Source organism: Azospirillum sp. UENF 312511, from assembly GCF_058780635.1.
Map to the genome: position 1 here is coordinate 52,501 of NZ_JBSNCG010000001.1, position 111,591 is coordinate 164,091.

General features: G+C 69.5%; 104 protein-coding genes, 1 tRNA gene, 1 pseudogene and 1 riboswitch (2 of these 107 cut by a window edge). Of the genes and pseudogenes, 39 read left to right on the forward strand and 67 right to left on the reverse strand.

Annotated elements, in window-relative coordinates:
* On the forward strand, positions 1-876 hold the 3' portion of the coding sequence (locus tag ACWPN7_RS00270; protein WP_459197580.1) for a peptidoglycan DD-metalloendopeptidase family protein. The gene continues 489 nt to the left of window position 1, outside the view; only the last 876 of its 1,365 coding nucleotides appear in the window; its start codon lies beyond the left edge, outside the window; the stop codon is at positions 874-876.
* Positions 877-889: 13 nt separating this feature from the next.
* Here ACWPN7_RS00270 and ACWPN7_RS00275 read toward each other — a convergent pair whose 3' ends face one another.
* From ACWPN7_RS00275 to ACWPN7_RS00295, 5 genes are all read right to left on the reverse strand, one after another.
* A complete protein-coding gene (locus ACWPN7_RS00275; RefSeq protein WP_175428775.1) occupies positions 890-1,063 on the reverse strand; it encodes a hypothetical protein in 174 nt (57 codons plus the stop codon).
* A 77-nt stretch (positions 1,064-1,140) separates the two neighbouring features.
* Positions 1,141-2,133: a GNAT family N-acetyltransferase gene (locus tag ACWPN7_RS00280; protein WP_103041729.1), complete on the reverse strand. Its 993-nt coding sequence runs from the start codon at positions 2,131-2,133 to the stop codon at positions 1,141-1,143.
* Positions 2,134-2,147: 14 nt separating this feature from the next.
* The gene (gene motA, locus ACWPN7_RS00285) at positions 2,148-3,008 is read right to left on the reverse strand and encodes a flagellar motor stator protein MotA (RefSeq protein ID WP_492273080.1); all 861 of its coding nucleotides are present in this window, start codon (positions 3,006-3,008) and stop codon (positions 2,148-2,150) included.
* A 279-nt stretch (positions 3,009-3,287) separates the two neighbouring features.
* The gene (locus ACWPN7_RS00290) at positions 3,288-5,156 is read right to left on the reverse strand and encodes a phosphoenolpyruvate carboxykinase (GTP) (protein ID WP_282184649.1); all 1,869 of its coding nucleotides are present in this window, start codon (positions 5,154-5,156) and stop codon (positions 3,288-3,290) included.
* 292 nt (positions 5,157-5,448) lie between these two features.
* Entirely contained in the window at positions 5,449-6,240 is a 792-nt protein-coding gene (locus ACWPN7_RS00295; RefSeq protein ID WP_040133820.1) for a HugZ family pyridoxamine 5'-phosphate oxidase, read from the reverse strand.
* A 397-nt stretch (positions 6,241-6,637) separates the two neighbouring features.
* On the opposite strand from ACWPN7_RS00295, the gene ACWPN7_RS00300 reads away from it, so the two are divergent.
* From ACWPN7_RS00300 to ptsP (ACWPN7_RS00335), 8 genes are all read left to right on the forward strand, one after another.
* A complete protein-coding gene (locus ACWPN7_RS00300) occupies positions 6,638-7,333 on the forward strand; it encodes a response regulator transcription factor (protein ID WP_014199781.1) in 696 nt (231 codons plus the stop codon).
* Positions 7,305-9,068, forward strand: coding sequence for a stimulus-sensing domain-containing protein (locus ACWPN7_RS00305; RefSeq protein ID WP_456526132.1), 1,764 nt, complete (start codon positions 7,305-7,307; stop codon positions 9,066-9,068). The genes ACWPN7_RS00300 and ACWPN7_RS00305 overlap by 29 nt, the downstream gene beginning before the upstream one ends.
* A gap of 182 nt (positions 9,069-9,250) precedes the next feature.
* The gene (locus ACWPN7_RS00310) at positions 9,251-9,730 is read left to right on the forward strand and encodes a hypothetical protein (protein WP_040133822.1); all 480 of its coding nucleotides are present in this window, start codon (positions 9,251-9,253) and stop codon (positions 9,728-9,730) included.
* Between the two features lie 145 nt (positions 9,731-9,875).
* Complete coding sequence (locus ACWPN7_RS00315; protein ID WP_451994732.1) at positions 9,876-10,367, forward strand: HPr kinase/phosphorylase; 492 nt, start codon at positions 9,876-9,878, stop codon at positions 10,365-10,367.
* Positions 10,364-11,287 (forward strand): RNase adapter RapZ, encoded by a 924-nt coding sequence (gene rapZ / locus ACWPN7_RS00320; protein WP_137116795.1) that lies wholly within the window; start codon positions 10,364-10,366, stop codon positions 11,285-11,287. The genes ACWPN7_RS00315 and rapZ overlap by 4 nt, the downstream gene beginning before the upstream one ends.
* A 126-nt stretch (positions 11,288-11,413) precedes the next feature.
* The gene (locus ACWPN7_RS00325; RefSeq protein ID WP_014199776.1) at positions 11,414-11,815 is read left to right on the forward strand and encodes a PTS sugar transporter subunit IIA; all 402 of its coding nucleotides are present in this window, start codon (positions 11,414-11,416) and stop codon (positions 11,813-11,815) included.
* A 4-nt stretch (positions 11,816-11,819) separates the two neighbouring features.
* Positions 11,820-12,161: an HPr family phosphocarrier protein gene (locus ACWPN7_RS00330; protein ID WP_014199774.1), complete on the forward strand. Its 342-nt coding sequence runs from the start codon at positions 11,820-11,822 to the stop codon at positions 12,159-12,161.
* A complete protein-coding gene (gene ptsP / locus ACWPN7_RS00335) occupies positions 12,151-13,923 on the forward strand; it encodes a phosphoenolpyruvate--protein phosphotransferase (protein ID WP_014199773.1) in 1,773 nt (590 codons plus the stop codon). The genes ACWPN7_RS00330 and ptsP (ACWPN7_RS00335) overlap by 11 nt, the downstream gene beginning before the upstream one ends.
* Before the next feature lie 125 nt (positions 13,924-14,048).
* Here the strand turns inward: ptsP (ACWPN7_RS00335) and ACWPN7_RS00340 are convergent, their stop codons facing one another.
* Positions 14,049-15,095: a TerC family protein gene (locus ACWPN7_RS00340; protein ID WP_149651053.1), complete on the reverse strand. Its 1,047-nt coding sequence runs from the start codon at positions 15,093-15,095 to the stop codon at positions 14,049-14,051.
* 659 nt (positions 15,096-15,754) lie between these two features.
* Here ACWPN7_RS00340 and ACWPN7_RS00345 point away from each other — a divergent pair.
* The 6 genes from ACWPN7_RS00345 (at position 15,755) to ACWPN7_RS00370 (ending at position 21,905) form a co-directional block, all read left to right on the forward strand.
* A complete protein-coding gene (locus tag ACWPN7_RS00345) occupies positions 15,755-16,213 on the forward strand; it encodes a hypothetical protein (protein WP_137104512.1) in 459 nt (152 codons plus the stop codon).
* Positions 16,214-16,267: 54 nt separating this feature from the next.
* Positions 16,268-16,486: riboswitch (cobalamin riboswitch) on the forward strand.
* Positions 16,487-16,602: 116 nt separating this feature from the next.
* Positions 16,603-18,531 (forward strand): TonB-dependent receptor plug domain-containing protein, encoded by a 1,929-nt coding sequence (locus ACWPN7_RS00350; protein WP_459197581.1) that lies wholly within the window; start codon positions 16,603-16,605, stop codon positions 18,529-18,531.
* Positions 18,528-19,388 (forward strand): ABC transporter substrate-binding protein, encoded by an 861-nt coding sequence (locus ACWPN7_RS00355; RefSeq protein ID WP_459197582.1) that lies wholly within the window; start codon positions 18,528-18,530, stop codon positions 19,386-19,388. Before ACWPN7_RS00350 ends, ACWPN7_RS00355 begins: the two co-directional genes overlap by 4 nt.
* Positions 19,385-20,392: a FecCD family ABC transporter permease gene (locus ACWPN7_RS00360; protein ID WP_349620930.1), complete on the forward strand. Its 1,008-nt coding sequence runs from the start codon at positions 19,385-19,387 to the stop codon at positions 20,390-20,392. Before ACWPN7_RS00355 ends, ACWPN7_RS00360 begins: the two co-directional genes overlap by 4 nt.
* Positions 20,392-21,192, forward strand: coding sequence for an ABC transporter ATP-binding protein (locus ACWPN7_RS00365; protein ID WP_459197583.1), 801 nt, complete (start codon positions 20,392-20,394; stop codon positions 21,190-21,192). The genes ACWPN7_RS00360 and ACWPN7_RS00365 overlap by 1 nt, the downstream gene beginning before the upstream one ends.
* A complete protein-coding gene (locus ACWPN7_RS00370; protein WP_149651058.1) occupies positions 21,192-21,905 on the forward strand; it encodes a DUF6925 family protein in 714 nt (237 codons plus the stop codon). The genes ACWPN7_RS00365 and ACWPN7_RS00370 overlap by 1 nt, the downstream gene beginning before the upstream one ends.
* 61 nt (positions 21,906-21,966) lie before the next feature.
* Here ACWPN7_RS00370 and ACWPN7_RS00375 read toward each other — a convergent pair whose 3' ends face one another.
* The 9 genes from ACWPN7_RS00375 to ACWPN7_RS00415 all read right to left on the reverse strand — a co-directional run bounded on the left by ACWPN7_RS00375 (position 21,967) and on the right by ACWPN7_RS00415 (position 28,411).
* On the reverse strand, positions 21,967-24,105 hold the full coding sequence (locus tag ACWPN7_RS00375; protein WP_459197584.1) for a heavy metal translocating P-type ATPase: 2,139 nt from the start codon (positions 24,103-24,105) through the stop codon (positions 21,967-21,969).
* Positions 24,102-24,452 (reverse strand): YtxH domain-containing protein, encoded by a 351-nt coding sequence (locus ACWPN7_RS00380; RefSeq protein WP_459197585.1) that lies wholly within the window; start codon positions 24,450-24,452, stop codon positions 24,102-24,104. Before ACWPN7_RS00380 ends, ACWPN7_RS00375 begins: the two co-directional genes overlap by 4 nt.
* On the reverse strand, positions 24,445-24,801 hold the full coding sequence (locus ACWPN7_RS00385; RefSeq protein WP_081863064.1) for a hypothetical protein: 357 nt from the start codon (positions 24,799-24,801) through the stop codon (positions 24,445-24,447). The genes ACWPN7_RS00380 and ACWPN7_RS00385 overlap by 8 nt, the downstream gene beginning before the upstream one ends.
* Positions 24,798-25,157 (reverse strand): hypothetical protein, encoded by a 360-nt coding sequence (locus ACWPN7_RS00390; RefSeq protein WP_459197586.1) that lies wholly within the window; start codon positions 25,155-25,157, stop codon positions 24,798-24,800. Before ACWPN7_RS00390 ends, ACWPN7_RS00385 begins: the two co-directional genes overlap by 4 nt.
* Positions 25,154-25,495, reverse strand: coding sequence for a cation transporter (locus ACWPN7_RS00395; protein WP_459197587.1), 342 nt, complete (start codon positions 25,493-25,495; stop codon positions 25,154-25,156). Before ACWPN7_RS00395 ends, ACWPN7_RS00390 begins: the two co-directional genes overlap by 4 nt.
* A gap of 17 nt (positions 25,496-25,512) precedes the next feature.
* Positions 25,513-25,992, reverse strand: coding sequence for an HMA2 domain-containing protein (locus ACWPN7_RS00400; RefSeq protein WP_149651063.1), 480 nt, complete (start codon positions 25,990-25,992; stop codon positions 25,513-25,515).
* Between the two features lie 156 nt (positions 25,993-26,148).
* Entirely contained in the window at positions 26,149-26,475 is a 327-nt protein-coding gene (locus ACWPN7_RS00405; RefSeq protein ID WP_149651064.1) for a DUF3325 domain-containing protein, read from the reverse strand.
* Positions 26,472-28,091: a PepSY-associated TM helix domain-containing protein gene (locus ACWPN7_RS00410; RefSeq protein ID WP_459197588.1), complete on the reverse strand. Its 1,620-nt coding sequence runs from the start codon at positions 28,089-28,091 to the stop codon at positions 26,472-26,474. Before ACWPN7_RS00410 ends, ACWPN7_RS00405 begins: the two co-directional genes overlap by 4 nt.
* Positions 28,088-28,411 (reverse strand): DUF3649 domain-containing protein, encoded by a 324-nt coding sequence (locus tag ACWPN7_RS00415; protein WP_456526142.1) that lies wholly within the window; start codon positions 28,409-28,411, stop codon positions 28,088-28,090. Before ACWPN7_RS00415 ends, ACWPN7_RS00410 begins: the two co-directional genes overlap by 4 nt.
* A 283-nt stretch (positions 28,412-28,694) precedes the next feature.
* On the opposite strand from ACWPN7_RS00415, the gene ACWPN7_RS00420 reads away from it, so the two are divergent.
* Positions 28,695-29,054, forward strand: coding sequence for a hypothetical protein (locus tag ACWPN7_RS00420; RefSeq protein ID WP_456526143.1), 360 nt, complete (start codon positions 28,695-28,697; stop codon positions 29,052-29,054).
* A gap of 286 nt (positions 29,055-29,340) precedes the next feature.
* Here the strand turns inward: ACWPN7_RS00420 and ACWPN7_RS00425 are convergent, their stop codons facing one another.
* Genes ACWPN7_RS00425 through ACWPN7_RS00435 form a run of 3 tightly spaced genes read right to left on the reverse strand, consistent with a single transcriptional unit; the run spans position 29,341 to position 32,160 of the window.
* Positions 29,341-30,123, reverse strand: coding sequence for an ABC transporter ATP-binding protein (locus ACWPN7_RS00425; RefSeq protein WP_103040670.1), 783 nt, complete (start codon positions 30,121-30,123; stop codon positions 29,341-29,343).
* Positions 30,117-31,121, reverse strand: a complete 1,005-nt coding sequence (locus tag ACWPN7_RS00430; RefSeq protein ID WP_200776339.1) for an ABC transporter permease — start codon at positions 31,119-31,121, stop codon at positions 30,117-30,119. The genes ACWPN7_RS00425 and ACWPN7_RS00430 overlap by 7 nt, the downstream gene beginning before the upstream one ends.
* Position 31,122: 1 nt before the next feature.
* Positions 31,123-32,160 carry an ABC transporter substrate-binding protein gene (locus ACWPN7_RS00435; RefSeq protein ID WP_040133836.1) on the reverse strand — a complete coding sequence of 346 codons (1,038 nt, stop codon included), beginning with the start codon at positions 32,158-32,160 and terminating at the stop codon, positions 31,123-31,125.
* A 135-nt stretch (positions 32,161-32,295) separates the two neighbouring features.
* Here ACWPN7_RS00435 and ACWPN7_RS00440 point away from each other — a divergent pair, with 135 nt between their 5' ends.
* Positions 32,296-32,607, forward strand: a complete 312-nt coding sequence (locus tag ACWPN7_RS00440) for a YdhR family protein (RefSeq protein WP_149651071.1) — start codon at positions 32,296-32,298, stop codon at positions 32,605-32,607.
* 15 nt (positions 32,608-32,622) lie between these two features.
* On the opposite strand, the gene ACWPN7_RS00445 is transcribed toward ACWPN7_RS00440, so the two are convergent.
* The 6 genes from ACWPN7_RS00445 to ACWPN7_RS00470 all read right to left on the reverse strand — a co-directional run bounded on the left by ACWPN7_RS00445 (position 32,623) and on the right by ACWPN7_RS00470 (position 39,499).
* Positions 32,623-33,822: a sensor histidine kinase gene (locus ACWPN7_RS00445; protein WP_459197589.1), complete on the reverse strand. Its 1,200-nt coding sequence runs from the start codon at positions 33,820-33,822 to the stop codon at positions 32,623-32,625.
* Positions 33,819-36,857, reverse strand: coding sequence for a hybrid sensor histidine kinase/response regulator (locus tag ACWPN7_RS00450; protein ID WP_459197590.1), 3,039 nt, complete (start codon positions 36,855-36,857; stop codon positions 33,819-33,821). The genes ACWPN7_RS00445 and ACWPN7_RS00450 overlap by 4 nt, the downstream gene beginning before the upstream one ends.
* Positions 36,857-38,368 (reverse strand): bifunctional metallophosphatase/5'-nucleotidase, encoded by a 1,512-nt coding sequence (locus ACWPN7_RS00455; RefSeq protein ID WP_459197591.1) that lies wholly within the window; start codon positions 38,366-38,368, stop codon positions 36,857-36,859. Before ACWPN7_RS00455 ends, ACWPN7_RS00450 begins: the two co-directional genes overlap by 1 nt.
* Before the next feature lie 145 nt (positions 38,369-38,513).
* Positions 38,514-38,672: a DUF2218 domain-containing protein gene (locus tag ACWPN7_RS00460; protein ID WP_492273240.1), complete on the reverse strand. Its 159-nt coding sequence runs from the start codon at positions 38,670-38,672 to the stop codon at positions 38,514-38,516.
* Entirely contained in the window at positions 38,669-38,839 is a 171-nt protein-coding gene (locus ACWPN7_RS00465; protein WP_492273081.1) for a DUF2218 domain-containing protein, read from the reverse strand. The genes ACWPN7_RS00460 and ACWPN7_RS00465 overlap by 4 nt, the downstream gene beginning before the upstream one ends.
* Before the next feature lie 30 nt (positions 38,840-38,869).
* Complete coding sequence (locus ACWPN7_RS00470; RefSeq protein WP_459197593.1) at positions 38,870-39,499, reverse strand: PadR family transcriptional regulator; 630 nt, start codon at positions 39,497-39,499, stop codon at positions 38,870-38,872.
* Between the two features lie 358 nt (positions 39,500-39,857).
* Between ACWPN7_RS00470 and ACWPN7_RS00475 the strand changes: the two genes are divergently transcribed.
* Genes ACWPN7_RS00475 through ACWPN7_RS00490 form a run of 4 tightly spaced genes read left to right on the forward strand, consistent with a single transcriptional unit; the run spans position 39,858 to position 43,505 of the window.
* Positions 39,858-40,787: a siderophore ABC transporter substrate-binding protein gene (locus ACWPN7_RS00475; RefSeq protein WP_459197594.1), complete on the forward strand. Its 930-nt coding sequence runs from the start codon at positions 39,858-39,860 to the stop codon at positions 40,785-40,787.
* Between the two features lie 3 nt (positions 40,788-40,790).
* A complete protein-coding gene (locus ACWPN7_RS00480; RefSeq protein ID WP_459197595.1) occupies positions 40,791-41,777 on the forward strand; it encodes an ABC transporter permease in 987 nt (328 codons plus the stop codon).
* Positions 41,767-42,750, forward strand: coding sequence for an iron chelate uptake ABC transporter family permease subunit (locus ACWPN7_RS00485; protein ID WP_456511662.1), 984 nt, complete (start codon positions 41,767-41,769; stop codon positions 42,748-42,750). The genes ACWPN7_RS00480 and ACWPN7_RS00485 overlap by 11 nt, the downstream gene beginning before the upstream one ends.
* Positions 42,747-43,505, forward strand: coding sequence for an iron ABC transporter ATP-binding protein (locus ACWPN7_RS00490; RefSeq protein WP_459197596.1), 759 nt, complete (start codon positions 42,747-42,749; stop codon positions 43,503-43,505). Before ACWPN7_RS00485 ends, ACWPN7_RS00490 begins: the two co-directional genes overlap by 4 nt.
* Positions 43,506-43,666: 161 nt before the next feature.
* Here ACWPN7_RS00490 and ACWPN7_RS00495 read toward each other — a convergent pair whose 3' ends face one another.
* The 8 genes from ACWPN7_RS00495 to ACWPN7_RS00530 all read right to left on the reverse strand — a co-directional run bounded on the left by ACWPN7_RS00495 (position 43,667) and on the right by ACWPN7_RS00530 (position 52,462).
* Positions 43,667-44,755, reverse strand: a complete 1,089-nt coding sequence (locus ACWPN7_RS00495; RefSeq protein ID WP_459197597.1) for an alpha-hydroxy acid oxidase — start codon at positions 44,753-44,755, stop codon at positions 43,667-43,669.
* Positions 44,756-44,898: 143 nt separating this feature from the next.
* On the reverse strand, positions 44,899-45,567 hold the full coding sequence (locus ACWPN7_RS00500; protein WP_459197598.1) for a tetratricopeptide repeat protein: 669 nt from the start codon (positions 45,565-45,567) through the stop codon (positions 44,899-44,901).
* Complete coding sequence (locus ACWPN7_RS00505; RefSeq protein ID WP_109071431.1) at positions 45,567-46,253, reverse strand: Fe2+-dependent dioxygenase; 687 nt, start codon at positions 46,251-46,253, stop codon at positions 45,567-45,569. Before ACWPN7_RS00505 ends, ACWPN7_RS00500 begins: the two co-directional genes overlap by 1 nt.
* Positions 46,254-46,335: 82 nt before the next feature.
* Positions 46,336-48,639 (reverse strand): TonB-dependent receptor, encoded by a 2,304-nt coding sequence (locus ACWPN7_RS00510; RefSeq protein ID WP_459197599.1) that lies wholly within the window; start codon positions 48,637-48,639, stop codon positions 46,336-46,338.
* Positions 48,640-49,008: 369 nt separating this feature from the next.
* Positions 49,009-50,541: a glycosyl transferase family protein gene (locus ACWPN7_RS00515; protein ID WP_459197600.1), complete on the reverse strand. Its 1,533-nt coding sequence runs from the start codon at positions 50,539-50,541 to the stop codon at positions 49,009-49,011.
* A 137-nt stretch (positions 50,542-50,678) separates the two neighbouring features.
* On the reverse strand, positions 50,679-51,050 hold the full coding sequence (locus ACWPN7_RS00520) for a hypothetical protein (RefSeq protein WP_040133847.1): 372 nt from the start codon (positions 51,048-51,050) through the stop codon (positions 50,679-50,681).
* A gap of 21 nt (positions 51,051-51,071) precedes the next feature.
* The gene (locus ACWPN7_RS00525) at positions 51,072-51,662 is read right to left on the reverse strand and encodes a hypothetical protein (RefSeq protein ID WP_459197601.1); all 591 of its coding nucleotides are present in this window, start codon (positions 51,660-51,662) and stop codon (positions 51,072-51,074) included.
* 53 nt (positions 51,663-51,715) lie between these two features.
* The gene (locus ACWPN7_RS00530) at positions 51,716-52,462 is read right to left on the reverse strand and encodes a phosphatase PAP2 family protein (RefSeq protein WP_459197602.1); all 747 of its coding nucleotides are present in this window, start codon (positions 52,460-52,462) and stop codon (positions 51,716-51,718) included.
* Positions 52,463-52,706: 244 nt separating this feature from the next.
* Here ACWPN7_RS00530 and ahcY point away from each other — a divergent pair, with 244 nt between their 5' ends.
* Positions 52,707-54,011, forward strand: a complete 1,305-nt coding sequence (gene ahcY / locus ACWPN7_RS00535; protein WP_040133848.1) for an adenosylhomocysteinase — start codon at positions 52,707-52,709, stop codon at positions 54,009-54,011.
* Positions 54,012-54,219: 208 nt separating this feature from the next.
* On the opposite strand, the gene ACWPN7_RS00540 is transcribed toward ahcY, so the two are convergent.
* From ACWPN7_RS00540 to ACWPN7_RS00560, 5 genes are all read right to left on the reverse strand, one after another.
* Positions 54,220-54,807: a hypothetical protein gene (locus ACWPN7_RS00540; protein WP_035678073.1), complete on the reverse strand. Its 588-nt coding sequence runs from the start codon at positions 54,805-54,807 to the stop codon at positions 54,220-54,222.
* 79 nt (positions 54,808-54,886) lie between these two features.
* The gene (locus tag ACWPN7_RS00545) at positions 54,887-55,834 is read right to left on the reverse strand and encodes an Hsp33 family molecular chaperone (protein WP_459197603.1); all 948 of its coding nucleotides are present in this window, start codon (positions 55,832-55,834) and stop codon (positions 54,887-54,889) included.
* A 111-nt stretch (positions 55,835-55,945) separates the two neighbouring features.
* Positions 55,946-56,860 (reverse strand): ornithine carbamoyltransferase, encoded by a 915-nt coding sequence (gene argF, locus ACWPN7_RS00550; RefSeq protein ID WP_149651079.1) that lies wholly within the window; start codon positions 56,858-56,860, stop codon positions 55,946-55,948.
* Complete coding sequence (locus tag ACWPN7_RS00555; protein ID WP_051658379.1) at positions 56,860-58,014, reverse strand: aspartate aminotransferase family protein; 1,155 nt, start codon at positions 58,012-58,014, stop codon at positions 56,860-56,862. The genes argF and ACWPN7_RS00555 overlap by 1 nt, the downstream gene beginning before the upstream one ends.
* 150 nt (positions 58,015-58,164) lie before the next feature.
* The gene (locus tag ACWPN7_RS00560) at positions 58,165-58,968 is read right to left on the reverse strand and encodes an ABC transporter permease (protein ID WP_451994777.1); all 804 of its coding nucleotides are present in this window, start codon (positions 58,966-58,968) and stop codon (positions 58,165-58,167) included.
* An 80-nt stretch (positions 58,969-59,048) separates the two neighbouring features.
* Between ACWPN7_RS00560 and ACWPN7_RS00565 the strand changes: the two genes are divergently transcribed.
* A complete protein-coding gene (locus ACWPN7_RS00565; protein ID WP_492273082.1) occupies positions 59,049-60,458 on the forward strand; it encodes a regulatory protein RecX in 1,410 nt (469 codons plus the stop codon).
* Between the two features lie 197 nt (positions 60,459-60,655).
* On the opposite strand, the gene rpmB is transcribed toward ACWPN7_RS00565, so the two are convergent.
* The 5 genes from rpmB to ACWPN7_RS00590 all read right to left on the reverse strand — a co-directional run bounded on the left by rpmB (position 60,656) and on the right by ACWPN7_RS00590 (position 65,700).
* Complete coding sequence (gene rpmB / locus ACWPN7_RS00570) at positions 60,656-60,958, reverse strand: 50S ribosomal protein L28 (RefSeq protein WP_094306502.1); 303 nt, start codon at positions 60,956-60,958, stop codon at positions 60,656-60,658.
* A gap of 164 nt (positions 60,959-61,122) precedes the next feature.
* Positions 61,123-61,980 (reverse strand): phasin family protein, encoded by an 858-nt coding sequence (locus ACWPN7_RS00575; protein WP_459197605.1) that lies wholly within the window; start codon positions 61,978-61,980, stop codon positions 61,123-61,125.
* A gap of 196 nt (positions 61,981-62,176) precedes the next feature.
* Positions 62,177-63,175 carry a methylmalonyl Co-A mutase-associated GTPase MeaB gene (gene meaB, locus ACWPN7_RS00580; RefSeq protein WP_459197606.1) on the reverse strand — a complete coding sequence of 333 codons (999 nt, stop codon included), beginning with the start codon at positions 63,173-63,175 and terminating at the stop codon, positions 62,177-62,179.
* 81 nt (positions 63,176-63,256) lie between these two features.
* Positions 63,257-63,814, reverse strand: coding sequence for a biliverdin-producing heme oxygenase (locus ACWPN7_RS00585; protein WP_459197607.1), 558 nt, complete (start codon positions 63,812-63,814; stop codon positions 63,257-63,259).
* A gap of 26 nt (positions 63,815-63,840) precedes the next feature.
* A complete protein-coding gene (locus tag ACWPN7_RS00590; RefSeq protein ID WP_103040686.1) occupies positions 63,841-65,700 on the reverse strand; it encodes an ABCB family ABC transporter ATP-binding protein/permease in 1,860 nt (619 codons plus the stop codon).
* A gap of 244 nt (positions 65,701-65,944) precedes the next feature.
* Here ACWPN7_RS00590 and ACWPN7_RS00595 point away from each other — a divergent pair, with 244 nt between their 5' ends.
* Complete coding sequence (locus ACWPN7_RS00595; protein WP_459197608.1) at positions 65,945-68,023, forward strand: methyl-accepting chemotaxis protein; 2,079 nt, start codon at positions 65,945-65,947, stop codon at positions 68,021-68,023.
* Positions 68,024-68,174: 151 nt separating this feature from the next.
* Here the strand turns inward: ACWPN7_RS00595 and ACWPN7_RS00600 are convergent, their stop codons facing one another.
* From ACWPN7_RS00600 to ACWPN7_RS00610, 3 genes are all read right to left on the reverse strand, one after another.
* Positions 68,175-68,636, reverse strand: coding sequence for an SH3 domain-containing protein (locus ACWPN7_RS00600; protein ID WP_040133855.1), 462 nt, complete (start codon positions 68,634-68,636; stop codon positions 68,175-68,177).
* Positions 68,637-68,757: 121 nt separating this feature from the next.
* Complete coding sequence (locus tag ACWPN7_RS00605) at positions 68,758-69,096, reverse strand: AzlD domain-containing protein (protein ID WP_040133856.1); 339 nt, start codon at positions 69,094-69,096, stop codon at positions 68,758-68,760.
* Entirely contained in the window at positions 69,093-69,821 is a 729-nt protein-coding gene (locus ACWPN7_RS00610) for an AzlC family ABC transporter permease (protein ID WP_040133857.1), read from the reverse strand. The genes ACWPN7_RS00605 and ACWPN7_RS00610 overlap by 4 nt, the downstream gene beginning before the upstream one ends.
* 213 nt (positions 69,822-70,034) lie before the next feature.
* Between ACWPN7_RS00610 and trhA the strand changes: the two genes are divergently transcribed.
* On the forward strand, positions 70,035-70,694 hold the full coding sequence (gene trhA / locus ACWPN7_RS00615) for a PAQR family membrane homeostasis protein TrhA (RefSeq protein ID WP_137116834.1): 660 nt from the start codon (positions 70,035-70,037) through the stop codon (positions 70,692-70,694).
* A gap of 53 nt (positions 70,695-70,747) precedes the next feature.
* Here trhA and clpB read toward each other — a convergent pair whose 3' ends face one another.
* On the reverse strand, positions 70,748-73,378 hold the full coding sequence (gene clpB / locus ACWPN7_RS00620; RefSeq protein WP_137104552.1) for an ATP-dependent chaperone ClpB: 2,631 nt from the start codon (positions 73,376-73,378) through the stop codon (positions 70,748-70,750).
* A 238-nt stretch (positions 73,379-73,616) separates the two neighbouring features.
* Between clpB and ACWPN7_RS00625 the strand changes: the two genes are divergently transcribed.
* Entirely contained in the window at positions 73,617-74,159 is a 543-nt protein-coding gene (locus tag ACWPN7_RS00625; RefSeq protein ID WP_349620954.1) for an NUDIX domain-containing protein, read from the forward strand.
* A gap of 57 nt (positions 74,160-74,216) precedes the next feature.
* Positions 74,217-75,011 carry an MOSC domain-containing protein gene (locus tag ACWPN7_RS00630; RefSeq protein ID WP_040133860.1) on the forward strand — a complete coding sequence of 265 codons (795 nt, stop codon included), beginning with the start codon at positions 74,217-74,219 and terminating at the stop codon, positions 75,009-75,011.
* A 93-nt stretch (positions 75,012-75,104) separates the two neighbouring features.
* Here the strand turns inward: ACWPN7_RS00630 and ACWPN7_RS00635 are convergent, their stop codons facing one another.
* Positions 75,105-75,545 (reverse strand): DUF4167 domain-containing protein, encoded by a 441-nt coding sequence (locus ACWPN7_RS00635; RefSeq protein WP_459197609.1) that lies wholly within the window; start codon positions 75,543-75,545, stop codon positions 75,105-75,107.
* A 287-nt stretch (positions 75,546-75,832) separates the two neighbouring features.
* Positions 75,833-76,687, reverse strand: coding sequence for a peptide chain release factor N(5)-glutamine methyltransferase (prmC, locus tag ACWPN7_RS00640; protein WP_459197610.1), 855 nt, complete (start codon positions 76,685-76,687; stop codon positions 75,833-75,835).
* A 119-nt stretch (positions 76,688-76,806) separates the two neighbouring features.
* On the opposite strand from prmC, the gene ACWPN7_RS00645 reads away from it, so the two are divergent.
* Positions 76,807-77,190: an endonuclease domain-containing protein gene (locus ACWPN7_RS00645; RefSeq protein ID WP_459197611.1), complete on the forward strand. Its 384-nt coding sequence runs from the start codon at positions 76,807-76,809 to the stop codon at positions 77,188-77,190.
* A 10-nt stretch (positions 77,191-77,200) separates the two neighbouring features.
* On the opposite strand, the gene prfA is transcribed toward ACWPN7_RS00645, so the two are convergent.
* The 7 genes from prfA to ACWPN7_RS00680 form a co-directional block, all read right to left on the reverse strand.
* Positions 77,201-78,274, reverse strand: a complete 1,074-nt coding sequence (gene prfA, locus ACWPN7_RS00650; protein WP_094305560.1) for a peptide chain release factor 1 — start codon at positions 78,272-78,274, stop codon at positions 77,201-77,203.
* Positions 78,249-79,562, reverse strand: coding sequence for a glutamyl-tRNA reductase (gene hemA / locus ACWPN7_RS00655; RefSeq protein ID WP_349620956.1), 1,314 nt, complete (start codon positions 79,560-79,562; stop codon positions 78,249-78,251). Before hemA ends, prfA begins: the two co-directional genes overlap by 26 nt.
* A gap of 113 nt (positions 79,563-79,675) precedes the next feature.
* Positions 79,676-80,827 (reverse strand): flavodoxin-dependent (E)-4-hydroxy-3-methylbut-2-enyl-diphosphate synthase, encoded by a 1,152-nt coding sequence (ispG, locus tag ACWPN7_RS00660; RefSeq protein ID WP_137104559.1) that lies wholly within the window; start codon positions 80,825-80,827, stop codon positions 79,676-79,678.
* Positions 80,828-80,946: 119 nt separating this feature from the next.
* Complete coding sequence (locus tag ACWPN7_RS00665; protein ID WP_459197612.1) at positions 80,947-82,272, reverse strand: helix-turn-helix domain-containing protein; 1,326 nt, start codon at positions 82,270-82,272, stop codon at positions 80,947-80,949.
* Positions 82,273-82,489: 217 nt separating this feature from the next.
* Positions 82,490-84,790: a phosphoenolpyruvate--protein phosphotransferase gene (ptsP, locus tag ACWPN7_RS00670; RefSeq protein WP_200475903.1), complete on the reverse strand. Its 2,301-nt coding sequence runs from the start codon at positions 84,788-84,790 to the stop codon at positions 82,490-82,492.
* A 1-nt stretch (position 84,791) separates the two neighbouring features.
* Positions 84,792-85,898 carry an NAD(P)H-dependent flavin oxidoreductase gene (locus ACWPN7_RS00675; RefSeq protein ID WP_451994797.1) on the reverse strand — a complete coding sequence of 369 codons (1,107 nt, stop codon included), beginning with the start codon at positions 85,896-85,898 and terminating at the stop codon, positions 84,792-84,794.
* A 25-nt stretch (positions 85,899-85,923) separates the two neighbouring features.
* Positions 85,924-87,159 carry an aspartate kinase gene (locus ACWPN7_RS00680; RefSeq protein WP_040133868.1) on the reverse strand — a complete coding sequence of 412 codons (1,236 nt, stop codon included), beginning with the start codon at positions 87,157-87,159 and terminating at the stop codon, positions 85,924-85,926.
* 156 nt (positions 87,160-87,315) lie between these two features.
* Here ACWPN7_RS00680 and ubiG point away from each other — a divergent pair, with 156 nt between their 5' ends.
* Positions 87,316-88,077: a bifunctional 2-polyprenyl-6-hydroxyphenol methylase/3-demethylubiquinol 3-O-methyltransferase UbiG gene (gene ubiG, locus ACWPN7_RS00685; RefSeq protein ID WP_459197613.1), complete on the forward strand. Its 762-nt coding sequence runs from the start codon at positions 87,316-87,318 to the stop codon at positions 88,075-88,077.
* Positions 88,078-88,239: 162 nt separating this feature from the next.
* Here ubiG and ptsN read toward each other — a convergent pair whose 3' ends face one another.
* The 9 genes and pseudogenes from ptsN to ACWPN7_RS00730 form a co-directional block, all read right to left on the reverse strand.
* The gene (gene ptsN / locus ACWPN7_RS00690) at positions 88,240-88,698 is read right to left on the reverse strand and encodes a PTS IIA-like nitrogen regulatory protein PtsN (RefSeq protein ID WP_014198055.1); all 459 of its coding nucleotides are present in this window, start codon (positions 88,696-88,698) and stop codon (positions 88,240-88,242) included.
* Positions 88,699-88,732: 34 nt separating this feature from the next.
* Positions 88,733-89,329: a ribosome hibernation-promoting factor, HPF/YfiA family gene (gene hpf, locus ACWPN7_RS00695; RefSeq protein WP_040133870.1), complete on the reverse strand. Its 597-nt coding sequence runs from the start codon at positions 89,327-89,329 to the stop codon at positions 88,733-88,735.
* A gap of 123 nt (positions 89,330-89,452) precedes the next feature.
* Positions 89,453-91,030 carry an RNA polymerase factor sigma-54 gene (gene rpoN, locus ACWPN7_RS00700; RefSeq protein ID WP_407824697.1) on the reverse strand — a complete coding sequence of 526 codons (1,578 nt, stop codon included), beginning with the start codon at positions 91,028-91,030 and terminating at the stop codon, positions 89,453-89,455.
* Between the two features lie 16 nt (positions 91,031-91,046).
* Positions 91,047-91,883, reverse strand: a complete 837-nt coding sequence (lptB, locus tag ACWPN7_RS00705; RefSeq protein ID WP_492273083.1) for an LPS export ABC transporter ATP-binding protein — start codon at positions 91,881-91,883, stop codon at positions 91,047-91,049.
* Between the two features lie 19 nt (positions 91,884-91,902).
* Positions 91,903-92,814, reverse strand: coding sequence for an LptA/OstA family protein (locus ACWPN7_RS00710; RefSeq protein WP_451994803.1), 912 nt, complete (start codon positions 92,812-92,814; stop codon positions 91,903-91,905).
* 41 nt (positions 92,815-92,855) lie between these two features.
* Positions 92,856-93,617 (reverse strand): LPS export ABC transporter periplasmic protein LptC, encoded by a 762-nt coding sequence (gene lptC, locus ACWPN7_RS00715; protein ID WP_103040697.1) that lies wholly within the window; start codon positions 93,615-93,617, stop codon positions 92,856-92,858.
* A 26-nt stretch (positions 93,618-93,643) separates the two neighbouring features.
* A pseudogene (locus ACWPN7_RS00720) lies at positions 93,644-94,559 on the reverse strand (KpsF/GutQ family sugar-phosphate isomerase).
* 288 nt (positions 94,560-94,847) lie between these two features.
* The gene (locus ACWPN7_RS00725) at positions 94,848-95,474 is read right to left on the reverse strand and encodes a ribonuclease D (RefSeq protein WP_040133875.1); all 627 of its coding nucleotides are present in this window, start codon (positions 95,472-95,474) and stop codon (positions 94,848-94,850) included.
* 123 nt (positions 95,475-95,597) lie between these two features.
* A tRNA-Leu gene (locus tag ACWPN7_RS00730) sits at positions 95,598-95,684 on the reverse strand.
* A gap of 229 nt (positions 95,685-95,913) precedes the next feature.
* Between ACWPN7_RS00730 and ACWPN7_RS00735 the strand changes: the two genes are divergently transcribed.
* On the forward strand, positions 95,914-96,903 hold the full coding sequence (locus tag ACWPN7_RS00735) for a complex I NDUFA9 subunit family protein (protein WP_456530831.1): 990 nt from the start codon (positions 95,914-95,916) through the stop codon (positions 96,901-96,903).
* 173 nt (positions 96,904-97,076) lie between these two features.
* Positions 97,077-98,252, forward strand: a complete 1,176-nt coding sequence (locus tag ACWPN7_RS00740) for an MFS transporter (protein WP_103040699.1) — start codon at positions 97,077-97,079, stop codon at positions 98,250-98,252.
* Positions 98,253-98,273: 21 nt separating this feature from the next.
* Here the strand turns inward: ACWPN7_RS00740 and ACWPN7_RS00745 are convergent, their stop codons facing one another.
* Positions 98,274-99,074, reverse strand: coding sequence for an undecaprenyl-diphosphate phosphatase (locus tag ACWPN7_RS00745; RefSeq protein WP_492273084.1), 801 nt, complete (start codon positions 99,072-99,074; stop codon positions 98,274-98,276).
* Between the two features lie 392 nt (positions 99,075-99,466).
* Between ACWPN7_RS00745 and ACWPN7_RS00750 the strand changes: the two genes are divergently transcribed.
* The 8 genes from ACWPN7_RS00750 (at position 99,467) to ACWPN7_RS00785 (ending at position 109,458) form a co-directional block, all read left to right on the forward strand.
* Positions 99,467-100,915 carry an NAD(P)-dependent oxidoreductase gene (locus tag ACWPN7_RS00750; protein ID WP_459197615.1) on the forward strand — a complete coding sequence of 483 codons (1,449 nt, stop codon included), beginning with the start codon at positions 99,467-99,469 and terminating at the stop codon, positions 100,913-100,915.
* Between the two features lie 107 nt (positions 100,916-101,022).
* Positions 101,023-105,570 carry a glutamate synthase large subunit gene (gene gltB / locus ACWPN7_RS00755; RefSeq protein ID WP_040133879.1) on the forward strand — a complete coding sequence of 1,516 codons (4,548 nt, stop codon included), beginning with the start codon at positions 101,023-101,025 and terminating at the stop codon, positions 105,568-105,570.
* A 187-nt stretch (positions 105,571-105,757) separates the two neighbouring features.
* A complete protein-coding gene (locus tag ACWPN7_RS00760; RefSeq protein WP_459197616.1) occupies positions 105,758-106,243 on the forward strand; it encodes a GNAT family N-acetyltransferase in 486 nt (161 codons plus the stop codon).
* 101 nt (positions 106,244-106,344) lie between these two features.
* Positions 106,345-107,013 (forward strand): glutathione S-transferase family protein, encoded by a 669-nt coding sequence (locus ACWPN7_RS00765; RefSeq protein WP_014198042.1) that lies wholly within the window; start codon positions 106,345-106,347, stop codon positions 107,011-107,013.
* Positions 107,014-107,113: 100 nt separating this feature from the next.
* The gene (locus ACWPN7_RS00770; protein WP_014198041.1) at positions 107,114-107,284 is read left to right on the forward strand and encodes a hypothetical protein; all 171 of its coding nucleotides are present in this window, start codon (positions 107,114-107,116) and stop codon (positions 107,282-107,284) included.
* A 485-nt stretch (positions 107,285-107,769) separates the two neighbouring features.
* On the forward strand, positions 107,770-107,880 hold the full coding sequence (locus ACWPN7_RS00775) for a hypothetical protein (protein ID WP_456526177.1): 111 nt from the start codon (positions 107,770-107,772) through the stop codon (positions 107,878-107,880).
* Positions 107,861-108,370: a calcium-binding protein gene (locus tag ACWPN7_RS00780; protein WP_492273085.1), complete on the forward strand. Its 510-nt coding sequence runs from the start codon at positions 107,861-107,863 to the stop codon at positions 108,368-108,370. Before ACWPN7_RS00775 ends, ACWPN7_RS00780 begins: the two co-directional genes overlap by 20 nt.
* A 137-nt stretch (positions 108,371-108,507) precedes the next feature.
* Positions 108,508-109,458, forward strand: a complete 951-nt coding sequence (locus ACWPN7_RS00785; protein WP_459197617.1) for a hypothetical protein — start codon at positions 108,508-108,510, stop codon at positions 109,456-109,458.
* 25 nt (positions 109,459-109,483) lie between these two features.
* On the opposite strand, the gene chrA is transcribed toward ACWPN7_RS00785, so the two are convergent.
* Both chrA and ACWPN7_RS00795 read right to left on the reverse strand, forming a co-directional pair.
* Entirely contained in the window at positions 109,484-110,875 is a 1,392-nt protein-coding gene (gene chrA, locus ACWPN7_RS00790) for a chromate efflux transporter (RefSeq protein ID WP_459197618.1), read from the reverse strand.
* Positions 110,876-110,967: 92 nt separating this feature from the next.
* A protein-coding gene (locus ACWPN7_RS00795; RefSeq protein ID WP_459197619.1) for a sensor histidine kinase crosses the window boundary here: on the reverse strand, positions 110,968-111,591 show its final stretch. 738 nt of this gene lie beyond the right edge of the window; the window shows 624 of its 1,362 coding nt (coding positions 739-1,362); its start codon lies off the right edge, out of view — the gene reads right to left on this strand; it ends in the stop codon at positions 110,968-110,970.

Sequence of the window (111,591 nt, forward strand, 5' to 3'; positions counted from 1 at the left end):
GTCACCCGCCAGCCGGTCGCCGCGCAGACGGTGATCCGGTCGAGCCTGTTCGAGGCGGGAAATGCCGCCGGCGTGCCGGTGTCGGTGATGATGGCGCTGATCCGTGACTATTCCTATGACGTGGACTTCCAGCGCGACCTTCAGCCGGGCGACCAATTCGAGGTCCTTTATGAGCGGCTGGTCACCGCGGACGGCAAGAGCGCCGGCGAAGGCGACGTGCTCTACGCCGCGCTGGTGCTAAGCGGCAAGGAGTACCCGATCTACCGGCACAAGAGCCGGGACGGGCGGATCGACTATTACAACCGCGACGGCGAGAGCATCCGCCGCGCCCTGCTGCGCACGCCGATCGACGGCGCGCGGATCACCTCGGGCTTCGGCATGCGCCACCATCCGATCCTGGGCTTCAGCAAGATGCACAAGGGCATGGATTTCGGCGCGCCGACCGGAACGCCGATCTACGCCGCAGGCGGCGGTGTGGTCGAGGAGGTCGGGCCGAACGGCGCCTACGGCAATTACATCCGCATCCGCCACAACACCCAGATCGCCACAGCCTACGCCCATCTGAGCCGGATCGCCAAAAGCACGCGCCGCGGCGCCCGTGTCGACCAGGGCGACGTCATCGGCTATGTCGGCACCACCGGGCGGTCCACCGGCCCGCATCTGCATTACGAGGTGCTGAAGGGCGGCCAGCAGATCAATCCGAAGAGCATCGACCTGCCGACCGGCGACAAGCTGGAGGGCCGTGAACTGCAAGCCTTCGAGCAGACGGTGCGGTCGCTGGAGAAAACCTTCGAGCAGGCGCGCAGCGGCCTCCAGCTCGCCCGCACCCCGGGCCCGCACGAGGACAAGGGCTGCACCAAGGCGACGACCTGCTGAGGCGTCGCCCCGCCTACTCCTGGTGAAGGAAACGGCGGATGGCGCTGGCGAGGATCTGGACGCCCTTCTCCTCGTCGTCCGCCATCTTGCGGAGACGGTCGCGCATGGCCTGAACCTGCGGCTTCATCTGGGCCGCCTTGGCGATGGCCAGTTGCGCCTCTTCCGGTTTCATGTCGTTGTCGGCCATGGCGTGCTCCTTCCGCTCGCAACCAGGATGAGACAGTCGGCGCCGGGATTCAACGGCACCTTTTCCGCGGATCAGGATCAGCGAAACAGGCCGGCGCTCTCCGCCGCCTGACCGCCGGTTCCCAGCTTGAATTCCGTGACGCCCGGCGCGCTGTCCGGGTTGATGCCGCCGAGGTCGAGCCAGCCCACGCCGCGCGCCTTGAGCGCCAGGGCCGCCCGCCACAGCACCAGCCGCATCGCGCCGCTCTTGCGCCCCGACTCGCTCGACCAGCCGATCTGGTAGGTGGCCGAGCCGCCATGAATGTAGAAGAGCGCGCTCGCCGCCGGCGCGGCGGTCTTCGAGCGATCCTCCAGGGCGGCGACCATCAACACCCCGTCGCCCTTCCCTCCGCCCTTCAGCAGCGCGTTGCGGATGCGCACGGCCAGCGCGCCGGTCATCGGACGAAACTGCTTGGTCAGGGCCTGCTCATGCTCCTGCTTCATCAGCCAGGGCAGGTTCTTGGCCTCCCAGTCGAGGTCGATGACCAGACCCGCCTTCTCCGCCCCCTTCAGCCTCTGGCGCCAGTCGCGGGCCATCGCCGCGCGCAACTCCTCCTCCCCCCGCGACAGGTCGAGCCAGACCGTGCGGTAGCCGGGGCCGAAGCGGCGAAAACCGCAACGTTGCAGCATCGCCTCGGCCTCCGGCCCGGCGGCCAGCTCGGGCAGCAGGCTGGCCCGGTTCAGCGGGTTGTCGGGGCAGGTCCGGCGCAGCAGGCGGAAGACCGCCTCCTGAATCTCCAGATCCGGCTCGATCCCGTCGAGCCACAGCGGGCCACGGTGGATCTGGCGCTGGTGGAACAGGCGCAGCGTGCGCCGCTCCAGAAGCTGGACGATCCCGATGGGCGTGCCGTCGCGCCGGATCAGGCCGAGCCGCGGCACGAAGCCATGGGTGCGCCCCATGGCGCCGGCGTAGGCGAAGCACTGCGGCAGGGTGGAGCGGGGAACGCGGGCGAAGAGCGCCGCCCACTCGCCCACCGTCCCCTCGTTCCACAGGATGGTGACGGCGCCTTCGGAAGTGCTCGGGGACGGCATGGGAGGGTCCGGCGTCAGGCGGGCGGCAGGGCCGAGGTGGCCTCTTCCACCTGGGCGAAGCTCGGCCGGTACTCGGGCTCCAGCACGTTTCGCGAGTATTCGACCGAGATGGCCGGGGCGTAGCCGGACAAATGCGCGATCAGACCGATCTTCATCGCCTGATAGTATTTCCCTTCGGCGTGGTAGATGTTCTTCAGGCCGCTGGCGATCGGCGCCAGGAAGCCGTAGGCGACGAGAATGCCGGTGAAGTTGCCGACCAGCGCGCCGCCGATCAGCTTGCCCAGAACTTCCGGCGGCTCGGTGATCGACCCCATGGTGTGAATCACGCCCAGCACCGCCGCGACGATGCCCAGCGCCGGAACGGCGTCGGCGACCGCCTGGATGGCGTCGGCGATCCGCTGGTGCTCGTGGTGCATGGTCTCGATGTCCTCGTCCATCAGGTCGACCAGCTCGTGCGGGTTGTCGGCCCCGAGCGACATCAGACGCAGATAGGTGCAGAGGAAGGATATGGCGTGGTGGTCGCCGTAGAATTTTGGAAACTGCTGGAAGAGTGGTGAGTCCTCGGGTTTCTCGATGTGCTGTTCGAGGGCGAGCAGCCCTTTGGTCTTCGCGATCTTGAAGACCTGATACATCATGGTGAGAAGTTCGAGGAAGTCATCCTTTTTGTATTTTGGCCCTTTGAAGAGGTGGCCGAGTTCCTTGCCTGTGTGTGTGACCACCGCTTTTGGGTTGCCGATCAGGAACGCGCCGGCGGCGGAGCCCAGGATGATCATGAACTCGAAGGGCATCCACAGCACGCCCAGGTGACCGCCACCCAGGACGTAGCCCCCGAAGACGCTGAACACCACGACGCCGAAGCCGATCATCACGAACATGTCTTCCGTCCTCCAGCGTCATTTTCCGTGCCTTGGCCGGTCCGCTCCGCGGAAAGCCGGTCAGGCGGGGGTGCTTGCGTTCTGCCGGCCCAGTGACGCAGCAATCCCTTGAGTTTTTGTAAATCACCCGGCGTCGGACGCGATCCTAGCCGTGACAAAGGATCGTGTCACGAAAGGAGTACCCGAAAAGCACCCCGCCGCAGCCACACGCGCAAAAGAAAAGGGACCGCCCGTGGGCGGTCCCTCTTCACACGCTCGGACGATCCGGCGCCGGCCCGATCAGCCGATCCGCCAGGTGTCCGGAGCCTCCTCCAGACGCTTGAGGAGCGCCACGCGCTGCTGCTCGATCTCGTCCGGCAGGTGGCTGCCGAAGCGGTTGAACAGCTCCTCCTGGTCCTTGGCCTCGGCCTCGGCTTCCTTCCGGTCGATGTCCATGATCTTGCGGAACTTGTCCTCGGCGAAATCCAGACCGGCCCAGTTCAGGTCCTGATAGCGCGGCATATAGCCGAACGGGCTCTCCGCCGCATCGACCGCACGGCCGCGGACACGATCGACGATCCAGCGCAGGACGCGCATGTTGTCGCCGAAGCCCGGCCAGACGAATTTGCCGTTCTCGTCCTTGCGGAACCAGTTGACGCGGTAGATGCGCGGCAGGTTCTCCACCTTGCCTTCCATCGCCAGCCAATGGTTCCAGTAGTCGGCCATGTTGTAGCCGCAGAAGGGCAGCATGGCGAAGGGGTCGCGGCGGATGGCGGCCTGGCCCACGGCGGCGGCGGTCGCCTCCGAGCCCATGGTCGCCGCCCAGTAGACGCCCTCGCGCCAGTTGTAGGCCTCGAACACCAGCGGGAAGGTCTTGGACAGGCGGCCGCCGAAGATGAAGGCGGAGATCGGCACGCCCGCCGGGTCTTCCCAAGCCGGATCGATCGACGGGCACTGCGCCGCCGGGGCGGTGAAGCGCGAGTTCGGGTGCGCGGCGGGACGGCCCGACGCCGGGGTCCAGTCGTTGCCCTGCCAGTCGATCAGGTGAGCCGGCGTCTCGTCCGTCAGGCCCTCCCACCACACGTCGCCGTCGTCGGTCAGCGCGACGTTGGTGAAGATGACGTTGGCGTTCAGCGTCTTCAGCGCGTTCGGGTTCGACTTGATGCTGGTGCCCGGCGCCACGCCGAAGAAGCCGGCCTCCGGGTTGATGGCGCGCAGCGTGCCGTCCGGCTGCGGCTTCACCCAGGCGATGTCGTCACCGATGGTGCGGACCTTCCAGCCTTCGAACTCGGCCGGGGGGACCAGCATGGCGAAGTTGGTCTTGCCGCAGGCCGACGGGAAGGCGGCCGCGACGTAGGTCTTCTCGCCCTCCGGGCTTTCCACGCCGAGGATCAGCATGTGCTCGGCCAGCCAGCCCTGCTCGCGGCCCATCGAGGAGGCGATGCGCAGCGCGAAGCACTTCTTGCCGAGCAGGGCGTTGCCGCCGTAGCCCGAGCCGAAGGAGACGATCGAGTGATCGGCCGGGAAATGGACGATGTACTTGTGGTCGGCGTTGCACGGCCACGCCACGTCCGGCTGGCCGGGCTCCAGCGGCGCGCCGATGGAGTGCAGGCAGGGCACGAAGTCGCCGTCGCCCAGGATGTCCAGCACCTTCTGGCCCATGCGGGTCATCATGCGCATGTTCACCGCGACGTACGGGCTGTCGGAAATCTGCACGCCGATGTGCGCGATGTCGGAGCCCAGCGGCCCCATGCTGAAGGGCACCACATACATGGTGCGGCCCCGCATGCAGCCCTCGAACAGGCCGTCCAGCTTCGCCTTCATCTCCGCCGGGGCGACCCAGTTGTTGGTCGGGCCGGCATCCTCCTTGCGCTCGGAGCAGATGAAGGTCCGGTCCTCGACGCGGGCGACGTCGCCCGGATCGGAACGGCAGAGGTAGGAGTTCGGGCGCTTGGCCTCGTTCAGCTTGATGAAGGTGCCCGATTCCACCATCTCGGCGCACAGGCGGTCATATTCCTCCTGCGATCCGTCACACCAGTGCACCCGCTCGGGCTTGCACTTGTTCGCGATCTCCTCGACCCAGGCCAGGAGCTTCTTGTTCCGCGTGCGCGTTGTTCCGGTCATCCTTTGCCTCTCAACTCGTCTCCGGGTTCGCCGCCCCCTTGGAATGCGGGGGCCGGTGCCCGGAGGTCCGGACGGCTGGCCTTTTCGGCCCTTATCGAAGCCGTCCTCGTTCGGTGGCGGTGTCGTTCCGCCGGCTCAAACCACCGCAGCCCGGCCCACAGGCCGGACGGCGGTCATCCCGACGCGCCCCCCGGGCGCGCCCGATGTCCTGATTGGCAAGAGAGGGGTGGCCCGAGGGCCACAAACCCAAAACGGCAACGGGTCGGTCCGTTATGGTCCACTGACGTTTTCTCCTGGTTGCGCTCTTTTTTGCGCGCCGCTTGCCGCGGCGTCGTGGTTAGCCGTCACGATCATTCGATTCCACCGGCGAATCCACCGGGTCATCCGCCGCGCCGGGCGCGCTGCCGGACGCGCTCTGGCGGGCCTGCCGGGCGAGCCCGGCAAGAGTGACCCTAGCGTCTTCGGGGTTTTCCACGCTGTGATCGAAATCAACCCGCGCCATTTCGCCGCTGCGGCGCAGGTCGCAGCCGTCGGGGTCGATTCCGGTCATCGTCCACGGCTCGGCGCCGTCGGCGGATCGTCCGGCGAGAACTGTGGCGTACAGCCGCAAGGCGTCGGCGTGGTCGGCGTTCATGTGGCCCAGGATGGCGCCCTCGGCCTCGGCCAGCGCCGCGGGGACGCCGGGCAGCAGGAGGTCGGCGCGGTCGAGCCACCGCACCCGGCCGAAGCCGGCCACCAGATGGGCGCGCTCCACCGACACGGCATAGACGCTGAAATCGGCGAAGCCGGCGTAGAGAGCGGCACCGGGATGGCGCGCCAGGAAGCGGGCGCGGTGGCGCGGCTCCTCCGAACGCTCGGCCCGCCCGAGAACCGACAGCCTCGGCCCGGACAGCGGTTCCGCCAGCCCTGCCGTTCCGTCGAACAGCAGGCCGACGCGCGGGTCCCGCGCGATGTTCTTCGTGTGGTCGGCCAGCGTGGAGAGCAGAAGAAGGGGCGTGCCGTCGAGGTCGAAGGCCACCTGGACCAGAGAGGGATAGGGCCAGCCGGCCCGGCCATCGTGTTGGCCATCATGCTGGTCGTCATCCCCGCGCAGGGCGGTGGACAGCGCCGCGAGCCCGGCACCACGCATCAGGCGCCTTGCGGCGCCTCCCGTTCGGCCGCCAACGTCCGATGACGCCGCGGCGCCCGGCCCCGATGGGGTCGGACGGATGGGGAACTCGTCGGAACTCATGCCCTGAAACGAATGCGTTCTCCCGCGCAGCACCGTTTCCCCGGCGCCGCATTGGTGCCATATTGGCCCAGACAAATAGGTTGGGAAAAGCGAAAAGTTGGCTTTTCATGCCTTTGCGCCGCCTCATAGGCATCGTGGAGCATTAGGAAAGTCCGCTTTTCGAAATAAGACGAAACCATTCTTCCGTAGTAAGCGACCGTAAGGGGCCGGTCATCCGCTGGAATTGGCCGCGGACGCCGATCGCCGACACCGGCGGTTGCTGAAAACGGGGTGTGTGATTGGGAACGCGAACGACATGTCTCACACCGTAGCGTTGGTGGATGACGACCGGAACATCCTGACCTCCGTTGCCATGGCGCTGGAAGCGGAGGGGTTCGAGGTGCGCACCTACACCGACGGCGCCGAAGCGCTGCGCGGCCTGACCCAGCGCCCGCCGGACCTCGCCGTGCTGGACATCAAGATGCCGCGCATGGATGGGATGGAGCTGCTGCAACGCCTGCGCCAGACCAGCCATCTGCCGGTCATCTTCCTGACCAGCAAGGACGACGAGGTCGACGAGCTGATGGGTCTGCGCATGGGCGCGGACGACTACATCAAGAAGCCCTTCTCGCAGCGCCTGCTGGTGGAGCGCATCCGCACCCTGCTGCGGCGCGAGGCGGCGACCCGCGACAAGACCGCGCCGGAACCCGGCGTGATGCTGACCCGCGGCCCGCTGGTCATGGACGGCGCCCGCCATTCCTGCACCTGGAAGGGCCAGCCCATCGACCTGACGGTGACGGAATTCCTTCTGGTGAAGGCGCTGGCCCAGCGCCCCGGCCATGTGAAGAGCCGCGACCAGCTCATGGACGCCGCCTACGGCGAGAACGTCTATGTCGACGACCGCACCATCGACAGCCACATCAAGCGGCTCCGCAAGAAGTTCAAGGCCATTGATTCCGACTTTGCGCAGATCGAAACGCTCTATGGCGTCGGTTACCGATACAGGGAGTGAGGTCCGCGCGCCGGACCACGCCCCTTCCCCACCCGTCAAGCCCGGCGCCGCGCCGCGCGCCGCGTCCCGGCGCCGGGTGCGCGGCGTGCCGTCGCCGCTGACCCTGCGGATTCTCGCCGTCAACGTGCTGGCGCTGCTGCTTCTGGTCGGCGCCCTGCTCTATCTCGGCCGCTACCAGGACCGGCTGGTCCAGGCGGAGCTGGACGCGCTGGAGACGGAGGCGCGCATCTTCGCCTCGGCGCTCGGCGAGGGCGCCGTGCAGCGGGCCGCCGAGGAGCCGGAGCAGGGCCAGGAAAGCTACGAGCTGTCGCCGGAACTGGGACGCCAGATGATCCGCCGGCTGGCGCTGGCGACGGAGACGCACACCCGGCTCTACGGCCCGGACGGGCGGCTGCTGTCGGACAGCCGCGTGCTGACCGGCTCGCCCGGCAAGATCGAGATCCAGGAACTGCCGCTGCCGCCCGCCGGCGACCCGGCGTCCCGCGCGGTCAACGAGTTCTACGCCCGCTTCATCGACGTGGTGCCGAGCCGGGAAAACCTGCCGCTCTACCGCGAGCCGCCGGGCCACGCCGCCGAATCGGTCGCCCCGCCGCCCAACGTGGAGCGCGCGCTGGCCGGCGAGAACAGCGCGACGGTGTGGCGGCTGGCCTCGCCCGTCGCCCGCTCCAACCTGCTGCTGACGGTCGCCGTCCCGGTCCAGCGCTACAAGGAGGTGCTGGGGGCGGTGCTGCTGTCGCGCAGCGGCACCGTGATCGACGAGGCCATCCGGTCGGTGCGCACCGACATCCTGCGCGTCTTCGCGGTGGCGCTTCTGGTCACGGTCCTGCTGTCGCTCTATCTGGCCGGCACCATCGCCCGGCCCATCCGCAAGCTGGCCCAGGCCGCCGACCGGCTGCGCACCGGCCATGGGCGCCACACCGAGATCCCCGACTTCACCCGCCGCGGCGACGAGATCGGGGAGCTGTCCGGCGTGCTGCGCGACATGACGGCGGCGCTGTGGGCGCGCATGGACGCCATTGAGCGCTTCGCCGCCGACGTCGCCCACGAGATCAAGAATCCGCTGACCTCGCTGCGCAGCGCGGTCGAGACGGTCAGCCGCATCCAGGACCCGGCCCGCCGCGACAAGCTGATGGCGATCATCGCCGACGACGTGCAGCGGCTGGACCGGCTGATCAGCGACATCTCCAACGCCTCGCGCCTGGACGCCGAGCTGTCGCGCGCCGCGCTGGAGCCGGTGGACATCGGCGCCATGCTCCGCACGCTCGCCGACATCCACCACACCACCGCGGAGGACGAGGACGAGGAGGACGGCGACGGAACGGACGCCCCGCCGAGCGTCGTCATCGAGCCGCCGCGCGGCGGGTCGCTGACCGTCAAGGGGCTGGAGGGACGGCTGACCCAGGTCTTCCAGAACCTGATCGCCAACGCCCTGTCCTTCTCGCCGCCCGGCGGGCAGGTCCGGCTGGCCGCCCGGCGCACCCCGGACGGCGCGGTCGAGGTGACGGTCAGCGACGACGGCCCCGGCATCCCGGAGGGCAAGGAGGAGGCGATCTTCGAGCGCTTCTACACCGAGCGGCCGGCCGGCGAAAAGTTCGGCACCCATTCGGGGCTCGGCCTGTCGATCTCCAAGCAGATCGTGGAGGCCCACGGCGGCACCATCCGGGCCGACAACCGGCTCGGCCCCGGCGGGGAGACGACCGGCGCCGTCTTCACCGTGCGCCTGCCCCGCCCTTGACGGACGTCCAGGTTGGATTTCCACATTCTTGGATTTCCACGTGGTGGATGCGGCATAGTTGCAATTTGAGAAAAGACGTATGGACAAAGTCGTGGGTGCGGCGGATGCTCGATTCTGGTCATTCCCGCGCCTGCGACGGCTGGCCTTTCGACAACCGGACGTCACCTACCGGAAGAGGGGCCATGTCAGACGCCACGTCAGACGCCAAGTCCGAGTCAGACGCCAAGTCCGACTTCAAGCCGATCGCACCGCGCCAGACCGACGAGGCCGCCCCGACTTCGGTCGCCCCGGCCTCGATCAACGTCATCGACTTCCGCCGCTACCGGCTGGCCCGCCTGATCCGCGAGGCCAGCGTCCAGCAGGGCGAACTGGCCCGGATGATGCGCGCGTCGGCCGACGAGCGGACGCAACTGGCGCAGGCGCTCCAGGGCGCCCAGCGGCATCTGGCGACCATCGCCGACAGCTACAGCCATCTTCTCACCCGCCTGGCCCGCGAGAAGGATTTCCGCACCGCCTGCCAGGAAGCCGCGGAACTGGACGATCTGGACGAGATGATCCGGCGGCGCGACGCGCTGGCCAGCGAGCTGTTGGACATCCGCCGCGCGGCGCGTCCCGGCGGCCCCTGCCTGGGCTTGGCCGCGGGATGCGACCGGCCAAGCTGAGGGCGGCCAGGCTGAGGGCAGCCGGGAAGCAGGCGGCGGGCCATGGCCGTCGCGGCGGCGCATTCGAGGCGGACCGGGCGGGAAAAGGATGCATTTTCGGCATCCCATTGACAGAACCGGCGGCACGCCTCACCTTCGCGGGATCATGGCAACGATTCACGGCACCTGCGTCCTGGTCGGCCCATGGAATGGCGGCCATGGAAACGGCGGCAACCGGGGCGAAACACCCATCGGCGTGCTGTTGCGGGGACCGTCGGGCAGCGGCAAGTCCGATCTCGCCCTGCGGATGATCGACGCGGGGGCGCTGTTGGTTGCCGACGACCGGGTGGAGCTGCGCGTGGAGGATGGCAGGGTGATGGCGACGGCGCCGGCGGCGCTGGCCGGACTGCTGGAGGTGCGGGGCGTCGGCATCATGCCCATGCCCGCCGCCACGGAGGCGGAAATCGCCCTGGTCGTCGATCTGGTGCCGCGCGGCGCCGTGGAGCGCCTGCCCGAGGAGGAGACTGCCGACCTCCTCGACCGGGCCGTGCCGCGTCTCGCCCTCTGCCCCTTCGACGCCTCGGCACCGGCCAAGCTGAAACTGGCCGCCGCCGCGGCGCGGGCCGGCTCGCTGGGAAAGGTACCGAACCTGCCATGACCGACCGCCTCACCGTGCAAGACCAGCCGATGGAACAGCCCGCGGGCCAGGGCGGACAGCTCGTGCTGGTCACCGGCATGTCTGGCGCCGGCATGTCCATCGCCCTGAAGGCGCTGGAGGATCTGGGCTACGAGGCGGTGGACAACCTGCGCCTCTCGCTGGTCCCGGCGCTTCTGGAGCAGGCCGACCCGCGCAAGCGCCCGCTGGCCCTGGTCATCGACAGCCGCACCCGCGACTTTTCCGCCCACGCCATGCTTGAGGAGGTCGAGGCGCTGAAGGCCCATGCGGAGCTGGAGGTGCGGCTGGTCTTCCTCGACTGCGGGGACGAGACGCTGCAGCGCCGCTTCACCGAGACGCGCCGCCGCCACCCGCTGGCCATCGACCGCCCGGTGCCCGACGGCATCCAGCTGGAACGCGCCATGCTGCTGCCGCTGAAGCAGCGGGCCGACGTGACCATCGACACCACGCAGCTGTCGATCCACGACCTGCGCCGCATCCTGGCCGGCAACTTCCAGATCGGCACCCAGGCGGCGCTCCAGGTCTTCGTCACCTCCTTCTCATTTCGGATGGGGTTGCCTCGCGAGGCGGACCTCGTGTTCGACGTACGCTTCCTGACGAATCCCCATTATGATCCGGAACTGCGACCGCTGACCGGCCTGGATCCCCGCGTGGCGGCGCGGGTGGAGGGCGACCCGGATTTCGCCGAATTCTTCCGTCATCTGACGGACCTGTTGCAGCCGCTTCTGCCGCGCTACAACCAGGAGGGCAAGAGCTACCTGACCATCGCGGTCGGCTGCACGGGCGGCAAGCACCGTTCCGTGTTCGTCGCGGAACGGCTGGCCGCGTGGCTGGGCGGGCTGGGGTTGAAGGTCGGGATCAGCCACCGGGAGCTGGAACGTCAGGCCCCGCGGGCCGGCTGACAGCCGAAGGGCGGCCAGGGGGACTGGCCGGAGGGGTGAACTGGATCGATCCGGATAAGGGATCGTTCATAAGTGCCGCAATAAGAATGTGGCTTCGGGGGAGGCTCCAGAATTGAAGGATGTCCCATGATCGGTATGGTTCTGGTAACCCACGGGCGCCTCGCGGAAGAGTTCATCGCCGCGCTGGAGCATGTGGTGGGTGAGCAGCAGCAGGTGCGGGCCGTGTGCATCGGCCCAGACGACGACATGGAGCAGCGCCGCCAGGACATTCTGAACTCCGTGGCCGACGTGGACGACGGGTCCGGCGTCGTCGTGCTGACCGACATGTTCGGTGGAACCCCGTCCAACCTCGCCATCTCCATCATGGACAAGGCGAAGGTCGAGGTGATTGCCGGCGTGAACCTGCCGATGCTGATCAAGCTGGCCAGCGTGCGCCGCCAGGAAACGCTGACCCACGCCGTGACCGCCGCGCGCGAGGCCGGTCAGAAATACATCAACGTCGCTTCCTCGCTGCTGTCGGACGGGTGACCCGATGAGTTCTCCAGATGAGAAGGCGCCCGCACAAGGCGCCCCTGGTATCGACGGACAGAATCCGGAGAGGAATCCCGAAATCTGCCAGACCGTCACGATCAGCAACCAGCGCGGCTTGCACGCCCGCGCGGCGGCGAAATTCGTGAAGCTGGTCGCCACCTTCGATGCCGAAATCGAGGTGCGGCGCGGCGAGACGCAAGTGTCGGGCGAATCCATCATGGGCCTGATGATGCTGGCCGCCGGCCCCGGCACCTCGGTGGAGCTGTACGCCTATGGCCGCGAGGCCGAGGAGGCCATGGCCGCTCTCGTGGATCTGATCACCCGCAAGTTCGATGAAGACTGACGTTCCGGCCGCAGGCCAGGGACGGTCGTTGCGCGGGTTGGGCGTTTCGCCCGGCATTGCCATCGGCCCGGCCCATGTGGTGGAGAGCGGCGCCATCCGCGTTCCCGAATACACGCTCACCGCCGACCAGGTGGAGGCCGAGGCCGCGCGCTTCGCCGACGCCTGCGGCAAGGCGCGCCGCCAGATCCGCAAGCTGAAGGCCAAGGCGCTGGTGCTGCCCGGCTCGGCGTCGGAGGAGATCGGCTTCCTTCTCGACGCCCATCTGGCGATGGTCACCAACTCCCGCCTGACGCGCGGCGTCGAGCGTCGCATCCAGCAGGAGCTGGTCAACGCCGAGGCCGCGGTCCAGGCAGAGATCGCCACCATCGCCCAGACCTTCGCGAGCATGGAGGACAGCTACCTCGCCGGGCGCATCGCCGACGTGCGCGAGGTGGGGCGGCGGCTGATCCGCAACCTGATGCGGCACGAGTATCAGGCCTTCTCCATGCTGAATCCCGGCGCGGTGATCCTGGCCGAGGAGCTGACCCCGGCGGACACCGCCCTGCTCGACCCGCGCCGCGTCGCCGGCTTCGCCACCGTGCTCGGCGGCGCCGAGGGGCACACGGCGATCATGGCGCGCTCGCTGGGCATTCCGGCGGTGCTGGGCGTCGGCGGGCTGCTGGCCGGGCTGAAGAACGGGATCACGGTCATCGTGGACGGGGTGCAGGGGCGCGTCATCATCGACCCCACCCCCGAGGTGCTGGAGGACTACCGGCAACGCCGCGCCGAGCGCGAGCGCGAGCGCGAGCAGCTGAAGGGCCTGCGCAAGCTGCCGGCGGTCACCCGCGACAACACCGCGGTGACTCTCCAGGCCAATCTGGAGCTGCCGCGCGACCTCGACCACGCGCTGGAGAACGGGGCGCAGGGCATCGGGCTGCTGCGCACCGAATTCCTGTTCATGAACCGCGACCAGCTGCCGGACGAGGACGAGCAGTACACCGTCCTGCGCTCCATCGTGGAGGGCATGGGCGGCCGCACCGTCACCGCCCGCACCATGGATGTCGGCGGGGAGAAGCTGGCCGGCTGGATGGCCGGCCGCTACGGCGAGCCGGCGAACCCGGCGCTCGGCCTGCGCGCCGTCCGGCTGGGCCTGCGCGAGCCGAAGCTTCTGGAGACGCAGCTCGCCGCCATGTTGCGCGCCGGCGTCCACGGGCCGCTGCGCATCCTGCTGCCGATGATCTGCTCGGTTGCCGAGGTGCAGCGCGTGCGCGAGATGATGGGCCAGGTGGCCCGCCGCCTGCGCCGCCGCGGCGTCCCCATCGCCGACCCGCTGCCGCCGGTGGGCGTGATGGTGGAGGTGCCGGGCGCGGCGCTGTCCGCCGACGCGCTGGCCTACGCCGCCGACTTCTTCTCCATCGGCACCAACGACCTGACCCAGTACACGCTGGCCATCGACCGCGGCGACGAGCAGGTCGCCTCGCTCTACGACCCGCTGCACCCGGCGGTGCTGCGCCTGATCCAGTTCACCATCGAGGCGGCGCTGCGCGCCCGCATCCCGGTGTCGGTCTGCGGCGAGATCGCCGGCGATTCGCGCTACACCGCGCTGCTGCTCGGGCTCGGCGTGCGCGACCTGTCGATGGTGCCGCCGGCCATCCCCCTGGTGAAGCGGCGCATCCGCAAGCTCGACCTCCAGGAGGCCACCCGCCGCGCCCGCGTCATCATGGACCAGAGCGACAGCGGGCGGATCGCCGCCCTGCTGGACGACTTCAACGCCGTGGGCTGAGACGGCCTCTCCTTTTCGAAGGCGAGAGGACAGCGCTTGGTGACGGCGACGCCGGAGGAGTCGGCGGCGCCCTCGACGGAATGAGCCCGATCCACCGGACCGGGCTCATCCTCACGTGGAACGTCTTACTGGCCCTTGCCGTCCGTGGGCACCGCGGCCGCATCGCCGGAGGAGGCCGCGGTGGAACCGCTGGCACCCTTCGCCGGGCTGCCCGGCACCCACCAGCGGCGGGCCTCGCCGTCCGCGGCTTCCGGAGCCGCATCCGCGCGGGTCTTCAGCATCGAGAAGACGATGGAACCGCCGACCAGGACGGCCGTGATGCCCAGCGCCACCGCCGTCGGCATCTTGTAGATGTCGATCATCAGCATCTTGGCGCCGACCACCACCAGAACCAGCGACAGGCCGTATTTCAGGTAATGGAAGCGGTGGATGATCGAGGCCAGCGCGAAGTAGAGGGCGCGCAGGCCGAGGATCGCGAAGACGTTGGAGGTCCAGACGATGAACGGATCGGTGGTCACCGAGAAGACCGCCGGGATGGAGTCCACGGCGAAGACCAGATCGGTGAACTCGATCAGGATCAGCACGAGGAACAGCGGCGTCATCATCCGCACGCCGTCGCGCATCACGAAGAACTTCTGCCCCTCGTAGCCGTCGGTCATGCGGAAGCGGGAGCGGACGAACTTGACGATCCGGTTGTTCTCCATGTCCGGCTCGTCGTCCACCGACATCAGCATCTTGATGCCGCTGAAGATCAGGAAGGCGCCGAAGATGTAAATGATCCAATGGAATTCCTGAATCAGCGCCGTGCCCGCCACGATCAGCACGCCGCGCATCACCAACGCGCCCAGGATGCCCCAGAACAGCACCCGGTGCTGGTACTGCGGCGGCACCGCGAAATGCGTGAAGATCAGCGCGATGACGAAGATGTTGTCGACGCTCAGGCTGTATTCGATCAGGTAGCCGGTCAGGAACTCCAGCCCCTTCTGCGACCCTTGGAAATGAAAGACGCCGGCGGCGAAAATCATCGCCAGCGTGGAATAGGCCGCGCAGCGCATCAGCGCCTCGCGGCCGGAGATCACATGGGATTTCTTGGAAAATACACCAAGATCAAAGGCCAAAAGCACGCCAACGAAGACGGCGAAGCCGGCCCACATTAAAACGATCTGATCCATGGAACTGTCCCTTGCTTCATGCACTCCGCTCCCGCAAGCGGAGACGTCGATCGTCACATGAGCAGTCCGACATCACCGATGCGCCACGGCGGGACGCATCGGCCAGAGGGGCCCGGACTGGAATCGTGACCGCAAGGTCTGCGGTCAACGGACAAGCGCGCGCGACGGCTTTGCCGCGGCGCGCCAGAGCGCCCGCCTCCATCGTTTGCCGTGGAGACGTGGCGGTCGGTCAGGATGTTGGTTCGGTGCGGTCCATGCCGATGTCTCCCAAAGGCCCGTCGGGGACCGTCGTCCGGCGGTGGACCTTGTGGTGGAGCGGGACCCAGGGGGAAGATAGGGCCAGCTTCCGCAAGGCCGCGCCAAAGCGACGGCTCTATGGGAAGTCCGACATCACAGCGCCGGGCGACGCTGCCAGAGGGGCCCGGACCTCACCCGTCATGTAGTCAGGCCCCCGCGCGGCGACAAGAGGGGGGCGCGTCCTTTCCGGACCATGATCGGCGCGATGGCCGCAGGCAACGACACCAGCCGGTTGATCGCCCATGGGTTGCCGGCGTTCCGGTCCGGGAGCCGGCTTTGCGAATTCCGTGTCGCCCATGGATGATTCCGCACCGGTGGGTTGTTCGTAGCGATTGACGGTAATTCACGGCAGGACACCCACAATGATGCGGCGTTCCATTTTGCTCGGCTGCCTGCTGGCGGCCGGATTGGCTGGTTGCGGCCCGCGTTTCGAGACGGTCGCAAGCTATTTTCCACCCGTCAGCGAGGCGGGAAAGCTCTGTGTCGCCCAGTGCAAGCAGGCACAGACGATCTGCCAATCCGCAAAGGAGCTGGCCGTACAGACCTGCCGGGCCGAGGCGACGACCCGCGCCCAGGGCGAATATCAGGCCTATCTCCGTTCCTTGCCCAAGGACGCGGACAAGAAGAAGATCAAGACGTTCAGCGATTTCGACCGGAACCCCAGCTGCTACAGCAACCTCACCTGCTCCTCCGATTACAACGATTGCTACAAATCCTGCGGCGGCCGGATCGAGGCACAGACCTATTGCGTCGGCAATTGCAAGGAGATGGTGCCGCCCATGCCGGATGGGTCCGCGGTCGGGCCGAGAACCACACTCTGACGCCAGTCGGGCGAGGACGGGCGGATTGCGGCTTGACCGGAGCCGTTCCGCCCGCGTAGCTTCGCACCCGACGGTTGCCCGAAAGGGCTGAAAATGGGAACACGGTGCGGACCCAGCGGCGATTTGCCGTGCGAGGGTCCTACGCCGGGGCTGCCCCCGCAACTGTAAGCGGCGAGTCGTCCATCGGAATGCCACTGGGATCGCGATCCTGGGAAGGCGATGGGCCGACGATAACCCGCGAGCCAGGAGACCTGCCGTCAGTCGTGGTCACACGCGAACACGTTCGGGCGGGGTGCACCGAAGGTCGTCGAACCGGGAGTCCGTTCGCGGAGCGTCCGGGGGGACTTCGTTCGCGGTGACGTGCCACCGGCGTCCCGCCCGAGGTCTCAATGAGTGTCCGCGTTCCCCGCCTTCACCGGACGGCGTCCTTCGCCGCCCTTCTGGGAAGCCTTGCCCTTCCCGTGTCGGCCCTCCCCACGTCGGCCTTCGCCGATTCCACCACCATCACGACGCTTCCGCCGGTCTCGGTGACCGCCAACCGCGTCCCCACCGCCGCCGAGGAAACCGGCAGCGCCCTGACCGTCATCACCCGCGAGGAACTGGAGCAGCGCCAGACCCAGGTGCTGTCCGACGCGCTGCGCGCGGTGCCCGGCGTCGCCGTCAACCGCACCGGCCCTATGGGCACCCTGACCCAGCTCCGCATCCGCGGGTCGGAGGGCAACCAGACGCTCGTCCTGATCGACGGGATCGAGGTGAACGATCCCGCCGCCGGTTCCGAATACGACTTCGCCAACCTGCTGGCCGGCGACGTGGAACGCGTCGAGGTGCTGCGCGGCCCGCAGAGCGCGCTTTACGGCTCCGACGCGGTCGGCGGCGTCGTCAACATCGTGACCCGCCGCGGCGCCGGCGCCCCCCGGTTCGGCGCCGCCGTCGAGGGCGGGTCCTTCGGCACCGCCGCCGGGCGGGCCTCCTTCGGCACCGGGACCGACCGTTACGACCTGTTCCTCAGCGGCCAGGGCGTCACCAGCGACGGTGTGTCGGTCGCCGACAAGCGGCTCGGCAACCCGGAGAAGGACGGCTACCGCAACGGCACGCTGACCGGAAACGCCGCCGTCCGCCCGACCGAGCACAGCGAGATCGCGGTGACCGGCCGCTACACCCGCTTCCGCACCGACACCGACGGCTTCGTCGGCGGGCGCGGCGCCGTCGACGACGGGACCAGCACCGCCGGGGAGCAGTATTTCGGGCGCCTCCAGGGCAAGATCGCCCTTCTCGACGGAAAGTGGGAGCACATCGTCGGCCTGACCCATGGCCGCCAGCAGCGCGACTACCGCGACGACGCCAAGACGGTGACCAGCCGCTACGACGGGCGCAAGACCAAGGCCGACTACCAGACCAACCTGACGCTGAAGAGCGGCCCCGCCGACCATGTGCTGACCGCCGCCGTGGAGCATGAGGAGGACAAGGCGATCAGTCGCAGCGCCTTCTCCAGCTTCGACCGCTCCATCGGCTCCACCGGGCTGGTGGGTCAGTACAAGCTGGGCCTGTTCGACCGTCTGACCCTGACCGGCAGCGTCCGCCACGACGAGAACGACCTGTTCCGCGACGCCACCACATGGCGCACCACGGCGGCCTATCTGGTCGAGGAGAGCGGGACGAAGCTGCGCGCCTCCTACGGCACCGGCGTCAAGAATCCGACCCTGTTCGAGCTGTACGGCTACACCGCCACCTACGCCGGCAACCCGAACCTGAAGCCGGAACGGGCGCGCGGCTGGGACGCCGGCTTCGATCAGGCGCTGTGGGGCACGCGGGCCTCCGTGGACGGCACGTGGTTCGACCAGCGCATCCGCGACCTCATCACCGGCACCGGGCGGACCTCCGTCAACATGCCGGGCGAGTCCCACATCCGCGGCTTTGAGCTTGGCCTGTCGGTGGAGCCGATCGACCGGCTGACCGTCCGCGGCTCCTACACCTGGACCGACGGCGAGGATTCCACGGGGGCGGAGCTGGTGCGCCGGCCCAAGCAGCTCGCCAGCCTGAACGTCAATTACCGCTTCCTGGAGGACCGGGCGAACGCCAACCTCGGCGTCGTCTACAACGGGCGGTCCAGCGACTGGGCCTACGATCCCTTCTACAACCGGCAGGTCGTGAATCTCGCCCCCTACACGCTGGTCAACATGGCCGGGTCCTACGCGCTGTCCGAGGGGGTCGAAGTCTTCGGGCGCGTGGAGAACCTGTTCGACCGCCGGTACCAGGAAGTCTGGACCTACGGCGCGCCGGGACGGGCCGGGTATCTCGGGCTGCGGCTGTCGCTGTGAGGCCCACCTTTCTCGGGCTGGCCACCGCCCTCCTGCTGACCGCGGGAGGGCCGGCGGCGGCGTGGGAGGCGCCGCCGGCAAAACCGCCCAGCAAACCACAGCGCATCGTCTCCCTGAATCTCTGCGCCGACGAGCTGCTGCTGCGGCTCGTCGGGCCGGAGCGCCTCGCCGCTGTGACGTGGCTGGCGCGCGATCCCCGCACCTCCACCGTCGCGGCGCTGGCGTCGCGGGTGCCGGTCAATCACGGGACGGCGGAGGAGATCCTGCCGCTCAACCCCGACCTGATCGTCGCCGGGCGCTACACCACGCGGGTCGCGGTCGGGCTGCTGACGCGGCTGGACGCCCCGCTGCTGGAGCTGGACGTCCCGCAGAGCGTGGCGGGGGTGGCGGAGCAGATCCGCGGCCTCGCCCGCGCCGTCGGCGAGCCGGACCGGGGGGAGGTGCTGGTCGCCGACCTGCTCTCCCGCCTCGACGCCCTGCCCCCCGCGGCGCCGGGACCGCGCCCGACCGCGGTGGTGCTGCGCCCCAACGGCTTCGTCGCCGGGTCCGGGTCGCTGGTCGACGAGCTCCTGGCCCGCGCCGGGCTGGAGAACATGGCCGACCGCCTGCCGCTGGGCAGCCAGGGCGCCCTGCCGCTGGAAGCCATCATTCTGGGCGGCGCGGACGTGCTGATCGTCGACGCCGCGCCCGACGCGCCGCCGTCGCTGGCCGGCGCCCTGCTGCACCACCCGGCCCTGAAGGCGTTGAAACGTCAGGTCCGCACCGTGTCGCTGCCCTCCCGCCTATGGACCTGCCCCGGCCCGCAGATCGCCGAGGCCGCCGAACGGCTGGCCGCCGCGCGGGAAGCCGTGCCATGAGCCGGGACTCGCGCATCCCCTACCCCGCGCTGGTCGCCGGGCTGACCCTTCTGGCGCTGGCGCTCTGCGCGGTGTCGGCGGCGGTCGGCTATGTGCCGTTCGACCTGGGCGCCGCTTTGTCCGACTGGCTCGCCGGGCGCCCCACCCTGGGCGCGCTGGTGCTGGCCGAGTTGCGCCTGCCGCGCGCCCTGCTCGGCCTGCTGGTCGGCTTCAGCCTGGGGCTGACCGGGGCGGCGATGCAGGGCTGGCTGCGCAACCCACTGGCCGAGCCGGGGCTGGTCGGCGTGTCGAGCGCGGCGGCGCTGGGCGCGGTGATCGTCTTCTACAGCGGCCTGTCAGCCGCGCTGTCGCTGGCCCTGCCACTCGGTGGCATGGCCGGGGCGGCCACAGCCGCGGTGCTGCTGAACCTGATGGCGGCGCGGGGGGCCGGAACGACGGCGCTGGTCATCGGCGGCATCGCCATCAACAGCCTCGCCGGGTCGCTGACCGCGCTGGCCCTCAACCTCGCCCCCAACCCTTACGCGGCGCTGGAGATCGTGTTCTGGCTGATGGGGTCGCTGGCCGACCGCGGCACCGACCAGCTCTGGCTCGTCCTGCCGCCGATGTTGGCGGGCTGGGCGCTCTGCCTGTCCGGCGCCCGCGCGCTCGACGCGCTGACCCTGGGGGAGGACGCGGCGCGCAGCCTGGGCTTCGACCTCACCGGGCTGCGCGTCCGGCTGATCGCCGGGGCGGCGCTGGCGGTGGGCAGCGCGGTGTCGGTCACCGGCGCCGTGGGCTTCGTCGGGCTGGTCGCCCCGCACCTGATGCGCCCGCTGGCCGGGGCGCGGCCCGGACGGCTGCTGCTGCTGGCCGGTCTGGCCGGAGCGTGCCTGACCCTGGCCGCGGACATCGCGGTCCGGCTGCTGCCGACGCGGCCCGAATTGAAGCTGGGCGTGGTCACCGCCCTGATCGGGGCGCCCTTCCTGATCGTCCTGATCGCCCGGCTGCGGCGGGAGGAGGCGTAATGCGCATCGAAACCCACGGCCTGTCCGCCACCGCTGGCGGGCGCGCCATCCTGACGGGAGTCAATCTCACCATCGAGCCCGGCTCCTTCACCGGTCTGATCGGCCCGAACGGCGCCGGCAAGACCACCCTGCTGCGCCTCCTCGCCGGTCTCGCCGAGCCGGCGGCGGGCCGCGTCACCTTCGACGGACGGACCGCCGCGAAGGCCGGACGCCGGGCACTCGCCCGCGGCATCGCCTATCTGCCGCAGAGCGGCCCGGTGCACTGGCCGCTGCGCGCCGAGGCGCTGGTCCTGCTGGGCCGCCTCCCCCACCGCGGCGCGCTGGGCGGGATCACCGCGGCGGACCACGCGGCGGTGGAGCGGGCGCTCGCCACCGCCGACGCCACGCATCTGCGCGGGCGGATCGTCGGCACCCTGTCGGGGGGCGAGCGGATGCGCGTCCTGCTCGCCCGCGCCCTGGCGACCGAGGCGCCCGTCCTGCTGGCCGACGAGCCGGTCGCCGCGCTCGATCCCGGCCACCAGCTCGCCTGCATGGCGCTGCTGCGCGACACCGCCCGCCGGGGGAGCGGCGTGGTGGCGGTGTTGCACGACCTGACCCTGGCCGCCCGCTTCTGCGACCGGCTGATCCTGCTGTCGGGCGGCGGCGTGCGGGCCGACGGGCCGCCCGAGCGGGTGCTGACCGACGCCCACCTGCGCGCCGCCTACGGCATCGCCGTCCACCGGGGCGAGGCCGGCGGTGAGCCCTTCCTGCTTCCCTGGCACGCCCTGCCTTCCCCGACTTGCCAACCGGAGACGCCTTGATGAGCGACCTGTCTTCCCTGCTGCGCGACGCGCTGAACGATCCGGCCACCGGCTGGAGCCTCGGCGCTTTCGGCGCCATCGCGGAGTTCATCCGCGACCCGGACGAACCCGTCGCCCTGCGCGACGACGGCCCGGAGCTGGAGGCGCGGACCGCCCGCGGCGGGCTGCGCCTGCGCCCCGGTCCGGCGATCCGCGCGGTGCCCTACCGGACACGCAACGGCAGCCTCGCCGTGGCCCTCTGCCTGCCCCGTCACGTCGGTGCGATGAACCGGCGCGGCGTGGTGACCGAGCTGGGTCCCGACCGCGAGGCCATCGCCGAGACGGACCGCGACGCCCAGCTGTTCGACCTTGGGCTGGGCGTCTTCCAGACCGACGTCTGCGTCCGCAGTTCCGATCCCGCCACCATCGCCCGCCTGCGCGCGGTCGTCGGGACGGAGCTGCTGGCGCCGGGCAACCCCTTGCCGCCCGACCTGCCGGCGCTCAGCCCCGACCGCGTCTTCATCGGCCCCTTCGGCCGGATCGAGGTCAGCCAGCCGATCCCGCCGCCCGACGGCCGCAGCCCGGAGGGTCCGCACACCCATGTCCTGCCGAAGCTGTTGGCCCACAACCGGACCCACGCGGCGACCGTCCCGATCCCGGACGGCTGGGTGCCCAGCCTGTACCTGTCGCCACCCGCGGAGTCCTTCGCCGCGTGGGAGGGGTTGGGGCGCTGAGGTCCTGCCCCCTCCCTAACCCTCCCCCTCTACGAGGTGGAGGGGACTGCCGCCGCTTCGCTCAAGCCTCCCTCTCCCGCAAAGCGGGGGAGGGTTGGGGAGGGGGCACTGCCACCGCCGGCGCGCGGCGCAGCGCATTGAGCAGAATCCCGATCGTGGTTCCGTTGTGCAGCACGGCGGTGCCCACCGGGGACAACAGCCCCAGCGCGGCGGCGCCGAGGATCGCGCTGTTCAGCCCGACGGTCAGGCGGTAGTTGCGGGCAATCAGCGCCATGGCGGCGTTCGCCGTCTCCTTGGCGTCGGCCACCCGCTCGATCCGGTCCTCCAGAAGCGCCACGTCGGCGGTCAGCCGGGCGATGTCCGCCCCCTTCTGCATGGCGATGCCGACATGGGCGCCGGCCAGCGCCGGAGCGTCGTTGATGCCGTCGCCGACGAAGGCGATGCGCGCGCCCTCGCGGCTGAGGTTTTCGATGATGCGGGCCTTGTCGGTGGGCAGCAGATCGGCGTGGAAGCCGTCGAGGTGCAGTTCCGCGGCCAGTTCGGCGGCGCGGTCGCGGTGGTCGCCGGTCAGCATCAGCACCCGCTTCACCCCGGCCCGCCGCAGCCGCGCGATGGTCGCCGCGCTGGCCGCGCGCACGCTGTCCTTCAGCGCCAGCACGCCGGCCAGCACCCCGCCGAAGCCGATGAACAGCAGCGTCTTGCCGTCGCGGTGCAGCGCGTCGATGGCCGCGCGGTGGGCCGTGGTGTCGATGCCCTCGTCGTCCTCGATGAAGTGGCGGGAGCCGACGACGATGCGCTTGCCGTCGATGACGCTGGCCACCCCGTGGGCGACGATGAACTTCACCTCCTGATGGTCGAAGTGGCGGTTGTGCGTTTCCTTGGCGGCGTTGACCACGGCCATCGCCAGCGGGTGGAAGTAATGCTCCTCCACCGAGGCGGCGAGGCAGATCAGGTCATCGGGGCTGAAGGTCGGGTCGAAGGCGATGGAATCGGTCACCTGCAGATCGCCGGTGGTCAGCGTGCCGGTCTTGTCGAAGATGACCGTGTCGGCCTGGGCCAGCCGTTCCAGCGCGTTGGCGCCCTTGATCAGGATGCCCGCCTGCCCCGCCCCGTACATGGCCGACTTGAAGGCCACCGGGGTCGCCAGCTTCAGCGCGCAGGAATAGTCGGCCTGGAGCACCGACGCCGCGCTGCGCCAGTCACCGGTCATCAGGAAGGAGCCGCCGGCCAGCTTCAGCACCGTGGGAACCAGCCGGTCGGCCAAACGCGCCGCGTCGAGCTGCGCCTCGCTCTTGGCGGTCAGCGACTGTTCGACGTAATCGGCGATGCGGGCGGCGGCGGTGTGGCTGCCGACATGCTCGGCGTAGACGACCAGCCGCCCCTCCTCCATCAGCGTGCCGGACAGGACGGCGGAACCGCGCTGCTTGACCACCGGGGCGCTCTCGCCGGTCATGGCGGCCTCGTTGACGGTCGCCTCCCCACTCAGCACCGTGCCGTCCACCGGGATCACCGTCCCGGCGCCGATGACCACGCTGTCGCCGACCATGACGGTGTCGGCGGGCACCTGGATCTCCACGCCGTCGCGCAACAGCCACACCTGATCGCTCGACGGCCGCAGCAGCCGCTTCAGCAGCGCATCCGACCGGCGGGCGATGGAGTCCTCCATATACTCGCCGAGCGCCAGCATGAAGACGGTGGTGTTGGCCGCGGTGAAATCCCGCCGCGCCAGGGAGATCGCCACCGCCGCCGCTTCCAGCACGTGCGAGTTGACGCCCTCCCGCCCGTAGATCGCCACGCCCTCGCGCAGCATCGGCATGGCGACGGCCAGCGACAGCGGCAGGCGCAGCGGCATGGGCAGCAGGAAGCCGCCGGCCAGCGTGGCGAGGCTGCGGACCAGCGTCGCGCCGTGATTTTCCCCGCCCTCCGCCGCCGGGGCGGGCGGCGCCGGTTCGGGAATCGGCAGGGCGGCCAGCGCAAGACACAGCGCCGTGGCGTCCGTCACCGCCGGATCGTAGCGGACGGCCAGCGACCGCGCGGCGCGGCTCGCCCGAACCGACGTCACCCCGGCGACCGCCTCCACCACCCGGTGCAGGGTCGCCGTGTCGTCGGGGGCGCCGGAACGGCAGGCGTAGCGCAGCCGGATGCGCCCCGGAACCCGATGGACCGGCTCCAGCCGCAGGAACCAGGGCACGCCGCTCATAACGCTCCGGCCTGTTCCGCCTCCAGCTCGGCCTGGAGGTCGGCCATCTGCTCCTTCATCTCGGCGAGGCCACCGGCGAGGTTGCCGTACAGCTTCAGGCCGGACTTCACGATCTTGCCGCGCAGTTCCTCGTCGGACAGCACATAGGCCGCCGCTGCCCCGACCAGCACCCCGATCAGGAACTGCTCGGACCGGCGCGACGGGAGAAGACCGCTCAGCCCGCCGAGAAGCCCCTGCCCCCGCGCCGCATCGGCGCCCATCGGCGTACCGCCGGCGGCCATGGCGGCTTCGTACTGGCGCTGCTGCTTCTTCAGCTTCTTCAACGCCTTCTTGATCTTCTTAGCCATGGGGGTCCTCGTGTTTCGGCCGTTCTTGCGGCGGCTCTTCCGCTGGATTCAGCAGATGTTCGATCATGACCACGCCCGCCGCCCCGGCGGTGACCGCCAAGGCGAGGCGCGCGTAGTCGCGGTTGCGCAGGGCGTCGGCGGCGACGCTGGCGGCGGCCAGCGCCGCACCGCCCTGCAGGCCGTGGCGCAGGATGGTGCGCGGCGCGGGGGCCTCGGCGCCCGTCACCCAGCGGTCCTGGACGGCGGTCAGCAGGCCGGTCGCCACCATGCCGCGCGTGAAGTCGCGCGTGATGTCGGCGGCGAGGGTGCCGGAGCCTCGCGCCTTGCCGCGCCGCTTCCCGCGTTTCACGCGGTCCCCGACGGGCTGGCGGGCGGCGTCGGCTCGGTCTTCACCGGCTCCGCCGCATCGTCCTTTGCCGGCTCCGCCTCGGCGGTGGCCGCCGCGACGGGGGCTTCCTCCACCGGCGTGGCGAGGCGGGAGCGCAGACCAGCGGAGGTCCGCTCGATGGCGAGCAGGCCGGTGACCGCGGCCTCGCGCACCGCGGACTGGGCCTTGCCGGCGCCCTCGCGGGCGGCGGCCTTCACATCGACGGACTTGAGGTCGGCGATCGTGGGATCGGCCTTGGCCTTGGCGTTCTTCACCATCCGGACGCCGATGGCCCCGGCGATCACGCCGGACGCGAATGTCAGAAGCGGCAGCATCATGGTCTCCTTTCCGGCGCACCGCCCGCAAAGCCGGCGGTGGCGATGCGCAGCAGCGTCCCAGCCGCCGCGCTGGCTTCCCCGCGCAGCAGATCCGGCCACGCCGAGGGCGGGATCACCGTGGGGTCGTATTCGATGGTGCAGGAGCGGGCGAGCGGGTTCAGCGCGACGGAGCGGATGCCCTCCGCCCCGGTAAGCGCCCGGTGCAGCGCCTTGGCGTCGTCGGCCAGCGCCGCCAGACTGCGCTCCGCGGCGCCGTCGAGCTTCAGCCGCACCCGGCCCGGAATGTGGTGCGCGATGGTCAGGGCGGCGGCCAGCCGGCTCAGGAATTCGTCGGGCATGCTCGGTTTTCGGTCGGTCATTGGAAGAGGCGTTTGCGCTGCACGGTCATGTGGACGAGCATGAAGGCGACGAACAGCGTGCCAAAGCCGGCATGGACGCGCTTGCCCACCCCCAGCGCCGCCAGGGTCGCCGCCATGCTGCCCATCATCCCGATCTTGGCCGCGCGGTTGATCCGCCATTTCAGCTCCGGAGCGGCCGGTTTGCTGTCCGCGACGGGGGCGGGGTCGTCCGGCACCGGAGGAGCCTCAGCGGGGTGCAGAACCGCCGACAACAGCGCCTCCACCTGGGACCGGGCGTCATCCGGCGTCACCACGGCGGGGTCGTAGCTCAGCAGAACGCTGCCCACCGCCGGATTGCTTTCGGTCACCCGGATGGCATCCAGGGACTCCAGGCAGCCCAGCGCCTCCTGGAAGCGGTCGGTCCGGCGCAGCAGCGGGTGGCGCACGCGGATGCGTCCGGGCACCGCCGATGCGATGGGAGAGGTCCGTCCGGTCATTGCCCGTTGTTCTCCTGCGTCAGCCGCGGTCCGCCCACACGGCCAGGGGCATTCCGTGGTTGTGCAGAATATCCATAATTTCACAATGGTGAAACATTTCCTCGGCTTCGCGCACAGGCGCCGGACGCAAGGCGGCGTTGCGGAAAAACCGCGTCCTCACCCAAGAAGTGCAGGGAATGGGGCGCAGAGCAACGCCGCGGGGCCGAGCCGCAACGCCGCCCGCGGCGCGTGGGGAAGCAGCAGGACCAGCGCCGCGGCGGCCACCGTCAGCAACCCCAGCCAAGCCGGAATCCCGATCCCCCACCCCCACGCCATCACCGCGGGCGGCAGCGACAGCGCGAGCCCCAGCCATCCCGCCCACACCAGCAGGCGGCTGGTCCGCGCGGAAGGGCGGCGGGCGAAGACCTGCTCGTGATGGCGGTCCATGGCGAGCGCCAGGGCGAGCAAGCCCGCATAGGCGACGCACAGCGACGACAGAATCATGTCAGTTCCTCGACGACCGCCCCGGCGGGCAACACGGGGGCCGGTGCCGCCTTGCCGGCGAAGGCGTTCCGCCCGACCTTGCGCGCGGCGAAGCCCAGCAGCAGCCCGACCGCCAGCGCCGTCAGGTCGAAGCCGGCCAGCAGCCAGTTTCCCGCCGGCAGGCTGTTGCCCAGATGGCCGGCGGCGGTGGCGAGGTTCAGCACGGGCAGCAGGGCGAACAGCGCCGCGCCGGCCCCCAGCTGCTCCGCCCAGCCGCGCCGCGACGGGCGCAGCGGGGCATGCAGCAAAGCGGCGGTCCAGGCCAGGAAGAACACCCCGATCTCCCAGCCCGCACGCTCCTCCAGGCCCGCCGGCAGCAGGCGGTTGGCCCAGAAATAGGCGGCGACGGCCAGCGGCAGCCCCGCCACCACGCCGATGTTCAGCCGGTCGGCCAGCCGGTGCCCGAACGGCTCGGGACCGTTCCCCCAAGTGTCCGCCCGGCCGCGCTGCGACCGCCGCTTGACCACCCAGAGGATCAGTCCGCTGCCCACCATCACCGTTCCGGCGACGCCGGAAGCGAAGAACAGCCAGCGCATGCCCGGCCCGGCGAAGCGCGCCAGATGCAGTCCCATCAGATAATTGCCGGTCGCCATGGCCGCCGGCTGCGGGTCCGCTGCCGGGACCTCCAGCGCCCGCCCGGTCACCCCATCGAACAGCAGCCGTTCCGTCGCGGCGCCGCGCCCGATGGCATCGGACTCCGCCGGACGCAGCTCGATGGTGGCGTTGCCGCGGCCGGGGTTGGTGACGGTCAGGCTCCCCACCCCGCCGCGGTCGGCCCAGCGCCGGCCGGCCTCGGCGAGCAGCGGCGCTACCGGGGTCAGCGGCGCGGCCTGCGGCGCCGGACGCGGCGGGGGCGGCGCGCGGCGGAAGCCGCTTTCGGCGAAATAGGCCTGACGGTTGCCATCATAGGCGAGATCGACCGCCCAGGGCATCAGCATGGTCATGAACAGCAGCAGGCCGGAATAGGTGATCATCAGGTGGAAGGGCAGCGCCAGCACCGCCGCCGCCACATGCCCGTCCATCCAGGAGCGCAGCGCCGACTTCTCCGGCCGGAAGGTGAAAAAGTCCTTGAAGATGCGGCGGTGGATGATGATCCCGCTGACGATGGCGACCAGCATCGCCATGGTGGCGATGCCGACGATCCAACGGGCGATCTCGCGCGGCATCCCGTACAGCTCGAAATGGAAGCGGTAGAGGAAGTTGCCGCCCGCCGTCTCGCGTGGCTCCAGCACCGCGCCGGTCCCGGCGTCGAGCGCGGCGCGCTTCAGGGCGGCACGGTCGTTCGGCTTGGCGTCCACCGGGCGCCAGGAGACCGACACGGCGGGCGACCGCTCGCCGGGCAGCGTGATGGTCCACTGCGCCGCGTCGGGGGCGAGCTGGCCCATCCGCTCCACCGCCCGCTCGGCGGTCCCGGCGTCGGGAACGGAGCCGTGAAGCTCAGGCTGCATCCAGACCGTCACCTCCTGCCGGAAATAGGCGATGGTGCCGGTCAGGAAGACGGCGAACAGCAGCCAGCCGAGCAGAAGCCCCGACCACGTGTGCAGCCACGCCATGGACTGGCGGAACCCGTCCTTCATGACGGCGCCCCCGATTGCAGGCCATGCAGCAGCCAGGTTCCGCCGCCCAGCAGCAGCGTCGGCGCCAGCAGGCCGGGCCACACCCGCCGCGACCGTACGGAGAAGGCCCAGACGAAGGCCCCGGCGTGGATGGCGAAGGACAGCGTGGTGGCGGTGTAGACCGCCTCCGCCCGCGGCGTCGGAAGCGTCAGGGCCAGGAACATCGCCGCCACCGCCGCCAGCGCGTAGCCGCCGACGATCCCGGCGAGGCTGCGGGAGGCCACGTCCAGGCGGCGCAGCCCGTCCGGCCCGAACCTCAGCCGGGAAGGGAGAGTCGTCATCAAAGGAATCAGCCAAGCGTTCAGGACGGTCCGCCGCGTGGCGCCGGGGTTTCCCCGACGGCGAGCGGGACGTCCGATCCGGCCCCCGCGTCACGCTCGCTGGTCATCATCGTGGAATCACGCCGAGGCGTCCATTGAAATGCGAATAACTCGCATTCTCTTAAAAGAGAGCGCTGACGGCACGCCCGATCATCAAACATGTGGAATTCAGCAAAAAACAGTTTTGAGTCACATAGCCAAGCTGTAAACTATACTATACAAGTAGATTTTACATGAGCGACCCATGCGCGCCCCGATGTCCCGCATCGCCCCTGCCGTGAGCTTCGGCCTGACCACCCTGTCCATCGGCACGCTGTCCACGCTGCTGCTGTGGAGCGTCATGGCGCAATGGCCGCATTGGACCCGTCATGGCGAGCCGCTGGCCTGGTTCAACGTGAGTTACGGGCTGGAGCGGCTGGGCCTCGATCTGGCCTGGGTAGAAGCCTGCCGCGCCGACCCGTCCTGGCAGACGTTCCACCGCGCCGCCAGTTGGGTTCTCGGCAGCAACCTGACGGTCGGTGTGCTGGCCGCAGCGGCGGTGATGATCCCGCTGTCGGTCTGGGGGGCGAACGCCGTCGAGCGCACGCTCCTCCGCCGCTCCTGAGCGGCAAGTCATTTCAACGCGGCCCCCACCCCGGCCCTCCCCCGCTCACGCGGGAGAGGGAGATTAGTCTCCTCCCCTGCGCAGCTCTCGCGCAAACCAAAGGTTTGCGCTGACGCGGCAGGCGGACCTTCGGTCCGCCGAGAGCGGGGGAGGGTTAAAGCGGAATGCATTCCGCTCTGGACCGCGACGGCGGTCCCGGCCGCGCATGCGGCCGAAGCCCGGCCGGCGAATGAGGCCATATGAGTCTAAAGCGAATGAAAATTCGCTTTAGGGAGGGGGCAACACCCTACCAGCTCCCAGCAAGGCCCAGCAATTCCAGCGCCTTGTGGCGCAACTCCACCAGCACCGGGTCGTCGCGGTGGCGGGGATAGGGACGGTCGACGACGATCTCCGCCTTGATGCGGGCCGGGCGCTCGCTGAATACGATGACGCGGGTGGCCATCAGCAGCGCCTCCTCCACATCGTGGGTCACCAGCAGCGTGGTGAAGCCGGCGCGCCGCCACAGCGCGACGATCTCGCCCTGCATCTGGATGCGGGTCAGGCTGTCGAGCTTGCCCAAAGGCTCGTCGAGCACCAGCAGGCGCGGGTCGTTGACCAGCGCGCGGGCCAGCGCCGCGCGCTGCGCCATGCCGCCGGAGAGCTGGTGCGGGTAGGCCTTGGCGAAGCCGTCCAGCCCGACCAGCCGCAGCGCTTCGTCCACGCGGTTGCGCCGCTGGCGCAGCACGCCCTGCGCCTCCAGCCCCAGCGCCACATTGTCCCAGACGGTGCGCCAGGGGTAGAGCGTCGGGTCCTGGAAGACCACCACCCGCGACGGGTGCGGCCCGGTGATCGGCAGCCCGTCGGCCAGAATCCGGCCCGAGCGCGGCGGCTCCAGCCCGGCGACCAGCCGCAGCAACGTGGACTTGCCGCAGCCCGACGGGCCGAGCAGCGCCACGAACTCGCCCGGCTTGGCGTGCAGGCCGACCGTGTCCAGCACGGGCAGCGGCGCGCCGTGCAGGTCGAAGGCGTGGCTGACCCCCTGGACCTCAAGCTCCAGACCGGCCGGCAACTCCTGTTCCAGCGCTACCATTTCAGCAATCCCTTCTGCCAGGCGAGCAGCCGGTCGCGCGCCTTGAACAGCAGCGTGACGAGGCTGGAGCACACCAGCGCCATCACCAGCAGCGCCGCGTACATGTTGGCGTAGGCCGCCCAGCCCTGCGCCCATTGCAGGTACCAGCCGAGCCCGGCCTTGACCCCCATCATCTCCGCCACCACCAGCACCGCGAAGGAGGCGCCGAGCCCCATGAACAGGCCGACGAAGACGTGCGGCATCGCCGCCGGCACCGCCACCTTCAGAACCAGGAAGCGCGAGGACGCGCCCAGCGTGCGGGCGATGTCGTAATAGGCCGGGTTGACGCCGGCCACGCCCGACCATGTCAGGATGGTCACCGGCACGCCGGTCGCCAGCGCGATCAGGAAGACGCTGGCGCTCCAGCTCGACGGGAAGGCGAAGAAGGCGATGGGCAGCCACGCCGTGGCCGGCAGCGGCCCGATCAGCCGAAGCACCGGATGCACCCAATAGCCCACCGCCCGCGACCAGCCGATGGACACGCCGGTGACGAAGCCGACGAAGGCGCCGATCCCGTAGCCGAGCAGCAGCAGTTGCAGCGACGCCACGGTGCATTCCAGCAGCCGGGGCCACTCGTCCAGATAGACCTCCAGCAGCGCCTGCGGCGGCGCGAAGAAGGGGCGCGGCAACAGGTCGAGCTTGGCGGTGACCAGCTCCCAGCCGATCACGCCGAGCGCCAGCACGACCAGCCAGGGGGCGGCGGCGCGCAGCCGTTCCCCCGCCGCGCCGAACAGGCGCAGCAGCGGCACGGCGAAGGCCAGCGCACCGCCGACGACCGCCAGCAGGCTGGCGAACTCGCCGGTGCGCACCCATTCCTCGCCTTCCGGCCACAGGGCGGTCAGGGCGGCGGCGGCCAGCCAGGCGGCACTGGCCGCCAGCCCGCCCAGCCAGAGGCGCGGGGCCGTGGAGGAATGGTTGCGCTCCCCCTCCAGCACCGCTGCGTCATCCAGGCTGCTCATCTCAGCCCAGCACGTCGGCGTAGACGCGGTCGGCGAATTTCGCCGTGTCGGTGCCCGGCTTGAAGACCTGCACGCTCTTCAGCTCCTCCGCGTAGAGCGCGATCTCGCGCTTGATGTCGGCGCCCACCGGGTTGTGGTCGTGCGTCTGGCTGGAAAGCTGGGCGGCGAGGTCCTCGATGCTGCTCTTGGGCGAGTACTGTTGGTAGACCTTGGCGGCCTCCACCGGGTTGGCAGCCGCGTAGTGCTGCGCCTCGAACACGGCGCGGGTCACCGCGGCGGCGGCGGCCTTGTCCTCGCGCAGCAGGCTGCCGCGCGCGCCGAGGACACAGCAGACGCGGTTGGCGAATTCGCCCGACAGGTTGGTGGAGATTTCCACCAGATTGCCGGACTTCAGGAAATTGTAAGTCACCGGGTCCCAGTGGGCGACGGCCTGCGCCTCGCCCTTGTCGACCGCGATGGCCAGCAGATCGCCGGGGAAGACGCGCCATTCCACGTCCTTGTTCGGGTCGATCCCCTGCTTGGCGAGCTGGATGGAAAACAGGTGCTTGGCCGGGCTGGACAGGTCGCTGATCGCCACCGTCTTGCCCTTCAGCCCGGCAAGGCTGGTGATGCCGCCGTTCTTGGCGGCCAGCAGGCGCATGCAGCCGCCGTGCACACCCGCGATGATGCGCACGTCGAAGCCCTGCTCCAACGGCTTCAGCCAGCGCAGCGCCATGCCGTGGCCGATGTCCGCCTTGCCGGTGGCGAGCGCCTCCAGAAGCTGCTCCGTCGTGCCGGCGAAGTTGACGAACTCCACGTCCAGCCCGTGCTTCTCGAAGAAGCCGTTGTGCTTGGCGACCGCCACCGGAGCACCGCACACCGCGCCGGTGTTCCAGGCGAGCTTCAGCGGTTTCAGCGCGGCCGGCGTCGGGGCGGCGACCAGCCGGGACGCCACGCCCGCGAAGGGCAGCGCCACCGCGCTTGCCGCCGCCACCTTCAGCAGCCCGCGCCGCGAGGGCGCCAGCGTCGAAATTCCCGAACCGTTCCGATGCGTGCTCATGGTCGTCGTCGTCCTTCGATCGAGGCGTATTCACTTTTTATAAATGTGAATACATGATTTTCATGGACTATATTCAACGGCCTCGCTCTATAATGTCAACTCATGAAGTAGAGAAACGACGCACGGAAGGCCCCTATGATCACCGCCATTGTCCGCTACCGCCTGCCCGCCGCGATCGGACGGGAGGAGTGCCGGGCGCATTTCCTGTCGATCGCACCGGGTTTCGGCGATGTGCCCGGCCTGATCCGCAAGCAGTTCATCTGGAGCGAGACCGGCACCGCCGGGGGCGTCTACCAGTGGGAAAAGCGGGAAGACGCCCAGCGCTTCTACCAGGGGCCATGGCTGGACGGCATCCGGCGGCGCTACGGCACCGATCCGGAGATCGAGTATTTCGAGACCTTCGCGGTCACCGACAATCCGGGCGGGGTGGTGCTGGTGCCGGAGTGAGGGAGCCGGGTTCGCCTACAAATCCGGCGGGGTGCGGGCCGGCAGATGCAGCGTCGCCAGGGTGCCGCCCCCGGTGCGCGAGGCGATGGTGAAGGATCCACCCAGCCGGTCCGTCGCCAGATTGTCCACAATGTTCAGGCCGAGCCCGACCGAGCCGGTGCCGCGGCGGGTGGTGAAGAAGGGCTCCAGGATGCGCCCGGCGGTCCCCTCCGCGATGCCGGCGCCATCGTCGGCGACGGACAGCAGAACCGTCTCCGGTCCCGACGCCGCGGCCCCGACCGTCACCAGCCCATGCCGCCCCGCCGGAAAGGCGTGTTCCAGCGCGTTGCGGACAAGCTGCTCCAGAAGCGCGGACAGGATCGCCGGGTTGCTGACCATGCGCAGGTCGGCGGGGCAATCCACCGTCATGCGGTGCCCCAGCGGCTCCCACTGCGGGCGCAGGCTCTCCGTCACCTGCTCCAAGAAGGGGCGCAGCGCGATGGTCTGGCGCAGCCCGCCATGATCCGCCGCCACCCCCTTGAAGCAGCGCACGATCTCGCCGGCGCGGGCGATAGTGCTCGACAGCAGGGCGGCCAGCTCGCCTGCGCTCGCCAGGAAACGCTCCAGCTCGGCGCGGCGGAGCTGGTTGGCGGCCAGCCGCTCCGTCATCGCGGCGACCCGGTCGCCGAGGTGGGACGCGCTGCCCAGCGCCACGCCGATGGGCGTGTTGATCTCGTGGGCCACGCCGGCGACCATCTGGCGCAGCGCCGCCATCTTCTCGCGCTGGGCCTGGGCCAGCTTGCGCGTGCGCTCGCGGACCAGCGCCTCCAGATGCTCGTTCTCGTCCTTCAGGCTGCGGTTGGCCCGGCGCAGCGACAGGTGGGTGGCGACGCGGGCGCGCACGATGGCAGGGCTGAAGGGCTTCGTTACGTAATCGACGGCCCCGGTCTCCAGCCCGAAAGCTTCCTCCTCCGGGCTGGACAGCGAGGTGATGAAGATCACCGGGACGTCGGCGGTGGCCGGGTCGGTCTTCAGCAGCCGGCACACCGCGTAGCCGTCCAGCCCTGGCATCATCACGTCGAGCAGCACCAGCTCCGGCGGGTCGGCGGAGGCCAGCTCCAGCGCGCGGCGGCCGGAAGTCGCGAAGCGCACCTCGTGCCGGTCCTCCAGCACGTTGGCGAGCGCACGGATGTTGGCCGTGTCGTCATCGACGATCAGAATGTGACCACCGCTCACGGCGTCGTCTCCCGGTCCCGTTCCCTGGTCCATGCGGCGGTGAGCCGTTCCAGCGCCGCGCGGGCCGCGGCGAAATCCAACTCCTCCACAGCCCGCCCCACCTTGTCCACCGCCTCGTCATGGCCGCGCCCGGCCAGCAGGCCGCGCACAGCGTCGAAGCGGGCCGCCGCCGACAGGCTGCCGCTGCGCAACGCCTCCTCCAGCGCGCGCAGCGCCTCGTCCAGCTTGTCCGGGTCGACGAGAGGAACCGCCGGGATTTCCGGCACGACCTCCACGGCGATCTCCGCGGCGCGCAGCGTTTCCGCCGAAGCCAGCGCGGGACCGAGGCCGGCGGACAGGTCGGTCACGAGCCCCGGTATTGCGTCCCACCGCTCCTCGCGCGCCGCCAGCTCCAGCGCGGCGGCGGCGGCACTGGCGGCCATCGCGCCGACCGTTCCGGCGCTGCCGCGCAGCCCGTGGGCGAAGCGTTCCAGCGCCGGCCCGTCTCCCGCCTTGCGCAGATGCTCCAGCCGAACCGGCGCGTCGCCGTAGCGGTCGAGAAAGTCGAGGATCGCCCTGCGCAGCGTGCGCGCCCGCCCGTTCATCCGCGCCAACGCCGGGGCGAGGTCGAACCCCTCCAAGCCGTCAGGAAGAACGGCATCCATCTCCGCGTCCTTGGCAACCGGCAAAGCCTCCCGCCGCCCGAAGGGCTTCAGCCAGCGGTTCAGCACGGCGACGAGGCGATGCGGCTCCACCGGCTTGGCGATGTGGTCGTCCATGCCCGCGTCCAGACAGCGCCGCCGCTCCTCCTCCAGGGCGTGGGCGGTCATGGCGATGATCGGCAAGCGGTCGGGGCCGCACTGGCGGCGGATCGCCCGCGCGACCGCGAAGCCGTCCATGTCCGGCATCTGGACGTCGGTGAGCAGCGCGGCGTAGCCCGCCCCCGGTTCCAGCGCCAGCCGCACCGCCTCCCCGCCGCTGCCGACCGCGGTGACGGCCAGCCCGGCGTCCTCCAGCAGTTCCCGCGCGACCAGCCGGTTCACGGCGTTGTCGTCGGCGACCAGCACGCGCAGGCCGCGCAGCGGCTCGTCCACCCGCAGGCCCGCAAGCCCCGGATCGGCCAAGGCGGCGGGCAGCGCCGTCACGGCGCCGTCCTGCACGCCGACCGTCACCGTGAAGCGGAAGGTGCTGCCCAGACCGGGGGCGCTGTCCACAACGATGCCGCCGCCCATCATGACGGCCAGCCGCCGGCTGATCGCCAGCCCCAGCCCGGTCCCGCCGTAGCGGCGGGTGGTCGAACTGTCGGCCTGGGCGAAGGGCTGGAACAGGCGGGCCACCTGCTCCGCCGTCATGCCGATGCCGGTGTCGCGCACGGCGAAGCGCAGCTCGGTCTCCCCATCCTCCACCCCGCGCGGCGCGGCGCTCACGCCGAGGACCACGCTGCCGCTCTCGGTGAACTTCACCGCGTTGTTGACGAGGTTGAGGAGCACCTGCCCCAGCCGCAGCGGGTCGCCCAGCAGGGCAGTGGGCACGTCCGGGGCGACCTCCAGCCGCAAAGCCAGCCCCTTCTCCTCGGCGGAGAGGGCGGCGGTGCCGGCCACCATGTCCAGCACGGCGGACAGGTCGAAGGGCACGCGCTCCAGCGTCAGCATCCCCGCCTCGATCTTCGAGACGTCGAGGATGTCGTTGATGATTCCCAGCAGCGCCGTGGCCGAGGCGCGGATGCGGGTCAGGTAGCCGCGCTGGCGCGGCGGCGGCCCGGCGCGCAGGGCGAGGTGGCTGAGGCCGAGGATGGCGTTCATCGGCGTGCGGATCTCGTGGCTCATGTTCGCCAGGAAATCGCCCTTGGCGCGCGACGCCTCCTCGGCGCGGCGGCGGGCCTCCTCCACCTGCTGCTGGCGGCGCGCGATCTCGTCGAGGAAGTGACGGATCGAGCGGGAGATGGTGGCGATCTCGTCGGTGCCGCCGTCGGGCAGCGGCGTCTCCCGCCCCTCCACCCGGTCGAGCACCGCGTCGTTCAGCCGGACCAGACGCAGGGTCAGGAAACGGCGCAGGTACAGATAGACGCCGAGCGCCACCAGGAAGCCCAGCGCCCCCAGCCCGATCAGGATGCGGTTCTGCGTCGCCGCCAGTTCGGACAGGCCGTCCGCCTCGTCCGCCGCCGCCGCGTTGATCCGCTCGAACAGCGCGTGGGCGATCTTCACGACCTCCTCGACCATGACCAGCACCTGATTGGTCAGCGCCTTGCTGCGGGCAATGGCCGCCTGCCGCTCCATCAGGCTGGGCAGCAGGCCGGTGGGGCCGAGCAGCGCCGTCTCCAGCCGCTGGTGCAGGGCGGCGAAGCGCTCCGCCTGCTCCGGCGGCAACCCGGCGTGGAGCGCCGGCAGGGCCGACAGCGCCGCCGCCGCGTCCCGCTGGGCGCGCGCGATCTCGCGCTGGAAGCGGCTGTTGCCGGCGTGGGTGCTTTCGTTCAGCACGCGGTTGACCGTGTTGGTCCAGGCGGTCAGCGGCCCCAGCCGGTCCGGCGGCAGGGTCGGCAGCACGGCGGCGACCAGCGCGCCGGCCTCCGCCGACAGGCGGCGGGTCTCGTCCAGCGCGTCGTCGCTGCGCGCCGCCGCGTCGATGCGCTCGGCGACCAGCCGGTCGAGGTCCGCCAGCGTCGGGACGAGGGTTCCCAGGACGCCGGCCAGCGTGGCGCCGCCCTCGATGTCGGACAGGGCCTGCGCCGACCGGGTGACCGCCGTCAGGTTGGCGGTCAGCTCGGCCAGGGTGACCCGCCGTTCGGGGTGGCTCGTCGCCCCGCCCAGCCGGGTCGCCTGCGACAGCACCTGCTGCAGGCCGCCGTTCAGCACCGCCCCGGTGGTGATGCGCGGCAGCGCCCCGTTGGACAGGTCCGACAGGGCGTGGCGGAATTGCGCGAGGTCGTAGAGCGCGGCGCCCGACACGCCCAGCAGCACCCCCACCATCACCAGCAAGCCCAACCCGACGCGCCGCCCGACGCCGCCCCGGAAGGGCGCGCGCGGGACCGGCGCGGTCGAGGCGGGCTCCGTCGTCATCAACGCTCGGTGATGCGGCCGTCGATGCGGGGCGACACCGTCCCGCGGTCGGTCAGGTGCTGGGCCATGATCTCCCACAGCAGCTTGCCGCCGCTCCCGGGGGAGGCGCCGGGCGACTTGAGCATGCCGTAGCCGTCGCCGCCCTGGGCCAGATAGTTGGGCAGGGCCACCGAATAGCGGACGTCCGGGTCGAGCGGCTTGCCGCCCACCGTGACGGAGACGACGCGGCTGCCCGCCGGCTGCTTCAGGTCGTAGACCACCGCCATGTTGGACGGGTGGAGGAAGCTGCCCTTCTGGTTGTCCACCCCGGCGGCGCTGACCTCCAGCGCTTCGCGCAAGGCCTTGCCGGGCAGAGTCACGGCGATGATGGTGTCGCGGAAAGGCAGTTCGCGCTGGATGTCGCGGCGGGTCAGCACGGTCCCCGCCTCGTACTGGCGGTTGCCGCGGATGTTGCCGCCGTTGATGAAGGCGACCTCGGTGTTGAAATGGCCGCGCATGGCGTCGGCGATCAGCGAGGCGAAGGCGTTCTCGCCGGTGCGCACGGCGGCGCGGCGGGTGTCGAGCGCGGTCGCCGTCGTTCCGATGTTGATGTCCAGCAGCTCCGACAGCCGGGCCAGATAGACGCCGACCCGCTTTTCCATCGCCGGGTCCGGCGGCAGCCCGGCGAGCGGCACGATGTCGGCGCCGGCCAGCGCGGGCGGCGCCTTGCCGTCGCCGTCCAGCCGCAGGACGAAGGCCGACCCCTTCACGTTGACGTGGACGCCGAAGAGCTTGCCTTTATCGGCCTCCAAGACGTCCTTGCCGGTGGCGGAGAGCTGGAGCAGCGCGTCGATGGCGGGTTCACCGCGCAGCGCCTCCACCGCCTCCGGGGCGTTGTCCAGGATAGCGACCACATAGGCTGCCCCCTGGGCGCGGAGCGCGCGGGCCTCCGCCGTGATGGTGGCGGGCGGGCGCACCTCGATGTCCGGCACGATGTACTGCACCGTCAGTTCCGGCGAGATCGCCGAGACCACGCCGATCTTCCCCACCGGCGTGTCGAGCAGAGCCGACGGCTCCAGCCCCTCCATCACCGTGCCGGTGTTGCGGTCGATGGTGGTGGCGCTGACGAAGGGGAAGCGCGCCTCGTAGCTGCGCAGGGTCAGCTCGTCCTTGCCGAAGCCGAGGTCGCGCTTGGTCACCGCCATCATGTCGGGCTGAAGCTCGTTCAGCAGGTCGATCATGTGGGCACCACGGTCGAAGGTGGACAGGACGCCCGCGGTCAGCGACGCGCCGCCATGCAGGAACAGCGTGTTGCCCTCCGCCCGCTTGGTGCGCAGCAGCGTGGCGAGGTTGGCGAGGCCGCCCTCGCCCTCCACCGGCTCGATGTCGGCCATCGTCGAGGTGAAGACGATCGACAGCTCCGCCGCCGACGCGGCCGGCGCGACAGCGCCGAGCGCCACGACGGCGCAGGCGGCCAGGACGGCACGCCAGCCGGAAAAACGCCCCACCCCACCATTGCCGCGATTCGGCATGGTTGCCCCCTCCTGCCATCCCTGTTCCTTCAGGATGGTTCTTCCCGTATTCGGGCAGGGGAGTTCAAGGCATATCCATGCACGCCGGGGAACATTCCGGTGACAAAATCCCCTGCCGCAACAAGGACAAAGGGGAACGGCGGGATCAGACCGCCTCGTCCTGCCAGGGGTAGGACAGCGGAACCTCGCGAAAGGCGAAGCGGTCGAGATGGCGTTCCAGAGCCCCTTTCAACGCGGCGAGATGCTCGGCGGAGCTGGTGTCCAGCCGGCAGTCCAGCGCGTCCGGCCGGGCCTGGAGCGTCAGGGTGGCGTCGCCCGGCCAATCGGCGCCGCGGGCGTTGTGCGGGAAGACGACGCTCCCCCCTCCGGCGTGTACTCCACCGTCAGATTGTGCGCCCAGTGCTTGCAGAGCTGCTGGAGATAGCGGCTGCCGTTCGGGGTCGGGACGCGGACGCTGCTGGCGTGTCTCATGATCATCCTTCTGTGCGGTGATGGTGTTCTTCAGGGAAGACGCTCGATGCGCTGGGCCGCCTCGTCGAGGATGGAAACGGCGGCGTGCACCGTGTCCGCATCGACGCCCTCGCGCCCCAGCCGGTGCATCAGCACGGCTTTCAGATTCTCCATGGCGCGGCGGATCGGCGCGCCGTCGGTGTGGGCCCGCCGGGTCGCCAGGGCGGCGAGACGGGCGAACAGGGCCTCGACGGTGGCCGCGTCCTGGGCGAGCTGGGCGGTGCCCTCCGGGGTGACGGCGAAGGGCTTGCGCGCGCCCTCGGCGTCGGTCTTGGCGATGTGGCCCATCTCCTCCAGCAGCGACAGGGTCGGGTAGATCACGCCGGGGCTGGGCACATAGCCGCCGCCGGTCAGCTCCTCGACGGCGCGGATCAGGTCGTAGCCGTGCCGCGGCTCGTCGGCGATCAGCCGCAGCAGGACCAGCCGCAGTTCCGACGCCTCGAAGACGCCGCGCCGACCGCCGCGTCCACCGCGCCGCTCGTGATGCTCATGGCCCCAGCCGCTCTCCGCGGCGTGACGGCCGCCACCGAGACGGGGACCGCCGCCATGGGGGCCATCGCCGTGCGGGCCGGGATGATGGCGGCGCATCCGGCCGCAGAAGGGATTCGGGAAAAACCTCATGACAGGGGCTCCACTGTGTTTCGATAGGTTTAAGATATATCGTGACATGTCGAAATACAAGTCCCCAAGCCGCTTATTCCCTCTCCCGCCCCGGGAGAGGGTGGTGCCGGAGGCGCCGGGTGAGGGTGGCGCGAGGATCAAATCGCTGATCCTTGCCAGCACCCTCACCCTCCCACCGCTTCGCGGCGGGTCCCTCCCTCTCCCGGGACGGGAGAGGGGACGCAGCAGTCCTGAGCCTCGCCCAGCCAGCATACTGCGAATGCGAGCAATTCGCATTGACGATCCGCCGCGTTCGGGACCACAGTGCGCCCGCCCTTCCGGCATAGGCCGCCCCGGCAAAGTTGAAGGAGAGTCAAGGATGAAGCTGACCCGACGCCACGCCCTCGCCATGACCGCCGCCGTGGTCGGCCTCGCCGCCCTGGCTCCCATCCCGGGTTACGCCCAGGACATGACGGTGCGGCACGCGCAGGGCGAGACCCGGCTTCCCGCCAAGCTCGACCCCGTCCTGGTCTTCGACATGACCTCGCTGGACACGCTGGACGCGCTGGGCGTGGCGATCGCCGGGGTGCCCACGGGGCTGAAGCCGCCGCACCTCGCCAAGTATGACGGGCCGTCCTACGCGAAGATCGGCACCATGTTCGAGCCCGACTACGAGGCGGTAAACGCCGCCGAGCCCGGCCTGATCATCGCCGGCGGCCGCTCCGCCCCGAAATACGCCGAGCTGTCGCGCATCGCGCCGACGCTCGACATGACGACCGACCAGAAAGACTTCCTGAACAGCTCGATTGCAAACGCCGAGACGCTGGGCCGCATCTTCGGCAAGACCGCCGAGGTCAAGCAGAAGCTGGACCGGCTGCGCGCCTCCATCGCCGAGCTGAAGGCGGTGGCGGGCAACGCCGGCAAGGGCCTGCTGGTCCTGACCACCGGCGGCAAGATGAGCGCCTACGGGCCGGGGTCGCGCTTCGGCATCCTGCACACGGAGTTCGGCATCCAGCCCGCCGCCTCCGACCTGAAGGTCGCCAACCACGGGCAGGCCATCTCCTTCGAGTTCATCCTGGAGACCAACCCGGACTGGCTGTTCGTGATCGACCGCGACGCCGCCATCGGGCAGGACGGCAAGCCGGCCCGGCAGTTCCTCGACAACGACATCGTCCGCCGCACCACCGCGTGGCAGAAGAACCAGGTCGTCTATCTGAACGGCGGCAACTGGTACATCGTCGGCGGCGGGCTGGCGGCGCTCCAGCAGGATGTGGACGATCTCCTGGCGGCGTTGTCCAGGAAGTCCTGACCCGTGAAGACCCTGCCAATCGCCACGCTCCCGCTGGCGACCGTCGGCATCGGCCTGCTGGCCGTCTGGAGCCTGTTCGTCGGCGTCAGCGACGTGAGCCTCGCGGCGCTGTTCGGTGGCACTCCGGGTGGCGCCCCGGACCAAGCCACCCAGGTCCTGCTGGTCAGCCGGCTGCCCCGGACGCTGGCCCTGATCCTGGCCGGCGCGGCCATGGCGGTGTCGGGCCTGCTCCTCCAGATGCTGGTGCGCAACCGCTTCGTGGAGCCGTCCACCGCCGGCACCGCGGAAGCGGCCATCTTCGGCATGATGATGGTCTCGCTGCTGGCGCCGGAGATGCCGGTGTTCGGGCGCATGGCCGTCGCCAGCCTGTGCGCGCTGGCCGGGACGGGGCTGTTCCTGGCGATCCTGCGGCAGGTGCCGCTGCGCTCGCCGCTGGTGGTGCCGCTGGTCGGCATCATGCTGGGCGGGGTCATCACGGCGATGACCGAGTTCATCGCCTACCGCCAGGACCTGATCCAGTCGGTGCGCGGTTGGGAGACCGGAGACTTCTCCGCCATCCTGCTCGGCCGCTACGAGCTGCTGTGGTTGAGCGCCGCCCTGACCGGCATCGCCTATCTGGCGGCGGACCGCTTCACCGTTGCCGGCATGGGGCGGGACGTCGCCACCAACCTGGGCATCGACCACCGCAAGGTGATGGCGCTGGGGCTGGTCATCGTGTCGATGACCACCGCGGCGGTGATCGCCACCTGCGGCATGATCCCCTTCCTGGGGCTGATCGTTCCCAACGTCGTCAGCCTCGTCCGCGGCGACAACATGCGCGGGTCCCTGCCCTGGGTCGCGCTGATGGGGGCCGGGCTGGTGCTGGCCTGCGACATCGCCGGGCGGCTGGTGATCCATCCCTACGAAATCCCGATCGGGACAATGATGGGGGTGATCGGCAGCGCCCTGTTCCTCTATCTGCTGCTGCGGAGGAACGGCCATGCCGGCTGACCGCCGCATCCTCTCGCCGACGGTCGTCCTGGGCGGCCTGTCGGCGCTGACCCTGCTGGCGATCGCGCTGTTCATGACGCTGGGCGCGCGGGGCAAATGGGACTTCATCCTGGCCTTCCGCGGCACCAAGATCGCCGCGATGGTGCTGGTCGGCTACGCCGTCGCCGTGTCGACCGTCCTGTTCCAGACGATCACCAACAACCGCATCCTCACGCCCTCGGTGATGGGCTTCGACCATCTCTACCGGATGATCCAGACGGTGCTGGTCTTCCAGTTCGGCAGCGGGCTGGTGGCGTCGCTCGATCCGCGGCTGCGCTTCGGGGTGGAGGTGGCGTCGATGGTCGTCTTCTCCGGCCTGCTCTACTGGTGGCTGTTCAACGGGGCGGGGCGCGGCGACAACCGGCGCAGCCTGCATCTGCTGCTCCTCGTCGGCATCGTCTTCGGCGTGCTGTTCCGCAGCTTGACCAGCTTCCTCCAGCGCATCATCGACCCCAACGAGTTCCTGACGGTGCAGGACCGGCTGTTCGCCAACTTCAACCGGGTGGATGTCGAGTTGCTGACGGTGTCGGCGCTGGTCGTTCTGGCGGTGTCGCTGGTCGGCTGGCGGTGGCGGCGCACCTTCGACGTGCTGGCGCTGGGGCGCGACGCCGCGATCAACCTCGGCGTGGAGCACCGGCGCGCGGTGATGGCGGTGCTGGTGATGGTGTCCATCCTGGTGTCGGTGTCCACGGCGCTGGTCGGGCCGATCACCTTCTTCGGGCTGCTGGTCGCCAACCTCGCCTATCTGGTGGTCCGCTCGCACCGGCACGCGCTGATCCTGCCCGCCGCGGTGCTGCTCGCCGTGCTGACGCTGGTCGCCGGCCAGCTCGTGCTGGAGCGGGTGTTCGGCTACAACGCCGCGCTCAGCATCGTCATCGAGTTCGTGGGCGGTCTCGCCTTCCTGTTCATCCTGGTGCGGGGTTCGGCCCGATGATCGACGTCAAGAACATCACGAAGCGCTACAACGGCACCGTCGTCGTCGACGGGGTGTCCCTGTCCCTGCCGGCGGGCGGGGTGATCTCGCTGATCGGGGCGAACGGGGCCGGCAAGTCGACGCTGCTGTCGATCATCAGCCGCCTGCTGCCGATGTCCTCGGGCACGGTGGCGATCGACGGGCTGGACGTGACCACCACGCCGGGCGAGGTGCTGGCCCGCCGCCTGTCCATCCTGCGCCAGGACAACCAGATCATGTCCCGCCTGACGGTGGAGGACCTCGTCGCCTTCGGCCGCTACCCGCACAGCAAGGGCCGCCTGACCGACGAGGACCACAAGCACATCCGCAACGCGCTGCGCTATCTGGACCTGGAGCCGCTGGCCGGGCGCTTCCTGGACGAGCTGTCGGGCGGCCAGCGCCAGCGCGCCTTCATCGCCATGGTGCTGTGCCAGGACACCGAATACATCCTGCTCGACGAGCCGCTGAACAACCTCGACGTCAAGCACGCCGTGGCGATGATGAAGCTGTTCCGCCGCACCGCCGACGAATTCGGCAAGACCATCGTGCTGGTGCTGCACGACATCAACTTCGCCTCCTGCTACTCCGACCGCATCGTCGCGATGCGCGACGGCCGGGTGGTGCACCAGGGGCCGCCGGAGGTCATCATCACGCCCGAGGTGATCCGCGACGTCTACGGCGTCGAGGCCCAGGTGATGGAGAACGCCGGCCAGCGCATCGCGCTGTACTACCAGTAAAGAGCACCAATTCCCCTCTCCCGCCCCGGGAGAGGGTGCCCGCAAAGCGGGCGGGTGAGGGTCGCACGAGGATCAAAGCCCTGATCCTTGCCGGAACCCTCACCCTTCCCGCGCTCCGCGCGGGCCCCTTCCCTCTCCCGGGGCGGGAGAGGGAAATCCAGTCACCAACGCGGTGGGTCGAAGAGCACCGAACGGTCGATGTCGGCCAACCGCGCCCGCCCGCTCAGCGCCATGGCGACCTCCAGCTCGGTCTGCAGGATGGTCAGCATGTGGGCGACGCCCGCCATGCCGCCGACCGCCAGGGCGTGCAGCACCGGCTGGCCCACCAGCACCGCGTCGGCGCCCAGCGCCAGCGCCTTCAGGACGTCGGTGCCGCGCCGGATGCCGCCGTCCGCCAGGATCGGCAGGCGGCCCGCCGCGCGGGCGGCGACCAGCGGCAGAACCTCCGCCACCGCGGGCAGCGTGTCGAGCGTCCGCCCGCCATGGTTCGACACGATGATCCCCGCCGCCCCGGCCTCGATGGCGGGGTCGACGTCGTCTGGGTTCATGATCCCCTTCAGCAGCACCGGCAGCCGCGTCTCGGCGCACAGCCAGCGCACCGTGTCCCAGGTGGCGGCGGCGTGCAGCATGCCCTGGAAGACCGGACTGCCGGGGCGCGACGGGGTGAAAGTGTCCGGCGCCAGACCGGCCAGATTGACCGGGGCGATGCCGTCCGGCAGGCGGAAGCCGGCGCGCTGTTCGATGTTGCGCAGGCCGCTGACCGGCGCGTCCACCGTCAGCACCAGCGCGCGGTAGCCCGCGGCCTCCGCCCGCCGCACCAGGGCCAGCGTGTCCTCCGGCCGGGGCTGGGTATAGATCTGGAACCACAGCGGCCCGCCGGCCGCCGCCACGACCTCCTCCAGCGTCACGCTGGACTGGGTGCTGACGGTCATCCAGGTGCCGGTGAGGCCAGCCGCTTGGGCGGTGGCCCGCTCCCCGTCGCGATGGACCAGCCGGTGGAACGCCATGGGCGCGATCAGGATGGGATAGGGCATGGCCTGCCCGAACAGGCTCGTCGCCGCGCTGGCCCCCGACAGATCGCGCAACGCCCGCGGCATCAGGCGCATCCGGTCGTAGGCGTCGCGGTTGGCCTGCCGGGTGATGCCGTCCGCCCCGGTCCCCGCGATGTAGGCGCGGGTCGCCGCATCGACGCGGGCGGTGAAATGGCGCTCGTAGTCGTAGAGCGAGACGGTGTCGGCGGGAACGCTCATCGCAGGAATCCTCAAGAAACATTCCCTCTCCCCTCCGGGGAGAGGGTTAGGGTGAGGGGGTTGCGCTTTTGCTGGACGTCCCACCATGCGCATCCCCCTCACCGGCCCTCCGGGCCACCCTCTCCCCAGAGGGGAGAGGGCTATTAAGAACGGCCCTCCGCCAAATCCCTTGCCCGTCGCGCCAGCGCGCGCAGGCGCGGGTCGGGCTGGCCGGCCAGGGCGGCGGCCATGCCGAAGTAAAAGTCGGGGAAGCCGGTTTCCAGAGCCCGCGCGAACCACGCCAGCGCCTCCTCCGTCCGACCGTTCTGAAGCAGCAGCCGGGCGTGGTTGAAGCGGCCCCAGCAGTCCCCGCCCTCGGCGGCGGCCTGGAAGAGTTGGCGGGCGCCCGCCCCGTCCTCGGCCACCGCCCGCCCGGCCTCATGGAACAGGCCCAGCATGTTCAGCGCCTTCACGTTGCCCCGGCGGGCCGCGGCGGCGTAGAGCCGGTAGGCCTCGGCGTCGTCCGCCGGAACGCCCAGGCCGCGGCAATGCAGGTCGGCCAGATTGAACAGCGCCCAGGCATCGCCCAGATCGGCCGCCCGGCGGTAGTGGGCGGCGGCCAGGACGGGATCGGCGGGCACGCCCCAGCCGTGCTCGTGGCAGCGCCCCAGCATGTTGACGGCACGGGCGTCGCCGCTGCGGGCGGCGATGCGGAACCACTCCACCGCCTGCGCCCGCTCGGCCCCGCCGCGGTCGAGGCACTGCTGCCCCAGGGCGAGTTGCACGTCGATGATGCCCGGCCCTTCCGTGGAACAGGCAGCGATCCCGCCCATCACACCTCCGCCCAGCGCCGCAGCAGGTTGTGATAGTGGTTGACCAGGGCCAGCACGGACGGGTGCTGGTCGCCCAGCTCCCGGCGCAGGTCGATGATCGCGACGTCGAGGTCGTAGAGCATCGCCCGCAGCCCGTCGTCCTTGACCAGCGACTGCGTGAAGAAGAAGGAGGCCCAGCGCGAGCCGCGAGTCACCGGGGTCACCCGGTGCAGGCTGCTGGACGGATAGACCACCGCGTGCCCCGCCGGCAGCTTCACGCCCTTGGTGCCATAGGTGTCCTCGACGACCAGATCGCCGCCGTCATACTCGCCGGGATCGCTGAGGAAGATCGTGGTGGAGACGTCGGCCCGCATCCTCATACCGCCGGTGCCCGGAATGGCCCGGATGGCGTTGTCCACATGGTTGCCGTAGGTCATGTCCAGGTCGTAGCGGTTGAACATGGGCGGCAGGACGCGCAGCGGCAGGGCCGCGGAATTGAAGGCCGGGTTGCGGCCCAGCGCCTTCAGGATGACCACGCCCAGCTCACGGGCGGTGTCGCTCTCCTCCGGGATCTGCAGGTTGTTCTTGGCCAGCACCGCCTGGGAGCCCGCGGTGACGCGGCCATCGACCCAGGGCGACGCCTCCAGCACCGCGCGGCAATGGGCGACCTCGTCGGCGGTCAGAACGTCGGGGATTTGCAGAAGCACGGGGAGGAATCCTTTTGCAGAAGAAGAAGGCCGGACCGGCCCCCGGAGGATGGTCCGGGAACGCGGTCCGGCCTGACCGGGATCAGAAGGTGACGCCGGCGGTCAGCATGAAGGTGCGGCCCGAGGCCGGCACCGCGCGCGAGGCGTTGAAGGCCGAGGCGTAGTTGCGGTGGTCGGTCAGGTTGTAGGCGTTGAGCGCCAGGGACAGGTTGTTGATCTCGTAGGACACCACGCTGTCCAGCGACACCGTCTCCGGCACGCGGCCGGTGTTGGCGCTGTCGGCCCAGTATTCCGAGGCGTACTGGATGCCGCCGCCGACCATGACCTTGCCGGGCACGACGCCGGGGGCGAACTCGTAGGTCGACCACAGGCTGGCGTTGTGCTTCGGCACGTTCGGGGCCTCGTTGCCGACGACCGCCGCGTTGGTGCGCGACTCCTTGATCTCGCCGTCGAGGTAGGCGTAGCTGGCGTAGACGCTCCAGCCCTCGACCACCTTGCCGCTCACCCCGGCCTCGAAGCCGCGGATGCGGGTGCCCAGACCGGCCTCGGAGAAGCCGTCGGTGACCGTGCCGGTGGCCGGATCGACCGAGTAGGTGTTGCTCTTCTCGATCTGGAACAGGGCGCCGTTCAGACCCAGCCGCCCGCCGAGGAAGTCGGCCTTGCCGCCGATCTCGTACAGGTCGGTCTTTTCCGGATCGAAGTCACGCCCATTGCGCGGGGTCTCCGCCGTGCCGTTGGTGAGCTGCGCGGCGATGTCCACGCCGATCGGCTTGTTGGAGCGCGCGTAGGAGACATACAGCGACGCGTCCTTGGTCGGCTCGTAGATCAGGCTGGCCGAGGGGCTGAGCGTCCGGGTGCTGGCGCTGCCGCCCGCCACCGTCGGATCGGAGGCGCGGAAGGTGCTGCGGAAGTAATCCCAGCGCAGGCCGCCCTGCACCGAAAGCTGCTCGAACAGCCACACCCGGTCGGTGACGAACAGGCCGGTGTTGGCGACGCTCGATTCACGCACGCCGGTCGCCGGGTAGGTGAGGAAGGCGTTGGCCGGGTAGCTGTGGCTGGGGTTGCGGATGGTCTGGGTGTTGGTGCGGTTGACCCAGGTGCCACCGCGCCGCTCGTCCTTCTGATAGCTGAGGTCAAGCCCGCCGTTCACCTTGTGGTAGAGGCCAAGGAAGGTGCCCTCCGCCTTGGCGCCCGCGACGTTCTGGACGCCCCAGCCCTTCTGCTTGAAGGCGAGGCCGCCGCCGGCGCCGTAGGCGATCACCGGGTTGCCGCCGTTCAGGAAGAGCGTGCTGCTGGCCGCGGTCAGCGCCGCCGGGGCGGTGGAGACGAAATCGCGCTCGTAATGGCTGTAGCGGCTGTCGTTGTAGAAGGACAGGTTCTTGCTGACCTCATGCGCCAGGGTCGAGGTCACGACGTGGTTCTCAGTGTCGTCGCGGTCCTGGTTGCGGACGTAGGACGTGGACCGGTCGAGCCCGAACTCGGGCGCCGGACGGAAGGTGCCGTCGCGGCCGCGGATCATCGGCACGCCCATGTCCGGGATCTTATCGCCGTCGAGGTAGGAGTAGTTCAGGTGCCAGGTCGTCGGGGTGCCCAGCCCGACGCCGAGGTCGGCGGCGATGCCCTTGCGCTTGGCCTCGACCTCGTCGCGGTCGGCGACGTCCTGGTCGTGGTACAGGCCGTTGATGCGCAACGCCGTCGTCTCGTTGATCGGCTGGTTCACGTCCACCGTGGTGCGGTAGGTGGGGCCGGAGCCGACCGATTGCTCGACCTTGTAGCGCTTGTCCAGCCCGGCCTTCTTGGTGCCCTGGTTGATGACGCCGCCGGAGTTGCCGACGCCGAAGCCGTTGCCCGACGGGCCCTTGAAGACCTGCACCGTCTCGGTGTTGAAGACGTCGTGGGTGTAGACGCCGAAGTCCTTCAGGCCGTCGGTGTAGATGTCGCCGCGGGCGGTCAGGCCGCGGATGCGGAACTGGTCGCCGTTCTGGCCGCCGTTGCCCTCGCCGGTCGAGATGGTGATGCCGGGGACGTTGCGCAGGACCTGTTCCAGGGTCGTCGCGCGCTGCTGCTCGATGATCTCTTCCGGAACGACGTTGACGACGCGGGGCGTGTCCTTGACGGTGTCGGGCAGGCGGGAGATGCCGGTGGGCTTGGCGTTCACGTTCCCGCTGTCGGCCGGACGGTCGGCGCCCACCCGAACCGGGTCGAGGACGGTGGCGTCACCGGCCGCGGCGCCCGGCGCGGTCCCCGCGCCAGACCCGGCCCCCGATCCGGCCGTCTGAGCCTCGGCCACCGTCGCCAGGGTGGAAAAGGACATCGCCAGCCCCGCCGTCGCGGCGGCGCCGGCGATGATGGGTCGGAGGCGGTCGGGGACATTCGATTGCAACATAAGGCTCTCCCGAAAAGTCGTCGTGGCGGATGCGCCGATCAGCGGCGGGTATCTACCAATCGGGGAGGCGCCCCCTTCAACGGCGATCATTCAGAATAATTCTAAATTGCAAAATCACCCCTATTCAGCCCCAACGCATGCAGGGATATGCTGTTTGTCGGAGTCCCTTGGCGGACCATCCGCAAGCTCGCGCAGAGGGCGTCTCACGCCAATTTTTCCATTACATTACAATAATTTAAGGACTCTGTTCAGAGGCTTTCACAGGTCCGGGCGGGGCGGGAGAGGCCGAACTGTTGCAAAGCAGCAACGCCGATAATAAGAATTATTCGCAATATGCAGAAGCGCCGCAGGCCGAACGTCTTTTCTACGTCAGGGTGGACTCTGCACAGCCATCGCGCCCTGCCCGAGACGGGCCTTCCAGAGCTGTTCGGCCAGCCGCAAGGCGTCGGCGAAGGCCGGTCCGGTGGCGCCGGGAAGGGCGAACAGGGCGAAGGCCGCGGTGCCGATGATGATCCGCTCGGCCCGCGCATCGCGCACGGCACCGGTCCACACCCCCTGCCAGTACTCCAGGCTGGTGCCGCGCGGGCGCGGCGTGGGCGGTGGCTCCTCCATGCAGGCGGGGAGAATGAGGTCCTCCACCGCGCCGTTGACCAGACGGTGGATGGAGGAAGGGCGGAAGGGCGTGAACTGGGCGACGTCGCGCACGCTGCCCAGCACGGCCATGTGCTTCCAGCCGAGGATGCGCGCGGCGTCGCGGTGGAGTTCCCGGTAGGTCGGCTTGGCCGCGCCCAACAGGGAAGTCTTGGCCTTGGACGGCTTCAGCAGATGCACGGCCTCGAACACGGCGGAGCGGGTCTGGGTCAGCCGGTGCAGCCCGATCAGCCGGTAGATCTGCGGGGACAGGGCGGCGAGCGGCGCGTAGGCGATCCGCTGCGCCGCCAGCGCCGCCGTGATCTCCCGCGCGTTGGTGCAGACTGGGATACCCACGGTGGGCGCGATGAACTCGTAACGTCCAGACGCCGCGCTGCAGCCCGTGCTGCCGTGCAGCAGCACCCGGTGGCCGGCCTGCGCGACCAGCCGCGCCGCGTGGAAGAACCAGGGCGGGTTGTGGTAGTTGGGCGAGGTGAAGCAGGGCCAGTCGATGTCCGCCTGGATCGTCCGGCCCAGCCCGGCGGCGACGTGCGCCCGCATCGCCCGCACCAGTCCGGCCAGTTCCGGCGCGGTGGAGCCGCGCATCCGCATCATCCCGAGAAGCGCGCCGACCTGGACCGGATCGGCCTCGCCCGCCAGGATGATGGTCATCGCCTCCTCCGCCTCCTCGGCGGTCAGCGGGCGTCCGTGGCCGCCGCCGGCGATGCCCAGCACGCCGATGTGGCGGGCCAGCCGGTCCTGCGCAGTGGCGTCCGGCGCGATCCTCTCCAGTTTCGCGTCGATCTGGGCCGGAGACGGCTGTCCCTCCAGCAGGCCGGCCGGACGCACCTGAAGCGGCGGCGCGTCGATGGCGGTCGGCACGTTCCAGCGGGGATCGAAGGTTTCGTCGAGCGCCGGGCGTTCCATCGACGGCTCGAACAGGGCGTCGATCCCACGGGCCAGCGCCTGCACGCGCGGGCGCAGTGCTTCGGCGAAGGGCGTCGGCACCAGACCGCGGCCCGAGCGGATGAACAGGGGATCGCCGAACTCCTCGCGCATCTGCGCCAGAAGCCGGCTGAGCGCCGAGGTCTGCAGACCGAGGTCGCGGGCGGCCAGCGTGACGTTCCGTTTCGACAGCAGCGCGTCCAGCGCGACGATCAGACGGCCACGAGGCAGCCGATTCTCCTGGCCGCCGGGGGCAGCCTTGCCCGGAGCGGACGCCTCCGGCACCGGCGCTGGACGAGGCGCCGCGCCCTTCCTCTTGTCCATCATGTGCGTTCAGCCCGAATGCGGTTGCCTGGCCGGTTCACGGCTGCATACCATGATAATGATACGCATTTGCATGCCAACGCAACACGGCTGGTCCGCCCTCCGGCCCCGCGACGGACGGGGCCGGAGGCTTGTGCTCCCTAGTCCTCGGAGTCCACGGGCTTGGGGGCCGCGGCCTGCTCCGCCTGGATCCGCTCGACGATGCGGGTGAGCGCCGCCGCGTCCAGGGGGCTGTCCATGTTCAGGTCCTGGGCGAACTTGCGGATCACGCCGATGGCGCGGCGCCGGGTCACGATGTCGACGTCACCGGGCCGCGTCCGCTCGACCACCGGCCCCTTGTAGTAGCCGCTGCCGACACGCCATTGGCGCTGTCCGTCCGCCCGCCATTTGGTGCCGTCGGACAGCACCATGCAGCGGTTGCCCTCGGTGAAGGCGTCGACCGTGGCAATCCTCTCCGGGCCGGTCTGGCTGTTGTGGATCGTCACCTGATCCCCGACCCTGAACGCTGTCATTGTGTGATCATCCTCTCTCAATCAGTCGTTGTCCGACACCGGGCCGCCGGAATGGAACCGCGCGCCGTGGTCGCTCTCGCGCCGCTCCTCCACCGCCGCCATCAGCCGCGACTTCGCGGTGGCGCGGCTGTCCGGCGCGCCGTCCTCCGTCCGTTGGCCCGGCGGCTGGCTCCGCGAGGCGGAGCGCACGCCGTTCAGCGCCGCCAGGAAACCGGTGGCCGGACGCATCGTCCGGCCGCCGCGCAGGCCCGGCGGGGGCCCGGCCGGTGGCGCCGAAGGCGACGACGCCGGAGGTTCCGGCTTCGCCGCGGCGACCGGAACGACGTCGACCTCCACCTCCTCATGCGGCGCCCGCCGTTCGGCGGCCTCGGCATGGGCGAGGCTGGTGGCGCGCTCCACGACCAGCGTCCGGCATTCGCCGTCCAGCGTTTCGTAAACGCGCTTGGCCTCGTTCAGTTCATGCAGGTCTTCGGTTTCCAGAGTGCGGTCCAGCGCGCTGGAGAGCAGCCGGAACTCCAGCACGCCCGGCACCCGCGCCTCGTCCACGGCGCGCTTCAGCACGCCGACGGCTTGCAGGGTTTCACGGTCCAAAGTGCCTTCGGGCATCGACATGCTGTGGGTTGATCGACGGGATCACCCGAAATATCGGCTGAGGACCGGCAGGGTCAAGTGCGATCCGGCACCGGTCCGGCTTCACCCTCCGGTTCGACAGCACCGCGTCTTTGCAGCCACAGGGCGACGAGCCAGCACAGCGCGGCCCAGCCCGCCCCGACGCACCAGCCCGCCAGGACGTCGGTCGGCCAATGGACGCCGAGATAGACGCGGCTGCACCCGACCAGCAAGGTCACCACCATCGCCACGACGAGCACGTAAGCCTTCTGCCGCCGCCCCTCGACGAAGCGGGCCAGCATGGCGCCCAGCGTCAGGAAGACGACGGCCGACAGCAGCGAATGGCCGCTGGGGAAACTGGCGGTGAAGACGATGTCGCCGTGGGGGACGATGTCCGGGCGCTCCCGCCCGATCTGGTTCTTCAGCAGGCTGCTGATCGTCATGCCGCCGCCGACCGACAGCAGCACCAGGAGCGACGCCCCGCGCTTCCCCTGAAGCAGCAGGAACCCCACCGTCACCGCGGTGATCAGCGACAGCACGGTGATGCTGCCCAGCGCCGTGACGTCGCGCGCCGCGTTGTGAAGCCAGGGCGGTCCCAGCGGCATCGCCGGATCGCCGGCCACCCGCAGCGCCAGCAGCACCGCGCGGTCGAAGGCCGCCGTCTCGCCCTCGATCACCTCGCCGGCCAGCAGGGCGAAGGCCAGGATCAGCCCGGCGCTGACCGCCATGCCGACGAGAAGCCGCAATTCGTGCCGGCCGAGCCTCGTCCAGAAGCCGGGTGCCCTCAATCCTGCCAGCGCCATCGCCCGTCCCCTGCCTCCCGTCCGTCACAGACCGGTTATGGGAACGCCGGCCCGCACGGAAAAGGTCCGCCGGGCCGGAACGGCTGCGGCCAAGCGGTTGGCCGCGACCGGTTGCCCCGCAAACATAAAGATATCTTTATGCTTGCGGGGTTCCGAATGCGCTGCTACACCAACGCCACAGCGGGCCGGTGCGCCCGCCCCTTTTCATTGCTGTACCGCAAACAGCCGCGCAGGAGACCCCCCGATGGCCGCGCCCGCCAACTTCACCGACTTCAAGGTCAAGGACATCAGCCTCGCCGAGTGGGGCCGCAAGGAAATCACCATCGCCGAGACCGAGATGCCCGGCCTGATGGCGCTGCGCGCGGAGTTCGGCGAGACGAAGCCGCTGGCCGGCGCCCGCATCGTCGGCTGCCTGCACATGACCATCCAGACCGCCGTGCTGATCGAGACGCTGACCGCTCTCGGCGCGACCGTCCGCTGGTCCTCCTGCAACATTTTCTCGACCCAGGACCAGGCCGCCGCCGCCATCGCCGCGGCCGGCATCCCGGTCTTCGCCTGGAAGGGCGAGACGGAGGAGGAGTTCTGGTGGTGCATCGAGCAGACCCTGCGCGGTCCCGATGGCTGGACCCCGAACATGATCCTGGACGACGGCGGCGACGTCACCCAGATCATGCACGACAAGTATCCGGAGATGCTGGCCGAGGTCCGCGGCCTGTCGGAGGAGACCACCACCGGCGTCCACCGTCTCTATGAGATGATGAAGAAGGGCACGCTGAAGGTTCCGGCCATCAACGTGAACGACAGCGTCACCAAGTCGAAGTTCGACAACCTCTACGGCTGCCGCGAGTCGCTGGTCGACGGCATCAAGCGCGCCACCGACGTGATGGTGGCCGGCAAGGTCGCCGTGGTCGCCGGCTACGGCGACGTGGGCAAGGGCTCCGCCGCCTCGCTGCGCTCGCAGGGCGCGCGCGTCCTGGTGACGGAGATCGACCCGATCACCGCGCTCCAGGCCGCCATGGAAGGTTATCAGGTCGTCACGATGGACGAGGCCGCTCCGCAGGGCGACATCTTCGTCACCGCGACCGGCAACGTCGACGTGATCACGCTGGACCACATGCGCCAGATGAAGGACCGCGCCATCGTCTGCAACATCGGCCACTTCGACAGCGAGATCCAGATCGAGGCTCTGCGCAACTACAAGTGGGAAGAGGTCAAGCCGCAGGTCGACGAGGTCGTCTTCCCCGACGGCAAGCGCCTGATCGTCCTGGCCCAGGGCCGTCTCGTGAACCTGGGCTGCGCCACCGGCCACCCGAGTTTCGTGATGAGCGCCAGCTTCACCAACCAGGTGCTGGCCCAGATCGAGCTGTGGACCAACGCCGCCAGCTACGAGAACAAGGTCTACGTCCTGCCGAAGCACCTGGACGAGAAGGTCGCCCGCCTGCATCTGGACAAGATCGGCGCCAAGCTGACCACGCTCTCCGCCAAGCAGGCCGAGTACATCGGCGTGAAGGTCGAAGGCCCGTTCAAGCCGGACCACTACCGCTACTAAGCGGGTCCGGACGGAACGGAAAGGGCCGCCCATTGGGCGGCCCTTTTTGCGTTTGGGGGGTGTTGGAGGTTCTTGCCCCCACCCTTCCCACGGCTTCGCCGCGGGCCCCTTCCCTCCCCCGCTGACGCAGGAGAGGGAAATTTAGTCCCCTCCCCTGCGAAGCGGGGGAGGGCTAGGGAGGGGGCAAGACCTCCCCTACCGCCAAACCCTACCGCCGCACCATCGGCGCCAGATCCTTGCGGATGCCGGCGTCCAGCCGGGCGTTCAGATCGTCCATCATGCGGCGGACGAGGTCCTGCAGGGTCGCCTCGCGGTCGGCCACCGAGATGTTTTCCGGCACCGTGGTGGACTGGGTCACCGTCGCCTTGGTCATGCCGCGGAAGGTCGTCTCGCCGGGCAGCTCGCCGCCGATCTCGACCTCGATCCGCCCGTCGTAGCGCTGGGCCTGATCGTTGGTGAAATAGCCCTTCACCCCGCCGGTCTTGGGAAGCTGGACCTCGACGATGCTGGCGTCGCGGATGGTGACGCGGACGCGGCCCGGCCCGCCCGCGGCCTGGAGGCGCTCGTTGGCCCAGCGGCGCACCGCCTCGGCGGGCGGCAGGGGGATGCGCTGGTCGACGGCGGTGCCGGCCGGACGGTGGGCGTCCACCACGTCGACGCCGCCCGCGTTCAAGACGATCGGGCCGAAGTTGGAATAGTCGATGGGCCGGGCCGCCGGACGCGGCGGCGTGCTCTGGCAGGCCGTCAGGGCCACGGTGGCGAGAGCGGCGGCGAGAACGAAACGGCGGGTGGGCATGATCGCTCCGGTGAGACGGAAAAACGGCGCGGCACTATAGCCGCGCCGTTTCCCAAGCGCATCCGGAACCTGGAGCCCCCTACTCCGCCGTCCCGTAGACCCGGTCGAGGTCCGCGTCGTCGAAGTGGTAGGCGGTGGAGCAGAACTGGCAGACCACTTCGACGCGCCCGTCGTCGATCTTCAAGCTCTGCACCTCGTCCCGCGGCAGGCGGGACAGCATGTCCGACACCCGCTCGCGCGAGCAGCGGCAGCCGAAGCGCAGGGCCTTGGGTTGCCACACCCGCACGCCGTCCTCGTGGAACAGGCGGAACAGCAGGTCGCGGGCCGGCAGCTCCGGGTCGAGAAGCTCGTCGCCGGTGGTGCTGGACAGCAGGACCATGGCGCGGCGCCACGCGTCCTCGTCGCCGGAGCCGAGCACCTTTTCGGTGGCGTCCTGCGGCAGGCGCTGGATCATGATCCCGCCGGCCCGCCAGGCGCCCTTGCTGCCGTCCGGCAGGGTCTCCTGGTCCACCGACACGGTCAGGCCGGTGTCGATCTGCTCCGACTGGCGGAAATAGTGCTGCACGCAGTCGGCCAGCGTCTTGCCGTACAGCTCGACGATGCCCTGGTAGCGCTCGGTGTTCGGCCCCTGGTCCACGGTGAAGGCGATGTGGCCCTTGCCGAGCAGGGCCGGCGCCGGAGCGATGGCCACGTCGTCGGCGGCCTTGGCCAGCGCCTCTTCGTCGAACTGGGCGTAGGCGCGGATGTCGCCGACCGAGGTGATGTCCGCCACCATCAGCCGGACCGGCCCGTCGCCCTTGGTCTGGAGCGTGAAGATGCCGTCGTACTTCAGCATGCTGGACAGCAGCATAGCGAGCGTCATCGTCTCGGCCAGGAAGCGGGCGACCGGCTCCGGATAGGCGTGGCGGGTCAGGATTTCGTCCAGCGCGGGGCCCAGCTTCACCATGCGGCCGCGCAGGCGCGACGCCTCGATCTGGAAAGGCAGAACGAGATCGTCGGTGATCGGTTGGACGGAAGGATCGTCCATGATGTCCTCGAAGTTACGACAGGCCATGGCCCGGCGCCGCCATCCCGCTCATCGCGGGGGGCGGCGCCGGGCCATGACTCCAATTCCAAGGGCTTTTAGCCCCAAGTGCTCTTAAATAGTGGCGCCGAGGCACCATGCCAGTATGGCCTTCTGGGCGTGCAGGCGATTTTCCGCCTCGTCCCAGACGACCGAATGCCGGCCGTCGATCACCCCGTCGGTCACCTCCTCCCCGCGGTGGGCGGGCAGGCAGTGCATGAACAGGGCGTCGGGGGCGGCGAGATCCATCAGCGCCTCGTTGACCTGATAGGGCCCGAGGACCGCCGCCCGCTCGTCCACGTCGGTGTTGTGCATGGAGGCCCAGGCGTCGGTGACCACGCAGTCGGCGCCGCGCACCGCCTCCTCCGGCGAGGTGGTGACGGTGATGCGCCCGCCCTCGCGCTTCACCCAGTCGAGCAGTTCCGGCGCCGGGCCGTAGATCTCCGGGCAGCCGAGGCGGATTTCCACGCCGAGGCGCACCGCCACATGGACCCAGCTCACCGCCACGTTGTTGACGTCGCCGATCCAGGCCACCGTGCGCCCTTCGATGGGGCCGCGATGCTCCTCGAAGGTCATCACGTCGGCCATGATCTGGCAGGGGTGCGACTGGTCGGTCAGGCCGTTGATGATCGGCACCGAGGCGAACTCGGCCAGTTCGTGCACGCGCTCCTCGCCCATGGTGCGGACCATCACCGCGTCCACGTAGCGGGACAGCACGCGGGCGGTGTCGCCGATGGTCTCGCCGCGGCCGAGCTGCATGTCGTCGGGCTTCAGCACCACCACGTCGCCGCCGAGCTGGCGCATGCCCACCTCGAAGGAGACGCGGGTGCGGGTCGACGGCTTCTCGAAGATCATCGCCAGCGTGCGGCCTGCGAACAGCGAGCGGTAGGCCGGGATGTCCTTCTTGATGGTCGCGGCCATGGCGAGGATCTGGCGCAGGGTCGCCTTGTCCAGCCGGTCGATGTCGAGGAAATGACGAACGGCGGACATCACACCAGCTCCTTGGCGGTCTTGGCGAGGATGGCCACGGCCTCCTCGACCTCGGCTTCGCCGATGTTCAGCGGCGGCAGCAGCCGGACCACGTTGTCGCCGGCCGGAACGGACAGCAGGCCGTTGGCGCGCAGCGCCACCACCACGTCGCCGACCGCCGGGCCGCAGGCGAGGCCGAGCATCAGCCCCTTGCCGCGCACGCCCTTGAAGACCGCCGGATTCTCGGCCACCAGCCCGGCCAGCCGGTCCTGGAGCAGGCCGCCGATGCGCTGCACATGGTCGAGGAAGCCGGGCTCCAGCACCTTGTCCAGCACGGCGTTGCCGACCGCGGTGGCCAACGGGTTGCCGCCGTAGGTCGAGCCGTGGGTGCCGGCGGTCATGCCCGACGCCGCCTTTTCCGTGGCGAGGCAGGCGCCCAGCGGGAAGCCGCCGCCGATGCCCTTGGCCACCGCCATGACGTCCGGCGTGATGCCGGCCCATTCATGGGCGAACAGCTTGCCGGTGCGACCCATGCCGCACTGAATCTCGTCCAGGAACAGCAGCATTCCGTGCTGGTCGCACAGCGCGCGCAGGCCGCGCAGGAACTCGACCGAGCCGGCGCGGATGCCGCCCTCGCCCTGGATCGGCTCCAGGCAGATGGCCGCGGTGCGGTCGGTGATGGCCGCGCGCACCGCCTCCAGATCGCCGAAGGGCACGAGGTCGAAGCCGTCGAGCAACGGGCCGAAGCCCTTGATCAGCTTCTCCTGCTGCGCCGCCGACACCGCGGCCAGCGTGCGGCCGTGGAAGGCCTGCTCGAAGGTGATGATGCGGGTGCGGGCCTTGTCGCCCTTCTCGTAATGGTATTTGCGGATCAGCTTGGCGCCGCACTCCCACGCCTCGGCGCCCGAGTTCGTGAAGAACACGGTGTCGGCGAAGGTGGCCTCGGTCAGCCGCTTGGCGAGGCTCTCCTGACCGGCGACCCGGAACAGGTTGGAGGTGTGCCACAGCTTGTGCGCCTGAGCGGTCAGCGCCTCGACCAGATAGGGATTCGCGTGGCCGAGGACGTTCACCGCCACACCGGCGGCGAAGTCGAGGAATCGTCGCCCGTCGGTCGCGTACAGATACGGACCTTCGCCGCGCTCGAACACGATGTCGGCGCGGGCATATGTGGGCATGACGACCGGAATCACAGCGAAAACCTCCAAATGAGGAAAGCCCGGCGGACACCCTCGCCCGCCGGGAACCGTCGAATATCAAGATGTCACTTCAGCCTGTCAACGGATTGGCTACGCCGACCGGCTGAATTCGGCCGGATTCCGGCGGATTTACGCCTTCAGCTTGTAACCCGTCTTCAGCATGCGCCAAGCCAGCCACCACAGGGCGCCGTTGACGGCCAGCATGACGAGGACCCCGATCCCCAGCGTGCCGTCCGACCGCCCGATGAAGCCGTAGCGGAAGCCATCGATCATGTAGAAGAACGGGTCGAAATGGGCGATCCACCAGAACACCGGCGGCAGCGTCTCCACCGAATAGAAGGTGCCGGACAGGAAGGACAGCGGCGTCACCACGAAGTTGGTCACCGCCGCGATGTTGTCGAACTTCTCCGACCAGATGCCGCCGACCAGCCCGAGCAGCGACAGCAGCATCGAGGCCATCAGGGCGTGGAAGATGACGAACTCCGGATGGGCGATGCGCACCGGGACGAAGGCCCAGATCGCCAGACCGGTGACCAGCCCAACCAGCAGGCCGCGCGTCACCCCGCCCATGACGAAGCCGAAGGCCAGCTCCAGAGGGGCCATCGGCGGCATCAGGATGTCGACGATGTTGCCCTGGACCTTCGCGATCACCACGGAGGAGGAGGTGTTGGCGAAGGCGTTCTGGGCCATCGCCATCATGATCAGGCCGGGGGCCAGGAACTCCAGATAGGGCACCGTGCCGATCATCCGCACCGCACCGCCCAGCGCCAGCGCGAAGACGGCGTAGAACAGCAGGGTGGTGACCACGGGCGCCCAGACGGTCTGCTGGTGCACCTTCAGGAACCGGCGCACCTCGCGCGCGTAGAGGGTCCACAGGCCGACCCAGTTGACGGCGCCGACCTGGCGGGGCATGGGAGGGAGAGGATGAGTCATCGCACCACGATTCACAGGAACGGACCGGACTTTAGGGCGCGCCGCCCGTTCCGGCAACCGCCCCCGGACGGGAGACAGCCATGACCCGCGACCAGCCGCCGGCCCGCAAGCCGCCGCGCCGCGTGACCGCCCAGTATCTGGAGAACGCGGCCCTGCACTATCTCCAGCGCTTCGCCAGCTCCTCGGCCAGCCTGCGCCGCGTGCTGATGCGCAAGGTCGACCGCTCCGCCCAGGCCCACGGCACCGACCCGGCGGAGGGCGCGCGCTGGGTCGAGGACCTGATCGCCCGCTACCTGCGCAGCGGCCTGCTCAACGACACGGCCTACGCGGAGATGCGGGCGGCCAGTCTGCACCGCCGCGGCACCTCGACCCGCGCCATCCGCGAGAAGCTGTCCGCCAAGGGCATCGGCCGCGACGAGGCCGACCGCGTGCTGGAGTCGCTGGACGAGGAGGTCGAGGGCGACCTGAACCTGACCGCCGCCCTGGCGCTGGCCCGCCGCCGCCGGCTCGGCCCCTACCGCCTGCCGGAGAAGCGCGCGGAATTCCGCGACAAGGATCTGGCGGCGCTGGGCCGCGCCGGCTTCGCCTACGACATCGCCCGGCGGGTGGTGGACGCCGAAGACCCCGAACTCGGTGGAGTAACCCCCTCCCCTCCGTGGCCCGTTCGCCCCGCCCGGCTGTTGTTGGGCAAACGCCACCGGTTCGGGAAAGCAGACATGCGCCACGCCGCTCTCGCGGGCCTCACCCTCGCCGCCGGGCTGCTGGCCCTTGCAGGCACCGCCAGTGCGCAGGACGACAAGCGCATGGCGCTGTCGTCGGAGCTGCCGATCACCGTCGAGGACGCCGCCGCCATCGAGAAGGGCAGCGTCGATGTGAAGGTCCGCGCCTTCTTCGACCGGCTGAAGGGGGACGGCGGGCGCAACCGCCTGTCCTTCGATCCGGAACTCCAGGTCGGCGTGGCCAACGGCTTGGCGCTGAAGGTCAATCCCGGCTACCGCGTGGGCAACGCCGACGACGCGCAGCAGGGCGACGTCAAGCTGTCCGCCGAATACAACATCCGCGAACCGTCGCAGGGACGGCTGGGCCTGTCGGTGGAGCCGCTGGTCAGCATCCCCTACGGGTCGGGGAGCAAGACGACCGAGGCCGGGCTCACCGGGCGCCTGACCCAGCCGCTCGGCACCGCCGCCGGCGCGCCGCGCCTGCACGCCAACCTGTCCTGGCGGCATCTGTTCGATCCGGAGCCGGGCGAGCGCGACAACCGCTTCATCATGGCCGCCGGGATGAACGCCCCGGTCGGCCCCGCCACCGCCGTGGCCTTCGACGTGGTGCGGGAACAGTCGCAGGAACGCGGCAAGGCCGACAATTTCGTGGAGGCCGGCGTCCGGCATCTCGTCGGCGAAGACCTCGCCGTGGGAGCCGGTGTCGGCGTCGGATTCGGCCCCGATTCGCCGCGCTACCGCCTGCTGCTGGGCGTGCAGCGATCGTTCTAGAACTCGTTGTCCGGAAACGACAAAACGCGCGCAAAGCCTTTCGGCGATGCGCGCGGCACTCTCAACCGGGGTTCGGTGCAACCGAGAGTCGGAGTCGTCCTGGTGTGGGGCTCAGCACCCGACCGCGGAGTTTGCCGCCCCGCGGTGACATCACCAGAATCGCCTGGATGCGCTCCGGCGCCTCCAGGCGGTCAGCCTCAGGCCGCGGCGGCCTGCTGCTTGTCCTGGGCCTTGGCGATGCGGCGCTTCAGGCGGCGCGCTTCCAGGCTGAGGACGTCGTCCTTCGCGTCGAGCAGGAAGGCGTCGAGGCCGCCCTTGTGCTCGATCGAACGGATCGCGTTGGTGGAGATACGCAGGCGCACCATCTGACCCAGAGCGTCGCTCAGCAGCGCGGTTTCCTGCAGGTTCGGCTGGAAACGGCGGCGGGTCTTGTTGTTGGCGTGGCTGACGTTGTTGCCAAACTGCGTGCCCTTGCCGGTCACGGAGCACCGACGTGCCATCGGAGTGATCCTTTATTTTAGCAAATGAAACCCGGTCCCGGGCAGCATACCGCCCGAAGGAGGCGGCGTTATAGTCGAACAAGCGCGCGCCCGTCAAGGAAGGAAGAGACGGGCGCGCGCCGATCGACGGTCCCCGGGCCGGCGGGGACCGCGATCCGGTGGAATCACTGGGCGGCGGGAGCGGCGGCCTTCTTCTCCTCGGCCTTCGGGGCGGCCTTGGGCGCTTCCGGCTTCGGCGCGTCCGCCTTGGCGGCCTCGGCCTTGGGGGCCTCCGCCTTCTTTTCCTCGACCTTCGGGGCGGCCTTCACGTCAGCCTTCACCTCGGCCTTCGGGGCCTCCGCCTTGGGCGCCGGGGCGGGAGCCGCCTCGACCTTCGGCGTTTCGGCCTTCACCGGCTCCGCCTTCGCAACGGGCGCCTCGGCCTTCTTCTCTTCAGCCTTGGGCGCCTCGACCTTCGGAGCGGCGGCCTTGGCCGGAGCGGCCTTGCGGGCCGCAGGAGCCTTCTTCGGCGCCGAGGCGGGAGCCGGCTCGGCCTTCGCTTCCGCCTTCACCTCGGCCTTCTTCTCTTCGACCTTGGGCGCCTCGACCTTCGGAGCGTCCGCCTTCGGGGCGGCCTTCGGAGCCGGGGCGGCGACCGGAGCGACCTTGGGCGCCGGGGCGGTCGGCGACAGAGCCACCGGGCTGACGCCCAGCTCGGCGGCGATCTTCGAGGAGACGTCGAGGACGGTCTGCACCTGGTTGACGACGCGGGCCTGGGCGACGGTCGCCCATTCGCGCTGCACGGCGACGAGGTCCGCCGGGCTGCGCACCTTGGCGAATTCGCTGGCGAGGTGGGTCGTTTCGCCGATGCCGGCGGTCACGCCGTCGAGCAGGCGCCGGCAGCCGTCCTGCATCACGCCGGCGACGCGCGTGCCGCGGGCGGCGTAGGTCTCGGCATTCGCCTTGCCCAGCGGCGACAGGGCGAGAGGCCCATTGGTCAGGGGATTGAAGCGCTCGAAAAGATCCAGAAAATTGGCGGCCATGTCCTAAGGTCTCCCGTTGACGACTCGACGCGGAGGCGGTGTCGGACAAGTCAACTCCGGCTCATACCCCAGGAGACTGCGGGCAAACCTCTCGCCCAAGCGCCGCGACGACGCTCCTTTCCCGCCCAGGCCACCTTATGCACGAGAGAATCGCGGCGCAACAAGAAATGTTGCGGTGCAGCATACCCGAAAGGACCTACTCCACCGGGCGCCCGAGGAACTTTTCAAGCAAAACGCGTGCAGCGGCGGTGGGGGTGATGGCGCCGCCGGTCACGCGGGACTCCAGCGCGGACAGGTCGGCGCGCACGGCGGGATGCGCTTTGAAGGCGTCCACCAGCGTCTCGCGGATCTCGCTCCACAGCCAGGCGCGGGCCTGCTCGGCGCGGCGCGTGGCGCGGACTCCGGACGCCTCGGTGATCGCCTTGTGCTCCCCGATGGTGTCCCACACCGAATCGATGCCGGCCCTGGTGATGGCCGAGCAGCTCAGCACCGGCACGCGCCAGTCGCCGTGGCGCAGCAGGGTCAGGGCGTGGCGGTAGTCCGCGACGGTATGCCGCGCCGTATTGGCGAGGTCGCCGTCCGCCTTGTTGACGACCACGAGGTCGGCCAGTTCCACGATGCCCTTCTTGATGCCCTGAAGCTCGTCGCCCCCGGCGGGCAGCAGCAGCAGCATGAACAGGTCGACCATGTCGGCCACCGCCGTCTCCGACTGGCCGACGCCCACCGTCTCCACCACGATCACGTCGAAGCCCGCCGCCTCGCAAATCAGCATGGCCTCGCGCGTGCGGCGGGCCACGCCGCCCAGCGTGGCGCCGGCGGGCGATGGGCGGATGAAGGCGTTCGGCTCGCGCGACAGGTCCACCATGCGGGTCTTGTCGCCCAGGATGGAGCCGCCGGTGCGCTGCGACGACGGGTCGATGGCCAGCACCGCCACCTTGTGCCCCCGCGCGATGACGTGCTGCCCGAACGCCTCGATGAAGGTCGACTTGCCCACCCCCGGCACGCCGGAAATGCCCACCCGCACCGAGTTGCCGGTGTGGGGCAGCAGCGTCTCCAGCAGGGTGTCGGCCTGGGCGCGGTGGTCGCGCCGGGTCGATTCGATCAGCGTGATGGCGCGGGCGAGCGCGCGGCGGTCACCCCGCAGCACCGCGTCGGCGAGCGCGGCGGGGGTGTTGAGGGCGGGAGCGGTGGTCATGCAGGGAACCTAGCGGGCGCGGCGGGCGCGGTGAAGCCCCCGCGTCGATCCGCTGCGTCGATCCGCCGGCCCCTGTAAGCGTCACGCCACCTTCGCGGCCAGCCCGTCCAGCCAGACCTCCAGCGCGGCGAACAGGGCGACCGCCGTGGCGCAGGCGGACTGCGCCGACTCGGGCGCCTCCAGATCGCTCTCCAGCCGGGCGAGCAACGCCTTCCACCGGCCGGCCATGTCGATCCCGGCCGATGCCAGGAAGCGCGCCCCGCGCGTGGCGTCGAAGCCCAGCGCGCGGGTGACGTTGGGCAGCATCGCCCGCCCGCCATGGGCGGAGCCGTCCAGCACGTAGCGCGCCGCCAGCCGCGCCGGCAGGCCGTCCAGCGCCGGCAGCGCCGCGGCCACCGGCAGGGAATCCGCGTCCACCCCCAGATCGGCCAGATCGGCGCGCAGCAGGTCCAGCCGCTCGGCCCCCTCGCCCAGCGCCCGCTCGATGGGGGCGTTGAAGCCGTGCAGGGCGATCAGGGCGTCGCGGTATTCGTCCACGGTGATCGTCGGGCTGGTCAGCGGGCGCAGGACCGCCACGCGGTCCAGCCGTTCATGAATGTCGCGGGTCGCCTCGCGCAGCGCCTGCCGTACCGGTCCCAAAGGGATGCTCCGTCGTGATGATGAGGTTAAGTGGGGGCAAGGACTTCCGGAACGGGTTCCGGCCCCTGGGAGGATTCCTGCTGCCGCGCCCACAATGCGGCATAGGCGCCGCCGCGCGACAGCAGTTCCATGTGGCGTCCCCGTTCGATCACACGCCCGGCCTCCATCACCAGGATCTCGTCGGCATCGATCACGGTGGACAGGCGGTGGGCAATCACCAGCGTGGTGCGGCCGCGGCTGACCTCGCGCAGGTTCGCCTGGATCTCCCGCTCGGTGTGGGTGTCGAGCGCCGAGGTCGCCTCGTCGAACAGCAGGATCGCCGGGTTCTTCAGGATGGTGCGGGCGATGGCGACGCGCTGCTTCTCGCCGCCGGACAGCTTCAGCCCGCGTTCCCCCACCGTGGTCTCGTAACCGTCGGGCAGCGCCATGATGAAATTGTGGATGTGGGCCAGCCGGGCCGCCTGCTCAACCTCCGCCGGGCTGGCGCCGGGGCGGCCGTAGGCGATGTTGTAGTAGACCGTGTCGTTGAACAGCACCGTGTCCTGCGGAACGATGCCGATGGCGCCGCGCAACGATTGCTGGGTCACCTCCCGGATGTCCTGCCCGTCGATCAGGATGCCGCCGCCCGACACGTCGTAGAAGCGGAACAGCAGCCGGCCGATGGTCGATTTGCCCGCCCCGGACGGGCCGACGATGGCCACCGTCCGCCCGGCGGGCACGGTGAAGCTCACCCCCTTGAGGATCGGGCGCCGCGGGTCGTAGCCGAACTCCACCCCGTCGAAACGCAGCTCGCCCCCGGTGATGGCCAGCGGGGGAGCGCCCGGCCGGTCGGCCACCTCGCGGTCCACCGACAGCAGCGTCACCATCGACTCCACGTCGATCAGCGCCTGCTTGATCTCGCGGTACACCACCCCGAAGAAGTTCAGCGGCTGGTAGAGCTGGAGCAGGTAGGTGTTCACCAGCACGAAGTCGCCCAGCGTCATCGTGCCGTTGACGATGCCGCGCGCCGCCATGCCCATGACCACCGCCAGCCCCAGCGAGATGATCGCCGACTGGCCGATGTTCAGCAGCGACAGGCTGCGCTGGCTCTTGACCGCCGCCTGCTCGTAGGAGGCCAGCGCCTGGTCGTAGCGCCGGGCCTCGTGCCCCTCGTTGCCGAAATACTTGACGGTCTCGTAGTTCAGCAGGCTGTCCACCGCCTTGGTGTTGGCCTTGTTGTCGGTCTCGTTCATGGCGCGGCGGAACTGGATGCGCCATTCCGACACGAAGAAGGTGTAGGCGATGTAGCTTCCCACCGTGGCGAAGGTCGCCAGCGCGAACCAACCGTCGAACATCCGCCACAGGATCACGCAGACCAGCGTGATCTCGACCAGCGTCGGCACGATGGAGAACAGGGCGTAGCGCAGCAGCGTCTCGATGGCGCGGGTGCCGCGCTCCAGCGAGCGGGTCAGGCCGCCGGTCTGCCGCTCCAGATGGAAGCGCAGCGACAGGGCGTGCAGGTGCTGGAAGACCGACAGGGCGACCTTGCGGATCGTGCGCTGGGCGACGTTGGCGAACACCGCGTCGCGCAGTTCGGCGAAGACCAGCGACATCACCCGCGCCAGACCATAGGCGACGATCAGCCCCAGCGGGATCGTCACCAGCGCTCCGGCATCGCCCGGCGACAGGGCGTCGACCGCCCGCTTGTAGAAGATCGGCACCCAGACGTTCGCCACCTTGGCGCCGACCAGCAGGATCAGCGCGACCACGACACGCAGCTTGGTCTCGAAGGAATCCCGCGGCCACAGATAGGGGACGAGCGAGCGCAGCGCCGCCATGTCGCCGGTGCTGGACGCGGCCTCCGCATAGGAGGGGGCCGGGCTGGGGTTGCTGGTGCGGCGGCGCATGGAGGAGTCCGGGAAAAGGGTCGGTTGCCAAAGGCGGCTGCCCTAACCTAGGGCCAGTTGCCGCGCCAACCAAGGAAGACGGGCCGTGCGCCGGCTGCATGGCGGTCCGCCGGAGCCCTTCCACACGGTGGACGGGAATCGGTCTCTGAAAAATTGCACGCGGACGAATGGATAAAACCGTATTAGACTTATTGTCTATCTCCGTTGGCGAGGGCTGCGGAGCGATTGCCGCATAGGGCCGAACGTGCTGAAAAACCTCTCCCTGACCGCCAAACTGTCCCTGCTGAACGTGCTGGGGCTGTTCATCCTGGCCATCGTGCTGACGCTGGCCTCCAGCCATGTGCTGAGCGACCGCAGCGCCGCCTCCGCGCAGGAGCAGCGGGAGCGCAGCATGGCGCTGGCCCATATGCTGCTGAAGCAGAACGGCGCCGACTACAGCCTGCGCGACGGCGCGCTTTACGTCGGATCGGTGCGGGTCGACGGCGACACCCGCATGGTCGACCAGATCCGCGAGCTGACCGGCGGTGCGGCCACGGTGTTCCGCGGCGACACCCGCGTCGCCACCACCGTGCAGAACCCCGACGGCAGCCGGGCCAACGGCACCAAGCTGGGCGCCGGGCCGGTCTTCGACAGTGTCATCACGCAGCGCAAGCCCTACCGCGGCGAGGCCGACATCCTGGGCGAGCGCTACTTCACCTCCTACGATCCGCTGCTCGACGCCTCCGGCTCGGTGGTCGGCGTGCTGTTCGTCGGGCTGAAGCGGGCCGACGTGATGAGGGTGGTGGACGAGGTGGAGCGCACCATCCTGGTGGTGGCGCCGCTGGTCACGCTGGCCTTCGGTCTGGTCAGCTTCTTCCTGGTCCGCCGCCAGATGGGCGCGGTGCGGGCGATGAGCGCGACCATGCACGACCTCGCCGCCGACAAGCTGGACGTCGCCGTTCCCGGCCTCGACCGCGGCGACGAGATCGGGCAGATGGCCCAGGCGGTGCAGGTGTTCAAGGACAACGCCATCCAGAAGAAGGCGATGGACGAGGCCGAGCGCGAGCGGCTGGAGGCCGAGCGCCGCGCCGACGAGGCGCAGCGCGCCCGCGAGACCGCGATCGGCGAGGAGATCGCCGCGCTGATCGACGGCGTGTCGAAGGGCGACCTGTCGCGCCGCCTGGAGCTGACCGGCAAGGACGGCTTCTACAAGACCATGTCGGCGGGCATCAACCGCCTGACCGACACGGTCGAGGCGGTCATCGCCGACCTCGGCGCGGTGCTCAGCGCGCTCGCCCAGGGCGACCTCAACAAGCGGGTGCAACGCGACTATGAAGGCGCTTTCCAGACGCTGAAGACCGACGTCAACGCCACCTCCGCCAAGCTGTCGGAGATCGTCGGCCAGATCACCCAGGCGGCGGACACCATCGCCTCGGCGGCGGGCGAGGTCTCCATCGGCTCGTCCGACCTTGCGGAGCGGACGGAGCAGCAGGCGTCCTCGCTGGAGGAGACCGCGGCAAGCATGGAGGAGTTGGGGGCCACGGTGCGTTCCAACGCCGACAACGCCCAGCGCGCCAACGGCATGGCCGCCGACGCCCGCACCGCCGCAGAGTCCGGCGGGACGGTGGCGGGCTCGGCCATCGACGCGATGAAGCGCATCGAGGCGTCGAGCCGCAAGATCACCGACATCATCGGGGTGATCGACGAGATCGCCTTCCAGACCAACCTGCTGGCGCTGAACGCGGCGGTCGAGGCGGCACGGGCCGGCGATGCGGGCCGCGGCTTTGCCGTGGTGGCCCAGGAGGTGCGCAACCTCGCCCAGCGCTCCGCCCAGGCGTCCAAGGAGATCAAGGGCCTGATCCTGGACAGCGACGCCCAAGTGAAGGACGGGGTGGAGCTGGTCAAGAAGGCCGGCGACGCGCTGGAGGGCATCGTGTCGGGTGTCCAGCAGGTCGCCGGGCTGATCGCCGAGATGGCCTCGGCCTCCTCGGAGCAGGCGGCGGCGCTCGACGAGATCAACGCCACCGTCTCGCAAATGGACGAGATGACCCAGAAGAACGCCGCGCTCGTCGAGGAAACCACCGCCGCCGCTCAGGCCATGGCCGGTCAGGCCAACGACCTGAAGGGGCTGATCGGCTTCTTCAAGCTGGACCCGCGGGCCGTGCCGGTCGCGGTTGCGAGCACCGCTGCGCCACCGCGGCACGTCGCCCCGGTGGCCCGTCCGGCCGCTCCGGCGTCCCGTCCGACCCGCGCCGCGGCCAAGCCGGCGGCTCGCGCAGTGGCCCATTCGGGGGCCGCGCTCAAGCGCAACGTCAGCGAGGATGACGATTGGAAGGAGTTCTGAGCGTTTTCGTCAGTTCATGCGGACGCTGACGTTGCCCCCTCCCTAACCCTCCCCCTCTTTGAGGTGGAGGGAACGGATGCCGCTTCGTAGAAGGCACCCTCTCCCTCGAAGAGGGGGAGGGTCGGGGTGGGGGCACGCCGTACCCCCCGCCTCAGTTCGCGATCGGCGTCGCCTCGATCTTGCGGCGCGGGGCGGCCTTGATCGAGGGGCCGGCGTTGTCCTCCGGCTTGGCGACGGTGGTCGTCGTGCCCCGGGCGGTCTGGATGGGCGCGCTGCCGCGCAGGCGCAGCAGATGCATCCGCACATAGGCGGTCGACCCCACCGCCTGCACCGCCACCCAGTCGGTGCCGCGGGCACGGCCCAGAACCTTCAAAGGCTGGCCGGGCGGGAAGGTCGCGACGATGGGCGCGCCGTTGCTCGGCTGCGACCGCAGCGCGGTGGTCTTGTCGGTTTCCCACTCGCCGGAAACGGTGTCGAGTCCGGCCGGGGAGGCGCTGGCGGTCCCCTGCACCACGGGCGCGCGGTTGGTCCGCTCGCCCGTCTGGCAGGCGGTCAGCATCACCGCGCAGGCCACGGCGAGGGAGACGGGAACGAGGCGCAGACGTCTGGTCATCACGGACTCGGTTGGGTAGCCCTTTCGATCGGGCGACCATACAGGATGCGCCCCCACCCGCGCCACCGCGCCGCGGCAGAACGGCTATGCACTGTTTGTGGCAGGAAAGTGGCAACCGCCCTTAGGCGAGAACGCCCAGCTGCCAAGTAAAGAAGACGCCCAGCGCCACGGCGATGGTGAGAAGCTGCTTGCCCGTCACCACGCAGGCCAGCACGGCGGCCAGCGCGCCGACCAGCTGCGGGTTCGTCCAGGTCAGCTCCAGCCCCTCGCCGCTCGGCGACAGGATCATCGGCACGATGATGGCGGTCAGCACCGTCACCGGGACGAAGCCCAGCGCCTGCTTCAGCAGCGGCGGGAAGACCACCCGGTCGCCCAGCACGAACAGCGCCGCCTTCACGAAAACGGTGACCGCCGCCATGCCCAGGATCATGACGGTGTTGGTCAGGACGGTCCCGGTCATGCCGCTTCCTCCTCCCGCCGTCCGGCCTCCAGCCCGCCGGAGCGCCAGCGCTGCAGGGCCATCCCGACGGCGACGCCGGCCACCACGGCGGCCATCAGCCCCAGCTTGTAGGGCACCTCCTGCCCCAGATAGGCCACGCCCCCCGCCGCCACCGCCGCCGCGAAGTTGGGCAGGCTGGCGAGCTGCGGCACGACGATGGCGATGAAGGTGGCGACCATGGCGAAGTCGAGCCCCAGCGACTGGAGCTGCGGGAAGGCCGCGCCGAACAGCAGGCCGACCAGGGTCCAGAACTGCCAGTTCGCGTACATCGACAGGCAGGAGCCCAGGAAGTACCAGTGCCCGAGCGGCGCCCGCGGGTGCCGGGCGTAATAGCCGGCCATCACCGCGAAGGTCTCGTCCGTCAGGAAGAAGCCCAGCGTCCAGCGCCAGCGCGCCGGCAGATGCGCGACGTGCGGCAGCAGTGTGGCGGCGTAGAGGGCGTGGCGCAGGTTCACGATGAGGGTGGTCAGCCAGATCACCGCCAGCCCGGCGTGCCCGGCCACCAGACCCAGCGCGATGAACTGGCTGGACCCCGCATAGACCGACAGGGACATGAGCTGCCCCTGCCACGCCGCCAGCGGCCCGGCGGCCACCAGCGTGCCGAAGATCACCCCGAAGGGCGCCGCACCGATGACCATCGGCAGGGTGTCGCGGGCGCCGGCAGCGAAGCTGGATCGTCTGGTCATGATCGTTCTGAAGCGTCTTGTCTGACCGGTCCCTAGAACCGTGTCGGGCTGCGGACCATAGCGCTGCGACGGGCGCGCCGCCCGCCTTTTATTGTCCGGGAGACAAGTCCGACCGTCTCCGCTCACCCTTGCGAGGGGGTACCGATTCCGATGGGGACGGGAATGCCGGGGGGAGGGCTTTCCATCCGCCCGCCTTTCCGGCAGGCTGGTGCGATGAAACCCGATTCCTGCTTCGAGTTTCCCGTTTACACGGCGGGGGAGCGTGCGGCGGACGCGGTCATCCACGCCATCGGCGTGATCGCCGGCCTGATCGGCGCATCCTGGCTGCTGGCCGTGACGGCGGGCCATGCCTCCGCGACCGAGATGGTGTCGCTGGCGGCCTACGGCGCCGGGCTGGTCGGCATGCTGAGCGCGTCGGCCGCCTACAACATGTCCCCGCCGGGGCGGCGCAAGGCGGTGCTGCGGCGGGTCGACCACGCGATGATCTATGTGATGATCGCCGGCAGCTACACCCCCTTCACCCTGAACCGGTTGGACGGAGCGGCGGGTCTCCCGTTGGGCGTCGCGGTGTGGGTGGTGGCGCTGGGCGGGGTGGCGCTGAAGCTGTTCGCCTCCTGGCGGTACGAACGGTTGGGCTTCGTGCTCTATCTCGGGCTCGGCTGGGCCATCCTGTCGGTGGCCGAACCGCTGTGGCGGTCGCTGTCGCCGACGACGCTGCTTCTGCTGGCGGTGGGCGGAGTGGTCTACACGGTGGGGGCCTTCATCCACACGCTGGACCGCCTACCCTACAACATCCCGGTCTGGCACGCGCTGGTCATCGTCGCGGCCTCCTGCCACTTCGCCGCGGTGGCTCGGGAGTTCGCGATGACCTGATGAACGAGGGGCCTCGCGAAAGGCCCCCCGCCTGCATCATCAGTGCACGACCGTCAATGGACGGTGGTCACCGGCTGCGTCGCTGCGCTGCGCACCTGGGCGGAGACGGGCAGGCCGTTGATGGTCAGCTCGCCGCCTTCCGCCCCCACCTTGACCGTCTGGCCGTCGGCGACGCGGCCCTCCAGGATCATGGTGGCCAGCGGGTTCTGAAGCTCCCGCTGGATCACCCGCTTCAGCGGACGCGCGCCGTAGACCGGGTCGTAGCCGGCCTCGGCCAGCCATTGCGTCGCCGCCTCGTCCACCTCCAGCGTGATGTCGCGGTCGGCGAGCATGCGGACCAGCCGGCCGAGCTGGATCGTCACGATCCCGCCCATATGGCTGCGGTCCAGGCGGTGGAACAGCAGGATCTCGTCCAGCCGGTTCAGGAACTCCGGCCGGAAGTGGGCGCGCACCACCTCCATCACTTCGTCGCGCACGGCGCCGCTGTCCTGGCCTTCCGGCTGGGCCGCCAGCACTTCGGAGCCGAGGTTCGAGGTCATGATGATGACCACGTTGCGGAAGTCCACCGTCCGCCCCTGCCCGTCGGTCAGGCGTCCGTCGTCGAGCACCTGGAGCAGCACGTTGAAGACGTCCGGGTGGGCCTTCTCCACCTCGTCGAACAGCACGACCTGATAGGGCCGGCGGCGCACCGCCTCGGTCAGCGCCCCGCCCTCCTCATAGCCGACATAGCCCGGAGGCGCGCCGATCATGCGGGCGACCGAGTGCTTCTCCATGTATTCCGACATGTCGAGCCGGACCATCGCCGTCTCGTCGTCGAACAGGAACTCGGCCAACGCCTTGGTCAGCTCCGTCTTGCCGACGCCGGTCGGGCCGAGGAACAGGAAGGAGCCGATCGGCCGGTTGGGGTCCTGCAAGCCGGCGCGGGCGCGGCGGACGGCGTTGGAGACCGCCACGATGGCCTCGTCCTGGCCGATCACGCGGGTCTTCAGCCGGGTCTCCATCGCCAGCAGCTTCTCCCGCTCGCCGGCCAGCATCTTGTCCACCGGCACGCCGGTCCAGCGGCTGACCACGGCGGCGATGTCGCTGTCGCGCACCTCCTCGTTCAGCATGCGGTTGGCGGCGTGGGCCTCCGCCTCCTTCAGACGCTTCTCCAGGTCGGGGATGACGCCGTAGGCCAGCTCGCCGGCCCGGCCCCAGTTGCCGTCGCGCTGGGCCTGCTCCAGCTCGGTGCGGGCCTTCTCCAGGTCCTCCTTGATCTTCTGGGCACCCTGGAGCTGGTCCTTCTCGGCCTGCCACTTGGCGGTCAGCTCGGCGGATTCCTGCTCCAGGTCGGCCAGCTCGCCTTCCAGATTGGCGAGCCGGGCGCGCGAAGCCTCGTCGGACTCGCGCTTCAGCGCCTCCCGCTCGATCTTGAGCTGGATGATCCGGCGGTCCAGCTCGTCGATGTTCTCCGGCTTGCTGTCCACGGCCATGCGCAGGCGGCTCGCCGCCTCGTCGATCAGGTCGATGGCCTTGTCAGGCAGGAAGCGGTCGGTGATGTAGCGGTTCGACAGGGTCGCCGCCGACACGATGGCCGCGTCGGTGATGCGCACGCCGTGGTGCACCTCGTAGCGCTCCTTCAGGCCGCGCAGGATCGAGATGGTGTCCTCCACCGTCGGCTCGGGCACGAAGACGGGCTGGAAGCGGCGAGCCAGCGCCGCGTCCTTCTCGATGTGCTTGCGGTACTCGTCCAGGGTGGTCGCGCCGACGCAGTGCAGCTCGCCGCGCGCCAGCGCCGGCTTCAGCATGTTGGAGGCGTCCATGGCGCCATCCGCCTTGCCGGCGCCGACCAGCGTGTGCAGCTCGTCGATGAAGACGATGATCTCGCCCGCCGCCGCCTGGATCTCCTGGAGCACGGCCTTCAGCCGCTCCTCGAACTCGCCGCGGTATTTGGCGCCGGCCACCATGCCGGCGAGGTCGAGCGACAGCAGCTTCTTGTTCTTCAGCCCTTCCGGCACGTCGCCCTTGACGATGCGCTGGGCAAGGCCCTCGACGATGGCGGTCTTGCCGACGCCCGGCTCGCCGATCAGGACGGGGTTGTTCTTGGTGCGCCGCGCCAGCACCTGGATGGTGCGGCGGATTTCCTCGTCGCGCCCGATGACGGGGTCGAGCTTGCCCTCGCGCGCCGACTCGGTCAGGTCGCGGGCGTACTTCTTCAGCGCGTCGTAGCCCTGCTCGGCGCTGGCGGTGTCGGCGGTGCGGCCCTTGCGCACCTCGTTGATCGCGGTGTTCAGCGCCTGCGGGGTCACGCCCGCGCGCTTCAGCACGGCGGCGGACGGCGTGCCGTCGGCCATGGCGAGCGCCAGCAGGATGCGCTCCGCCGTGACGTAGCTGTCGCCGGCCTTCTTGGCGACCGTCTCGGCCTGCTCGAACACGCGGGACAGTTCCGGCGTCAGATACACCTGCCCGGCCCCGGCGCCTTCCACCTTGGGCTGCTTGTCCAGCTCGGCGTCCACGCCCGACAGCGCCAGGGCGGGGTCACCGCCGGCCGCCCGGATCAGGTTGGCGGCCAGGCCTTCCTTGTCGTCCAGAAGGGTCTTCAGCAGATGTTCCGGCGTCAGCCGCTGATGACCGCGCCGCAGGGCCAGGGTCTGCGCCGCCTGCACGAAGCCACGGCTGCGCTCGGTGTATTTCTCGAAATCCATGATGTGCTCCCTTCATCGCCGACCGTCCGCGAGGCAGCCCGGTCAGTCCGATCCACGTTACCAGTGCGATCCGCAAGGATGCATGCGTCGCCGTAGATGTGGGAGAGGCCCATCCGTATGCAAGACCCCCCGGTACGCGTGGTTATTGCTTTTGTCGGACCCGCGCCGAAAGGGTGGCTTTCCGCGGCCCGCCGGAAGGGGCTAGGGTTTTCATTCAAAGCCACGGAATGCTTTTTTCATGACGGCGACGCCCACCAGCACCCCGCGCAACCCCTCGCCCACGACCCTGCGGCCCGCCCTGACCACCCCCCTGATGCGGCTGGCTTGGCACGGCCGCAACATGTGGCATTGGGTGGCGCGCCCGCTGACCATGGGGGTGCGGGGAATCATCCTTGACGACTCGGACCCTGGGGGCGGGGCGGCCTCGGTCCTGCTGATCCGCCACAGCTACGTCGGCGGCTGGCATTTTCCGGGCGGCGGAGTCGGAAAAGGGGAGTCCCTGGTGGAGGCCATGAAGCGCGAGGTGCGTGAGGAGGTCGGGTTGACCGTGGAGAGCGGCCCGCAGCCCTTCGGCGTCTACGCCCGCTTCCGGCACGGGGCGAGCGACCATGTGGCGGTCTTCGTCGCGCGCGGATGGTCGGGAACGCTCCAGGCCGACGGGGTGGAGATCCTGGAGGCGCGCTTCTTCCCGCTGGACCGGCTGCCGGAGGACACCTCCCCCGCGACGCGGCGGCGAATCGCCGAGTTCCAGGGTCGGGAGCCTTTGGCCGAGCGCTGGTGACGGTTTTCGATTGCGACGGTTGACAGAAGCGAACCGGTCCCACCATTGTGCGATGCAATGCCCGCGACCGTCGCCGCCATACGCCGCTACCCCGTGAAGGGGCTGAGCGGCCAGGATCTTCCCGCCGTTGACCTCGTCACCGGCCAACCCATTCCCTTTGACCGGCGCTTCGGCCTGCTGCACGGCCCGGCCGCCCTGACCCCGGATGTCGAGGGCTGGCGACCGAACGAGGATTTCTTCACGCTCGACCGGAACGAGAAGCTGGCGCTGCTCGATTCCGAGTTCGACGAGGCCACCCAGTCGCTGATCATCCGGCGCGGCGGCAAGCAGGTGTCGCGCGGGCGTCTGGACCAACCGATGGGCCGGATGCTGGTGGAGCAGTTCTTCGCCGCCTATCTGGCCGGCGCCGCTCCCGGCCTGCCCAAGCTGGCCGAGGCAAGGAATCCGGCGCAGGGCGGCGGCGTCTCCTTCACCGACCGCGAGGAGGCCGCGGTCTCCATCCTCAATCTCGCCAGCGTGCGCGATCTGGAGGAGCGGGTGGCCAAGCAGCCGGTCGATCCGCGGCGCTTCCGCGCCAACCTGATGATCGACGGGCTGGAGCCCTGGGTGGAACGCCAGTGGATCGGCGCGCTGCTGACCGTCGGCGAGGTCACCCTGCGCATCTGCGACCACAAGGATTGCCGGCCCTCCAGCGAGGTCAACCCGGCGACCGGTGCGCGCGACCTCAACACGCTTCCCATTCTGGAGCGCGGTTACGACCACACGCAGTGCGGCGTCTATGCCCGGGTGGTGCATGGGGGCCGGATCGCGGTGGGCGACCCGGTGGCGCTGGCCGACGACCTGCCGGCCTGAAAAAACGCGATCCTGAAACCCGTCAGGCCTGAAACCCATCGGTCCTGAAGCCGGAACTCCCCGGCCTCAGGACCGATGGTCATCGAACGGATGTCAGGCGCTCATCGGGGTGCGTTCGTCGGCGGCTGCCTCGGACTCGTCGCCCATCTCGCCGCCGTCCTCGTCCTCCGTCGAACCGCCCAGGCTGGGCTGCGGGCCGAGGCCCGCGGCGCCGACGTTGCCGCGCTGACGGTTTTCGGATTCCTGGATCTGGTTGATGATGCGGAAATAGTGCTCCGCATGCTGAAGGTAGTTTTCCGCCTGAACGCGGTCGCCGGACGAGGAAGCGTCACGGGCCAGCGCCAGATACTTTTCATGGACCTGCCACGCGTTGCCGCGGATGCGCACGTCCGGACCATTGCTGTCGAAGGTCTGGTGACGCAGCGGAACGTTCTGCCGGCGGTTGCCACCGCCACCTCCGCCGCCGCCACCTCCGCCACCACCGCCGCCGTTGCCACGACCGCGCGAGCGCCTGGAGTTCGGTCCTTGTCTCATTTGGCTCTTATGGCCCCATGTAAGAGAAGTGCAATCCCGCAAACGCCCTGGCTGACCATCCGGTCGCCGGGCCCGCCGCGGAACCAACCGCGGATGGGTCGCAGGGATCAAATCGACGCGCCCAACCGATCAACCGGTCTGCCTTCTCGGACGTCCGCCCAACCGCGCGGGGTTTCCGGAGGCCATGGGTACGCCCTGGGATGATCGTCCCCGGGCCATCGTCGTCCTTGCACCCTACTGGGGACCGCGCGTCAATCCAACCTTTTTTTTGGGGGGATGGGGCGAAATCACGACCGCTTCCACCCCAGGACGCAGCGCTCCACGCCGCCCAGGTCGCGGAAGACGCCCGCCGGCTCCAGCCCCGCCACGGCCAGCAGCCCCGCCACGTCCGCCGCCTGCCCCTGCCCGACCTCCAGCCCGGCCAGACCGCCCGGCTGCAGCAAATCCGGCGTTTGCGCGGCGATGATCCGGTAAGCGTCCAGCCCATCGGCGCCGCCGTCCAACGCACGCAGCGGGTCGTGCTCCCGCACCTCCGGATCGAGCGCGGCGATGTCGGCGCTGGGGATGTAGGGCGGGTTGGAGACGACAACGGCGAACCGCTCGGCCAGCCCGGCGCCCCAGTTGCCGGTCTGGAAGCGCGCCCGCTCCGCCAGCCCGTTGCGCGCCGCGTTCGCCGTGGCGGCGGCCACCGCGCCGGGGCTGAGGTCGACGCCGAGGCCGGTGGCGTTGGGCAACTCCGCCAGCAGGGCGAGCAGGATGCAGCCGGTGCCGGTGCCGAGATCGAGCAGCCGCAGCGGGGCGCTCCGGTCCGGCAGCGCCTTCAGCACCGCCTCGACCAGCGTCTCGGTGTCGGGCCGGGGTTCCAGGGTGTCGGGGTTGAGGGCGAGGTCGATCGTCCAGAACTCGCGATGGCCAAGGATGCGCCCCACCGGCTCCCGCGCCGCCCGCCGCTCGACCAGGGCGAGGAGGCGCGCGGCGTCCGGTTCGGGCACGGTGTCGTTGGCCCGGGTGAACAGGTCATGGCGGGTGAGGCCCAGCGCGTGCTCGACGAGCAGGCGCGCGTCGAGGTCAGGGGTGTCCACCCCGGCCTCGCGCAGGCGGGCCTCGGCGGTACGGCGGAGTTGCTGAAGCGTGATGGTCATGGTTCCCCCACCCCGACCCTCCCCCGCTGGGCGGGGGAGGGGGATTGAACGCTGCGTCGCTTTGTCCCCTCCACCGCGCAGCGGGGGAGGGTTAGGGAGGGGGCAGGAGGTTGCCCGCCATGCCCCGCATTAAGGAAGACACGCGCGACCGCGCCCGAACCATGCGCCATGTCCCGGCCGACGCGGAGCGCAAGCTGTGGTCCATCCTGCGGCGGCGCCAGATTGGTGGATGGTACTTCCGGCGTCAGCACCCGATCCCTCCCTACATCGCCGATTTCGCCTGCGTCGAAGCGCGGCTGGTGGTGGAGGCGGACGGCGGCCAGCACGCCGACTCCGCCTACGACTCCACCCGGGACGAGCATCTGCGGCATCACGGCTGGCGGGTCCTGCGCTTCTGGAACAACGACGTGCTGAACAACGCGGAAGGCGTGGCCCGCATGATCGGCGACGCGCTCGGCCCCCTCCCCGACCCTCCCCCGCCGTTGGCGGTGGAGGGGGAATAGATAACCCGCCCTATTGCAGCTCCGACAGCCGCGCCGCCTCGTCTTCGGCCGTCAGCGCGTCGATCAGCTCGTCCAGCGCCTCGCCGGCCATCACCTTCTCGATCTTGTAGAGCGTCAGGTTGATGCGGTGGTCGGTCACCCGCCCTTGCGGAAAGTTGTAGGTGCGGATGCGCTCCGAGCGGTCGCCGGAGCCCACCTGGCTCTTGCGGTCGGCGGCGCGGGCCTTGTCCTTCTCGGCGCGCTCCCGCTCGTAGAGGCGGGCGCGCAGCACCTTCAGGGCCTTGGCCTTGTTCTTGTGCTGGCTCTTCTCGTCCTGCTGGCTGACGACGAGGCCGGTCGGCAGGTGGGTGATGCGCACCGCGCTGTCCGTCGTGTTCACCGACTGGCCGCCGGGACCGCTGGAGCGGAACACGTCGATGCGCAGGTCCTTCTCGTCGATGTGGATGTCCACCTCCTCCGCCTCGGGCAGCACCGCGACGGTGGCGGCGGAGGTGTGGATGCGCCCCTGCGTCTCGGTCGCCGGGACGCGCTGCACGCGGTGGACGCCCGATTCGAACTTCAGCCGGGCGAAGACGTTGCGGCCGGTGATGTTGGCGATGGCCTCCTTGTAGCCGCCGATGCCGGTCTCGCTGACCTCCATCGTCTCGAACCGCCAGCCCTGAAGCCCGGCGTAGCGGCGGTACATCTCGAACAGTTCCGCGGCGAACAGGGCCGCCTCGTCGCCGCCGGTGCCGGCGCGCACCTCCAGGATGGCGTTCTTCTCGTCCGCCTCGTCCTTGGGCAGCAGGGAAATCTGCACCCGGCGCTCCAGGGCGGGAATGCGGCGGGTGAGGTCGGCAAACTCCTCCTCGGCCAGCGCCTTCATGTCGGCGTCGCCCGCCGGGTCGGCGATCATGCCCGCCAAGTCCGCGGCCTCCGCCTTCGCCTTCTTCAGCTCGGCGATGGCCTCGGCCACCGGGGTCAGGTCGGCGTATTCCTTCGACAGCCGGGCGAAGTCCGCCGGGTCCACCGTCCCCGCCGCCATCGCGTCCCGCAGCTCGTCATGGCGGGCCACGACCCTATTGAACTTCTCGTCCAGGCTCACGTCGCTCGTCCTTATCCAAATCGCTCCCGGCGGGCTCGTCCAGCCGGAACAGCCGGAACAGCAGCCGTTCCGCCGCCGCCCGCTCCGCCAGCCCGGCCCCGTCCGGGTCCGCCGCCATGGCGCGCAGCGCCTCCGACGGGCCGTGCAGCAGCCGGTTGACCAGCAGCCGCGTCGCCGACGCCGCGTCCAGCCCCCGCTGCTCGTCCAGCAGGCGCCGCCGCTCCGTCTCGAAATGCGTCCGCAGCGCCGCCACGGCGGGCACCGCGGCGCGCTCGGCCCGGTGGCGGGCAAAGGCCGCCAGGGCTTCGTCCACGATGGTCCAGGCCGCCTGGGTTGCCGCCTCGCGCCCCACCCGCCCCTGCAGCGCCACGCGCTCCAGATCGGCGAGGTCGTAGACGAAGGCCTCGTCCAGCCCGGCGACGTCCGGATCGACGTCGGCGGGGATCGCCGCGTCCACCACGAACACCGGGCGCCGGCGGCGGCGCTTCAACGCCGCCCCCAACTGCGGTGCGGAGAGGATATAGCGCCCCAGACCCGCCGCGGTCACCACGATATCCGCGCTGGTCAGCGCCGAATCGAGATCGGCCCAGGGCGCGAAGTGGCTGTCCATCCGCCGCGCCGCCGCTTCGGCCCGGCGGTCCACCGGGGCGGCGACGATCAGCCGGCCGAGTCCCGCCTCGCGCAGGCCCTCCAGCACCAGGGCGCCCATGTCGCCCAGCCCCATCAGCAGGCCGGTGCAGCGCCTCAGGTCGCCGTGCAGGTCGCGCGCCACCTGGACCGCGGCGGCGACCAGCGAGGTGGCGCCCTCGGCGATCGGCGTCTCGCGGCGCACCCGCTTGGCAGCACCGTAGGCGGCCTGGAGAAGCCCCTCCAGCTCCGGCCCGGACAGGCCGGCGGCGGCGGCGTGGCGGTGGGCGGCCTTGACCTGCCCCAGGATGTGCGGTTCGCCGACGATCTGGCTGTCGAGCGAGCAGGCGACGGCGAAGACGTGGCGCACCGCCGCCGGCCCGGTCAGGGTGTAGAGCTGCCCGGCGAGGTCGGGCTCGCTCAGCCCCACCCGCTCCGCCATGATCCCGGCGATGGTGAGAGCGGCCTCGTTCGGGCGCTCGTGCACCGCCTGGACCTCGACCCGGTCGCAGGTGCTGAGCCACATCGCCTGGGTGATGCCGGCGGCGCTCAGCCGCTCCAGCATCGCCGGCACCTCCGCCTCCTCCGTCGTCAGACGGTCGCGGATCGCGCCGGAGCAGGACCGATGGCTGGCGCCGATGACGAAGTAGGAAGCGGTCACTCTGACTCTGGCCCAGGCCGCGGCACGGCCGACAAGGATGACGGGATTGCCGCGGATTTAAGCACGGATGGCACGGAGCGTCCTTAACTCAATTGCCGCCCGCGCCGGTTCCGTCACTCGGCGGCGTTTTCCGCCGCTTTCTCCGCCGCCTTGGCGGCCTCGATCTTGGCAGCCTCAATCTCGGCGGCCTTCTTCTCGACCAGCCCGACGAGGTGGTCGACGATGTTCTGGTCCTTCAGCCGGTGGTCGGTGACGCCGGACAGATAGACCTGATGGGTGTTGTTGCCGCCGCCGGTCAGCCCGATGTCGGTCTCGCGCGCCTCGCCGGGGCCGTTGACCACGCAGCCGATGACCGACAGGGTCAGCGGCGTGGTGATGTGGGCCAGCCGCGCCTCCAGCGTCTCCACCGTCTTGATGACGTTGAAGTTCTGCCGCGCGCAGCTCGGGCAGGAGATGACCGTGACGCCGCGCCGCCGCAGGCCCAGCGACTTCAGCATCTCATAGCCGACCTGGACCTCCTCCGCCGGCTCGGCCGACAGGGACACGCGGATGGTGTCGCCGATGCCCGACCACAGCAGCATGCCCAGCCCGATGGACGACTTCACCGTCCCGGCGCGCAGGCCGCCGGCCTCGGTGATGCCGATGTGCAGCGGGTAGTCGCAGGCCTCGGCCAGCCCCTGGTAGGCGGCGACGGCCAGGAAGACGTCGGACGCCTTCACCGAGATCTTGAACTCGGTGAAGTCATGGTCCTCCAGGATCTTGGCGTGGTTCAGGGCGCTCTCGACCAGCGCCTCGGGGCAGGGCTCGCCGTACTTCTCCAGCAGGTCCTGCTCCAGCGAGCCGGCGTTGACGCCGATGCGCATGGAGCACCCATAGTCCTTGGCCGCCTTCACCACCTCGCGCACCCGCTCCGCCGAGCCGATGTTGCCGGGGTTGATGCGCAGGCAGGCCGCCCCGCTCTGCGCCGCCTCGATGGCGCGCTTGTAGTGGAAATGGATGTCCGCGACGATCGGCACCGAGACCTGCGGCACGATCTGCTTCAGCGCCAGCGCCGACTCCTGGTCGGGACAGGAAACGCGCACGATGTCGGCGCCCACCCGCTCCGCCGCCTGGATCTGCGCGACCGTCGCCGCCACGTCGGCGGTCGGCGTGTTGGTCATCGTCTGCACCGAGATCGGCGCATCGCCGCCGACGAGCACGTTGCCCACCCGGATCTGGCGGGACTTGCGGCGAAGGATCTGGCGGTAGGCGCGCACGCTGCTCATGGGCTGTGGCCTCGGGGCATGAATCGGGTCCGGCGCGGTCTTATAGCGCAGCCGGCGTTACGCCTGAAGTGCGGTCCGCCGCGCCGGATTCAAGGGAAAAAGCCGTGGGTAGCCCGTCCCTAATGGGCGGGGGCGGCGCCGCGCAGGGTCGGGGCGTGCTGGTCCAGCGACACGTCGCGCAGCACCTGCCCGACCGCGCCCATCGGCGCGCCGTCCACCCCGTCGGTGACCACGACCAGTCCGCCGGCGTTGCCGGTGCGCACGCGGATGCCGGAGCGGTCGGGCACGCGGTAGACGTCGCCCGGCTTCAGCACGCGGGTGAAGATGATCTCGCCGCTGTTGTCGCGCACCTGGATCCAGCTGTCCTGCGTGGCGCGCAACTGGATGCGCGAGGCCGCGTTCTGCGTGCCGTAGACCTTCGACGGCAGCGCCCCGTCCACGGCGGGCGGCGGTGCCGTCGGGGCCGCGGGCGGCAGGCTGGCGATGGCCGGAGCGGCGGGGGTGAGCGGGGTCGGCTCCTGCGCGGCGCCTTCGGACTCGTCGTCCTCGGCCGGGGGCGGCGGGACGTTCACCATGGCCGACGGCGCGGCGGACGGAGCGGGAGCCGGAGCCGCCGTGGGAGCGGTCGGCTTGGCGGGAGCGGCCGGCGCCGGCTGGGCGACCACCGCCGCAGGAGCCGGGGCGGGCTTCGCCGGAGCCACCGTCGCAGGGGCCTGGGCGGCCGGAGCCGGAGCGGCGGGAGCCGGTGCTGCCGGAACGGGAGTCGCCGACGGAGCAGGCACCGCCGTGGACGCTCCACCGGCCGCGGGCGGAGCGGCCACCGGCGGAACCGCCGGGGCGGACGGAGCCTCCGCCATCACGGACGGGACGGACGCCGGGGCGGCGGGCGTTTCGGCGGGGGCCGGCACCGACGCGGTTTGCCCGCCACCAGTCTGGCTGGCGTTGAAGGGCAGCGTGTCGAGCAGCGAGACCAGCCGGTCGGGCAGGGTCGGGACCAGATCGACCATCGAGCGGTCGGTCGCCGACAGATAGTACCAGCCGCCATAGACGATGCCGGCCAGCACCATCGTGCCGAGCAGGACCGTGCCGCCGGGGATGCGGCCTTCCGGCACCGGAGTCGGGAAATAGAGCTGCTGGCTGCGCGTGCGGCCCGCCGCCTCGTCCTTGTAGCGGGTGAGGATGGTGTCCGGGTCGAGCCCCAGGCATTCCGCGTAGGAGCGCAGGAAGCCGGCGGCGTAGGTGGTGCCCGGCAGATCCTCGAACCGGCCCGCCTCGATGGCCTGCAGGTAGGGGTAGCGGATGCGCAGCATCGTCGAGACCTCGCGCAGGTCGTAGCCGAGGCTCTCGCGCGTCTCGCGCAGGGTGTCGGACACGCTGGGGCCGGTCTGCGCCGGGCCGTCCTGCGTGGGGTCGTAGGAGCCGAAAACCTTGCGCTTGCCCATCATCTCAACCGTACCGTCGCCTCGGATGACTTGTGGTCGCACCTCCGGCATGGGTACGCCAGCCGCGGGAGCGGCGCAACCGGGAACGACCGTGATCCTGCCATCTTGTATACGCCCTTCGTCCAAACCGCTGTAACAAAACGCCGCCGCAGCGGGCTCCAGCGCCGGATATGGCTCCAGGGTGGACGAAGCGGCCTTGAACGTGACTTTGGGCGCGACCTCAGATGATGACGCCGTGGTCCTTGGCGAAGCTGCGCAGCTTGTCGCGCAGGCTGTGGTCGCCGCGCAGATACAGCCCGTTCATGTATTGGCGCAGCACCGCCACGTCGAGCGAGCGCAGCATCGTCTTCACCGGCCCGACCGAGGGCGGCGACATCGACAGGGTGCGGAAGCCGATGCCGATCAGCGCCATGGCGTCGAGCGGCCGGCCGGCCATCTCGCCGCAGATGCTGACCGGGACGTTGGCGTCGCCGCAGGCCTCGACCAGCCGCCGCAGCAGGCTGAGCATGGCCGGCGACAGCGGGTCGTAGCGGCCGGAGGTGCGCGGGTTGCCGCGGTCGCTGGCGAAGATGTACTGGGTCAGGTCGTTGGAGCCGACCGACAGGAAATCCACCCGCGGCAGCAGCGCCGGCAACTGCCAGAGCAGCGCCGGCACCTCGATCATCGTGCCGACGCGCACGCGGCTGGGCAACTCGCCGCCCTGAACCTTCAGCCGGTTGATCTCCAGATCGAGCAGGCGGCGGGCGGCGTCGAACTCCGCCACCTCGGCGATCATCGGGAACATCACCGACAGCGGACGCCCGGCGGACGCCCGCAGCAGGGCGCGCAGCTGCTGGCGCAGCAGCGACGGGTGGTCCAGCCCGATGCGGATGGCCCGCCAGCCGAGCGCCGGATTCTCCTCCCCCTCGCTGGCTGCGATGTAGGGCAGCATCTTGTCGCCGCCGACGTCGAGCGTGCGGAACACCACCGGCTTGTCGTCGGTCTGGTCGAGGATGCGGGAATAGAGGTCGGTCTGCGCGTGGACGTCCGGGTAGGTGGAGCGCACCATGAAGGGGATTTCGGTGCGGTAGAGGCCGACGCCCTCCGCCCCGCTGGCCTTCAGGTGCGGCAGGTCGATCAGCAGGCCGCAATTCAGCTGGATGGAGATCGGCACGCCGTCCCGGGTGACGGAGGGCAGCGCACGGATCTTCTCGTACATCTCCTCCTTGCGGACGCGCAGGGCCACGGCCTCCACGAAGGCCATCTGGATGTCCTCCGCCGGGCGGACGAAGGCCTGCCCGTGGTCGCCGTCGACGATCACCGGGTCCAGCGGCTCGATCCGGTTCAGCGCGTCGGGCGCCTGCACCACCGGGATGTTCAGAGCGCGGGCCACGATGCAGACGTGGCTGGACGGCGAGCCTTCCTCAAGAATCACGCCGCGCAGGCGGCGCTGGTCGTAGTCGAGAAGCTCCGCCGGCCCCATGGACCGCGCGACCAGGACGATGTCCTCCGGCAGCGTGCCGCCGTCGGCCTCCGACTTACGCCCGGCGAGGTGCTGGAGCAGCCGGTTGGTCAGGTCCTCCAGATCGAGCAGCCGCTCACGGATGTAGGGGTCGGTCAAGTGGCTCATGCGGGCGCGGGTGTCGTTCTGCACCTGCTGCACCGCGCCTTCCGCCGTCAGCCCCATGCGGATCGCCTCGCGGATGCGCGACAGCCACCCGCGGTCCTCCGCGAACATGCGGTAGGTTTCCAAAATGTCCTTGGGCTCGCTCAAGCCCGCCAGCGCCGCCGCGTTCAGCAGGTCGTCGATGGCGCTGTGCATGGTGGCGATGGCGGCGTTCAGGCGCGCCAGTTCGCTCTCCGCGTCCTCGGACACCATCTGGCGGATGGTCAGCTGCGGGCGGTGGATCACCGCCAGCCCCATCGCCAGACCGCCGGTCAGCGAGGTGCCCGACAGGCGCGCCGGCAACAGCGCCGGGTCGCCGGTGGAGGCGACCTCCTGCGGGTTGACCAGCTCGCCCTGGGCGACCAGTTCGGCCACCACCATGGCAATGGTCTGGAGCGTCTCGACCTCGACCTCGGTGTAGCGGCGACGGTCCTTGTGCTGGATGACCAGGACGCCGCGGACCTTGCCGCCGCGCAGGATCGGCACGCCGGCCAGCGACAGGAACGGGTCCTCCCCCGTTTCCGGGCGGTAGGCGAAGCTGGGGTGCGACGGCGCGTTGTCCAGCGCGATGGGCCGGGCGTGGCCGGCGATGTCGCCGACGATGCCCTCGCCCACGCGCAGGCGGGTGTTGTGCACGGCGTCCTGGTTCAGGCCGAGCGTGGAGAACAGTTCCAACACCTCGCCCGCCCGCATGACGTAGCAGGAGCAGACGTCCGCCCCCATCTCCATGCCGATCAGGGTGACGATCTTGTCCAGCCGCTCCTGGCCGGAGCCGGAGCCCGCCATGACGTCACGCAGCCGCGCCAGCAGGCGGCGCGAGGCGGCGCCGTCGAAGCCCGGCGAACCGGCGGGGATGTCGCCCACGACGCCGTTCATCTCATGCCGCCCCCAGGATGGCCGATTGACCGGCGGCCGGTTGACCGATGACCGGCGGCTCCTCGGCGTCGATGCGCGGGCAGCGCGCGGCCAGCGCCGCTTCGGCCTGGGCGATCAGGTCGCCGATGATCTCGGCCACCGGCTGCTCGCGCGTGACCAGCCCGACGCTCTGCCCGGCCATCAGCGAACCGCTTTCCACGTCGCCGTCGATCACCGCGCGGCGCAGCGCGCCGGCCCAGAAATGCTCGATCTCCAGGATGCCCGCGTCGCGCGTCGTCTCGCCGCGGTCGACGCGCGCGATGACCTCGCGCTGAAGCTCCATGAACCGCTTCGACCCGGCGTTGGCCAGCGCCCGCACCGGGATCACCGGGAAGCGCGGGTCGATCTGCACCGACGCCTGGGCGTCGCGCGCCGAGGCCTTGATGAAGACCTGCTTGAAGCGCTGGTGCGCGATGGATTCGGTGGCGCAGACGAAGCGGGTGCCGATCTGCACGCCCGCCGCCCCCTGCTCCAGGTAGGACAGGATGGCCTCGCCGCGCCCGATGCCGCCGGCCACGAAGACCGGGACCTCGCGCAGGTCGGGCAGGATCTCCTGCGCCAGGACGGTGGTCGAGACGGGGCCGATGTGGCCGCCGGCCTCCGTGCCCTCGATCACCAGGGCGTCGATGCCGATCTTGACCATCCGCCGGCCGCTGACCAGCGTCGGGGCGAAGGCCATGGCGCGGGCGCCGCCGTCCTTGATCCGCTTGATGGTGGCGCCGCTGGGGAAGCCCCCGGCGATCACCACATGGCTCACCGTCAGCTCCCGGCAGACGTCGATCAGACGGTCGAGGTCCGGGTGCATGTTGATGAGGTTGACGCCGAAGGGTTTCGCGGTCAGCGCCCGCGTGGCGGCGATCTCCGCCGCCAGCAGGTCCGGCGGCATCGAGCCGCAGGCCAGCACGCCGAACCCCCCGGCGTTGGAGATGGCGGAGACGAGGTGGCGCTCCGACACCCAGCTCATCGCACCGCCCATGATGGCGGTGCGCGTGCCGAGGAAGGCGCAGCCACGCTCCCACAGCCGGTCGAGTCGGGCGCCTGCGACCGCGTCGGACCTGGCGTCGGTCATCGCCGCCCCTCCCCCTTCACCCGGCTCAGGCCGCGTCCAGCCCGTAGGCGGTGTGCAGCGCGCGCAGCGCCAGTTCCGCATACTCCTCGGCGATCAGGACGGAGATCTTGATCTCGGAGGTGGAGATGACCTGGATGTTGATGCCCTTGTCGGCCAGCGCCTTGAACATGCGCTGCGCGACGCCGGCGTGGCTGCGCATGCCGACGCCGATCACCGACACCTTCACCACGTTGGCGTCGGAGACGATGCGCTTGTAGTTCAGCTCGGCCTGGGCGTCCTCCAGCACCTTGACGGCGCGGGCGATGTCGGCCTTGCCGACCGTGAAGGTCATGTCGGTGGACTTGCCGTCTTCCGACACGTTCTGGACGATCATGTCGACATTGACGGCGGCGTCGGTCAGCGGACCGAAGATGCTGGCCGCCACGCCCGGACGGTCGGCGACGCCGATGAGGGTGATCTTCGCCTCGTCGCGGCTGTAGGCGATGCCGCTCACAACTTCCTTTTCCACGATCTCGTCCTCGTCAACAACAAGGGTACCGGGAAGCGCGCTGCCGGCGGCCTCCTCGAAGCTCGACAGAACCTGCACGCGCACGCGGTGGTTCATCGCCATCTCGACCGAGCGGGTCTGCAGGACCTTCGCCCCCTGCGACGCCAGCTCCAGCATCTCCTCGTAGGTGATCTTGGAGAGCTTGCGCGCCTTGGTGACGATGCGCGGGTCGGTGGTGTAGACGCCGTCCACATCGGTGTAGATGTCGCAGCGGTCGGCCTTTAGCGCCGCCGCGAGGGCGACCGCCGAGGTGTCGGAGCCGCCGCGGCCCAGCGTGGTGATGCGGCCGCTTTCGGTCACGCCCTGGAAGCCGGCGACCACGGCGACCTCGCCGGTGTTCATCCGCTTGTCCAGCTCCGCCGTGTCGATCGACACGATGCGCGCCTTGCCGTGCGTCTCGTCGCTGTAGATCGGAATCTGCCAGCCGAGCCAGGACCGCGCCTGGATGCCGAGCGACTGCAGCGCGATGGCGAGGAGACCGGAGGTCACCTGCTCGCCCGAAGCGACGATGGCGTCGTACTCGCGCGCGTCGTGCAGCTTGTCGATGTCGTTGCAGTATTTCACGAGCTGGTTGGTCACGCCGGACATCGCCGACACGACGACGGCGACCTGATGCCCCGCCTTGACTTCCTGCTCGACCTTTCGGGCCACGTTCTTGATGCGGTCGATGTCGCCGACCGACGTGCCGCCGAACTTGAGGACGATCCGCGCCATACCTCACACCATGTCTGGGCCGGCAAAAAAGCCGGCAGTCCGCGCCCCCGCTCTACCGTTGCCGGCGCGGGGCGGCGTATCCATACTCTGTCGCTCACAGCGAGGCAAGTTCGCCCCGCAATTGTTCTCGCAATCCAAGCATACGGGATTTCTTTCATGACCGCGACCGCCGGAACCGCAGGCACCGCAGGCACTGTCGACCCCCAGGACATCGCCCGCTTTTCGGCCATCGCCGCGGAATGGTGGGACCCCACCGGCAAGTTCCGGCCCCTGCACCGGCTGAACCCGCTGCGGCTGGCCTACATCCGCGACACGCTGTGCCGCCGCTTCGGCCGCGACCCGCTGGCGGCCGAGCCGCTGAAGGGCCTGCGCATCGTCGACATCGGCTGCGGCGGCGGCCTGCTGTCGGAGCCGATGGCCCGCATGGGCGCCACCGTGGTCGGCGTGGACGCGGCCGAGCGCAACGTCCGCACCGCCGCCGCCCACGCCGCGGAGACCGGCACCCCCGTCGATTACCGCGCCACCACCGCCGAGGCCCTGGCGGCCAGCGGCGAGCGCTTCGACGCCGTGCTGGCGATGGAGGTGATCGAGCATGTCGCCGACGTGCCGCTGTTCGTGAAGTCCTGCGCGGCGCTGACGGCACCCGGCGGCGCGCTGTTCCTGGCGACGCTGAACCGCACGCCGAAGTCCTTCGCGCTGGCCATCGTCGGGGCGGAGTACATCCTGCGCTGGCTGCCCCGCGGCACCCACAACTGGCGCCAGTTCCTGCGCCCCGGCGAGCTGGCCGCCGCCCTGCGCGCGGAGGGGCTGGCGATCCGCGACCTGACCGGCATCATCTACAACCCGCTGTCCGACGAGTTCCGGCTGAACCCGCGCGATCTCGAGGTGAACTACATGGGCTGGGCCGAGCGGGCCTGAGCGTACAGGGCGGCGGCGAGGCGTACGGACGTACATACGTACGCCTCGCCGCCGCGGGCTGGAAAGACGGCGGCACCGGGTGCCGGAAAACGAAAACGGGAGAGCCGCCGGCTCTCCCGTTTTCATGTTCGCCCCGTTTTCATGTTCGCAAGGAAACGCGCCTTACGCCGCGTGGCTGGCTTCGTGCTGGGTCAGCAGCGCGTAGATCGCGTCCGCCGAGTCCGAACCGCGCAGCTTTTCGCACATCGACTGGTCACGCAGCAGGCGCGACACACGGGCCAACGCCTTCAAATGGTCGGCGCCGGCATGATCCGGAGCCAACAGCAGGAAAATCAGATCGACCGGTTGCTCATCGATCGCATCGAAGTCGATGGGCCGCTCCAGCCGGGCGAAGACGCCGTGGACACGGTCGAGGTTGGGCAGCTTGCCGTGCGGGATGGCGATGCCATGCCCCACGCCGGTGGTGCCCAACCGCTCGCGCTCCAGAAGGACGTCGAAGATCGCCCGTTCGTGCTGGCCGGTCAGCTCGGACGCCTTGCGCGCCAAGTCCTGCAGGGCCTGCTTTTTGCTGCCGGCCTTCAGGTTCGGGAGAATGGCGTGCGGCGTGATGAGATCGAGCATGACGCTATGGGTGTGGTTGGAACAGAGACCGGACTTAGGCGCCGGCCTTCTCCGCCGGGTCCACCCAACCGATGTTGCCATCGGCGCGGCGGTAGACCAGGTTCAGGCGGCCATGGGCGCCGTTGCGGAACATCAGCGCCGGAGCGTCGGCGAGTTCCATGCGCATCACCGCCTCGCTGACCGCCAGGGTCGCGATGTTGGTTTCCATCTCGGCGATCACGATGGGCTGCGCCTCCTCGGCAGCGGCCTCTTCGCTCTCCACATGGGCCTCGTCCTTCTCCGCTTCCAGGATCTGGTAGCGGGCCGGGAAGGCTTCCTGCACGGGGGCTTCGACGCTGTGGTGGTCGCGCAGCCGGCGCTTGTAGCGGCGCAGGCGCTTGGCCAGCTTCTCGCACGCGGTGTCGAAGGCGGGATACGGCTCGGTGGCGTCAGACGCGCTCTGAAGGACGATCCCACGACCGACGTGCACCTGGATGTCGGCCTTGAACAGATGCGCTTCGCGCGTCAGGACGACGTTGGCCTCGATCGGCTTGTTGAAATACTTGCCGACGATGGTGTTCAGGCTGTCCGCGACATGGCTGCGCAGAGCGTCGCCAACGTCAAGCTGCTTGCCTTTGACGGTCAGTTGCATTTTGGGATGTTTCCAATCTGGTCCGCGATAGACATAGGACGACGGAAGGCCGCCACGTGCGGACGGGGACCATAGTGACGGCGGTATGGGCTGTCAATCAAGGACGGCCCCCTCCCGGCCCGGTTACATGCGTGACATCTTGGCACGGCGTCGCTGCACCGATGACGGAATGCGCATCGCTTCACGATACTTCGCGACCGTCCGGCGCGCAATGTCGATCCCTTCACCACGAAGGATTTCGACGATTTTATCGTCCGACAGCACGTCGTCCGGCTTCTCAACGTCGATCATCGCCTTGATGCGGTAGCGCACGGCTTCCGCCGAGTGGGCCGCCTGCCCATCGGCCCCCTGGATGGCGGAGGTGAAGAAATACTTCAACTCGAACACGCCGCGCGGCGTCGCCATGAACTTGTTGGTTGTGACGCGGCTGACCGTGCTCTCGTGCATGCCGATCGCCTCGGCGATGTCGCGCAGGATCAGCGGTTTCAGATGCGAGACGCCGTGGATGAAAAAGGCATCCTGCTGCCGGATGATCTCGCTGGCCACCTTCAAAATCGTGGTGGCGCGCTGGTGCAGCGACTTGACCAGCCAGTTGGCCGACTGGAAGCGCTCGGTGATGTATTCCTTGTCCGCCTTGTTGCGGGCGGTGCCGGAAATGCGCGCGAAATAGCGGTGGTTGACCAGCACCCGCGGCAAAGTGTCCGGGTTCAGGTCGATCAGCCAGCCGCCGCCCGGATTGGCGCGCATCAGGATGTCGGGGGTGACGAGCTGGGCGGGCGTGTGGTCGAAGCTGAGCGCCGGCTTGGGGTTCAGCTTGCGGATCTCCGCCACCATGTCGGCGACGTCCTCGGCGTCCACCCCGCAAACCTTCATCAGCGCCGGCAGGTTGCGCGCCGCCAGCAGCTCCAGATGGTCGAGCAGGGCTTCCATCGCCGGGTCGAAGCGGTTCTTCTCGCGCAGCTGGATCGCCAGACATTCCTTCAGCGACCGCGCGAAGATGCCCGGCGGGTCGAAGCGCTGGCAGGCGGTGAGCACCCGCTCCACCCGCTCCGGCGCGCAGCCGAGCTGCCCCGCGAGGCTCTCGACCTCCAGCCCGGTGATCCAGCCGGCCTCGTCCAGCATGTCGATCAGCGCCAGACCGATGAGCTGGTCGCCGAGGTCCGGCAGGTCGATCTTCAGCTGCTCGGTCAGATGGTCGCGCAGGCTCTTCTGGCCGGTCAGCGTGGCTTCCAGGTTGGACTCGTCGTCCTCGAAGCCGCCGCGCCCGCCGCGCTCCTGCCAGGAGCCGTAGACGTCGCTGGAGCCGTCCGTCCCATCGGAGAAACGGTCGTCGGAATAGACATTCTCGAAATCGGTGTCGAGCGGCGCATCGGAGGCCGACCCCATCGTCTCCGACGATGTCATCTCCACCGTGTCGCGGGTGCGCCCGTCGGTCATCGGCAGCTGGCGCTCCTCCGGCGCGGCGAGGTCCACCGCTCCGGGCTCGCCCCCGCCGTCACCGGCACCGTCGCCCCCGGACTCGCCGCCGCCCTCGCCGGGGCCGCCGTCGCGCTCCAGCAGGGGGTTCTGCTCGATCTCGCGGTCCACGAAGTCCGACAGTTCGATGTTCGACAGCTGCAGCAGCTTGATGGCCTGCTGCAGTTGCGGAGTCATCACCAGGGACTGGGTCTGACGAAGATCGAGGCGTTGGCTGAGCGCCATGGGCAGGGAAACCGCACTAGAGGCTGAACCGGTCCCCGAGGTAGACCCGGCGCACGTCCTCGTGCGCCACGATCTCGGCCGGCTCTCCCTCCATTAGTACCACACCATCGTGCAAGATGTATGCCCGATCGACGAGATCGAGCGTTTCACGCACGTTGTGGTCGGTGATGAGCACGCCGATGCCGCGGTCGCGCAGGTGGCTGACCAACTCGCGGATGTCGTTCACCGCGATCGGGTCGATGCCGGCCAGCGGCTCATCGAGCAGGATGAAGTGCGGCTGGGAGGCCAGCGCGCGGGCGATCTCGACGCGCCGCCGTTCGCCGCCGGACAGCGCCAGCGCCGGGGCGCGGCGCAGGTGGGTGACCGAGAACTCCGCCAGCAGCTCGTCCAGCATCTGCTCGCGCGTGTCGCGGTTGGGCTCCACCACCTCCAATACGGAGCGGATGTTGTTCTCCACCGACATGCCACGGAAGATCGACGCCTCCTGCGGCAGATAGCCGATGCCCAGCCGCGCCCGGCGGTACATGGGCAGCGCCGTGATGTCCTGCCCGTCGAGCAGGATGGTCCCGGAGTTGGCGGCGATCAGCCCGGTGATCATGTAGAAGCAGGTCGTCTTGCCCGCCCCGTTGGGGCCGAGCAGGCCGACCGCCTCGCCGCGCTGGACCGTCACGGTCACGTCGCGGACGACCGGGCGCTTCTTGTAGGCCTTGCCCAGATGCAGGGCCACCAGCCCTTCGGTCGGGTGCGCGTCGGTGGCGGGATGGCCCGCCGGGCGGCCCGCCGGGTGGCCCGACTGGTTCGAGGCGGAAAGGGTCGGGCCGCCGAGGTCCCGGTCTTCGATGTCCATGGCCATTGTTTCGCTGCCGGGTCGGTCAGGGCTTCGCGGCGGGGGTGCCGCCCGTTTGCGCGGTGGGCTTGCCGCCCGCCTGGGCGGTGGGGCGCCCACCCGGCGCGCCCGGCTCCTGGCCGGGGACCAGAAGACCCATCACCCGCCCGCCGGTGGCGGGACCGGCGATCACCCGGTTGACCTTGGTCTTCATGTTCATCTCGGCGGCGTCGCCATTGAGCTGGTTGTCGTTGCGGGTGATCTTGACGTTGCCGAGCAGCACCGCCGTCTCGTCGGCCACCGAATAGACCAGCTTGTCCGACAGCGCCACGTCGGTCGCGGTGGTCACCACCACGCTGCCGGCGCCGTCGATGCGCTCCATCTGGGTCGAGCCGTCCGGCATCTTCTTGAGCTGGCCGATCAGGATGTCGGCGCGCAGCCGGTCGCCGTTGGCGATGCGCACGGCCACGGCGTCGCCGCGGGCCACCGTCAGGTTCTTGGCCTCGTAATATTCCAGCGTGTCGCGCGCCGTCACGATGTCGGTGCGGGTGACCAGCTTGAGGTTGCGCCCGGTGACCACGGCGACCTGCTTGTCCACGTCATAGACGCCGCGCTCGCCGAAGACCTCCTGGGTCGGGCTGACGATGCGCACGTTGCCTTCGGCGAGGAGCTGGAACACCTCGTTCCCCTTGCCGGGCACCTCGCGGTAATAGGCGGTCAGCACGTCGGCGTAGACGGTGCTGTCGGTGCGCTTGGCCGAGGCGTTGCCGCGCGCCACATAGGCGCGCACGTCCTGGTGCCATTCGATGGCCTGGTCGGCGTCGACCTCGATCGGGTTGGGGCCGCCGCCGAGGCCAGGCAGCCCCTGGGCCGCCGCCGGGACGGACGCCACCGACAGCAGGAGGAACGCGGCCAGCAGCGGGGCCGCAACGGTGGCTGCACGCGAAGCGACACTCAACGGCGCGTCACTCGACGGCGCGACACTCGGCGGGACTGCACTCAACGCGTCTTTCCTCCGGGGCTTTCGGCGGCCTGGACGTCGGCCTTGGACTGGTTCAGGAACACCATCGTCTTGCCACGGTCGGACAGGCGGAAGCCTTCGGCGTTGATGACGCCTTGCGGCCCCTGGCCCACGACATGGACATCGCCCCAGGCGGTGCCCTTGCGGATGTCGGAGTCCGCTTCCTCGGTGGTGAATTCGTTGCCGTCGTCGCGCATGACGCGGACATGGCCCCGCATCTTCAGGATGCCGGTGACCTGATTGTACCAACCCTTGTCGGAGCGCATGGTCACCCAGGTGCCGTCGGTCTGGGTCATCTCGGCCTCCGGCTGGTCGAGCAGGACGATGTCCGGCTCGTCGGCGATGCGGTCGGCCTTGGCCGCCACCAGCGAGAAGGGCTGGTTGTCTTCGTCCACCGCGATGTAGCGCGGCTTGATCATCTCAAGCTGGCCCTTGTCGGCGGAGATGCGCAGACTGGGCAGCTCGGTCAGCGAGGGCCAGACGGCGATCAGCGCCATCACCGCCAGCGCCAGCGCCGGAAGCACGAACTTCATTCCGGTGACGAAACGGCTGTAGACCCGGCTGACCGGCCGGATCTTCCGGCGCTGGTGGACGCGCTTGGCCGCCTCGCCGTCGTCGGTCGCAGCCGCCGCCGACGACGACCTCGCCCCCGGCATGGCCATGAGCTGCGCGGCGAGGGAAGGCGCATCGGCGCGCCGCTCCTTCGTGTTCACCGTCCGATCCTTCAGGTCGCTGTCCATGGCGTCAACCGTCCTCCGGCTGCCCGTCACGCCACCCCGGCGCGCAGGCAATCGTGAATGTGCACAACACCGAGCGGCCGGTCCGCCTCCACCACGAACAGGCTGGTGATCTGCTTCTCGTTCATCTCCCGCAGCGCCTCCTCGACCAGCGCCTTGGGGCGGATCGTCTTGGGCCGCGGAGACATGATGCTGTCGGCGCGCTCCGCCCACAGCTCCGGCGTCAGGTGGCGGCGGAGGTCGCCGTCCGTGATGACGCCGGCCAGGGCGCCCGTGGCGTCCACCACGCCGACGCAACCCAGCCGCTTGGCCGTCATCTCGAATATGACGGTGGAAAGCGGCGTATCCAAGGCGCACAGGGGCATATCGTCGCCCTTGTGCATCACGTCGGTCACCTTCAACAGCGCCCGGCCGAGCTGGCCGCCGGGGTGGAACTGCTTGAAATCCGCCGCCGTGAAGCCGCGCCGCTCCAGCAGCGCCACCGCCAGGGCGTCGCCCAGCGCCAGCATCATCGTGCTCGACGTGGTCGGGGCCAGCCCCAGCGGACAGGCCTCCGGCGCCGGCGGCAGCACCAGCGCGACGTCGGCCTGCTCGGCCAGGGAGGAACCGGCGCGCCGGGTGATGCCGATCAGCGGAATGTCGAAGCGGCGGGTGTAGGCGACGATGTCCGACAGCTCGTGCGTCTCGCCGGAATTGGACAGGGCGATGACCGCGTCCTGCCGGGCGATCATGCCGAGGTCGCCGTGGCTCGCCTCGCCCGGATGGACGAAGAAGGCCGGCGTGCCGGTGGAGGCCAGAGTTCGCGGCGATCTTGCGCGCCACATGGCCGGACTTACCCATGCCGGAGACGACGACACGCCCGGCGATCCCGGCCAGACGGTCCAGCGCACGCACGAAGGCGCCGTCCAGCCCGTCCGCCAGCGCGGTCAGGGCGTCGGCCTCCATCCGCAGGACGCGCCGGGCGCTCGCGATGTCGCGGCCGGCCGCGGCGTCAGGCGGGCAGTCGGCCGGGCTATCGATCCGGCTGGTTGCGGTCAGGCTCGTCAAGGCGGTGCATGCCTCTTCTGGTTGGCCCATCGGGCCGAAAATGGGTACTCCGACTGGCAGCGCGCGTATCCGCGACAACGGGCCAGCCGCCGCGCGGGCAGTATGCCCACCCGCGCGCGTCCGGTCAAATCAACGTCCGAAGGTCCCGGCCTATTCCACCGGGCCGCCTTTCAAGACGATGGCCAATCAATGCGACAGAATGTCCGGCTGTTCCCAACCGCCGAGGTCTAGTTCCCCGCGGGCCGGCAGGAAGTCGAAGCAGGCCTTGGCGAGATGGGTCCGCCCCTCGCGCGCCAGCATGACGTCGAGCTTCTCCTTGAGATCGTGCAGATGCAGCACGTCGGAGGCGGCGTATTTCATCTGCTCCGGCGTCAGTTCAGCCGCACCCCAGTCGGAGGACTGCTGCTGCTTGGACAGCTCCACCCCCAGCAGGTCCTTCACCAGATCCTTCAGCCCGTGCTTGTCGGTGAAGGTGCGGACCAGCTTGGACGCCACCTTGGTGCAGTAGACCGGCTGGCAGGCGACGCCGAGATAGGCCCGCATCACCGCCACGTCGAACCGGGCGAAATGGAACAGCTTGGTGACCTCGGGATCGGTCAGCAGGCGCTTCAGGTTCGGAGCGTCGTATTCGCCCTTGCGGAACTGGACCAGATGCACCGTGCCGTCGCCGGGGGACAGCTGGACCAGGCACAGCCGGTCGCGGTGGGGGTTCAGCCCCATGGTCTCGGTGTCGATGGCGACGGCGCCGCCGCGGGCGAGGGACTTCAGGTCGAGACCGTCCGGCAGGTCGCCGTCATGGAGGTCGATGGGCATTGGGTGGCTTCCCGCTCAATAGGACGGCCCCCGGCCACGGACCCTAGAAACGACGAACGCCGCTCTGCTACCTTTCCGTCCCGCTGGGGGAGGACCGTAGCATGCGGCGCAGCCGGGTAGATATGGTGCCCAGGAGAAGACTCGAACTTCCACGACATTTCTGCCACAGGTACCTGAAACCTGCGCGTCTACCAATTCCGCCACCTGGGCTCGGTGTGGGCCGCTTATGTAGCCGTCCGGCGGAGACCCGTCAACAGCTTTTTTTCACTTTCGCGCCGAAAGCCCGGCCGGGCGCGAAATGGGCCGCGGGCGGCGCGTCAGGCCCTAGCCTCTTCTGGGAGGTTTCTATATAAGCAACCCCCGATCCGGTCGCCCCGCCCCGTCGGCGGGCGGCCCGGCAGGGAAGAATTTGCGGGCCCAACGGCACGGGAGAAGGTCGATGTCCTATCGCTCTGAAGTGGTCACGGTGTTCGGCGGTTCGGGATTCGTCGGCCGCCATCTCATTCGCCGCCTCGCCAAGACCGGCGCCATCGTGCGCGTGGTGTCGCGCCATCCGAACAAGGCCAACTTCCTGAAGACCGCCGGTTCGGTCGGCCAGATCGTGCCGATGGCCGCCGACGTGAAGGACGACCAGTCCGTCGCGCGGGCCATCCAGGGCGCGGACACCGTCATCAACCTGATCGGCACGCTCTACGAGCGCGGGGCCTGGAATTTCCAGACCGTGCATGTCGACGCCCCGGCGCGCATCGCCCGCATCGCCAAGGCCAGCGGCGTGCGCCGTCTCGTCCACGTCTCGGCCATCGGCGCCGACGCCAAGTCCGCCTCGGCCTACGCCAAGTCCAAGGCGGCGGGCGAGCAGGCGGTGATGCAGGCCTTCCCCGGCGCCACCATCATCCGCCCGAGCATCGTCTTCGGGCCGGAGGACGGCTTCTTCAACAAATTCGCCGCCATGGCGCAGGTTTCCCCGGCGCTGCCGCTGATCGGCGGGACGACGAAGTTCCAGCCGATCTATGTCGGCGATCTGGCCGACGCCATCGCCGCCGCCGTGACGCTGGACTCGGCCGCCGGCCGGACCTTCGAGCTGGGCGGCCCCCGCGTCTACAGCTTCAAGGAGCTGATGCAGCTCATGCTGCGGGAAATCCGCCGCAAGCGCTTCCTCGTGCCGGTTCCCTGGAACATCGCGGAGACGCTGGGCGGCCTGCTCGAGAAGGTGCCGCCGATCGTCGCCCCGCCGCTGACCCGCGATCAGGTGGAGATGCTGCGGACCGACAACGTCGCCGCCGCCGGCGCTCCGGGCTTCAAGGAGCTGGGCATCACCAACCTGTCGAGCTGCGAGGTGGTCCTGCCGACCTACCTGTCGCGCTTCATCGTCGGCGGCCGCTCCAACACGATGCCGCGCGACGCCGGCAACCATTCCGGCGCGCACTGACCCTACAGGCCCGCGCCATCGACACGAAAGCCTCGGCTCGCCGCCGGAGCTTTCGCCGTTTTCGGTTCCTGCGAACCCGCGCAAGGGTGCCCTGCGGCGCGCGGCCTTGATTCCCGCGCCCGCCTGCCGCATCTGGCCCCTTCATCGGGGCGACGGAAGAGGCGCGGAGAATCATGCAGGCCGCAACGCAGGATTTCACCATACGGGAATTCGCCGACCGCGCCCCGGGCGCCCGGCTGGCCTCCCTGGCGGCCTTCTTCGTCAACGGCTCGGTCTTCGGCGTCTGGGCCACCCAGATCCCGGCGATCAAGGATCATCTGGACCTCAGCCCCGGCGTGCTCGGCGTCGCCCTGCTCTGCCTCGCCGCCGGGGCGTTGACCGCCATGGTCGGCACCGGCCCGCTGCTCGGCCGCGTCGGCAGCGCCCCGGTGATCCGGATCACCGCCGTGGCCTTCGCCCTGATCCTGCCGCTGCCGGCGCTGATGCCGGACCTGCTGTCGCTGTGCGCCGTGCTGTTCCTGTTCGGGGCGGCCGGCGGCACCATGGACGTGGCGATGAACGCCCACGGCGCCTTGGTGGAACGCCATCTTGGGCGGCCGATCATGTCGTCGTTGCACGGCATGTGGAGCCTGGGCGGCCTGTTCGGCGCCGGGGTCGGCGGCCTGCTGCTGCAGATCCTGCCGCCGCCGGTCCAGGCCTCCATCCTCGCGGCGGCGCTGCTCGCCCTGTTCTTCGCGCTGCACCGCCGCTTCCTGCCCGGAAGTGCCGATCAGCAGGCGGAGCCGACGGGCCTCGCCCTGCCCGACCGCGGCACGCTGCTGCTGGGCGCGCTGACCTTCCTGGCCTTCATGAGCGAGGGCGCGATCCTGGACTGGAGCGCCGTCTATCTGCGCGAGGATCTGGGGGGTGCGGCGTCGATCGCGGCGCTGGGCTTCGCTGTCTTTTCCGGCGCCATGGCGGTGGGCCGCTTCTGCGGCGACCGGCTGCGCCAGCGCTTCGGCGGGCCGCTGCTGGTCCGCGCCGGGGCGGTGCTGGCCTTCGCCGGGCTGGCGGTCGCGCTGACCGGCGGCGGACCGGTGGTGGCGGTCGCCGGCTTCGGGCTGACCGGGCTCGGCCTGTCGAACGTGGTGCCGGTGCTGTTCAGCGCCGCCGGGGCCAAGGCGGAGGGGGAGGCCGGTCAGGCCATCGCCGCGGTGGCGACCCTCGGCTACGCCGGGGTTTTGACCGGCCCGGCCCTTCTGGGATTCGTGGCGGAGGCCAGCACGGTGGGCTTTTCCTTCGCCCTGGTCGCCGCGCTGGCGCTGGTCATCGCCGCGGCCTCCTCGCGCGCCGTCGCCCGGCAGGGCTGAGGCGCGCGGGAGGGGTTTCGTTCAGAGATAGAGGAACGCCAGCATCCCTGTGCCGATGGCGATGCGGTACCAGGCGAAGGGCGCGAAGCCGTAGCGCCCGACGAAGTCCACCAACACCTTCACCACCAGCGCCGCCGCGACGAAGGCGGTGACGAAGCCGACTCCGATCAGCAGCGCGGAGTTGACGTTCATCAGGCTCCAGTTCTTGTAGAGGTCGTAGACCGTGGCGCCGGCCATGGTCGGGATCGCCAGGAAGAAGGAGAACTCCGCGGCGGTTCGCCGGTCCACACCCATCAGCAGCGAGCCGATGATCGTGGCGCCCGAGCGCGACACGCCCGGCACCAGCGCCAGACACTGGCACAGGCCGATCTTCAAGGCGAGCGGCGCCGGGAAGCGCTCGATCTGGTGGTAGCGCGCGACCGGCACCAGCCGTTCCGCCATCAGGATGCCGACGCCGCCCAGGATCAGCGCGACGCTGACCACCGTCGGGTTGAACAGCACCGCCTTGATGACGCCGTGCAGCGCCGCCCCCAGCACCATGGCCGGCAGGAAGGCCAGGATCACCGCCATGGCGAAGTGGCGGGCGCCCGGATCGTCCTTCAGCCCGGTGACCACGTTCCACAGCCGTGCGAAATAGACCGTGCAGATCGCCAGGATCGCACCGAGCTGGATCACCACTTCGAACACCTTGCCCGGCGGCCCTTCGAAGCCCAGCAGGGTGTCGAAAATGATCAGGTGCCCGGTGGACGAGACCGGCAGGAATTCGGTCAGCCCTTCGATCAGGCCGAGCAGAGCGGCGTCCAGATATTGGTCGATCAGCATGCGGCGCGTGGCCTCTGACAGGATGGCGGATGGCAATGTCCGGCTTATAGCAGTGCAACATGGCGAAGGCGACGACCCATGGGGCGATACCCCGAATTGGGCGATAGTACCGAATCGGACCTAATATTCTTGCTTGTTTTTCGGGCACTCCCGCCGTCTACGGAAGCCTCCGCGGCATCGAGTCACAGTTTGGTCAGCTATGCTGTCCTAACGATGAAAATATGCTCGCGCGGTGTCTTCTCTTGCGGTATATGACGTTCAGACCGCGTGACCGCGGGCTTTCGTTTTCACTGCGGCCACGCCCCTCGCCATGCCCCACCGGCACGAAGAAGGGTCGCCCGGCCGCCGGCGCCGTCCCCATGCACGGGACACGGGAAGAAGGAGCAGGCGTTATGGCGAACCAGAGGATGTTGGGCTTCGTGCACACCGCGCAGCGGATGCCCGACAAACGCCCGGCCGCGGAGCGCCGCCAGGATTTCGCCGAGATCTACGCCCGCTTCAGCGACGAGCGCGCCAACGAGCAGGCCAACCGCTGCTCGCAGTGCGGCGTTCCCTTCTGCCAGGTGCACTGCCCGGTCTCCAACAACATTCCCGACTGGCTGAAGCTGACCTCCGAAGGCCGGCTGGAGGAGGCTTACGAGGTCTCCCAGGCCACCAACAACTTCCCGGAGATCTGCGGCCGCATCTGCCCGCAGGACCGCCTGTGCGAGGGCAACTGCGTCATCGAGCAGTCGACCCATGGAGCCGTCACCATCGGCTCGGTCGAGAAGTACATCAACGACACCGCCTGGGATCAGGGCTGGGTGAAGCCGCGCAAGCCGTCGCGTGAGTTGGGCGTCTCGGTCGGCGTCATCGGCGCCGGTCCCGCCGGCCTCGCCGCCGCCGAGGAGCTGCGCGCCAAGGGCTACGAGGTGCATGTCTACGACCGCTACGACCGCATGGGCGGCCTGCTGGTCTACGGCATCCCCGGCTTCAAGCTCGAGAAGTCGGTGGTCGAGCGCCGCGTGCAGCTGCTGGCCGACGCCGGGGTGATCTACCACCCGAACTTCGAGGTGGGCCGCGACGCCTCCCTGCCGGAGCTGCGCCGCAAGCACGTCGCCGTCCTGGTCGCCACCGGCGTCTACAAGGCGCGCGACATCAAGGCGCCGGGCTCGGGCCTGGGCAACATCGTGGCGGCGCTGGACTACCTGACCACCTCCAACAAGGTCAGCCTGGGCGACACGGTGGAGGCGTACGAGAACGGCTCCCTGAACGCCGCGGGCAAGCATGTGGTGGTTCTGGGCGGCGGCGACACCGCCATGGACTGCGTGCGCACGGCCATCCGCCAGGGCGCCACGTCGGTCAAGTGTCTGTACCGCCGCGACCGCAAGAACATGCCGGGCTCGCAGCGCGAGGTCGCCCACGCCGAGGAAGAGGGCGTGGAGTTCATCTGGCAGGCCGCCCCGGAAGGCTTCACCGGCGATACGGTGGTAACCGGGGTGCGCGCCGTGCGCATCCATCTGGGCGTCGCCGATGCCACCGGCCGCCAGACCCCGCAGGTGATCGAGGGGTCGGAGTTCACCGTCCAGGCCGATCTGGTCATCAAGGCGCTCGGCTTCGAGCCCGAGGACCTGCCCGCCCTGTTCGGCGAGACGGAACTGAAGGTCACCCGCTGGGGCACGCTGCTGGTCGACCACCGCAGCAAGATGACCAACCTGGAAGGCGTGTTCGCCGCCGGTGACATCGTGCGCGGCGCCTCGCTGGTGGTGTGGGCCATCCGCGACGGCCGCGACGCGGCGGAGGGCATCCACGCCTACGCCAAGGCAAAGGCCGAGGCGCCGGTCGCCGTCGCGGCTGAATAAGCTAAGCAATCCATAATTCCGCGGGTTCCAGGGGTCCATTTCGGCTCCTGGCGGGGGTGAAGGGGCGAAGTCCCCCTTCCGAACAGACTGATTGAAAGGGTCCACCGATGACCACCGAGTTGAACCAGGGTGAGCAGTTCGTCGCCGACTTCCGCGCCAACGCCGCGGCGCTGACCACTGCCAACGCCTACAACCCGGAGGATGAGCACGACGCCTGCGGCGTCGGCTTCATCGCCGCGATCGACGGCAAGCCCCGCCGCTCGGTGGTCGAGAAAGGCATCGAGGCGCTGAAGGCCGTCTGGCACCGCGGCGCCGTGGACGCCGACGGCAAGACGGGCGACGGTGCCGGCATCCACGTCGCCGTGCCGCAGAAGTTCTTCAAGGACCATGTGAAGGTCATCGGCCACCGCGCGCCGGACAACAAGCTGGCCGTCGGTCAGGTCTTCCTGCCGCGCATCAGCCTGGACGCGCAGGAAGCCTGCCGCTGCATCGTCGAGACCGAGATCCTGGCCTTCGGCTACTACATCTACGGCTGGCGCCAGGTGCCGATCAACGTCGACATCATCGGCGAGAAGGCCAACGCCACCCGTCCGGAGATCGAGCAGATCATCGTCGGCAACAACAAGGGCGTGTCCGACGAGCAGTTCGAGCTGGACCTCTACATCATCCGCCGCCGCATCGAGAAGGCGGTGAAGGGTGAGCAGATCAACGACTTCTACATCTGCTCGCTGTCCGCCCGCTCGATCATCTACAAGGGCATGTTCCTGGCCGAGCAGCTGACCACCTTCTACCCGGACCTGCTGGACGAGCGCTTCGAGTCCGACTTCGCCATCTACCACCAGCGCTATTCGACCAACACCTTCCCGACTTGGCCGCTGGCCCAGCCCTTCCGCATGCTCGCCCACAACGGCGAGATCAACACGGTCAAGGGCAACGTCAACTGGATGAAGGCGCACGAGACCCGGATGGAGCATCCGGCCTTCGGCACCCACATGCAGGACCTGAAGCCGGTGATCGGCGTCGGCCTGTCGGACTCCGGCTCGCTCGACACCGTGTTCGAGGTGATGGTCCGCGCCGGCCGCACCGCCCCGATGGTCAAGATGATGCTGGTGCCGCAGGCGCTGACCAGCTCGCAGACCACGCCCGACAACCACAAGGCGCTGATCCAGTACTGCAACTCCGTCATGGAGCCGTGGGACGGCCCGGCGGCGCTGGCCATGACCGACGGCCGCTGGGTCGTCGGCGGCATGGACCGCAACGGCCTGCGCCCGATGCGCTACACGATCACCACCGACGGCCTGATCATCGGCGGGTCCGAGACGGGCATGGTGAAGATCGACGAGACCCAGGTCATCGAGAAGGGCCGCCTCGGCCCGGGCGAGATGATCGCCGTCGACCTCCAGTCCGGCAAGCTCTACCGCGACCGCGAGCTGAAGGACCATCTCGCCACGCTGAAGCCGTGGGACAAGTGGGTGCAGAACACCACCCACCTGGACGAGCTGGTCAAGACCGCCTCGCTGAAGGGCGAGCCGTCGGATATGGACAAGGCCGAACTGCGCCGCCGCCAGCAGGCCTTCGGCCTGACCATGGAAGACATGGAGCTGATCCTGCACCCGATGGTGGAGGACGGTAAGGAGGCCATCGGCTCGATGGGCGACGACAGCCCCATCGCCGTGCTGTCCGACAAGTACCGTGGCCTGCACCACTTCTTCCGCCAGAACTTCTCCCAGGTCACCAACCCGCCCATCGACAGCTTGCGTGAGCGCCGGGTGATGAGCCTGAAGACGCGGCTCGGCAACCTCGGCAACATCCTGGACGAGGACGAGACGCAGACCCGCCTGCTGCAGCTCGAATCGCCGGTCCTGACGACCGCCGAGTTCCGCGCCATGCGCGACTACATGGGCGACACGGCGGCCGAGATCGACGCGACCTTCCCGGTCGACGGCGGTCCGGAGGCCCTGCGCGACGCGCTGCGCCGCATCCGCCAGGAGACGGAGGACGCCGTTCGCGGCGGCGCCACCCACGTCATCCTGACCGACGAGGCGATGGGCCCGGCGCGCGCCGCCATCCCGGCGATCCTCGCCACCGGTGCGGTGCACACGCACCTGATCCGCTCCAACCTGCGCACCTTCACCTCGCTGAACGTGCGCACGGCGGAGGGCCTGGACACCCACTACTTCGCCGTTCTGATCGGCGTCGGCGCCACCACGGTCAACGCCTACCTCGCGCAGGAGGCCATCGCCGAGCGTCACCGCCGCGGCCTGTTCGGCGCCATGCCGCTGGAAAAGGGCATGGCCAACTACAAGAAGGCCATCGACGACGGCCTGCTGAAGATCATGTCCAAGATGGGCATCTCGGTCATCAGCAGCTACCGCGGCGGCGGCAACTTCGAGGCCATCGGCCTGTCCCGCGCTCTGGTCGCCGAGCATTTCCCGGCCATGGTCAGCCGCATCTCCGGCATCGGCCTGAACGGCATCCAGAAGAAGGTGCTGGAGCAGCACGCCACCGCCTACAACGAGGAGGTCGTGGCCCTGCCGGTCGGCGGCTTCTACCGCTTCCGCAAGTCGGGCGACCGCCACGGCTGGGAAGGTGGCGTGATCCACACGCTGCAGCAGGCGGTGACCAACGACAGCTACACCACCTTCAAGAAGTACAGCGAGCAGGTGAACAAGCGCCCGCCGATGCAGCTCCGCGACCTGCTGGAGCTGCGCTCCACCAAGGCCCCGGTGCCGGTGGACGAGGTCGAGAGCATCACCGCGATCCGCAAGCGCTTCATCACGCCGGGCATGTCCATGGGCGCCCTGTCGCCTGAGGCCCACGGCACGCTGAACGTCGCCATGAACCGCATCGGCGCCAAGTCCGACAGCGGCGAGGGCGGCGAGGACCCGGCGCGCTTCCGCCCGGACAAGAACGGCGACAACTGGAACAGCGCCATCAAGCAGGTGGCCTCGGGCCGCTTCGGCGTCACCGCCGAGTACCTGAACCAGTGCCGCGAGCTGGAGATCAAGGTCGCCCAGGGCGCCAAGCCCGGCGAGGGTGGCCAGCTCCCCGGCTTCAAGGTGACCGAGATGATCGCACGGCTGCGTCACTCGACGCCGGGCGTGATGCTCATCAGCCCGCCGCCGCACCACGACATCTATTCGATCGAGGATCTTGCCCAGCTCATCTATGACCTGAAGCAGATCAACCCGGATGCGAAAGTGACGGTGAAGCTGGTCAGCCGTTCCGGCATCGGAACGATTGCCGCGGGCGTCGCCAAGGCCAACGCCGACATCATCCTGATCTCCGGCAACAGCGGCGGCACGGGCGCCAGCCCGCAGACCTCGATCAAGTTCGCCGGCCTGCCCTGGGAGATGGGCCTGTCGGAGGTGCATCAGGTCCTGACGCTGAACCGCCTGCGCCACCGCGTGCGGCTGCGCACCGACGGCGGCCTGAAGACCGGCCGCGACATCGTGATCGCCGCCATGCTGGGCGCTGAGGAGTTCGGCATCGGCACGGCCAGCCTGATCGCCATGGGCTGCATCATGGTCCGCCAGTGCCACAGCAACACCTGCCCGGTCGGCGTCTGTGTGCAGGACGACAAGCTGCGCCAGAAGTTCGTCGGCACGCCGGAGAAGGTCGTCAACCTCTTCACCTTCCTGGCCGAGGAAGTGCGCGAGATCCTGGCCGGCCTGGGCTTCCGCTCGCTGAACGAGGTGATCGGCCGCACCGACCTGCTCCATCAGGTCAGCCGCGGCGCCGAGCATCTCGACGACCTCGACCTGAACCCGCTGCTGGCCCAGGTCGATCCCGGCGAGAACGCCCGCTACTGCACGCTGCAGGGCCGCAACGAGGTGCCGGACACGCTGGACGCCCGCATCGTCGCCGACGCCCGCCCGCTGTTCGAGGAGGGCGAGAAGATGCAACTCGCCTACAACGCCCGCAACACGCAGCGCGCCATCGGCACGCGGCTGTCCTCGATGGTGACGCGCAAGTTCGGGATGTTCGGGCTGCAGCCCGGTCACATCACCATCCGCCTGCGCGGCACCGCCGGCCAGTCGCTGGGCGCCTTCGCGGTGCAGGGCATCAAGCTGGAGGTGATGGGCGACGCCAACGACTACGTCGGCAAGGGCCTGTCGGGCGGCACCATCGTCGTCCGTCCGACGACCTCCAGCCCGCTGGAGACCAACAAGAACACGATCATCGGCAACACGGTCCTCTACGGCGCGACGGCGGGCAAGCTGTTCGCCGCGGGCCAGGCCGGCGAGCGATTCGCCGTCCGCAACTCCGGCGCCACCGTGGTGGTCGAGGGCTGCGGCTCCAACGGCTGCGAGTACATGACGGGCGGCACGGCGGTCATCCTCGGCCGCGTCGGCGACAACTTCGCCGCCGGCATGACGGGCGGCATGGCCTACGTCTACGACCTGGACGACAGTCTGCCGCTGTACATCAACGACGAGAGCGTGATCTTCCAGCGCATCGAGGTCGGCCATTACGAGAGCCAGCTCAAGCACCTGATCGAGGAGCATGTGACGGAGACGCAGAGCCGCTTCGCCGCCGAGATCCTCAACGATTGGGCGCGTGAGGTGACCAAGTTCTGGCAGGTGGTTCCGAAGGAAATGCTGAACCGTCTGGAAGTGCCGGTCCATCTGCCGAAGGCCATCTCGGCGGAGTAAGACCCAAGCAGTAAATCCCCAGTGGATTGTGCATACGCAAACGGCGGTCCGGGGTAACCGGGCCGCCGTTTTTCACGTCGGCGGCGGCGCAGGCGTCCTTTTCATGGCGCCGGTTCTTGGAATAATCTGGTGCGGCACGGGTTGTTAGGACCGCCTGGGGGCATCCGCAACCACACGGGAGGGCGTCATGCCGGCAGAGGACGGCTTGCGCATCGACATTCGCTTCGCCACGGCGGCCGACGGGCCACGCTGTGCCGACATCTTCCTGCACGGGCGCCGCGCCGCCTTTTCCTGGCAACCCGAGGACCGGTTCGGCCTGGACGACTATTACGACTGCGTGGACGGGGAAGAGGTGCTGGTGGCCGAACTGGACGGTGCCGGAGCCGGTGCCTGGGCGACGACCCGGCTGGTAGTCGGCTTCGTCTCCGTCGATGCCGGCGAGCGCTTCATCCACACCCTGTTCATCGACCCGCAGTGGCGGGGACGGGGCATCGGCAGCGCGCTGCTGCGCGAGGCGCTGACTCTGCTGCGCGGCTCCGCCGAACTGGCCTGCGCCTCGCGCAACGCGGCGGCCCGCGCCTTCTACGAGCACAACGGCTGGACCCCGGTGCCCGCCACCGAAACCGGAGGGGATGCGGAACCCCTGGTGGTCTACCGCAAATCCGCCCTTTGACACCCCCTCGGCACGGTTAATCCATAAGCCGAAGGAGCGGCGTCACAAGCCAAAGCGCAGACTGTTTTCCACGCTCCCCATACGCTACAGTCCGGCCCGGCATGCGGACACTCCATCACCACCCCCTCCATCCCTTGTCCCGCGTCGCGCGGGTGATGCTGGCCGAGAAGGGTCTTCCCTTCGACACGGTCATCGAGAAGCCGTGGGAACGGCGCGAGGATTTCCTGATGCTGAACCCCGCCGGCGAGCCGCCGGTGCTGGTGGAGGAGGACGGAACCGTCGTGGCCGGCGGGCTACCCGTGCTGGAGTATCTGGAGGAGGCCTATCCCGACGTGGCCCTGATGCCGCGGGAGGTGGCAGCCCGCGCCGAGGTGCGCCGGATCGTCGACTGGTTCACCCGGACCTTCGACCGCGAGGTGACCGAGAATCTGGTCGGCGAGAAGCTGATCAAGCGGCTGTCCGGCCAGGGCCATCCCTACGCCCCGGCGATCCGCGCCGGGCTGGCGAACATCCAGTACCACATGGAATACATCGCCTTCCTGTCGGAACGCCGCCCCTGGCTGGCCGGCTCCAGCTTCACGGTGGCCGACATCGCGGCGGCGGCGGCGCTGTCCTGCGTCGATTACGTGGACAACGTGCCGTGGGACAAGGTGCCGGAGGCCAAGGACTGGTACGCCCGCATCAAATCGCGCCCCAGCTTCCGCGGCCTGCTGACCGACAGCATCCCCGGCTGCCCGCCGCCCCGCCATTACGCCGACCTGGATTTCTGACCCGATCTGTCCGACCGGGATAGGCCCCGCCAAAGGAGGGAACCCCATCCGTACCGGTCTGTTTCGCTTTGGTTGCAGAACGGCAGAGGAGGATGGGGGCATGGCCCAACACGACTACGTGCGTCACACGCTCGATTGCCTGGAGGAGGCGCAAGCGGCCCTGCGGCTTGCCCAACGCAAGGGCCAGATCGCGCCGGAGGACGAGGACCAGCTGTCCCGCCGCCTCGAAGGAATCACCGAACGCATCGCCCAGGTTCAGGAGATGCATTGAGCCGGGCCCGGGCCGCGCCCTCCCCGGCGCGGCCTGCGGCGACAGGCTGCCATGTGTGCCCGGACATGTTTGGGAGGAACAGCGCAGACTTGGCGGCTCGGCTGACCGTGGGTGGCCATGGGTTTCCTTGTTGAACCGCCGACCCGGTGAATCGTCCGCCAGTGTCCAGTCACGAGCCGCGCGGTTTCCGGCCGCCCTTTGTCGAAAGCGTGGGCCGGTGGATCCGCCACCCGCCCTTGCTTCCCCCTGCCACGCCATGAGGCGCAGATCATTTCCCCGTGACGGTTGCAAAGCATCTCACGGATCGATTCCGTTGAAAATTCACCTCGCGAATGTGCGAATTCGCTGTGTCGCGCATTAATTCACAATCTAATGGTTATTGATTGAATGATTTCATCTTTTTTATAGACTTAAACTCGCATCTATGCATTTTATAAGGGTGAAGCGTGATGTTTTGCACAACTATAAAATTAATGAAGCATCGGATGAGCACCGTCATTGGGACTGCCGGCAATGATACCCTGCAGGGTTCCGCAGGGGACGACACCATCGTTGGATTGCAGGGCAACGATACCCTTGAGGGCTTCGGGGGGTAACGACAAACTCTGGGGCGACGACGGCAACGATGTATTGGATGGTGGCGCTGGGAGCGACGTGCTTTACGGCAACAACGGCAATGACACACTCTTCGGTGGCGGCAACTCTGGAACGGGTGATTTCGCGAACTACGCCGACTACCTTTACGGCGGGTCCGGCAATGATTATTACTTCCATAACTTCGCGCTTGGTGGCGTGACCGTAATCGACGACATGTCTGGCGACCAATTTGGAAATGCTGACGCCCTGTTCATGTACAATGCGACGACGCTCAACCTCTACTGGGCTGGAGACCGTTCGACTTTATACATTTTCCAACCGGGTGAGTGGGACGACGGGACCTTCGATAATGGCATTGTCATCCGTGGCATGCTGACGAATCAGGGCAATCCAGGAGTGGGTACAATTGAATATGCCGTCCTCAACGGCGGTCAGATCACCACTTGGGACGCCGCGATATTCAACAGCTGGGATGTGCAATTCGCCTAAATTGGCTGATCATCAACTGAGTTTTTCGACAACCGGTCATTCGCCGTAGCTGGAGCCTGCGTTGCAGGCGGGCTCCAGCTTGCATGACGTCAGTCGAGTAACTGCCCCTGCTGGACATGGCGAAGGAGGATGCGACGATGAACGTGCTGGGAACATCGAATTTGACGAACGGTTCGGTACAGAGCCTCAACTCCCTCTCCCAAGCGACATCCGCATCACCAAAGACGGTTGCTGGAATTCCGGCGCCAACAGACCAAGTGTCATTCAGCCCGTTGGCTTCGGCCCTTCGTGATGAATCACTTAACGCCTTCAACGCGTTGTCGGTTGAGACACGGTCTCAGCTTTCCTCTCTCGTCGACAGCGGCGCGCTCTCTGGCGAGGATGTGCACAACGCTTTGAAGCAACGAACCAAGGAGGCACGTCTCGGCGCTTATGCGGCAACCTTCCGCATGGCCAACAATGACAACGCCGATCTGTTCTCCAGCGGTTCTGCGACGTCTTCCGATTTCAGGGAGGCGCTGCGCGCGGCTTCGGAAAAGCGGGCGGGAATGATGGAGAAGTTGTCCGCGTTGCTGCAGAGCGGGCAGGATGGCTCCGACGATTACGCCGCTCTGTCCGACCAACTCAAGGCATTGATGCCAAACGCTCGGTTGCTGGCTGGCGGGAGCGGCGTCGTCAACCCGTTCCAACCGATTGACCCAGGGGAATCCCGCCTGATGTCGACGCGCGGCGAAACCGACGCCGTTTACAAGCTGAAAGCCGCAGGTGTCGATTTGTCGGCCATCGACAAGGCTTTGCGCCCGATGGGTGAGCGTGACGCCGCGTCGCTGGTGGCCGAGCGTACCGGTCTCCCGCAGACGCATACAGTCTCGAAGGACCGGGAATTCTCATTGGATCAGGCGCTCATTCAGCCGATAACCGCACAACCTTCGGCGGCGGGGGCAGTTTCCGGTACCGATGGCCGTGTCATCGACACCGACTTCCTGACCAACGTCGGGTCTGCCATCGGACCGTTGAAGGGAAACGCCTTCGGTGAGGACGCAGAGGCAGCCCGCCAGTATTGGCGCGGCCTGCGAGCCAGCTACTGATCATTTATAAAGTGTAGGGCTCCTGCTACGCCACCCCGGCCATGCGCAGCGCCACCCCGACCAGCGCGCAGGCGCCCAGGGTGGGCAGCATCCCCGCCTTGAAGCGGAACACCGCCAGCACCGCCGCCACGGTCAGCGCCAGGGCGGGCAGGTTGACGCTGGCGAGAACGGGCAGGTCCAGCGCCATGCCGGCGAAGGACACCGGTTCCAGGCGGGCGAACAGCGTGTGCAGGGCGAACCACACCGCCAGATTCAGGATCACCCCGACCACCGCCGCGGTGATCGCCGACAGGGCGGCGCCGAGCATCCGGTTGCCGCGCAGCGCCTCGACATAGGGCGCGCCGAGGAAGATCCACAGGAAGCAGGGCACGAAGGTGACCCAGGTGGTCAGCAGCCCGCCCAGCACCCCGGCCAGCAGCGGCGGCAGCGCCCCCGGATCACGCAGCGCGCCGAGGAAGCCGACGAACTGCACCACCATGATCAGCGGCCCCGGCGTCGTCTCCGCCATGCCCAGCCCGTCGAGCATCTCGCCGGGGTAGAGCCAGCCGTAGGTCTCCACGGCCTGCTGCGCCACATAGGCCAGCACGGCGTAGGCGCCGCCAAACGTCACCACCGCCATCTTGGAGAAGAAGACGGCGATGCCGGTGAACGTGTTGTCCGGCCCCAGCGTCAGCAGCAGCGCCAGCACCGGCCCCAGCCACAGGGCGAGGCAGACCGCCCCGACCCGCAGCGACCAGGCGGTCGACGGGCGGGCGTGGTCCGGCGTCTCCTCGCCCAGAAGGCTGCTCCCGTGCGTGGACGCAGCCGGCCCGTGCGGCATCGGCCGGAAGGCGGAGACGCCCAGCCGCGCCCCGGCCAGACCGATCAGGGCGGCGGTCAGGATGATCAGGGGGAACGGAACATTGAAGGCGAAGATCGCGAGGAAGGCCGCCGCCGACAGGGCAACCATCGCCCCGTTCTTCAGCGTGCGCCGCCCGACGCGGACCACCGCTTCCAGCACGACGGCGAGCACCGCCGCCTTCAGCCCGAAGAACAGCCCCTGCACCGGCCCGGTGTTTCCCAGCGTCGCGTAGAGCAGGCTGAGCACCATGATGGCCAGCGCGCCGGGCAGGACGAACAGGACGCCGGCGATCAACCCGCCCACCGTCCGGTGCATCAGCCAGCCGATGTAGACGGCCAGCTGCTGCGCCTCCGGCCCCGGCAGCAGCATGCAGTAGTTCAAGGCGTGGAGGAACCGCTCCTCCCCGATCCACTTCTTCTCGTCCACCACGATGCGGTGCATCATGGCGATCTGGCCGGCCGGCCCGCCGAAGCTCAGCGCCGCGATCCGCGCCCAAACCCGCGTGGCCTCGCCGAGGCTCACCCCGTGGCCGGCGGTGTCCACACCGGGTGCGTTGGCGCTGTCCGCCTGGGTCATCCGTCGTCTCCGGAGCACGCGAAGGGGCACCATTCAGACCACAAGGGACGGTCCGCCGCCAGCGCGGAGATGTGACGGTAATGTTGTGCCGGTCAGGAGGGCGCCGCCGCCGGCAGCACCAGCTCCACCCGCAACCCGCCGAGCGGCGAATCGCCCAGCCGCAGGTCGCCGCCGTAGAGCCGCGCCACGTCGCGCACGACGGCAAGGCCGAGGCCGCTGCCCGGCGTGCTCTCGTCCAGCCGCACGCCGGGGGCCAGCACGGCGTCGCGCCGGTCGGCGGGCAGGCCCGGCCCGTCGTCCTCGACCACCACCGCCAGCATCCCGCCCGCCTCCAGCCGCGACGCGACCTCCACCCGCGATCCCGCCCACGTCATGGCGTTGTCCAGCAGGTTGCCCAGCATCTCGTCGAGGTCCTCGCGCTCCCCGGCGAAGACATGCTCGCGCGGGACGCGGACGGTGACCGTCACCCGGCCGCTGCCCCGGACCCCACCCTGGAGCTTTTCCATCACCCGCGCCAGCGCCCCGGCGCTGTCGGCCACCGGGGTGGCGACGCCGGGCAGGCCGCGGGCGGCGGCGGCTCGGGCGCGGGCCATGTGGTGGTCGATGTGGCGGCGCATCTCCGCCACCCGCCGGGCGGCCGCCTCCCCCTCCGCCTCGTTCGCCAGCACGGCGAGGTTGGTCTTCAGCGCGTGGGCGAGATTCCCGGCCTGGAGCCG

Bases quoted from the DNA above. Each gene is read 5' to 3' on its own strand.
- ACWPN7_RS00395 (WP_459197587.1), bottom strand. From the start codon at position 25,495: ATGCCCGACGAATTCCTGAGCCGGCTGGCCGCCGCCCTGACCATCGCG.
- ACWPN7_RS00775 (WP_456526177.1), top strand. From the start codon at position 107,770: ATGAGCACCGTCATTGGGACTGCCGGCAATGATACCCTGCAGGGTTCC.
- ptsP (WP_014199773.1), top strand. From the start codon at position 12,151: ATGAAGACTGACGTTCCGGCCGCAGGCCAGGGACGGTCGTTGCGCGGG.
- ACWPN7_RS00515 (WP_459197600.1), bottom strand. From the start codon at position 50,541: ATGATGGACAAGAGGAAGGGCGCGGCGCCTCGTCCAGCGCCGGTGCCG.
- ACWPN7_RS00665 (WP_459197612.1), bottom strand. From the start codon at position 82,272: ATGATGGGCAAGCGCAAGGTTTTCGGCTCCTACGACCCCACGCAGGAC.
- ACWPN7_RS00440 (WP_149651071.1), top strand. From the start codon at position 32,296: ATGATCACCGCCATTGTCCGCTACCGCCTGCCCGCCGCGATCGGACGG.
- chrA (WP_459197618.1), bottom strand. From the start codon at position 110,875: ATGACCCAGGCGGACAGCGCCAACGCACCCGGTGTGGACACCGCCGGC.
- gltB (WP_040133879.1), top strand. From the start codon at position 101,023: ATGACCACCGAGTTGAACCAGGGTGAGCAGTTCGTCGCCGACTTCCGC.
- ACWPN7_RS00450 (WP_459197590.1), bottom strand. From the start codon at position 36,857: ATGACGACGGAGCCCGCCTCGACCGCGCCGGTCCCGCGCGCGCCCTTC.
- ACWPN7_RS00325 (WP_014199776.1), top strand. From the start codon at position 11,414: ATGATCGGTATGGTTCTGGTAACCCACGGGCGCCTCGCGGAAGAGTTC.
- ACWPN7_RS00555 (WP_051658379.1), bottom strand. From the start codon at position 58,014: ATGCCCACATATGCCCGCGCCGACATCGTGTTCGAGCGCGGCGAAGGT.
- ACWPN7_RS00495 (WP_459197597.1), bottom strand. From the start codon at position 44,755: ATGAGCGTTCCCGCCGACACCGTCTCGCTCTACGACTACGAGCGCCAT.
- motA (WP_492273080.1), bottom strand. From the start codon at position 3,008: ATGTTCGTGATGATCGGCTTCGGCGTCGTGGTGTTCAGCGTCTTCGGG.
- ACWPN7_RS00740 (WP_103040699.1), top strand. From the start codon at position 97,077: ATGCAGGCCGCAACGCAGGATTTCACCATACGGGAATTCGCCGACCGC.
- ACWPN7_RS00300 (WP_014199781.1), top strand. From the start codon at position 6,638: ATGTCTCACACCGTAGCGTTGGTGGATGACGACCGGAACATCCTGACC.
- ACWPN7_RS00770 (WP_014198041.1), top strand. From the start codon at position 107,114: ATGGCCCAACACGACTACGTGCGTCACACGCTCGATTGCCTGGAGGAG.
- ACWPN7_RS00575 (WP_459197605.1), bottom strand. From the start codon at position 61,980: ATGGCCGCCAATTTTCTGGATCTTTTCGAGCGCTTCAATCCCCTGACC.
- ACWPN7_RS00760 (WP_459197616.1), top strand. From the start codon at position 105,758: ATGCCGGCAGAGGACGGCTTGCGCATCGACATTCGCTTCGCCACGGCG.
- ACWPN7_RS00520 (WP_040133847.1), bottom strand. From the start codon at position 51,050: ATGACAGCGTTCAGGGTCGGGGATCAGGTGACGATCCACAACAGCCAG.
- rpmB (WP_094306502.1), bottom strand. From the start codon at position 60,958: ATGGCACGTCGGTGCTCCGTGACCGGCAAGGGCACGCAGTTTGGCAAC.
- ACWPN7_RS00370 (WP_149651058.1), top strand. From the start codon at position 21,192: ATGAGCGACCTGTCTTCCCTGCTGCGCGACGCGCTGAACGATCCGGCC.
- ACWPN7_RS00680 (WP_040133868.1), bottom strand. From the start codon at position 87,159: ATGGCGCGGATCGTCCTCAAGTTCGGCGGCACGTCGGTCGGCGACATC.
- ACWPN7_RS00610 (WP_040133857.1), bottom strand. From the start codon at position 69,821: ATGACCAGACGATCCAGCTTCGCTGCCGGCGCCCGCGACACCCTGCCG.
- ACWPN7_RS00485 (WP_456511662.1), top strand. From the start codon at position 41,767: ATGCCGGCTGACCGCCGCATCCTCTCGCCGACGGTCGTCCTGGGCGGC.
- ACWPN7_RS00635 (WP_459197609.1), bottom strand. From the start codon at position 75,545: ATGAGACAAGGACCGAACTCCAGGCGCTCGCGCGGTCGTGGCAACGGC.
- ACWPN7_RS00675 (WP_451994797.1), bottom strand. From the start codon at position 85,898: ATGACCGACGCCAGGTCCGACGCGGTCGCAGGCGCCCGACTCGACCGG.
- ACWPN7_RS00475 (WP_459197594.1), top strand. From the start codon at position 39,858: ATGAAGCTGACCCGACGCCACGCCCTCGCCATGACCGCCGCCGTGGTC.
- ubiG (WP_459197613.1), top strand. From the start codon at position 87,316: ATGACCGCGACCGCCGGAACCGCAGGCACCGCAGGCACTGTCGACCCC.
- ACWPN7_RS00470 (WP_459197593.1), bottom strand. From the start codon at position 39,499: ATGAGGTTTTTCCCGAATCCCTTCTGCGGCCGGATGCGCCGCCATCAT.
- ACWPN7_RS00375 (WP_459197584.1), bottom strand. From the start codon at position 24,105: ATGAGCGGCGTGCCCTGGTTCCTGCGGCTGGAGCCGGTCCATCGGGTT.
- ACWPN7_RS00455 (WP_459197591.1), bottom strand. From the start codon at position 38,368: ATGCCGAATCGCGGCAATGGTGGGGTGGGGCGTTTTTCCGGCTGGCGT.
- ACWPN7_RS00560 (WP_451994777.1), bottom strand. From the start codon at position 58,968: ATGACTCATCCTCTCCCTCCCATGCCCCGCCAGGTCGGCGCCGTCAAC.
- ACWPN7_RS00420 (WP_456526143.1), top strand. From the start codon at position 28,695: ATGCGCGCCCCGATGTCCCGCATCGCCCCTGCCGTGAGCTTCGGCCTG.
- hpf (WP_040133870.1), bottom strand. From the start codon at position 89,329: ATGCAACTGACCGTCAAAGGCAAGCAGCTTGACGTTGGCGACGCTCTG.
- meaB (WP_459197606.1), bottom strand. From the start codon at position 63,175: ATGACCACCGCTCCCGCCCTCAACACCCCCGCCGCGCTCGCCGACGCG.
- ACWPN7_RS00330 (WP_014199774.1), top strand. From the start codon at position 11,820: ATGAGTTCTCCAGATGAGAAGGCGCCCGCACAAGGCGCCCCTGGTATC.
- ACWPN7_RS00645 (WP_459197611.1), top strand. From the start codon at position 76,807: ATGCCCCGCATTAAGGAAGACACGCGCGACCGCGCCCGAACCATGCGC.
- ACWPN7_RS00275 (WP_175428775.1), bottom strand. From the start codon at position 1,063: ATGGCCGACAACGACATGAAACCGGAAGAGGCGCAACTGGCCATCGCC.
- ACWPN7_RS00545 (WP_459197603.1), bottom strand. From the start codon at position 55,834: ATGGACGATCCTTCCGTCCAACCGATCACCGACGATCTCGTTCTGCCT.
- ACWPN7_RS00435 (WP_040133836.1), bottom strand. From the start codon at position 32,160: ATGAGCACGCATCGGAACGGTTCGGGAATTTCGACGCTGGCGCCCTCG.
- argF (WP_149651079.1), bottom strand. From the start codon at position 56,860: ATGTCCGCCGTTCGTCATTTCCTCGACATCGACCGGCTGGACAAGGCG.
- prmC (WP_459197610.1), bottom strand. From the start codon at position 76,687: ATGACCATCACGCTTCAGCAACTCCGCCGTACCGCCGAGGCCCGCCTG.
- trhA (WP_137116834.1), top strand. From the start codon at position 70,035: ATGAAACCCGATTCCTGCTTCGAGTTTCCCGTTTACACGGCGGGGGAG.
- ACWPN7_RS00540 (WP_035678073.1), bottom strand. From the start codon at position 54,807: ATGCCCACCCGCCGTTTCGTTCTCGCCGCCGCTCTCGCCACCGTGGCC.
- ACWPN7_RS00315 (WP_451994732.1), top strand. From the start codon at position 9,876: ATGGCAACGATTCACGGCACCTGCGTCCTGGTCGGCCCATGGAATGGC.
- ACWPN7_RS00525 (WP_459197601.1), bottom strand. From the start codon at position 51,662: ATGTCGATGCCCGAAGGCACTTTGGACCGTGAAACCCTGCAAGCCGTC.
- ACWPN7_RS00365 (WP_459197583.1), top strand. From the start codon at position 20,392: ATGCGCATCGAAACCCACGGCCTGTCCGCCACCGCTGGCGGGCGCGCC.
- ACWPN7_RS00350 (WP_459197581.1), top strand. From the start codon at position 16,603: ATGAGTGTCCGCGTTCCCCGCCTTCACCGGACGGCGTCCTTCGCCGCC.
- ACWPN7_RS00600 (WP_040133855.1), bottom strand. From the start codon at position 68,636: ATGACCAGACGTCTGCGCCTCGTTCCCGTCTCCCTCGCCGTGGCCTGC.
- ACWPN7_RS00345 (WP_137104512.1), top strand. From the start codon at position 15,755: ATGATGCGGCGTTCCATTTTGCTCGGCTGCCTGCTGGCGGCCGGATTG.
- ACWPN7_RS00510 (WP_459197599.1), bottom strand. From the start codon at position 48,639: ATGTTGCAATCGAATGTCCCCGACCGCCTCCGACCCATCATCGCCGGC.
- lptC (WP_103040697.1), bottom strand. From the start codon at position 93,617: ATGGACAGCGACCTGAAGGATCGGACGGTGAACACGAAGGAGCGGCGC.
- ACWPN7_RS00565 (WP_492273082.1), top strand. From the start codon at position 59,049: ATGACCCGCGACCAGCCGCCGGCCCGCAAGCCGCCGCGCCGCGTGACC.
- ACWPN7_RS00745 (WP_492273084.1), bottom strand. From the start codon at position 99,074: ATGCTGATCGACCAATATCTGGACGCCGCTCTGCTCGGCCTGATCGAA.
- ACWPN7_RS00280 (WP_103041729.1), bottom strand. From the start codon at position 2,133: ATGCCGTCCCCGAGCACTTCCGAAGGCGCCGTCACCATCCTGTGGAAC.
- ACWPN7_RS00630 (WP_040133860.1), top strand. From the start codon at position 74,217: ATGCCCGCGACCGTCGCCGCCATACGCCGCTACCCCGTGAAGGGGCTG.
- ahcY (WP_040133848.1), top strand. From the start codon at position 52,707: ATGGCCGCGCCCGCCAACTTCACCGACTTCAAGGTCAAGGACATCAGC.
- ACWPN7_RS00410 (WP_459197588.1), bottom strand. From the start codon at position 28,091: ATGAAGGACGGGTTCCGCCAGTCCATGGCGTGGCTGCACACGTGGTCG.
- ACWPN7_RS00750 (WP_459197615.1), top strand. From the start codon at position 99,467: ATGGCGAACCAGAGGATGTTGGGCTTCGTGCACACCGCGCAGCGGATG.
- ACWPN7_RS00590 (WP_103040686.1), bottom strand. From the start codon at position 65,700: ATGCGCCGCCGCACCAGCAACCCCAGCCCGGCCCCCTCCTATGCGGAG.
- rapZ (WP_137116795.1), top strand. From the start codon at position 10,364: ATGACCGACCGCCTCACCGTGCAAGACCAGCCGATGGAACAGCCCGCG.
- ACWPN7_RS00765 (WP_014198042.1), top strand. From the start codon at position 106,345: ATGCGGACACTCCATCACCACCCCCTCCATCCCTTGTCCCGCGTCGCG.
- ACWPN7_RS00360 (WP_349620930.1), top strand. From the start codon at position 19,385: ATGAGCCGGGACTCGCGCATCCCCTACCCCGCGCTGGTCGCCGGGCTG.
- ACWPN7_RS00390 (WP_459197586.1), bottom strand. From the start codon at position 25,157: ATGATGCTGCCGCTTCTGACATTCGCGTCCGGCGTGATCGCCGGGGCC.
- ACWPN7_RS00735 (WP_456530831.1), top strand. From the start codon at position 95,914: ATGTCCTATCGCTCTGAAGTGGTCACGGTGTTCGGCGGTTCGGGATTC.
- ACWPN7_RS00465 (WP_492273081.1), bottom strand. From the start codon at position 38,839: ATGAGACACGCCAGCAGCGTCCGCGTCCCGACCCCGAACGGCAGCCGC.
- ACWPN7_RS00380 (WP_459197585.1), bottom strand. From the start codon at position 24,452: ATGGCTAAGAAGATCAAGAAGGCGTTGAAGAAGCTGAAGAAGCAGCAG.
- ACWPN7_RS00400 (WP_149651063.1), bottom strand. From the start codon at position 25,992: ATGACCGGACGGACCTCTCCCATCGCATCGGCGGTGCCCGGACGCATC.
- lptB (WP_492273083.1), bottom strand. From the start codon at position 91,883: ATGGCCATGGACATCGAAGACCGGGACCTCGGCGGCCCGACCCTTTCC.
- ptsP (WP_200475903.1), bottom strand. From the start codon at position 84,790: ATGAACGGCGTCGTGGGCGACATCCCCGCCGGTTCGCCGGGCTTCGAC.
- ACWPN7_RS00785 (WP_459197617.1), top strand. From the start codon at position 108,508: ATGAACGTGCTGGGAACATCGAATTTGACGAACGGTTCGGTACAGAGC.
- ACWPN7_RS00430 (WP_200776339.1), bottom strand. From the start codon at position 31,121: ATGAGCAGCCTGGATGACGCAGCGGTGCTGGAGGGGGAGCGCAACCAT.
- clpB (WP_137104552.1), bottom strand. From the start codon at position 73,378: ATGGATTTCGAGAAATACACCGAGCGCAGCCGTGGCTTCGTGCAGGCG.
- ACWPN7_RS00405 (WP_149651064.1), bottom strand. From the start codon at position 26,475: ATGATTCTGTCGTCGCTGTGCGTCGCCTATGCGGGCTTGCTCGCCCTG.
- ACWPN7_RS00295 (WP_040133820.1), bottom strand. From the start codon at position 6,240: ATGCGTGGTGCCGGGCTCGCGGCGCTGTCCACCGCCCTGCGCGGGGAT.
- ACWPN7_RS00500 (WP_459197598.1), bottom strand. From the start codon at position 45,567: ATGGGCGGGATCGCTGCCTGTTCCACGGAAGGGCCGGGCATCATCGAC.
- ACWPN7_RS00530 (WP_459197602.1), bottom strand. From the start codon at position 52,462: ATGGCGCTGGCAGGATTGAGGGCACCCGGCTTCTGGACGAGGCTCGGC.
- ACWPN7_RS00490 (WP_459197596.1), top strand. From the start codon at position 42,747: ATGATCGACGTCAAGAACATCACGAAGCGCTACAACGGCACCGTCGTC.
- ACWPN7_RS00305 (WP_456526132.1), top strand. From the start codon at position 7,305: ATGGCGTCGGTTACCGATACAGGGAGTGAGGTCCGCGCGCCGGACCAC.
- ACWPN7_RS00340 (WP_149651053.1), bottom strand. From the start codon at position 15,095: ATGGATCAGATCGTTTTAATGTGGGCCGGCTTCGCCGTCTTCGTTGGC.
- ACWPN7_RS00725 (WP_040133875.1), bottom strand. From the start codon at position 95,474: ATGCCCATCGACCTCCATGACGGCGACCTGCCGGACGGTCTCGACCTG.
- ACWPN7_RS00415 (WP_456526142.1), bottom strand. From the start codon at position 28,411: ATGACGACTCTCCCTTCCCGGCTGAGGTTCGGGCCGGACGGGCTGCGC.
- ACWPN7_RS00425 (WP_103040670.1), bottom strand. From the start codon at position 30,123: ATGGTAGCGCTGGAACAGGAGTTGCCGGCCGGTCTGGAGCTTGAGGTC.
- ACWPN7_RS00605 (WP_040133856.1), bottom strand. From the start codon at position 69,096: ATGACCGGGACCGTCCTGACCAACACCGTCATGATCCTGGGCATGGCG.
- ACWPN7_RS00310 (WP_040133822.1), top strand. From the start codon at position 9,251: ATGTCAGACGCCACGTCAGACGCCAAGTCCGAGTCAGACGCCAAGTCC.
- ispG (WP_137104559.1), bottom strand. From the start codon at position 80,827: ATGAGCAGCGTGCGCGCCTACCGCCAGATCCTTCGCCGCAAGTCCCGC.
- rpoN (WP_407824697.1), bottom strand. From the start codon at position 91,030: ATGGCGCTCAGCCAACGCCTCGATCTTCGTCAGACCCAGTCCCTGGTG.
- ACWPN7_RS00625 (WP_349620954.1), top strand. From the start codon at position 73,617: ATGACGGCGACGCCCACCAGCACCCCGCGCAACCCCTCGCCCACGACC.
- ptsN (WP_014198055.1), bottom strand. From the start codon at position 88,698: ATGCTCGATCTCATCACGCCGCACGCCATTCTCCCGAACCTGAAGGCC.